Source organism: Streptomyces roseirectus (genome assembly GCF_014489635.1).
Classification (GTDB): domain Bacteria; phylum Actinomycetota; class Actinomycetes; order Streptomycetales; family Streptomycetaceae; genus Streptomyces; species Streptomyces roseirectus.
Genome location: NZ_CP060828.1, coordinates 6,935,268 through 7,050,610 on the forward strand (window position 1 = coordinate 6,935,268; position 115,343 = coordinate 7,050,610).

Genomic DNA, 115,343 nt, shown 5'->3' on the forward strand with positions numbered 1-115,343 from the left:
GTACCAGGAGTCCTGCGCCAACGGCGAGACGCTGACCAACCCCAACGCCTGCTTCGAGGTACGAGATCCACTCGACCTGGCGGTCGTGTCGGCGGCCCTCATGGGCGCCTGCCTCGGCTTCCTGTGGTGGAACACCTCGCCGGCGAAGATCTTCATGGGCGACACCGGCTCGCTGGCCCTCGGCGGTGTGCTGACCGGCCTCGCGATCTGCTCCCGCACGGAGCTGCTGGTCGCCCTCATGGGCGGTCTTTTCGTCCTCATCACCATGTCGGTCGTCATCCAGGTCGGCTCGTTCCGCCTCACCGGCAAGCGCGTCTTCCGGATGGCACCACTCCAGCATCACTTCGAACTCAAGGGCTGGTCCGAGGTCCTGGTCGTGGTCCGCTTCTGGATCATCCAGGGCATCTGCGTCATCGTCGGACTCGGCCTCTTCTACGCGGGATGGGCAGCGGACAAGTGACCGACTGGCAGGGAAAGCACGTCGTCGTCGCCGGACTCGGCGTCTCGGGCGTCCCGGCGGCCAAGGTGCTGCGCGGGCTCGGCGCGGAGGTCACCGTCGTCAACGACGGCGACGACGACCGCGCACGCGCGCAGGCGGACGACCTGAGGGAACTCGGCGTCACCGTCCGCCTCGGCGACGGCAGCACCCTGCCGGAGGGCACCGATCTCGTCGTCACCGCGCCGGGCTGGCAGCCCGACAAGCCCCTCTTCACGGCGGCCCGCGCGGCCGGCGTCGAGATCTGGGGCGACGTCGAACTGGCCTGGCGCCTGCGCGGCCCGGACGCGCCGCCCTGGCTGTGCGTCACCGGCACCAACGGCAAGACGACGACGACCCGGATGCTGGCGTCGATCCTGACGGCGGCGGGCCTGCGCACGGCCGCCGTCGGCAACATCGGCGTCTCCCTGCTGGACGCGGTGAACGGCGACTACGACGTCCTGGCCGTCGAACTCTCCAGCTACCAGCTCCACTGGGCGCCCTCGCTGCGCGCCCACTCCGCCGCCGTCCTCAACCTCGCGCCGGACCACCTCGACTGGCACGGCTCCATGGAGGCGTACGCCGCCGACAAGGGCCGCGTCTACGAGGGCAACCGCGTCGCCTGCGTCTACAACGCCGCCGACAAGGCCACCGAGGACCTGGTGCGCGAGGCGGACGTCGAGGAGGGCTGCCGCGCGATCGGCTTCACCCTGGGCACCCCGGGCCCCTCCCAACTCGGCGTCGTGGAAGGCATCCTGGTCGACCGCGCGTTCGTCGAGAACCGGCACAAGAACGCCCAGGAACTCGCCGAGGTCGCGGACGTCGACCCGCCGGCCCCGCACAACATCGCCAACGCCCTCGCCGCAGCCGCCCTCGCGCGCGCGTACGGGGTGCCCGCGGCGGCCGTCCGCGACGGGCTGCGCGCCTTCACGCCGGACGCCCACCGCATCGCCCACGTGGCCGACGTGGCCGGCGTCGCCTACGTCGACGACTCCAAGGCGACCAACACCCACGCCGCCGAGGCGTCGTTGGCGGCGTACGAGTCGATCGTGTGGATCGCCGGCGGGCTCGCCAAGGGGGCCACGTTCGACGAGTTGGTGGCCCGCTCCGCGCAGCGGCTGCGCGGCGTCGTCCTGTTCGGCGCCGACCGTGCGCTGATCCGGGAGGCCCTGGCGCGACACGCGCCGGAGGTACCCGTCGTGGACCTCGACCGGACCGACACTGGGGCGATGCTCCAGGCGGTGCGTGAGGCCCAGCGCCTCGCGGCCGAGGGCGACACCGTGCTCCTCGCCCCGGCGTGCGCCTCGATGGACATGTTCACCAATTACAACCAGCGTGGGGACGCGTTCGCGGAGGCCGTTCGCGAGATCGGCTGACGGCGGGTTCTCCAGGAAATCAGGGGGTTGCCGTCACGTGTCCAGTAGCCGTACCGGGCGTCCTCCCACCCAGCGGGTCGTGCGGCGGCCCGTCGTCCCGAGCCCTCGCGGCAAGCGCGACAATCCGCTGCTGCGCCTGCACGCCCGCGCCCGAAGGGCCTGGGACCGGCCTCTCACCGCCTACTACCTGATCCTCGGCGGGAGTCTGCTCATCATCGTGCTCGGGCTCGTGATGGTGTACTCCGCCTCGCAGATCACCGCGCTCCAGAAGTCGCTGCCCGGCAGCTTCTTCTTCCGCAAGCAGTTCCTCGCCGCGTGCCTGGGCGGGGCGCTGCTGGTGGCGGCGATGCGCATGCCGGTCAAGCTGCACCGGGCGCTGGCCTACCCGATCCTCGCGGGCGCCGTGTTCCTGATGGCGCTCGTCCAGGTGCCGGGGATAGGGAAGACCGTCAACGGCAACCAGAACTGGATCGCCCTCGGGGGGTCGTTCCAGATCCAGCCGAGCGAGTTCGGGAAGCTGGCGCTGGTGCTGTGGGGGGCCGACCTGCTCGCCCGCAAGCAGGACAAGAAGCTGCTCACGCAGTGGAAGCACATGCTCGTCCCGCTGGTCCCCGTCGCGTTCATGCTGCTCGGACTCATCATGCTCGGCGGCGACATGGGCACGGCGATCATCCTGACGGCCGTCCTGTTCGGCCTGTTGTGGCTGGCGGGGGCGCCCACGCGGCTGTTCGTCGGGGTGTTGTCGGTGGCGACGGCGATCGGGCTGATCCTCATCAAGACGAGCCCGAACCGGATGGCGCGCCTGCAGTGCATCGGCGCGACCGACCCCAAGGCGGGCCCGGTGGACTGCTGGCAGGCGGTGCACGGGATCTACGCGCTCGCCTCGGGCGGCATCTTCGGTTCCGGGCTCGGCGCGAGTGTGGAGAAATGGGGTCAACTCCCCGAAGCGCACACCGACTTCATCTTCGCCGTCACCGGTGAGGAACTGGGCCTCGCGGGGACGCTGTCGGTCCTCGCCCTGTTCGCGGCTCTAGGCTATGCGGGTATCCGCGTGGCCGGACGCACGGAGGACCCCTTCGTGAGGTATGCCGCGGGAGGCGTGACCACCTGGATCATGGCCCAGGCCGTGATCAACATCGGTGCGGTGCTCGGCCTGCTGCCGATCGCCGGTGTCCCGCTCCCGCTGTTCTCCTACGGAGGTTCCGCCCTGCTGCCGACCATGTTCGCCATCGGGCTGCTCATCGCGTTCGCGCGCGACGACCCCGCTGCGCGGGCGGCGCTCGCGATGCGGCAGACCCGCTTTGGTAGAAAGCGGGGCGGGAGCCCCCGGGAACCCCGGAGATGGAACACGATGCGACGGCGTGCCCCGGCACGTCCGTCCGGAGAGCGGTGAATTTCGGTGCATGTCGTACTCGCAGGCGGAGGGACCGCCGGCCACATCGAGCCCGCGCTCGCCCTCGCGGACGCCCTGCGCAGGATGGACCCGACCGTGGGCATCACGGCTCTGGGCACGGAGCGGGGCCTGGAGACCACGCTGGTCCCGCAGCGCGGCTACGAGCTGGCGCTGATCCCGGCCGTCCCGCTGCCCCGCAAGCCCACGCCCGAGCTGATCACCGTCCCGGGCCGGCTGCGCGGCACCATCAAGGCCACCGAGCAGATCCTGGAGCGCACCAAGGCGGACTGCGTCGTCGGCTTCGGCGGCTACGTCGCCCTGCCCGGCTACCTCGCCGCCAAGCGCCTGGGCGTGCCGATCGTCATCCACGAGGCCAACGCCCGCCCCGGCCTGGCCAACAAGATCGGCTCCCGGTACGCCGCCCAGGTCGCCGTCTCCACGCCCGACAGCAAGCTGCGCGACGCCCGCTACATCGGCATCCCGCTGCGCCGCTCCATCGCCACCCTGGACCGCGCGGCGGCCCGCCCCGAGGCCCGGCACATGTTCGGCCTCGACCCGAACCTGCCGACGCTGCTCGTCTCCGGCGGCTCGCAGGGTGCCCGGCGCCTCAACGAGGTCGTCCAGCAGGTCGCGCCCTGGCTCCAGCAGGCCGGCATCCAGATCCTGCACGCGGTCGGCCCGAAGAACGAACTGCCGCACGTACAGCAGATGCCGGGGATGCCCCCGTACATCCCGGTAAGTTACCTGGACCGGATGGACCTCGCGTACGCCGCGGCCGACATGATGCTCTGCCGCGCGGGCGCGATGACCGTCGCCGAACTCTCCGCCGTCGGACTCCCGGCCGCCTACGTCCCGTTGCCCATCGGCAACGGCGAACAGCGGCTGAACGCCCAGCCGGTGGTCAAGGCCGGCGGCGGACTGCTGGTCGACGACGCGGAACTGACGCCGGAATGGGTCCGGGAGAACGTCCTGCCCGTCCTCGCCGACCCGCACCGGCTGTACGAGATGTCCCGCGCGGCGGGCGAGTTCGGCCGCCGGGACGCGGACGAACTCCTCGTCCGCATGGTGTACGAGGCGATCGCCTCACGCCGCTAGGCGCCGACGAAAGGGCAGACAGCGTGGCCGCAGGAGCCTCCACCGCCGAGCGTGGCGCGGTACGTCGGCAGGGCCCGCCCGGCCCGCCCCTGCTGCGGCGGCTGGGGCCGCGCAGGCTCCGGCTGGCGCTCGCCCTCGCGGTGGCCGCCGTGCTCCTCGCGGCGGGCGGCGCCTGGGTGCTGTACGGCTCCTCCTGGCTGCGCGTGGAGCGCGTCGCCGTCTCGGGGACGGACGTCCTGACGCCGGACCAGGTCCGGGACGCGGCCCGGGTCCCGGTCGGCTCGCCGCTGGTGTCGATCGACACCGACGCGATCCGGTCACGTCTGGAGCGGGCGCTGCCGCGCGTCGACGAGGTCGACGTGTCCCGTTCCTGGCCGCACGGCGTCGTCCTCAAGGTGACCGAGCGCGTCCCCGTCCTGCTGATCCGGCACGGCGCCGGGTACACCGAGGTCGACGACGAGGGTGTCCGGTTCGCGACGGTCCCTCAACCGCCCGAGGGGGCACCGCTGCTGGAGCTGGCGCTGTCGAACTCCGGTTCCACCGCCGCGAGTCTGCGCCGCTTCGGCGAGGACCGGCTCGTGCGCGAGGCGGTGCGCGCGGCCGGCAGCCTGCCGTCCGCCGTCCTGAAAAGCACAAAAACCGTCAAAGTGCGTTCGTATGACGATATTTCGCTCGATCTGGCGGACGGTCGGACTGTTTCCTGGGGGAGTTCGGAGAAGGGCGCGGCGAAGTCCCGCGCACTCAGCGCTCTCATGAAGGCCCAGCCGGACGCCCGGCACTTCGACGTGAGCGTCCCCACCGCCCCCGCGTCAGCGGGGAGTTGACGCACATACGCGCAGGCCAGCACCCTGGTTGGGCAGCGACATGGCTGATCACATAGGGTGAAAAGAAAAACGGGAGGTTCGGCGTGTTCGTTGAACGGGCGCCACTTGTCGACTTAGTGTCCTGTTCAGAAGACTCCAAGGAACAGACACACTGGTAACCCTAAACTTCAGCGTTAGGGTTCGGGTCGGCGCTACGGACCGTCCCATTCGGCATCCGTCGCCGGGGCACAGGCAACTGGGCAACGGCGGCAACGTAATTCGAGGCGAGAGGCCTTCGACGTGGCAGCACCGCAGAACTACCTCGCAGTCATCAAGGTCATCGGTGTCGGCGGCGGTGGTGTCAATGCCATCAACCGGATGATCGAAGTCGGACTCAAGGGCGTCGAGTTCATCGCCATCAACACCGACGCGCAGGCGCTGTTGATGAGCGACGCCGACGTCAAGCTCGACGTCGGCCGCGAACTCACCCGCGGACTCGGCGCCGGCGCCAACCCGGCGGTCGGCCGCAAGGCCGCCGAGGACCACCGCGAGGAGATCGAGGAGGTCCTCAAGGGGGCCGACATGGTCTTCGTGACGGCCGGCGAGGGCGGCGGCACCGGCACCGGCGGCGCACCCGTCGTCGCCAACATCGCCCGCTCGCTCGGCGCGCTCACCATCGGCGTGGTCACCCGCCCGTTCACCTTCGAGGGCCGGCGCCGCGCCAACCAGGCCGAGGACGGCATCGCGGAACTGCGCGAAGAGGTCGACACCCTCATCGTCATCCCCAACGACCGGCTGCTGTCCATCTCGGACCGCCAGGTCTCCGTCCTCGACGCCTTCAAGTCGGCCGACCAGGTCCTGCTCTCCGGTGTCCAGGGCATCACCGACCTCATCACCACCCCGGGCCTGATCAACCTTGACTTCGCCGACGTCAAGTCCGTGATGTCCGAGGCCGGTTCGGCGCTCATGGGCATCGGCTCGGCCCGCGGCGACGACCGCGCGGTGGCCGCCGCCGAGATGGCCATCTCCTCGCCGCTCCTCGAAGCCTCCATCGACGGCGCCCGCGGTGTCCTGCTCTCCATCTCCGGCGGCTCGGACCTCGGCCTGTTCGAGATCAACGAGGCCGCCCAGCTGGTCTCCGAGGCCGCCCACCCCGAGGCGAACATCATCTTCGGCGCCGTCATCGACGACGCCCTCGGCGACGAGGTCCGCGTCACGGTCATCGCGGCCGGCTTCGACGGGGGCCAGCCCCCGGCCCGCCGGGACAACGTGATCGGCTCGGCCTCCACCCGCCGCGAGGAGCCCGCCCCGGTCAGCCGGCCCGAGTCCCGCCCGTCCTTCGGCTCGCTCGGCAGCGTGACGCCGAAGGAGGACCCGGAGCCCGCTCCGGAGCCGGTCGCCGACCTGCCCCCGCTGAGCCCGCCGGTCCCGCCGTCGCGGACCTACTCGGACAGCGCCGCCGAGGAACTGGACGTCCCGGACTTCCTGAAGTGATAGGACAGCGCGAGAGCGTGAGCGGCGCGCACTTCGCCTTCACCGACCGGTGGGGTGGGGTGAGCGCCGCTCCGTATGAGGAGCTGAACCTCGGCGGCGCGGTCGGTGACGACCCCGCCGCCGTCCTGACCAACCGCGAACTGGCCGCCAAGTCGCTCGGGTTGGACCCGGCCGACGTGGTGTGGATGAACCAGGTGCACGGCGCTGACGTTCAGGTCGTCAGCGAACCCTGGGGCACGAAGCCGGTTCCGGAGGTCGACGCGATCGTCACCGCCCGCCCCGGCCTCGCGCTCGCCGTCCTCACCGCCGACTGCGTGCCCGTCCTGCTGGCCGACCCGGTCGCCGGTGTCGCCGCCGCCGCGCACGCGGGCCGGCCCGGCATGGTGAAGGGCGTCGTCCCCGCCGCCGTGCGCGCCATGATCGAACTCGGCGCCGAACCGGCGCGCATCGTCGCCCGCACCGGGCCCGCGGTCTGCGGCCGGTGCTACGAAGTGCCGGCGGACATGCGCGCCGAGGTCGCCGCGCTCGAACCGGCGGCGTACGCGGAGACGAGCTGGGGCACTCCCGCCGTCGACGTCGCCGCCGGAGCGCACGCGCAACTCGACGCGCTCGGTGTGCGCGACCGGGCGCAGTCCCCGGTGTGCACGCTGGAGTCGCACGACCACTTCTCGTACCGCCGCGACCGCTCGACAGGGCGACTCGCGGGATATGTCTGGTTGGGCTGATGGGGCATGACGGACCGTAAGGACGAACTCGCCGGGAATCTGGCGAAGGTTGAGGAGCGCATCGCGCGCGCGTGCGCCGATGCCGGGCGGGCCCGGTCGGAGGTGACGCTGATCGTCGTCACCAAGACCTATCCGGCGAGCGATGTGCGGATGCTCGCCGAACTCGGGGTGCGCCACGTCGCCGAGAACAAGGACCAGGACGCCGCGCCCAAGGCCGCCGAGTGCGCGGACCTGCCGCTGACCTGGCACTTCGTCGGGCAGTTGCAGACCAACAAGGCGCGTTCCGTGGTGGGTTACGCGGACTACGTGCAGTCGGTGGACCGGGATCGGCTGGTCGTCTCGCTGTCGAAAGAGGCCGGGAAGGCCGGGCGGGAGACCGGGTGCCTGATCCAGGTCGCGCTGGACGCGGGCGAGAGTGCGCGCGGTGAGCGCGGGGGCGTCGCGCCGGGCGGAATCGAGGAGTTGGCCGAGCTGATCGCCGGCTCGCCGGGGCTGCGGCTCGACGGGCTGATGACCGTCGCTCCGCTGACCGGGGAGTACGCCGGCCGTGAACGGGCGGCGTTCGGGCGGCTGATGGATTTGTCGACCGACCTGCGCCGAACTCATCCGGCTGCCACCATGGTGTCAGCGGGGATGAGCGCGGACCTTGAGCAGGCCGTGGCTGCCGGGGCGACACATGTGCGCGTCGGCAGTGCGGTACTCGGAGTCCGTCCTCGGCTCGGGTAACGTCGCCAGGAAGTCGGACCACAGTAGAAAATATGGTCATTACCCGCCAGGAGGCGGACACAAGGGCCACGTGGATCGCGGGACTTGGCAGTCGTCAACCGATCCACCACAGAGCGGAGGACTCAGAGCATGGCCGGCGCGATGCGCAAGATGGCGGTCTACCTCGGCCTCGTGGAGGACGATGGGTACGACGGCCGGGGCTTCGACCCCGATGACGACTTCGAACCCGAGCTGGACGAACCCGAGCGCGACCACCGGCGGCACGAACCGTCCCACCAGTCGCACAACGCACATCAGTCCCAAAGGGACGAAGAGGTGCGAATCGTCCAACCCCCCGCTCCCCGCGAGCCGGTGGTCCGCGCGGCGGCGCCGACCGTGGAATCCGGGCGTCCCGCGCGCATCGCGCCCGTGGCGTCCATCACACAAGAACGTCAGTCCCTGGAGAAGAACGCACCGGTGATCATGCCCAAGGTCGTGTCCGAACGAGAGCCTTACCGGATCACCACGCTCCACCCGCGGACCTACAACGAGGCCCGTACCATCGGGGAACACTTCCGTGAGGGCACCCCGGTGATCATGAATCTCACTGAGATGGACGACACAGATGCGAAGCGACTTGTCGACTTTGCGGCCGGTCTGGTGTTCGGTCTTCATGGCAGCATCGAGCGGGTGACGCAGAAAGTGTTCCTGTTGTCTCCTGCTAACGTCGATGTCACGGCGGAGGACAAGGCCCGCATCGCAGAGGGCGGGTTCTTCAACCAGAGCTGAGACGCACCACCGGAACAACACGGCAAGACACGACAGAGCACAGGTAAGCAGGGGAGAGGGAAGCACCGAACATGGGCGTGGTCCTGAACATCGTCTACATCGCGCTGATGGTCTTCCTCATCGTGCTCATCTTCCGGTTGGTCATGGACTACGTCTTCCAGTTCGCCCGCTCGTGGCAACCCGGCAAGGCGATGGTGGTCGTTCTGGAGGCCACCTACACTGTCACCGATCCACCGCTCAAGCTTCTTCGGCGGTTCATCCCGCCGTTGCGTCTCGGGGGCGTGGCGCTCGACCTGTCCTTCTTCGTACTGATGATCATCGTCTACGTCCTGATCTCGATCGTGATCCGGCTGTGAGCGATGTGACCTACCGTCTTGCCGATGCCGAAGACAACGTTGAGGTGAAGAGATGCCGTTGACCCCCGAGGACGTGCGGAACAAGCAGTTCACGACCGTCCGCCTCCGAGAAGGCTATGACGAGGACGAGGTCGATGCCTTCCTCGACGAGGTCGAAGCCGAACTGACCCGCCTGCTCCGCGAGAACGAGGATCTGCGCGCGAAACTGGCCGCGGCCACCCGCGCCGCCGCGCAGAACCAGCAGAACATGCGCAAGGCCCCCGAGCCGCAGGACCAGCAGCAGGGCATGCCCCCGCAGCAGCAGGGCATGCCGCCCCAGCAGCAGGGGATGCCCCAGCAAGGAATGCCGCAGCAGGGCATGCCCCAGCAAGGGATGCCGCAGCAGCCCGGTATGCCGCAGCAGGGGATGCCCCAGCAGGGCATGCGAGGCCCCGGCGCCCCGGTCCCCGCGGGGATATCGGGTCCGCCGCAGCAGCAGATGGGCGGCCCCATGGGCGGCCCGCCCCAGCTGCCGAGCGGTGCCCCGCAGCTCCCGGCCGGCCCCAGCGGCCAGGGTCCCCAGGGTCCCGGTCCGATGGGGCAGGGCCCGATGGGTCCCGGCGGTCCGATGGGCCAGGGTCCGATGGGCGGTCAGCCGCCCATGCAGCAGCAGATGGGTGGCCCGATGGGCGGCCCCATGGGCGGTCCGATGGGCGGCCCCGGTCAGGGCCCCGGTGGCGACAGCGCCGCCCGCGTCCTCTCGCTGGCCCAGCAGACCGCCGACCAGGCGATCGCCGAGGCCCGCTCCGAAGCCAACAAGATCGTCGGCGAGGCCCGTTCGCGCGCCGAGGGCCTGGAGCGCGACGCCCGCGCCAAGGCCGACGCCCTTGAGCGGGACGCGCAGGAGAAGCACCGCGTCGCCATGGGCTCCCTGGAGTCCGCGCGCGCCACGCTGGAGCGCAAGGTCGAGGACCTGCGCGGCTTCGAGCGCGAGTACCGCACCCGCCTGAAGTCCTACCTGGAGTCGCAGCTGCGCCAGCTGGAGACCCAGGCCGACGACTCCCTCGCCCCGCCGCGCACCCCCGCGACGGCCTCCCTGCCGCCGTCCCCGTCGCCCTCCATGGCCCCGGCCGGCGCGGGCGCCCCGTCCTACGGCGCCGGTGGCTCCAGCATGGGCAACGGCGGCGGTTCCGGGATGGGCGGCCCGATGGGCGGTCCCGGCATGGGTGCGCCCAGCCCCGTCGCCCCGTCCTACGGTGGCCAGCAGCAGATGTCCCCCGCCATGACCCAGCCCATGGCTCCCGTCCGCCCGCAGGGCCCCTCCCCGATGGGACAGGCGCCCTCTCCGATGCGCGGCTTCCTCATCGACGAGGACGACAACTGACGGCCCTCACAGGCCCCTACGGCACGTAGTACGCCGTAGACGTCGGCAGCGTTCAGGGCGCGGCCCCGGATTCGTCCGGGGCCGCGCCCTTTTTACGCGAGTTGAGGGGGAGTTGATCAGGGGGACGACGAAGGCCCGGCCCCCTGTGCGGGGAAGCCGGGCCTTCGTCGTGCGGGTTACGCCTTGCGCAGACGGAACGTCAGGCTCAGGCCCTCGTCCGTGAACGGGTCGCCGTAGGAGCCGTCGGCGGAACCGGTCGCGAAGTCCGTCGCCAGGACCTCGTCCGCGATCAGGTCGCTGTGCCCGGCCAGCGCTTCGGTCACGGCCGGGTCGGTGGACTCCCAGCGCAGGGCGATGCGGTCGGCGACATCGAGGCCGCTGTTCTTGCGGGCCTCCTGGATCAGGCGGATCGCGTCACGGGCGAGGCCCGCGCGGCGCAGCTCCTCGGTGATCTCCAGGTCGAGGGCGACCGTCGCGCCGGAGTCGGAGGCCACCGACCAGCCCTCGCGGGGCGTCTCGGTGACGATGACCTCCTCCGGGGACAGCGTGATCGTCTCGCCGTCGACCTCCACGGACGCCGTGCCCTCGCGCAGGGCCAGGGACAGCGCCGCCGCGTCGGCGTTCGCGACGGCCTTCGCGACGTCCTGGACGCGCTTGCCGAACCGCTTGCCGAGCGCCCGGAAGTTGGCCTTGGCGGTGGTGTCGACCAGCGAACCGCCGACCTCACTCAAGGAGGCCAGCGCCGAGACGTTCAGCTCCTCCGTGATCTGCGCGTGCAGCTCGCGGTCGAGGGCGTCGAAGCCGGACGCCGCGATCAGCGCGCGGGACAGGGGCTGACGGGTCTTCACACCGGACTCGGCGCGGGTCGCGCGGCCCAGCTCGACGAGCCGGCGGACCAGGACCATCTGCCGGGACAGCTCGGCGTCGATCGCCTTCTCGTCCGCCTCCGGCCACGACGACAGGTGCACCGACTCCGGGGCACCCGGGGTGACCGGGACGATCAGGTCCTGCCAGACCCGCTCGGTGATGAACGGGGTCAGCGGGGCCATCAGCTTCGTGACCGTCTCGACGACCTCGTGCAGCGTGCGCAGCGCGGCCTTGTCGCCCTGCCAGAAACGGCGCCGGGAACGGCGCACGTACCAGTTGGACAGGTCGTCGACGAACGCGGACAGCAGCTTGCCGGCGCGCTGGGTGTCGTACGCGTCCAGCGCCTCCGTCATCTGGGCGGTGAGGGCGTGGAGTTCCGACAGCAGCCAGCGGTCCAGGACCGGGCGGTCGGCGGGGGCCGGGTCGGCCTCGGAGGGGGCCCAGTTCGAGGTGCGGGCGTACAGGGCCTGGAAGGCGACCGTGTTCCAGTACGTCAGGAGGGTCTTGCGGACGACCTCCTGGATCGTGCCGTGGCCCACCCGGCGCGCGGCCCACGGGGAGCCGCCGGCCGCCATGAACCAGCGGACCGCGTCGGCGCCGTGCTGGTCCATCAGCGGGATCGGCTGGAGGATGTTGCCCAGGTGCTTGGACATCTTGCGGCCGTCCTCGGCCAGGATGTGGCCCAGGCAGACGACGTTCTCGTAGCTCGACCTGTCGAAGACGAGCGTGCCGACCGCCATCAGCGTGTAGAACCAGCCGCGAGTCTGGTCGATCGCCTCGGAGATGAACTGCGCCGGGTAGCGGGACTCGAACAGTTCCTTGTTCTTGTGCGGGTAGCCCCACTGCGCGAACGGCATCGAACCCGAGTCGTACCAGGCGTCGATGACCTCGGGGACGCGCGTCGCCGTCTTCTGGCATTGGGGGCACGCGAAGGTGACCGCGTCGATGAACGGGCGGTGCGGGTCCAGGGACGACTGGTCCGTGCCGGTCAGCTCGGTCAGCTCGGCGCGGGAGCCGACGACCGTGAGGTGGTCGTCCTCGCAGCGCCAGATCGGCAGCGGGGTGCCCCAGTAGCGGTTGCGGGACAGCGCCCAGTCGATGTTGTTGGTGAGCCAGTCGCCGTAACGGCCGTGCTTGACGCTGTCCGGGAACCAGTTCGTCTTCTCGTTCTCCTGGAGGAGACGGTCCTTGACGGCGGTCGTGCGGATGTACCAGGACGGCTGCGCGTAGTAGAGGAGCGCGGTGTGACAGCGCCAGCAGTGCGGGTAGCTGTGCTCGTACGGGATGTGCCGGAAGAGGAGGCCGCGCTGCTGAAGGTCCTCGGTGAGTTGTTCGTCCGCCTTCTTGAAGAAGACCCCGCCGACCATCGGCACGTCCTCGGCGAACGTGCCGTCCGGGCGGACCGGGTTCACCACGGGCAGACCGTAGGAGCGGCAGACCTTGAGGTCGTCCTCACCGAAGGCGGGGGCCTGGTGGACGAGGCCGGTGCCGTCCTCGGTGGTGACGTAGTCCGCGTTCACGACGAAGTGCGCCGGCTCCGGGAACTCCACGAGCTCGAACGGACGTTGGTAGTTCCAGCGCTCCATCTCGGCGCCGGTGAAGGTCTGACCCGTGGTCTCCCAGCCCTCGCCGAGCGCCTTGGCGACGAGCGGTTCGGCGACGACGAGCTTTTCGTCACCGTTCGTCGCGACGACGTACGTCACCTCGGGGTGCGCGGCCACGGCCGTGTTGGAGACCAGCGTCCAGGGGGTCGTCGTCCACACCAGGAGGGCGGCCTCGCCGGCCAGCGGACCGGAGGTGAGGGGGAGACGGACGTACACGGACGGGTCGACGACCGTCTCGTAGCCCTGGGCCAGCTCGTGGTCCGAGAGGCCGGTGCCGCAGCGGGGGCACCAGGGGGCGACGCGGTGGTCCTGGACCAGCAGACCCTTGTTGAAGATCTCCTTCAGCGACCACCAGACGGACTCGATGTACTCCGGGTCCATCGTGACGTACGCGTCGTCGAGGTCGACCCAGTACCCCATGCGGGTCGTCAGCTCGGAGAAGGCGTCCGTGTGGCGCAGCACCGACTCACGGCACTTCGCGTTGAACTCCGCGATGCCGTACGCCTCGATGTCCTGCTTGCCGGAGAAGCCCAGCTCCTTCTCGACGGCCAGCTCGACCGGCAGGCCGTGGCAGTCCCAGCCCGCCTTGCGGCCGACGTGGTAGCCGCGCATCGTGCGGAAGCGGGGGAAGACGTCCTTGAAGACGCGGGCCTCGATGTGGTGGGCGCCGGGCATGCCGTTGGCGGTGGGCGGGCCCTCGTAGAACACCCACTCCGGGCGGCCCTCGGACTGCTCCAGGGTCTTGGCGAAGATCTTCTGCTCACGCCAGAAGTCGAGCACTGCGTGCTCCAGCGCGGGCAGGTCGACCTGGGCGGGGACTGGGCGGTACGTCGGCTCTGTCATCTCCGAGCTTCCTCCAACGGACTTGCTGCCTTCCGTCGGAGGGACGAGAAACGTGTCCGGCCTCGCCGGGTTCCCGCGGTACCACCCTCCTTGGCCCCGCTGACCGCGGGACCCTCTCATTGGGGTCGCGAAACCGGGTCTACTCGCCTGCTGGCTTTCTTCCGGCGGCTCCGGGGTGATCTTCGCGTCGCGCTCGCCCCCGGGCTCCCACCGTCCCCGGGTCGCTCTCGGCCGCTCACGCCGCTACTCGTCCCCATCCAAGCTTTCTCGCTCCGCTCAGTGTACGGGGCCCGGGGGAGGTTGGCCGAACGGTATTCCCGGGGCCGGGGCGGGCGGTGCGCGCTGTTGCCGACCGGCGTAAGTCGATTTATCGTCCGACCACGATTCGCGTGCAAGATCACGGTAGGCGAAGGGGCCGCGGCCATGGTGGCGAAGAAGACGGGGAAGGTTGTCGAGGGAACGGCGCGCAAAGCCGCGGCCCGGAAGAAGGCCGTGAAACCGACAGTGGTCGCGGAGACGGGAGGTACGAAGGTGGTCGCTGGGGTGTTGGCTGTCCGGGCGGGGGAGGAACCCTGGACCGAGGCGGAGGTGGACGAGGCGCGGGCGGAGCTGATGTCGGAGGTGCTGCGGCTGCGGGGGGAGATCCACTCGTCCGAGGACGCGCTCGCCGGGCTGATGCGGGATTCCGGGGACGGGGCGGGGGACGATCAGGCGGACACCGGGACGAAGAACATCACGCGGGAGCATGAGATGGCGCTCACGGCGAACGCGCGGGAGATGTTGTCGCAGAGTGAGCGGGCGTTGGAGCGGTTGGACTCGGGGACGTACGGGGTGTGCGAGAGGTGTGGGGAGGCGATCGGGAAGGCTCGGATGCAGGCGTTTCCTCGGGCGACGCTGTGTGTTGAGTGCAAGCAGAAGGAGGAACGGCGCTACTGAGGGGGGTGGCGGGGGTGCGTTGGCGGGTGCGGCGCCGTCGTGGTTGATCGCGCCCGCGCGGCGGTAGCCGCAAATCGATACAGCCCCGCGCCCCTGGAAAGGACGGCGCTGCGCGCCTGTCTTTCCAGGGGTGTCGTACTCTCGTCCTCACTGGTACCTACGTGAGGGACTTACGTGGCAGAGGTGGAGCGCGTCATCGGTACGTCGGAGGAACCTGAGAGCGAGCAGCCTCGGGGGAAGCGGCGGGTTGCCGTGTTGTTTGTGGTGGCTGCCGTTGCCTATGCGCTCGATCTGGTCAGCAAGATCATTGTGGTGGCCAAGCTGGAGCATCACGCGCCGGTCGAGTTGATCGGGGACTGGCTGAAGCTGGAGGCCATTCGGAATTCGGGGGCGGCGTTCAGTTTCGGGGAGGCGTTCACCGTTATTTTCACGGTGATCGCCAGTGCGGTGATCGTGGTGATCGTGCGGCTGGCGCGGAAGCTCTACAGCCTGCCGTGGGCGATCGCGCTGGGGCTGCTGCTCGGGGGGGCGCTCGGGAACCTCACGGACCGGATCTTCCGGGCGCCGGGGGTGTTCGAGGGGGCCGTGGTCGACTTCATCGCGCCGAAGCACTTCGCGGTGTTCAATCTGGCGGACTCGGCGATCGTCTGTGGCGGCATTCTGATCGTCCTGCTGTCGTTCAAGGGACTGGACCCGGACGGGACCGTCCACAAGGACTGACATACTCGACGGGTGAGCACGATTCCCGAGATCCGAACCCTGCCCGTGCCGGACGGCCTGGAGGGCGAGCGCGTCGACGCCGCCATCTCCCGCATGTTCGGCTTCTCCCGCACCAAGGCCGCCGAGCTGGCCGCCGCGGGGAAGGTCTCGGTGGACGGCTCGGTGGTCGGCAAGTCGGAGCGCGTGCACGGCGGCGCCTGGCTGGAGGTCGAGATGCCGCAGGCGCCCGCGCCGGTGCAGATCGTGGCCGAGCCGGTCGAGGGCATGGAGATCGTGTACGACGACGATGACGTCGTCGTCATCGTGAAGCCCGTCGGGGTCGCCGCGCATCCCTCGCCGGGGTGGACCGGGACGACCGTGATCGGAGGGCTCGCCGCCGCCGGGTACCGGATCTCGACGTCCGGGGCGGCCGAGCGGCAGGGGATCGTGCACCGGCTGGACGTCGGGACGTCGGGGCTGATGGTCGTCGCGAAGTCGGAGCGGGCGTACACGTCGCTGAAGCGGCAGTTCAAGGAGCGGGTCGTCGACAAGCGGTACCACACGCTGGTCCAGGGGCACCCGGACCCGACGAGCGGGACGATCGACGCGCCCATCGGACGCCACCCCCAGCACGACTACAAGTGGGCGGTCACCGCGGACGGCAAGGCGTCCGTCACGCACTACGACCTCATCGAGGCGTTCCGGGCGGCGTCGCTGCTGGACATCAAGCTGGAGACGGGGCGCACGCACCAGATCCGGGTGCACATGTCGGCGCACCGGCACCCGTGTGTCGGCGACCTCACGTACGGGGCCGACCCGACGCTCGCGAAGCGGCTGCGGCTGACCCGGCAGTGGCTGCACGCCGTGCGCCTCGGGTTCGAGCACCCCGGGGACGGGGAGTGGGTCGAGTTCTCCAGCGACTACCCCGAGGACCTTCAGCGGGCGCTGGATCTGGTGCGCGAGGAGACGTACGGGTGAGCTGACGGGCCCTGGCGGGCTCGGTGTGTGGGCCCGGGTGCGAGGCTTGTTCTTGATCGCCTGTGTCTAGAACGCCGGAGCGCCTGTCGTGGACCAGTTGGCCTTGTTGTTCGTGCTGCTGCTCGGGGCCGTGATCAGTGTGCCGCTCGGGGACCGGTTCGGGCTGCCGTCGCCGGTGCTGATGACGTTGCTCGGGATCGTGCTCGCCGTCGCGGACTTCGTGCCGAACGTGGACATCCCGCCGGGGCTGATTCTGCCGGTGCTGTTGCCGCCGTTGCTGTACGCGGCGGTGCGGCGGACGTCGTGGCGGCAGTTCGCGGCCAACAAGCGGCCCATCTTTCTGCTGGCCGTCGCGCTCGTCTTCGTCACGACGTTCTCCGTCGCGGCCGTCGCCCACTCCATCGTGCCGGGGCTTTCCGTTGCCGCCGCTGTCGCGTTGGGGGCGTTGGTCGCGCCGCCCGATCCTGTTGCCGCTACCGCTGTCGCCGGGCAGCTCGGGTTGCCCCGGCGGCTCGTGTCCATTCTGGAGGGGGAGGGGCTGTTCAACGACGTCACCGCGATCGTGCTGTACCACGTCGCCATCGCGGCCGTCGTGAGCGGGGAGTTCCACGCCGGGGAGGCGGTGCTCCAGTTCGTGCTGTCCGCCGTCGTCGCCGTCGTTGTGGGGGTTGGGCTCGGGTGGGGGGCCAACAAGTTGCTCGATCTGCTCGGGGACGCGACGTTGCAGATCAGCCTCACGTTGCTGGTGCCGTTCGCGGCGTACGTGCTGGCCGAGGAGTTGCACGGGTCCGGGGTGCTGGCTGTGCTGACCTGTGCGTTGTTCCTGGCCGAGTACGCGACCGACCCCGACGACGTCGTCAACCGGCTTGCCGGGCACGCGTTCTGGGACATCGTCGACACACTCGTCACCGGGGTGGCGTTCGGGCTCATCGGGCTTGAGCTGCACAACGCGATCCGGACGGCGTCCGGGCGGTGGGGGGAGATGCTGGGGTGGGCCGCCGTCGTCGCCGGGGTCGTCATCGTCGTGCGGTTGCTGTGGCTGTTGCCGGCCGGGTGGCTGGCGCGGAGGCTGCATGCCCGGCGGGATGTCGACGAGGAGATTCCGATGAGCTGGCGGGAGACCGTCGTCATGTGGTGGTCCGGGATGCGGGGGGTGGCGTCTGTGGCGCTCGCCCTCGCGATTCCGTTGCATGTCGATGAGGGGGGTGCGTTTCCCGCCCGTGACGAGATCGTCTTCATCGCGTTCGGGGTGATCATGACGACGCTCGTTCTTCAGGGGCTGACCCTTCCGTGGCTCGTGCGGAGGCTGGGGGTGCGGGCCGATACGGAGCGGGAGAAGGCGTATGAGCGTGCGCTCGCCGTGCGGGCCGCCAAGGCCGCGAAGCGCAGGCTCCGGGAGATCGAGGCGGTTGAGGAGTTGCCGGAGGAGGTGTCCGAGCAGTTGTTGCGGCGGGCCTTCGAGATCGGGGTACGGATCTCGCCGGGCCTTGCGGAGGATGAGCGGCTTGAGGGGCATGAACAGCGCGTTCGGCGGCTCAAGCGGGTGCGGAGGATCCAGGGCGAGATGATGAGCGCCGCCCGGCATGAGGTTCTTGCGGCGCGCGGGGAGGTGGGGGCGGATCCGGAAGTGGTGGACCGGGTGTTGCGGCAGCTGGATGTACGGAGCTTGCGGTGAGGGTGGGGGCCGTGGTTTGCCGGGTGCGGGTGCGTTGTGGCTGTTCGCGCAGTTCCCCGCGCCCCTGGAGGACTGGGGTGCGGGTCGGGGATGTGAGCATGCGGGGAGGTGGGGGGTGGGGCTGTGGTTGTGCCGGGTGCGGGTACGTCGTGGTTGTTCGCGCAGTTCCCCGCGCCCCTGAAAGACTGGGTGCTGGTGGGTGGTTGGGCGCGGGAGCGGTAGCCGCAGATCAGGCACGGCCCCGCGCTCCTGAAGGACTTGGGTGCGGGTGGGTGGTTGGGTGCGGGCGGCCCACTCGGCGGTACTCGCCCTGCCAGGTCGCGCCACACGACGGCCGCCGCGTGCCCAGGCGCAGCCACGATGCACCCGCGCCTAATCGCAGCCTCATCCCGCCACCACCGCGCCCCGCGCAGCCACGACGCGCCGGGCCCAACCGCAGCCCCATCCCGCTACGGCCCCGGGCCCCCGCGCAGCCATGACGCGCCCGCGCTCGCCTCACTCGCAGTCCCGCCCCGCTACCGCCGCGTCCTCGCGCAGCCACGATGCACCCGCATCCGGCTCACTCGCAGTCCCGCCCCGCTACCGCTGCGTCCTCGCGCAGCCATGACGCGCCCGCATCCGGCTCACTCGCAGTCCCGCCCCGCTACCGCTGCGTCCTCGCGCGACCACGACGTGCCCGCGCCAGGCTCACCCACCGCCGCGTCCCCGCGCAGCCACGACGTGCCCGCGCCAGGCTCACCCACCGCCGCGTCCCCGCGCAGCCACGACGTGCCCGCGCCAGGCTCACCCACCGCCGCGTCCCCGCGCAGCCACGACGTGCCCGCGCCAGGCTCACCCACCGCCGCGTCCCCGCGCAGCCACGACGTGCCCGCGCCAGGCTCACCCACCGCCGCGTCCCCGCGCAGCCACGACGCGCCCGCGCCCAGGCTCACCCACCGCCGCGTCCCCGCGCGACCACGACGCGCCCGCGCCCGGCTCAACCGCAGCCCCGCCCTGCCACCGCCCCGCATGCTCACATCCCTGACCTGCGCCCCCCACCCACCGCCACCCACCGCCATCCACCGCCACCCACCGCCACTCACCCCCACAGCTACCCCCGCGACGCCCTTGGCGGTTCATGTGCCCGGCGGGGTGATGCGCCGTCCGGGCGGGGTGGGTGGAGGGGTGGGCGGATGGCGTCTGCGGTGTTGACTCGGGGGAGGGCGTAGGGGTGGTGTTCGTACAGCCAGCGGATCATCTGTTCGCGGACGGTGACGCGGACTTTCCAGATGTCGTCGGCGTCTTTGGCGGTTAGGAGGGCGCGGACCTCCATCGTGTTGGGGGTGGTGTCGGTGACCGTGAGGTCGTAGGCGCGGCCGTCCCACGCTTCGCAGGCGCGGAGGATGTCGCGGAGGTGGAGGCGCATGGTGTCGAGGGGGGCGGAGTGGTCCAGGTGCCAGTAGACGGTGCCCGTTAGTTGGGCGCCGCCTCGGGACCAGTTTTCGAAGGGTTTGGAGGTGAAGTAGGACACCGGCATGGTGATGCGGCGTTCGTCCCAGGTGCGGACGGTGAGGTAGGTGAGGGTGATGTCCTCGACGGTGCCCCACTCGCCGTCGACGACGACGGTGTCGCCGAGGCGGACCATGTCCCCGAAGGCGATCTGGAACCCGGCGAACATGTTGCTGAGGGTGGACTGCGCGGCGACACCGGCGACGATGCCGATGATGCCGGCGGAGGCGAGCAGGGACGCGCCGGCGGCCCGCATCGCGGGGAACGTGAGGAGCATGGCGGCGACGGCGACGACCCCGACGACGGCCGCGACGACCCGCATGATCAGGGACACCTGGGTCCGCACCCGGCGTACGCGCGCGGGATCGCGGTGCGCGCGGGAGCTGGCGTAACGGGTGAACGTCGTCTCGACGACCGCGGCGGCGATGCGGACGACCAGCCAGGCGGCCGACCCGATGAGGACCAGCGTGAGGCCGCGCCCGATGCCGACCCGGTGTTCGAGAAGCAGCTCGGCGCTGTCGTAGGAGCCTCTGAGCAGCGCGGCGCACAGCAGGAGCTGGTAGGGGACGCGGCCCCGGCGCAGCAGACCCCACAGCGGGGTCTCCGAGTGCCGGGCGTCGGCCTTGCTCAGCAGCCGGTCGGTGGCCCAGCCGATGAACAGCGTGAGGACGACCGAGCCGCCCACGACGATCACGGGACGGAGCAGGTTCTCCATGCTGTCGAACGTAACCGCTTCACGGCGGCCCTGAACATCGGTTCGGTCCCGGAATGGTGAGGCGTGTGTGAAGGCCGAGGTCACGGCGGTCACCGGGGCTGGCACCATGAGGGCATGAACATCATGCTCTTTCACTCGACCTACGGTCTGCGGCCCGCCGTCCTCGACGCGGCGAAGCGGCTGGAGGCGGCCGGACACGTCGTATGGACGCCCGACCTGTTCCAGGGGCGGACGTTCGAGTCGGCCGAGGAGGGCATGGAGTTCAAGGAGACCGTCGGCAAGGAGGAGCTGCTGAAGCGGGCCGTCCTCGCCGCCGCCCCCTACTCCGAGCGCGGGCTCGTCTACGCCGGTTTCTCCCTGGGCGCCTCGATCGCGCAGACCCTCGCGCTCGGCGACGAGAAGGCGCGCGGCCTGCTCCTGCTGCACGGCACCTCGGACATCGCGCACAACGCGTCCGTCGACGAGCTGCCCGTCCAGCTGCACGTCGCCTCGCCGGACCAGTTCGAGACGGACGACTGGCTGAACTCCTGGTACCTCCAGATGGGGAGGATCGGCGCCGACGTCGAGGTGCACCGCTACGCCGGGGCCGGCCACCTCTACACCGACCCCGGGCTCCCCGACTACGACGAGGAGGCGGCCGAGAGCACCTGGCGGGTGGCCCTCGGCTTCCTCGACACGCTGTAGCGGGCGACCGCTACACCGGGTCGTGGGTCCGTTCGACCTTCTGGCTGCCACTCAGCGTGCGGTACGAGCGGGACCACGCGGACGTCGCGTCCCGCTTCGTCCGGTCGGACAGCGTGTAGTAGTCCATCTGCGCGCGGGCGGGCGTGATGTCGAGGACGCCGTAGCCGTGGCGGTCGGTGTCGACCCACTGGACGTGCCGGTTGGCGGCGCGGATGACCGGTGCGGCCAGCGCGCTGATGACGCCCTCGGGGGCGCCCGTGAGGTCGTCGAGGTTGTCGGAGGTGACCGAGGTGACGACGAACTCGGTGGCCGCCGACGGCGACAGCGGGTAGGTGCCGGCGTCGACGGGGACGTCGTTGGCCCAGGCCATGTGGATGTCGCCGGTGAGGAAGACCGTGTTGGTGATGGCGTTCGACCTGAGGTGGGCCAACAGTTCGCGGCGGTCGTCGGTGTAGCCGTCCCACTGGTCGGTGTTGAGGGCCAGGCCCTCCTGCGGCAGGCCGAGGAGCTTGGCCAGCGGTTTGAGCAGGTCGGCGGTGAGGGAGCCGATGGCGAACGGCGCGATCATCACCGAGTTGCCGACGAGCCGCCAGGTCGTGTCGGACGACTTCAGCCCGGCCTTCAGCCAGTCGAGCTGGGCCCGTCCGGTGAGCGTGCGCTCGGGGTCGTCGACCGAGCCGTTGCCCACCTTGACCTGCTGGGAGCGGAAGGAGCGCAGGTCGAGCAGGGAGAGGTCGGCGAGCTTGCCGAACCGCAGCCGCCGGTAGGTGGTGCCGGCGAGGGCGGGGCGGACCGGCATCCACTCGAAGTACGCCTGCCTGGCCGCCGCCTGACGGTTCGCCCAGGTGCCCTCGGCGCCCTCGGTGTGGTTCTCGGCGCCGCCGGACCAGGCGTCGTTGGCGAACTCGTGGTCGTCCCAGATCGCCACGACCGGCGCCTTGGCGTGCAGGGCCTGGAGGTCGGCGTCCGTCTTGTAGTTCCCGTGCCGGGCGCGGTAGTCGGCGAGGGTGATGATCTCGTGGGCCGGGACGTGCGGGCGGACCACCTTGCCGCGGGTGCCGTACTCGCCGGTGCCGTACTCGTAGATGTAGTCGCCGAGGTGCAGCCACGCGTCCAGGTCGTTCCGGGCGGCGAGGTGCCGGTACGCGGCGAAGTAGCCCGCCTCCCAGTTCGCGCAGGAGACCACGCCGAAGCGCAGGCCGGTCACCGCCGCGTCGGCCGCCGGGGCCGTGCGGGTGCGGGCGACGGGGGAGTGGGTGCCGCCCGCCGAGAAGCGGAACCAGTAGTCGGTGGCCGGGGCGAGGCCGCGGACGTCCGCCTTGACGGTGTGGTCGGCGGCGGCGGTCGCGGTGACCGAGCCCTTCGCGGCGATGTCCGTGAGGGCCCGGTCGCGGGCGACGACCCACTCGACCTCGGTGTCCGGGCCGAGCCCCGAGCCGGGTATCGCCTCGGCGGTGGGCGTCACCCGGGTCCACAGGAGGACGCCGTCGGGGAGCGGGTCGCCGGAGGCGAGGCCGTGCAGGAAGGCGGGGGCCTGGTCCGCCGCGCGGGCGGGGAGGGCGGCGGCCAGCGGGCCGGCCAGAACGGCGGTCGCCGCCGCGGCCTTGACGACCGTACGGCGGCGAGGGGTGAGGGAGTCGGGGGTGCGTCTGCGGGGTGTGGTCACGACCCCTCAGATTACTGACGGGTATGAACGCGGGCGGGCGAACTCGTGAAGTCCGCCCGCCGGTTGTTCACCGGGCCGGGGTCAGCCCTTGATCGCGGCGTCGACGACCTTGTTGAAGTCCTCCACCGTCATCAGCGGCGAGCCGTTGTTGAGCTGCTTGCCGTCCATGGTGAAGCCGGGCGTGCCCTGCACGCCCTCCTTGTTGTCGTCGAACGTCTTGGACATGGCCATCGCCCAGGCGTCGTACGTGCCGTCCTTGACGGCGGTCTGGAACTTCGCGTTGCCCTTGAGCGCGGGGACCGTGTCGGCTATCTCGATGAGGTAGCTGTCGTTCTTGAACTTGTCGCTCGTCTCGTCCGGGTGCCACTTCGTCGAGTACATCGCGGCCTTGTACTCCAGGAACGCCTCGGGGCTGACGTTCAGCGCGGCGCCCAGGGCGCTCAGGGCGTTCTTGGAGCCCTCGCCGTTGTCCTTGTTGTCGATGAAGGTGGCGCCGACGTACTGGAACTTGAACTTCCCGTCGTCGATGTCCTTCTTCACCGTGGTGCCGACGGTCTGCTCGAACTGGGCGCAGACCGGGCAGCGCGGGTCCTCGTAGATCTTGAGGGTCTTCTTCGCGGTGTCCTTGCCGATGACGACGGTCGTGCCGTCCTTGCCGGACGTGTTGGCCGGGGCGACGACCGTGTCGCTCTTCACGGCCTCCCAGTGGTCCGGCTTGTTCGCCTGGATGACGGCGTAGCTGATGCCGCCGGCCGCCGCCAGCACCGCCAGCGCCGAGGCGCCGACGATGATCTGCCGCCTGGCCTTGTCCTTCTTCGCCTGCCGCTCGCGCTCCTGGCGCAGCCGATCGCGCGCCGCGCTCTTCGCCGCCTGGCTGTTGCGCTTGCTCATGGTGTTCTCCCTGCGGGTCCGTGTGAAAAGGGGGTCGCTGCTACGGGGGTGTCGTGCCGGGCGCGCTCACGCGCCGGCGAGCACCCCGAACGGCGGACCCCTGCGTCCCAGGGAGTGGACGAGGAGACGGTCGCGGACGACGGCCGTACGGCGCGCGGGGCGCGGCAGCCGGCCGGGGCCCCCGGCCTCGGTGCACGGGCGGTGCGTCACGGCGGCCACCGCGAGCAGCAGCGGCCGGAACGTCGTCGCGGCGGCGGCCCGCAGCAACTGGGCCAGCGCCCGCTCGCCCCGGCGCAGCCAGGCGGCGGCGACCAGGCCGACGCCGACGTGGGCCGCGAGCAGCCCCCACGCGGTCGCCGCGTCGGCGTGCGCGAGGAGGGCGGGGACCTGGCCGGAGTGGGTGACGCGGGCCAGCGGGGCGCCGACACCGGTGCCGTCACCGCACAGGACGTTCCAGCCGACCGAGCGCAGCGGGCCGGTGACCGGGCCGCCGGCGGGGCCGTAACAGACGTGCTGGCCGGTCGTGAACACCGTGTCGGCCGCCAGCTCCAGCGGGATCAGCAGCGCGGCGATCCGGCCGAAGCCGCGCTCGCGGCCCGCGAGGAGGTAGGCGAGCGCGAACACGGCCGCCGCGACCAGCGCGACCGTGTTCAGCGGCAGGGGGGCCCGGGACAGCAGGACGTGCGACGCGGTGCTGAGCGTCACGACGAGCGCCGTGAACAGCGCCGCGCGCACGGCTCTGAGTCGGGTCCCGGATATGTCCATAACACCGGCAGTGTGACACGGGGCCGCGTAAGAGACCCCTAAAAAATGCCTGTGACAGGGGCCGCAGCGGCTATGCGTGACCTCTACGTCACAGCCCCGGGATCCGGCCGTTGCGGAACAGGTCGACGAAGATCTGGTGGTCCGCACGCGCGCGGGCGCCGTACGCGTGCGCGAAGTCCACCAGGAGCGGCGCGAAGCCGTCCTCGTCGGCCGCGATCGCCGCGTCGATGGCCCGCTCCGTGGAGAACGGCACCAGCGACTCGCCCGAGGTGTCGTCCGCCGCCGCGTGCATCGTCGCCGTCGCCCGGCCGAGGTCCGCGACGACCGCCGCGATCTCCTCCGGGTCGTCGATGTCGCCCCAGTCGAGGTCCACCGCGTACGGCGACACCTCGGCGACCAGCTGGCCCGCGCCGTCCAGCTCGGTCCAGCCCAGCCACGGGTCCGCGTGCGCCTGGAGGGCGCGCTGCGAGATCACCGTGCGGTGCCCCTCGTGCTGGAAGTACTCCTGGATCTCGCGGTCGGTGATGTGCCGGGACACGGCCGGGGTCTGGGCCTGCTTGATGTAGATCACGACGTCGTTCTCCAGGGCGTCGCTGTGCCCCTCAAGCAGGATGTTGTACGACGGCAGCCCCGCCGAGCCGATGCCGATGCCCCGGCGGCCGACGACGTCCTTGACGCGGTAGGAGTCCGGGCGGGCCAGCGAGGAGTCCGGCAGGGTCTCCAGGTAGCCGTCGAACGCGGCCAGCACCTTGTACCGCGTCGCCGCGTCCAGCTCGATCGAGCCGCCGCCCGAGGTGAAGCGGCGCTCGAAGTCCCGGATCTCCGTCATCGAGTCGAGGAGGCCGAAGCGGGTCAGCGCACGCGCGTCGCGCAGGGCGTCCAGCAGGGGGCCCTCCGCCGTGTCCAGCGTGAACGGCGGGACCTCGTCGCTCTTGGCGCCCGCCGCGAGCGCGTGGATCCGCTCGCGGTACGCGCCCGCGTAGACGCGCACCAGCTCGCCGATCTGGTCGTCCCCGAGGGCCTTGGCGTACCCGAGGAGGGCGACGGAGGCCGCGAACCGCTTGAGGTCCCAGGTGAAGGGGCCGACGTACGCCTCGTCGAAGTCGTTGACGTTGAAGATCAGGCGCCCGGTCGCGTCCATGTACGTGCCGAAGTTCTCCGCGTGCAGGTCGCCGTGGATCCATACGCGCGCGGTGCGGTCGTCCAGGTAGGGGCCGCCGTGCTTCTCGGCGTCGAGGTCGTGGTAGAAGAGGGCGGCCGTGCCCCGGTAGAACGCGAACGCGGACGCCGCCATCTTGCGGAACTTCACGCGGAACGCCGCCGGGTCGGCGGCCAGGAGCGCACCGAACGCCGTGTCGAAGACGGCGAGTATCTCCTCGCCGCGCTGCTCGTCGTCGAGCGGGTTGACCGACATCGCCGGGTGCCTCCTGGTGCGTACGTGTTCGACAGCGTTTCTGCCGACTCCAACGGGCGGGGCCGTGGATAAGTGCCCGCCTGTGAAGGTACGCGGGGCGGACCCGTGAGTGTCAGTGGCCCGGCATAGACTTCCACCCGACCCCCAGAACGCACCCCCGTCCCGTCGTCCACCGTTTCCCCAGGAGGCCACGCCGTGTCAAAGCCGCCGTTCACGCACCTGCACGTCCACACCCAGTACTCGCTGCTGGACGGTGCCGCGCGGCTCAAGGACATGTTCAACGCGTGCAACGAGATGGGCATGACCCACATCGCGATGTCCGACCACGGCAACCTCCACGGCGCCTACGACTTCTTCCACACGGCGAAGAAGGCGGGCGTCACCCCGATCATCGGCATCGAGGCGTACGTCGCCCCCGAGTCCCGGCGCAACAAGCGCAAGATCCTCTGGGGCCAGCCGCACCAGAAGCGGGACGACATCTCGGGTTCGGGTGGTTACACGCACAAAACGATGTGGGCCGTGAACTCGACCGGCCTGCACAACCTCTTCCGCCTCTCCTCGGACGCGTACGCCGAGGGCTGGCTGCAGAAGTGGCCCCGGATGGACAAGGAGACCATCTCCCAGTGGTCCGAGGGCATCGTCGCCTCCACCGGCTGCCCCTCCGGCGAGGTCCAGACCCGCCTGCGCCTCGGCCACTTCGACGAGGCCCTGAAGGCGGCCGCCGACTACCAGGACATCTTCGGCAAGGACAAGTACTTCCTGGAGCTGATGGACCACGGCATCGACATCGAGCACCGGGTCCGCGACGGCCTCCTGGAGATCGGCAAGAAGCTCGGCATCCCGCCCCTGGTGACGAACGACTCGCACTACACGTACGCGCACGAGGCGACCGCCCACGACGCCCTGCTGTGCATCCAGACCGGCAAGAACCTCTCCGACCCGGACCGCTTCAAGTTCGACGGCACCGGCTACTACCTCAAGTCCACGGACGAGATGTACGCCATCGACTCCTCGGACGCCTGGCAGGAGGGCTGCGCCAACACCCTCCTGGTCGCCGAGATGGTCGACACCACCGGCATGTTCGAGGCGAAGAACCTCATGCCGAAGTTCGACATCCCCGAGGGCTACACCGAGGTCACCTGGTTCCGCGAGGAGACCATGCGCGGCATGCACCGCCGCTTCCCCGACGGCATCCCGGACGACCGCATGAAGCAGGTCGAGTACGAGATGGACACCATCATCTCGATGGGCTTCCCGGGCTACTTCCTCGTCGTCGCCGACTTCATCATGTGGGCCAAGAAGCAGGGCATCGCGGTCGGCCCCGGCCGAGGCTCCGCGGCCGGCTCGATCGTCGCGTACGCCATGGGCATCACCGACCTCGACCCCATCCCGCACGGCCTGATCTTCGAGCGGTTCCTGAACCCCGAGCGCATCTCCATGCCGGACGTCGACATCGACTTCGACGAGCGCAGGCGCGTCGAGGTCATCCGGTACGTGACGGAGAAGTACGGCTCCGACAAGGTCGCCATGATCGGCACCTACGGCAAGATCAAGGCCAAGAACGCCATCAAGGACTCCGCGCGCGTCCTCGGCTACCCCTACGCCATGGGCGACCGCCTCACCAAGGCCATGCCCGCCGACGTCCTCGGCAAGGGCATCGACCTCGACGGCATCACCAACCCCTCGCACCCGCGCTACAACGAGGCGGGCGAGATCCGCTCGATGTACGAGAACGAGCCGGACGTCAAGAAGGTCATCGACACCGCCAAGGGCGTCGAGGGCCTGGTCCGGCAGATGGGCGTGCACGCCGCCGGCGTCATCATGTCCAGCGAGCCCATCGTCGACCACGCCCCGATCTGGGTCCGGCACACCGACGGCGTCACCATCACGCAGTGGGACTACCCGCAGTGCGAGTCGCTGGGCCTGCTGAAGATGGACTTCCTGGGCCTGCGCAACCTGACGATCATGGACGACGCCGTCAAGATGGTGAAGTCCAACAAGGGCGTCGACCTCGACCTGCTGGCCCTGCCGCTGGACGACCCGAAGACCTTCGAACTCCTCCAGCGCGGCGACACCCTCGGCGTCTTCCAGTTCGACGGCGGGCCCATGCGCTCCCTGCTGCGCCTGATGAAGCCCGACAACTTCGAAGACATCTCCGCCGTCTCCGCGCTGTACCGTCCCGGCCCGATGGGCATGGACTCGCACACCAACTACGCCCTGCGCAAGAACAAGCTCCAGGAGATCACCCCGATCCACCCGGAACTCGAGGAACCCCTCAAGGAGGTCCTGGACGTCACCTACGGCCTGATCGTCTACCAGGAGCAGGTGCAGAAGGCCGCCCAGATCATCGCCGGGTACTCGCTCGGCGAGGCCGACATCCTGCGCCGCGTGATGGGCAAGAAGAAGCCCGACGAGCTGGCCAAGAACTTCACCATCTTCCAGGCCGGCGCTCAGAAGAACGGCTACAGCGACGAGGCGATCCAGGCCCTGTGGGACGTCCTGGTCCCGTTCGCCGGGTACGCGTTCAACAAGGCGCACTCCGCCGCGTACGGCCTCGTCTCGTACTGGACGGCCTACCTCAAGGCCAACCACCCCGCCGAGTACATGGCCGGGCTGCTGACCTCCGTCAAGGACGACAAGGACAAGTCGGCCGTCTACCTCAACGAGTGCCGGCGCATGGGCATCAAGGTGCTCCCGCCGAACGTCAACGAGTCGGTGCACAACTTCGCCGCGCAGGGCGACGACGTGATCCTCTTCGGCCTCGAAGCCGTCCGCAACGTCGGCACGAACGTCGTCGAGTCGATCATCCGCAGCCGCAAGGTGAAGGGGAAGTACAACTCGTTCCCCGACTACCTCGACAAGGTCGAGGCGGTCGCCTGCAACAAGCGGACCACCGAGTCGCTGATCAAGGCCGGCGCGTTCGACTCCCTCGGGCACACCCGCAAGGGCCTCACCGCGCACTTCGACACGATGATCGACAACGTGGTCGCGGTGAAACGCAAGGAGGCCGAGGGGCAGTTCGACCTCTTCGGCGGGATGGGCGAGGAGGAGAGCGACGAACCCGGCTTCGGGCTCGACGTCGAGTTCACCACCGAGGAGTGGGAGAAGACGTACCTCCTCGCGCAGGAGCGCGAGATGCTGGGCCTGTACGTGTCCGACCACCCGCTGTTCGGCCTGGAGCACGTCCTGTCCGACAAGGCCGACGCGGGCATCGCCCAGCTCACGGGCGGCGAGCACGCGGACGGCGCCGTCGTCACCATCGGCGGCATCATCTCCGGGCTCCAGCGCAAGATGACCAAGCAGGGCAACGCCTGGGCCATCGCGACCGTCGAGGACCTGGCCGGGTCCATCGAGTGCATGTTCTTCCCCGCGACCTACCAGCTCGTGTCCACGCAGCTCGTCGAGGACGCCGTCGTGTTCGTCAAGGGGCGCCTCGACAAGCGCGAGGACGTGCCGCGGCTGGTCGCCATGGAGCTGGCGGTGCCCGACCTGTCCAACGCGGGCACCAACGCGCCGGTGATCCTCACGATCCCGGCGACCCGCGTCACCCCGCCGATGGTGAGCCGCCTCAACGAGATCCTGACGCACCACCGGGGCGACAGCGAGGTGCGGATCAAGCTCCAGGGGCCGACGAAGACGACGGTGCTGCGGCTCGACCGGCACCGGGTGAAGCCCGACCCCGCGCTGTTCGGCGACCTGAAGGTGCTGCTGGGCCCGTCCTGCCTCGCGGGATAGGGCGTGTCGGAGTGACGAAGGGGCGCGTCCCGTGCGGGACGCGCCCCTTGTTGTCGTCCGGCCCTCAGTTGTGGCCGAAGCGGCGTTCGCGGTGCTTGCGGGCCATGTCCATGGGGGTGGCCTGGGCGGCGGACTTGGACCGGGCCTCCATCGCCGACTGCTCGGCGTCCTGCCGGCCGCGCTCCGCGGGAGACTGCTGGGCGCGCTGTTGTTTCTTGTGCTTGGCCATGGGGATCTGCCTCCTGAGGGGTTGAGAGACCAGGGCCGGACCTCAGACTCACACGCGTGGAGAAGAGCCGCATTTCGGATCATCGCGCTGTGTGATCAAGGGGGCCGAGGGGGCAAAGTCCCCAAACGCCACGCCGAAGATCCAGTTCGGGCCGTTAACCCCCGCGAGGTCGGGCAGACTCGAAGGAAGCCCGAAGCACAACTCCCGGGAAGAGGGTGAGTCGCGTGGACCGCTGCATCGTCCTGGTGGACGCCGGGTATCTGCTCGGGGCCGCCGCCAGTCTCCTCGCCGGCGAGCCCTCGCGCTCCCGCATCACCGTCGACCACAACGCCCTCGTCCAAGGGCTGCGCGAACAGGCCGAGTCGGACACCGAACGGCCCCTGCTGCGCATCTACTGGTTCGACGGCGCCCCCGACCGCGTCCCCCAGCCCGAACACCGCAGGCTGCGCGTGATGCCCCGCGTCACCGTCCGCCTCGGCGCCCTGACCCGCAGCGACGGACGCTGGGCGCAGAAGGGCGTCGACGCCGCGATGCACGCCGAGCTGACGGAACTGGCCCGCAACCGCGCCTGCTCGGACGTCGTCCTGGTGACCGGCGACGGCGATCTGCTGCCGGGGATGATGGCGGCCAAAGAGCACGGCGTCGCCGTCCACCTGTGGGCCGTCCAGGCCGCCGACGGGGACTACAACCAGTCCGAGGACCTGGTCGCCGAGGCCGACGAACGGCGGGTGCTCGACCGGAACTGGATCACCAAGGCCGTCCGCGCGAAGGAGCACGGCGGGGTGTGCGCGCCGCCGCCCGTGCCGCGCCCGGAGATCGCGGCGATCCTCGCGGCCCCCCTGCCCGACGCGCCGCGCGCCCCCGAACCCGAACCCCGCGAGCACGCGCCCGCCGACGCCAACGGCACCGCCGAGCGCGTCCCCGCCCCCAAGGGCATCCCCACCCCGAAGGACCTGGCCGGCCTGCGCGCCCCCGGCGCGGCCCAGCCCGCGCCCGCCCCCGCCGCGACCCTGCGCTGGTCCTCCGACAAGGGCTGGGTCGACCGGCCCGCCGCCGAACCCCCCGAGGCCGCCGCGATGCCGACGCTCGCGCAGCTCACCACCGCCGAACAGCGCTGGGCCGACCGCGAGGAGGACATCACGACCGTCGGCGGCGACCCCTACGAGGTCGGCCAGGTCTTCGCCCGGCGCTGGATCGCCCGCCTCGGCGACCAGAGCCACCTGCCGAAACTGTCCGGAATGTATCCCCGCGTCCCGCACCGCATCGACGGCGAACTGCTGCGCTACGCCGCCCGCTTCGGCCTCCTCGCCCACAAGGACGACCAGATCGACGAGCACGACCGGTACGCGATCCGGGCGGGATTCTGGCGCGAGATCGACGCCAGGACCGGCGTGGAACACGCTCCGGCCGACAGCTGAGGGGCCCGGACGCGGGCTCCCGGTCCGGCCCCCAGGCGCGAGCGGGGGCCGCCGACCCCGTACGCTCTCCCCTTGTGAGTACGCGCGCGGCGCCGGCGGTCCGGCACACGGAGGACATCGTGTGTGCCGTGCGCGGGCTGACCAAGACCTACCCGGCGGTGCGCGGCAGGCGCGGCGCGCCCGGGACCTCCGAGGTGCGGGCCACGGACGACGTGAGCTTCGACATCCGGCGCGGTGAGATCTTCGGACTGCTAGGCCCCAACGGCGCCGGCAAGTCCACGCTCGTCCGCCAGCTCACCGGCCTCATGCGGCCCGACTCGGGCGGTGTCGAGATCATGGGCCACGACATCGTCCGCCACCCCGAACGCGCGTCCCGTCTCCTCGCCTACCTCGGGCAGGAGTCCACCGCCCTCGACGAACTCACCGTCTCCCTCGCCGCCGAGACCACCGCGCGGCTGCGCGGGCTCGACGTGCGCGAGGCCCGCGCCGAACGGGACGCCGTCCTCGACGAGCTGGGGCTCACCCCGCTCGCCGGGCGTCCGCTGCGCAGGCTCTCCGGCGGACAGCGCAGGCTCGCCTGCTTCGCGACGGCGCTGGTGGGGGAGCGGCGGCTGCTGGTCCTCGACGAGCCGACGACCGGGATGGACCCCGTCGCGCGGCGCGCCGTCTGGTCCGCCGTCGACCGGCGGCGCGCGGAGTGCGGGACGACCGTGCTGCTCGTCACCCACAACGTCATCGAGGCCGAGACCGTCCTCGACCGGGTCGCCGTCCTCGACCGGGGGCGCGTGATCGCCTGCGACACGCCGACCGGGCTGAAGGAGCAGGTCGCGGACGAGGTGCGGGTCGAACTCGTCTGGCGGGAGAAGGCGCCGCTGGACGTTCCCGAGGTCGCCGCGCTGCGGGAGCGGGCGCTGGAGTCCGGGCGCCGCTGGACGCTGCGGCTCGCGCCCGAGGAGGCGCGGACGGTCGTCTCCACGGTCACCGGCGGGGCCGCGTTCGCCGCGCTCGACGACTTCACGCTCGCCACGCCCAGCCTTGAGGACGTCTATCTCGCGCTCGGCGGGGACGCCCGGCAGGGGCTGGTGAAGGCATGAACGGGTGTTTTCGCGTCTTTGGGGCCGGGATGAGTTTTCCGGGTGCCGGATCCGTACGGGACGGCGGGGCCGGGGTCCTCGGGGTCCTTGAGGCCGTCGAGGCCCTTGAGAAGAGGAGCAGCGCCACGTGAGTGTCGTACCCGTCGGGGTTCTGCGGGAGAGTGCCAGGGCCGCGGTGCGGGGGGAGCGTGAGGCCGCCGAGCTGGGGCCGCGGGCCCGGCTGTGGCCGTCGCTCGCCGCCGTCTACCGCGCGCAGCTCTCGCGGGCGCGGGTGGCGCGGATCCCGCTGCTGTTCGTCGCGACGTTCCAGTCCGTCGGGATCCTCATCATGATGCGGGGCGTCGTCGACGGGGGGCGCGAGGCGGAGTCCGTCGTCGCCGGGTCCGCGGTGCTCGTCGTCGCGTTCGTCGCGCTGAATCTGCTCGCCCAGTACTTCGGGCAGCTGCGGGCCAGCGGGGGGCTCGACCACTACGCGACGCTGCCGGTGCCGCCGGCCGCCGTGGTGCTGGGGGCGGCGGGGGCGTACGCGTCGTTCACCGTGCCGGGGACCGTGGTGACCGCCGTCTTCGGGTGCGTGCTGTTCGGGCTGCCGTTCACGCATCTGTGGATCCTCGTCGCCGTCATCCCGCTGTCCGGGGCCGCGCTGGCCGGGCTGGGGGCGGTCCTCGGGCTGCTGGCGCCCCGGCCGGAGCTGGCGACCGTCCTCGGGCAGCTCGGGATGTCCGCCGCGCTGCTGCTGGGGGTGCTGCCGCCGGACCGGATGCCGGACGTCGTGCTCTTCGCGCGCGATCTGCTGCCCTCGACGTACGGGCTCGAAGCGCTGGCCCGCACGTTCGCGGAACGGCCGGACTGGGCTCATGTGCTGGGGGATCTGGCCGTGTGCGCGGGCGTGGGGGTGGTGTCGCTGGGGGTGGCGACGTGGGCGTATCGACGGGCCGCGGTTCGGTAGGGCCGGGGGCTGCGGGGGTCGGGGTCCGGTGGGCTCCGAAGGGTGTGAGGGGCGCTTAGGGCGTCCGGTGGCGCGTTCCTCAGGTGGGCCTGGCACGATGGCAGGGTGACCGCTCCGCTGACTCCGCCTACGCCGCCGCACGAACCGTCCTCGCCGGGGGGCTGGCCTCCGCCGCCTCCCGAGGGGTACGGGCAGGTCGTGGAGGCGCCCCAGGAAGGGGCCGGGGCCCGGGGCGAGTTGGTCGCGGATCTGCGGGACGGGGGGATCGTCGCCGTCGCGGTGACCGTGCTCGGGGTCGTGCTGGGGCTGCTGTGGCTGTGGCTGGCTCCCCGGGTGCCGCTCGTGGGGGACCAGTCCGACGGGAGCTGGGTCGTCTACCTCAAGGACTCCGAGGGGGAGCAGGCGATCGGGGTCGACGGAACGTTCACTCTGCTGGCGCTCGCGTGTGGTGCGCTGAGCGCGGTGGGCGTGTTCCTGTGGCGCCGGCGCGGCGGGGTGCCGCTCGTCGTGGGGCTCACGCTGGGGGGTGTGCTGGCGTCCGTCGTGGCCTGGAAGCTCGGCGTCTGGCTCGGGCCCTCCTCCGACGTCATCGCCCACGCCAAGAGTGCGGGCAAGGGGGTGACGTTCTCGGCGCCGCTGAAGCTGAACGCCAAGTCCGCGCTGGTGGCGTGGTCCGTGGCGGGGTTGCTGGTGCATCTGGGGTTGACGGCGCTGTTCGGTCCCCGGGATCCGGAGCCGGAGTATGAGCCGTATGTGATGCCGCCGGCGTAGGGGGCCGGGCGGGTGGGGTGTGCGGGGTGAGGGGGCGCGCGGGGGCGTGAGGTTGGGGTGAGGAGGCGCGGGGCGCGATGTTGGGCGCGCGGGCCCGCGTAGGGGGCTTGTGGAACCCGGGGGCGTGCGTGCGGGGGTGTGTGGGCGTGCCGCGCGCGGGCGTCCATGCCGGGGTGTGTTGTGGGTGGGCGTCTGTGTGTCGTCGGCGGGCCTTCGCGTCGTGCGCCTGTGTCGCGTGGGGCGCTTGGCGCCGGGTGGGCCCTCATGCCGCGCGGGCGCCCGCGCCGGGCGTCGCGTCGCCTGGGCGCGTACGCCGGGTGCGGGCCGGGCTTGGGCGCTCCGCGCCGCTGGGTGCTGTACCGCGCGGGCACCCACGCCGGGGTGTGTTGTGGGTGGGCGCCCGTGTGTCGCTGGCGGGCCCTCGCGTCGTGCGCCTGTGTCGCGTGGGGCGCTTGACGCCGGGGCCCTCATGCCGCGTGGACCCCTGCGCCGGGTGCCGCGTCGCTTGGGCGCGTACGCCGGGTGCGGGCCGGGCTTGGGCGCTCGCGCCGCTGGGTGCTGTAGCGCGCGGGCGCCCGGTTCGCGGCGTCGCGCAGTTCCCTATGCCGGGCGCCTTCCGTGGTTGGCGCGGCGTTTCTTGATTCGCCATTTCCGCTTGCGTGTGCGTTTCGACATGCCTTCTCTGCTTAGCGGAGGGAGGGCGGTACGTCGAGGGGTCAGGGGCGGCCGATCGGGGCGGTGACGGCGTCGGTGAGGGTCGTGAGGTCGGTGGGGGAGAGTTCGACCTCCAGGCCGCGCCGGCCGGCGGAGACGCAGATGGTGGGGTGCGCGTTCGCGGAGGAGTCGAGGACGGTGGGGAGGCGTTTGCGCTGGCCGAGGGGGGAGATGCCGCCGCGGACGTACCCGGTGGTGCGTTCCGCGAGCGCCGGGTCGGCCATGGCCGCCTTCTTGCCGCCGACGGCGTTCGCGAGGGCCTTGAGGTCGAGCGTCCCGGCGACGGGGACGACGGCGACCGTCAGCGCGCCGTCGACGTCCGCGACGAGCGTCTTGAACACCCGCTCCGGGGACACGCCCATCGCCTCGGCGGCCTCCTCGCCGTAGGAGGGGTGGGCGGGGTCGTGGTCGTAGGCGTGGACGGTGTAGGAGACCCCGGCCGCCGTGAGGGCGACGGTCGCCGGTGTTCCCCCGGACTGCTTCTTCGGCTTCTTCGCCACGTGGGCCCTCAGTTCAGGCTGGTCGGACCCCGCGTCAGGTCCGACGCGGGCAGGGACGGCAGGGTACGGAGGATGGCCGTCTCGGCGCGCAGGATTTTCAGCTCGTCCCGCAGCCGGGACGCGAAGTCCGGCGCCTGGAGGAGCCGTTGCTTGGTCGGCGTGTCGAGCATCATCGTCGCGGCGACGAGGTACGACACGACGCCGGGCTCGTCGGGCAGGTCGCCCGAGAGGACGGACAGCTCACGCGCGCCGGCGAGCCGCTTCTGGTACTGCCGGAAGGCCCGCAGGACGACCTCGGCGAGCCCTTCGGCCTCCTCGCCCCGCTCCTCGGGCAGCTCCTCCAGCTCGGCGGTGAGGAACGGCCCGGAGGAGTCGACGGACAGCAGCCGGACCCGTGTCGTCCCGGTCGCCAGGACCTCGAACGTGCCGTCGGCCCGCTCCCGGACGGTCGCCGCGTCGGCGACGCACCCCACCGCGTGGAACGCCTTGAGCGGGTCGGGGCCGAAACCGGCCAGCGGCCCTCGTTCGGGCCGCGCGGTGGGATCGGGCATGCCCTGCGCGGCGGGCGCGACCTCGTGGCCGTCGCGGATGGCCACGACGGCGAACCGGCGCGGCTCGTCCTCGGGGGTCTTGAGCAGCGCGCGCATCATCGCGCGGTAGCGCTCCTCGAAGACGTTCAGCGGCAGTACGAGCCCCGGGAACAGCACCGAGTTCAGGGGGAAGAGCGGGAGACGGACGGTGGTCACGGTGCGGAAGCCTAATGGCCCGCGAGGGTGGGAGGTCCGTCATGACCGCTCCACGGACGCGCGGGGCGGCCCCGCAGGAGGTCGTCGCGCACCGCGAGGAAGTGGCCGAGGGGGTCCTCGGAGAAGCGGTTCCAGGGGAACGAGGTGACGTACGGGCCGAGCATCCGCAGCTGCACGAGCGCGTCCTCGCGGCGGTCGAGGCGGGACAGGACGTAGACGAGGCCGTTGCGGACCTCGGCCGCGCGCGAGTCGTCGCGGCCGAGCCGGGCCGACAGGACGATCGCCCGGTCGGCCGCCGCGTCCAGGCGGGCGCGCGGCACCTCGGGCCCGCAGCCGTCCGTCAGGTAGACCAGGGCGGCGATCGCGGGCAGGGTCTGGACGAGGGAGTCGGCGGGGGCGTCCTGCGCGGCGCGGTCGGCGAAGTCGAAGCACTCGGGGTGCGAGCCGTGCCAGGAGACCGCCAGGTAGCGCAGGGCGGCGACATGGCAGCCGAAGTGGTGGGGGGAGCGGCGGACGGCCGCCTCCCACAGTTCGCCGAAGTACTTGTGGCCGGCGCCCGCCCCGCGCGCGTGGTCGAGGGCGATGCGCCAGGGCACCGGATCGCGGTCCCACGCCTGGGCCGCCGCCGTGATCAGCGGGCTCACCTCGCGCAGGAGTTCCGCCCGCGCGGGCGAGCGCCAGGCGCGGGCGACCGCGAGCTGGGCGGCGACCAGCAGGACGTCGGGGTCGCGCGGGGCCGCCGCCCGCCACTGGTCGAACCACTCGGGGCGGGCGTCGGCGAACGCGGCGAGGCTCTTGACGTAGCGGTCGCGGGCCTCCCAGTCGCGCCGTACGCGGGTGCGCGCGAGCAGGCCGGCCGCCGGTCTGTGCTCGCCGCCGCCGGCCGCGACCAGGGCGGGGCCGAGGAGGTCGTCGGGGACGTCGAGCAGCATCTCGTCGTCGGCCGGCAGGCCGGTCGCGGCGAGGGGCGCCGCGCGCTTCGGGGCGCGGGCCGGGCGGATGAACGTGGGCAGCAGAGCCATGGTGCCGACCATTGAAAAACGCTGGTCCGTGACGCGCCAGAGGTAAAGCGCAACCCATGGAAAGTTGTACGCCCTGAAGTCAAGGGAGGGTAAAAGGTTACCGTTCAGTCGGCACGGGACGGGCACGGAGTGCGGTTTCCGTGGCTGCGGGGCCGCCCGGAGTGCGGATTTCGTGGAGGTCTCGCCGCGCGTGTTTCAGTCCCTCCGCAGCAGTCTGGTCGCGCCCGCCGCGACCGTCGTCGCGAGGACCCAGCCGAGCAGGACCATCGCGGCGGTCGCCCACTGCCAGGCCCCCGGCAGCCGCCACTGGCCGGCCTGGCCGAGGTCGATCACCGGCAGCAGGAGGTCCAGGGCGAACAGGGCCGGGTCCCATGGCGGGGCCCCGCCGCTCGTGGGCCGGTGCGGCGCGAACCCGAAGGCGACCGAGCCCGCCGCCCACAGCACCGCCATCCACACCGCGGCCCGCCCCGGCCGGTACCCGTAGGCGACCGTCCAGTCCTGCGCGAACCCCCACAGCTTCGCCCCCGGCGGCAGCGTCTCCCGGCGGCGGCGCTGCTTGGCGAGCAGCACCTCCCGCGCGTCCTCGTCCTCGCCGCCCGCGCGCAGGACCGCCGCCAGCCGCTCGTAGGGCTCCGGCGCGTACTCCGCGGTCGCCGCCGCGACCCACTCCAGGCGGGCGGCCAGCGGGAACGGGCCGACCGGCACCAGGTTGTCGTAGCTGAACCCGGCCATGTGCAGGCGGCCGGGGCCCGGCCAGGCGCTCGCGCGGTCGATCAGGTTGATCACCCGGGCGCCCGACAGGACGACCTTCCCGCGCGCGGGACGCTCCCCGAGGAACCTCAGCTCCGAGGCGTGGACCCGGCGCAGGGACACCTCCTGGTCGTCCGTGAGGGTGAACCGCGCGGACTGGAGGTCGACGGCGTCCCCGAACCGTCCGTCGTCCAGCCGCAGGCCGCCGTGGCAGTCGAACCGCCGCACCCGTACGCCCTGCGCGGGCGTCAGTCCCGTCACCGGACGGCCGCCGGCCGCCGCCGGGGTCAGGTACAGCGTGCGCTCCACGGTCAGTTGCGGGGCGTTCAGCGCGAACCGGCCCGGGGAGCCGGCCAGGCGCGCCCCGCGCAGGCTCAGCGAGACCCCGACCTTCGCGCCGCGCAGGCTCAGCTCGCCGTGCGACTCCAGCAGTTCGGCCTGCACGTCCTGGCCCACGGTCATGCCGTCGGCGACGATCGAGCGCCCGCTGCGGTCGCGGTGCACGACGGCCTCGTTGAGCAGCAGGTCGGTGCCTATGTGGGCGTCGGTCAGCCGGATGCCCTCGGGGAAGCGGCTGCGCGGCAGATGCAGGTCCCCCTCGGTGTGTACGCGCGCCGCCTCCAGGCGCGGCACCGCGCAGTCGACCAGCCGCAGCGTCGTGAACCGCGCCTCCGGCAGCAGCACCTCCTGGTCGAACCGGCAGCGCCGCAGCTCCACGTACGGCACGACCCGGCCGCCCGAGAGGTCCAGGGCGCCGCTCACCCGGACCCCGACCAGCTTCAGCGACGAGACCCGGCCGGTGAGCGCCGGCGGGCCGTCCAGCAGGAGCCAGGCCATCACCCTCGCCCGGACCGTGCGCCCCTCGCCCCACGGGTGGCCGCCGTGCGGGTCGTCCACCTCCGGGTTGCCGCAGCTCAGGTCGTACACCCCGCCGTCCCTGAACGCCTGCCACAGCCCCGCCTCGACCGCCGTCAGATCTCCCGGGAGGTCCCTGACATGCCGCTCGGCCCCCTCGATCACCGCTTTCCCTCCTTTCTCGCACATCTGTTCTGTCACTTGTTCTGCCCACTGAGTGACGTTTTGAACACTGAACGTGACATCGATCTCCGGAAGTTCCCGACTTCGTCCACTCCGCGTGACGACCGGGTTCTGTATCAGCCATTGATACGCGCGAACGGCCCCCGAGCCCGGTCTGCGAGAATTGGCCACGTGATCTCGCGAATCGATCTGCGCGGCGACGCCCTCCCCGAGGGCCCCGCCCTGCGCGACCTGCTGCCCCGAGCCGACTTCGACGTCGCGGCCGCCCTGGAGAAGGTGCGTCCCATCTGCGAGGCCGTGCATCATCGGGGCGACGCGGCGCTGATCGACTTCGCCGAGCAGTTCGACGGCGTACGGCTCACCTCCGTCCGCGTCCCCGCCGACGCGCTCACCAAGGCGCTGGCCGAGCTGGACCCCGCCGTCCGCGCGGCCCTGGAGGAGTCGATCCGGCGTGCCCGCCTCGTCCACCGCGCACAGCGCCGTACGGCCCACACGACCCAGGTCGTGCCCGGCGGCACCGTGACCGAGAAGTGGGTGCCCGTCGACCGGGTCGGCCTGTACGCGCCCGGCGGGCGGTCGGTCTACCCGTCGTCCGTGATCATGAACGTGGTGCCCGCGCAGGAGGCAGGCGTCGAGTCGATCGCCCTCGCCTCGCCCGCGCAGGCCGAGTTCGATGGCCTTCCGCACCCCACGATCCTCGCCGCGTGCGCGCTGCTCGGTGTCGACGAGGTCTACGCCGCCGGCGGCGCGACCGCCGTCGCGATGTTCGCCCACGGCACCGAGTCCTGCCCGCCCGCGAACATGGTCACCGGGCCCGGCAACATCTGGGTCGCCGCCGCCAAGCGGTACTACACCGGGAAGATCGGCATCGACGCCGAGGCGGGCCCGACCGAGATCGCGGTCCTCGCCGACGCCACCGCCGACCCGGCGCACGTCGCCGCCGACCTGATCAGCCAGGCCGAGCACGACCCGCTCGCCGCCGCCGTCCTCGTCACCGACTCCGTCGAACTCGCCGACGCCGTCGAGAAGGAACTCGTCCCCCAGGTCGCCGCCAGCAAGCACGTCGACGACCGGATCGCCCCCGCGCTCGCGGGCCGGCAGTCCGCGATCGTCCTCGTCGACGGCGTCGAGGAGGGCCTGCGGGTCGTCGACGCCTACGGCGCCGAGCACCTGGAGATCCAGACCGCCGACGCGACGGCCGTCGCCGCGCGTGTGCGCAACGCGGGCGCGGTCTTCGTCGGCCCCTGGGCGCCCGTCTCCCTGGGCGACTACGCGGCCGGCTCCAACCACGTCCTGCCCACCGGAGGCTGCGCCTGCCACTCCTCCGGACTGTCCGTGCAGTCGTTCCTGCGCGGCATCCACATCGTCGACTACACGCGCGAAGCGCTCGCCGACGTCGCCCATCACGTCGTCACGCTCGCGGAGGCCGAAGACCTCCCGGCACACGGCGCGGCGATCAAGGCGAGGTTCGACTGGAAGGTTCCGGAGAGCAAGTGACAGGCATCGACGATCTCCCCGTACGGGACGAACTGCGCGGCAAGTCCCCCTACGGAGCGCCCCAACTGGACGTCCCCGTACGGCTGAACACGAACGAGAACCCCTACCCGCTCCCGGAAGAACTGGTCGAGCGGATCACCGAGCGCGTGCGCGAGGCCGCCCGCGACCTCAACCGCTACCCCGACCGGGACGCCGTCGAGCTGCGCACCCAGCTCGCGAAGTACCTCACCGACACCACCGGCCACGAGGTCGCCCTCGCCAACGTGTGGGCCGCCAACGGCTCCAACGAGGTGATCCAGCAGCTCCTGCAGACCTTCGCCGGGCCCGGACGCAGCGCGATCGGCTTCGAGCCGTCCTACTCGATGCACGGCCTCATCGCGCGCGGGACGGGCACCGAGTGGATCTCGGGCCCCCGCGAGGACGACTTCACGATCGACGTCGACGCCGCCACGCGCGCGATCGCCGAGCACCGCCCGGACGTCGTCTTCGTGACCACCCCCAACAACCCCACCGGCAACGCCGTCCCGCGTGAGACCGTCCTCGCCCTGTACGAGGCCGCGCAGGCCGCGAAGCCGTCCATGGTCGTCGTCGACGAGGCGTACATCGAGTTCAGCCACGGCGACTCGCTGCTGCCCCTCCTGGCGGGCCGGCCGAACCTGGTGATCTCGCGGACGATGTCCAAGGCGTTCGGCGCGGCCGGACTGCGCCTGGGCTACCTCGCCGCGCACCCGGCGGTCGTCGACGCCGTGCAGCTCGTCCGGCTGCCCTACCACCTCTCGGCGGTCACCCAGGCGACCGCCCTGGCCGCCCTGGAGCACACCGGCACGCTCCTGAAGTACGTCGAACAGCTCAAGGCGGAGCGCGACCGGCTGGTCGCCGAGCTGCGGGCCATCGGCTACGAGGTGACCGAGTCCGACGCCAACTTCGTGCAGTTCGGCCGCTTCGGCGACCCGCACGCCGCGTGGCGATTCATCCTCGACCGCGGGGTCCTCATCAGGGACAACGGGGTACCCGGCTTCCTGCGGGTGTCCGCCGGCACCCCCGAAGAGAACGACGCGTTCCTCGACGCGGTCCGTGAACTCAAGAAGGAGCAGCGCGTATGAACCGCGTCGGCCGTACAGAACGCACCACCAAGGAGACCTCCGTCCTGGTCGAGATCGACCTCGACGGGACGGGCAGAACCGAGATCTCCACGGGCGTCGGCTTCTACGACCACATGCTCGACCAGCTCGGCCGGCACGGTCTGTTCGACCTGACCGTCAAGACCGAGGGCGACCTGCACATCGACTCGCACCACACGATCGAGGACACCGCCCTCGCGCTCGGCGCCGCCTTCCGGCAGGCCCTCGGCGACAAGGTCGGCATCTACCGCTTCGGCAACTGCACGGTCCCCCTGGACGAGTCCCTGGCCCAGGTCACCGTCGACCTCTCCGGCCGCCCCTACCTCGTGCACACCGAGCCCGAGAAGATGGCGCCGATGATCGGCGAGTACGACACCACGATGACCCGGCACATCCTGGAGTCCTTCGTCGCCCAGGCCCAGATCGCGCTGCACGTGCACGTGCCCTACGGGCGCAACGCGCACCACATCGTCGAGTGCCAGTTCAAGGCCCTCGCGCGCGCACTGCGCTACGCCAGCGAGCGCGACCCGCGCGCGGCGGGCATCCTTCCCTCCACGAAGGGCGCGCTGTGAACGGGTTGTCGACGATCCTGATCGTCGTGGGTCTCTTCCTGCTCGGCGGTGTCTACTCCTTCGCCAAGCAGGACATGCCGAGGAGCCTGATCGTGCTCCTGTCGGTCGCCGCCGGGATGGCGCTCCTCGCGGGCGTCCTGAGGCTGGAGGTGTGGAATTGAGCGCTTCTGGGAAACGCGTCGTCGTCTTCGACTACGGCTTCGGCAACGTGCGCTCCGCCGAACGCGCCCTCGCGCGCGTGGGCGCCGACGTCGAGATAACGCGTGACTACGACAGGGCGATGAACGCCGACGGCCTCCTGGTGCCCGGCGTGGGCGCCTTCGCCGCCTGTATGCGGGGCCTGAAGGAGGCGCGCGGCGATTGGATCGTCGGCCGGCGCCTGTCCGGCGGGCGCCCGGTGATGGGCATCTGTGTCGGTATGCAGATCCTCTTCGCGCGCGGCATCGAGCACGGCGTCGAGACCGAGGGCCTGGACGAGTGGCCCGGCACGGTCGAACCCCTCAAGGCCGACATCGTCCCCCACATGGGCTGGAACACCGTCGACGCCCCCGAGGGCACCCAGCTCTTCGCCGGGGTCGAGCCGGACGCGCGCTTCTACTTCGTGCACTCCTACGGCGTCCAGGACTGGTCCCTGGAGGTCCACAACCAGGCCATCAGGGCCCCCAAGGTCGCCTGGACGACCCACGGCACCCCGTTCGTCGCCGCCGTCGAGAACGGCGCCCTGTGGGCCACGCAGTTCCACCCCGAGAAGTCCGGCGACGCCGGAGCCCAGCTCCTCACCAACTGGATCGGAACCCTGTGAGCAAGCTCGAACTCCTCCCGGCCGTCGACGTCCGCGACGGCCAGGCCGTCCGGCTCGTGCACGGCGAGTCCGGGACCGAGACGTCCTACGGCTCCCCCCTGGAGGCCGCCCTCGCCTGGCAGCGGGCGGGCGCCGAGTGGCTGCACCTCGTCGACCTGGACGCCGCGTTCGGCACTGGCGACAACCGGAAGCTCATCGCCGAGGTCACCGGCGCGATGGACATCAAGGTCGAGCTGTCCGGCGGCATCCGCGACGACGACACGCTGGCCGCCGCCCTCGCGACCGGCTGCACGCGCGTGAACCTCGGCACGGCCGCCCTGGAGACCCCCGAGTGGGTCGCCAAGGTCATCGCCGAGCACGGCGACAAGATCGCCGTCGGCCTCGACGTCCGCGGCACCACCCTGCGCGGGCGCGGGTGGACGCGCGACGGGGGCGACCTGTACGAGACGCTGGAGCGGCTGAACGCCGAGGGCTGCGCGCGGTACGTCGTCACCGACATCGCCAAGGACGGCACCCTCCAGGGGCCCAACCTGGAACTGCTGCGGGGCGTCTGCGCCGCGACGGACCGGCCCGTCGTCGCCTCCGGCGGCGTGTCGTCCCTCGACGACCTGCGCGCCATCGCCGAACTCGTGCCCCTCGGCGTCGAGGGCTCCATCGTCGGCAAGGCGCTCTACGCGAAGGCGTTCACCCTCGAAGAGGCGCTGGCGGCGGTGTCGTCATGACGTCCGGCGTACGGCGCGTGGCGAGCGGGTCGCCCTGGGAGGAGCCCTTCGGGTTCTCCCGTGCCGTCGCGGCGGGCGACCGGATCCTGGTGGGCGGCACGACGTCCTTCAAGGACGGCGTCCTGCACGGCGAGGGCGACCCCTACGAGCAGGCCAGGACGGCGTTCGGGACCGCCCTGGAGGCCATCGCCGAACTGGGCGCGGGACCTGAGGACGTCATCCGTACGCGCGTACTGCTCATCCACGCGCGGGACGTCGACGAGGCCGGGCGCGCGCACAAGGAACTCTTCGACGCGGTGCGCCCGGTGACCACGTTCGCCGTCGTGACCGGGTTCGTCGACCCGCGCATCCTCGTCGAGGTCGAGCTGGAAGCATTCAGAGGAGCCGACTCATGACCCTGGCCGTCCGCGTCATCCCCTGCCTGGACGTCGACAACGGACGGGTCGTCAAGGGCGTCAACTTCCAGAACCTGCGCGACGCGGGCGACCCCGTCGAGATGGCCAAGGTGTACGACGCCGAGGGCGCCGACGAGCTGACGTTCCTCGACATCACCGCGTCCTCCGGGAACCGCGAGACCACCTACGACGTGGTGCGCCGCACCGCCGAGCAGGTCTTCATCCCGCTCACCGTCGGCGGGGGCGTGCGCGCGCCCGAGGACGTCGACAAGCTCCTGCGCGCGGGCGCCGACAAGGTGGGCGTCAACACCGCCGCCATCGCCCGGCCCGAGCTGATCAAGGAGATCGCCGAGCGGTTCGGGAGCCAGGTGCTCGTGCTGTCCGTGGACGCGCGGCGCACCGAGTCCGGGTCGTTCGAGGTGACCACGCACGGCGGGCGCCGGGGGACCGGCATCGACGCCGTCGAGTGGGCTCACCAGGCCGCCGAACTGGGGGCGGGAGAGATCCTGCTCAACTCGATGGACGCGGACGGGACGAAGGACGGCTACGACATCGAGATGATCGAGGCCGTCCGCAAGCACGTCTCCGTGCCGCTGATCGCGTCCGGGGGCGCCGGGAAGCTGTCCGACTTCGCGCCGGCCGTCGGGGCGGGCGCGGACGCCGTGCTGGCCGCGTCGGTGTTCCACTTCGGGGATCTGCGGATCGGCGACGTGAAGCAGGCGCTGAGGGAGGCCGGGCACCCGGTTCGGTGAGGCTGTAGCGCGTTGGTGTAAGCCCCGTTCGCCTGGCGAACGGGGCTTACTTGTGGGGTGATACGAAAGGGAAGTTGCGCAAAATGTGTTGCGCAACTTTCCTTTCGTATCTAGCGTGGAGGGCATGACAGAGCAGGAGAGGGACCGGCGGATCACCGACGTGGGCACGCTCAAGGCGCTCGCCCACCCCCTGCGGTCCCAGCTGTACCGGGGGCTCACCGTCGCGCGCGTGGCGACCGCCTCGCAGCTCGCCGCACAGGTCGGCGAGGCCGTCTCCCTCGTCAGCTACCACCTGCGCAAACTCGCCGAGCACGGGCTCATCGAGGAGGCCGGGGCGCAGAGCGCGGACGGGCGTGAGCGGTGGTGGCGGCGGACCTCCGACGGGCTGCGCATCCAGGACGCCGACTTCCGCGACGCGCCCGAGCGGGCCGCCGCGCACACCGCCGCCAGCCGGCTGTTCTTCGAGCAGCGCGCGGACATGTACCGGCACTTCCTCGACGAACGCGCGCGTTGGGGCGCCGAGTGGAACGCCGCCGCCGAGTCCTCCGAGACCAACCTCCGGCTCACCGCCGGGGAACTGGCCGAGCTGAACCAGGAGCTGCTGGCCCTGCTGCGGCGGTACGACGAACGCGGGCGGGCGGCCGAGGCCGCCGGGGACACCGAGGGGCGGGAGAACGTCCAGGTGCATACCTACGCGTTCCCGTTCCGGTTCTGAGGGGGCTCCGTGGACGGCGTGGGCGCGCGTGGCGCGCATCGGGATCCGAACGTGCTCCGCTGGCTCGCCGGGTTCACCGCCTCCGGGGTCGGTGACAACGTGTACTACGTCGCCCTGTCCTGGGCCGCCGTGCAGGCCGGGACGCCCTTCCAGGCCGGGCTGGTGACCGTCGCGGGGGCGCTGCCCCGGGCCGTGCTCATGCTGGGCGGGGGCGTGCTGGCCGACCGGTACGGGGCCCGGCGTGTCGTACTGGCCGGCACGGGGGTGCGGTGCGGGCTCGTCCTGCTGGCCGCGCTGCTGCTGGTCGCCACCACCCCCGGGCTCGTGGTCCTCGCCGCCGTCGCGGTGCTGTTCGGGATCGTCGACGCCGCCTTCCTGCCGGCCGCGGGGGCCCTGCCGGCCCTCATAGCGCCGCCCGGCCAGTTCGGGCGTGTGCAGGGGCTCCGGGGGCTGTCCGTGCGGCTGGCGAACGTGCTGGGCGGGCCGTTGGGCGGGGTGGGGGTGGCGGTCGGGGGGACCGCGGGGGCGTTCGGGGTGGCGGCGTTGCTGATCGGGGTGTCGTGGCCGGTGCTGGGGGCGGTTCGGGTGCGGGGTGTCGAGGCAGGGGCGGGCGAGCGGGAAGGGTCTGGGCGGCGGGGGTGCCTTCCGCGCGGGACAGCCGCACGCGCGCGTGCGGGGGAGGGGCTGGAAGTGGTGGGGGTGGCTTCGGGGGACGTCGGGTTCGCGCGCGGGGGCGAGAGGGCCGCAGGGGCGGGGGCTTCGGCGGCTGTGGTGGCGGGGCGTGACGCTGTCGCGCGGGACGCGCGCGTGGGTGGGAAGGGCCGGGGGCGCTGGGAAGGCCCGGGTGAGCCGGGGGCCTGGTGGCGTGGGGTTGCGGGGGAGTTGGTGGACGGCGTGCGGTACGTGCGGCGGGACCGGGTGCTGACAGCGCTGGTGGTGTCCATCACGCTCAGCGATCTCGGGTTCGTGGGGCCGATGAACCTGGGGCTGACGCTGCTCGCCGGGGAGCGCGGGTGGGGGGCCTCCGGGCTCGGGCTCGTCCTGGCCGGGTTCGGAGTGGGGGCCGGTGCCGCGTCGCTCCTCCTCGCCTGGCGGGGGCGGGTCCCGCGCGCGGGGTGGGTGCTGGCGCTCGCCACCGTCGGCGGCGCCCTCGCCATCGCCGCCCTCGCGCGCGTGCCGTCCGTCGCCGGTGCCGTGTCCGTCGCCCTGTGCGTCGGCCTTCTCGCCGGGCTCGGCGGGGCGCTCGCGGGGACCCTCGTCCAGGCCCGCGCGGGCGCCGCGTACATCGGCCGCGTCACCGCCGTCTCCACGCTCATCGGCTACGGCGTCGCACCGCTCACGTTTCCCCTCGTGGGCTGGGCGGTCTCCCTCTGGGGCACCGGCCCGGTCTTCGCGGCCTGCGCGATGCTCAACGGGGGCAGCGCGGTTGTCGTGCTGGGGGTGCGGGGGTTGCGGCGGGCGGAGTTGCCGGGGTGAGGGGGCGGGGACGGGAGTTGACGCGGGCCAACTGGAGCGAGGCTCCTCCCCGTCAGCCCCGGGCCACGGTGCTCACATGCCCAACTGCTTGCCCGCGCGCAGTTGTTCGATCGCCTCCTTGTCGCCCTCCAGGTCGACCTGGGCTGTGGACTGGCGGCCGAAGACGAGCATGAGGAGTTCGGAGGGCTCGCCGGTGGCGGTGACGACGGGGGTGCCTTTGTGGGCCACGGCGGTGCGGCCGTCGGGGCGGCGCAGGACGAGGCCGGTGGGGGAGGAGCGGGCGACCAGGCGGGCGGTGCGTTCGAGGCGGGACCAGAGGGCGTCCTGGAAGACGGGGTCGAGGGGACGCGGCGTCCAGTCGGGCTGGGCGCGGCGGACGTCCTCGGTGTGGATGTAGAACTCGACCGTGTTGGCGGCCTCGTCGAGCTGCTTGAGGGCGAACGGGGAGAAGCGCGGCGGGCCCGTGCGGATGAGGTGGATCAGGTCCTCGTACGGCTTGGCCGTGTACTCGGCCATCGTCTTGTCCAGACGGGACGCCAGTTGCTTGATCAGCGTGCCGCCCGCGGCGTCGGGGCGGCGTTCGCGCACCACCACGTGCGCGGCGAGATCCCGGGTCAGCCAGCCCTCGCAGAGCGTCGGGGCGTCCGGACCGCAGGTCTCCAAGAGGTCGGCGAGAAGCAGCCGTTCACGCTTGGCGAAGGTCGACATGCCGCCAGCCTACGACCGCCGCGCACGTCCGCACAGTGGACACCGGACCGTCACTGTCAGTGGCAGGCGGCACAATGGCAGGCATGACCAGCACGACCGGTGACCCCCGGCCCAGCAGCCTCGATCCCGAGATCGCGGCGCGCCTGAAGCGCAGCCCCGACGGCCTCGTACCCGCGATCGCCCAGCAGTACGACACGGGGGAGGTGCTGATGCTGGGCTGGATGGACGACGAGGCGCTGCACCGGACGCTGACGACCGGCAGGTGCACGTACTGGTCGCGCAGCCGCCGCGAGTACTGGGTCAAGGGCGACACCTCGGGGCACGTCCAGTGGGTGAAGTCGGTCGCGCTGGACTGCGACGCCGACACGGTCCTCGTCCAGGTCGACCAGGTCGGCGCCGCCTGTCACACGGGCGCGCGGACCTGCTTCGACGAGGATGTGCTCTCTCTCACCTCGGGTCAGTAGGGTCGGCCGCCATGGACCTCGACACGTTCCGCAAGCTGGCCGTCGACCGGCGGGTCATCCCGGTCACCCGCAAGCTCCTCGCCGACGGCGACACCCCGGTCGCGCTGTACCGCAAGCTCGCCGCCGAGCGCCCCGGCACGTTCCTGCTGGAGTCCGCGGAGAACGGCCGTTCCTGGTCTCGCTACTCCTTCGTGGGCGTGCGCAGCGCCGCGACGCTCACCGCGCGCGACGGCCAGGCGCACTGGCTCGGCACACCCCCGGTCGGCGTCCCCGTGGACGGCGACCCGCTCGCCGCGCTGCGGGCGACGATCGAGACGCTGCACACGCCCCACGCGCAGGACCTCCCGCCCTTCACCGGCGGCATGGTCGGCTACCTCGGCTACGACATCGTCCGCCGCCTGGAGAAGATCGGCCCCGGCGAACGCGACGACCTGAAGCTGCCCGAGCTGACGATGCTCCTCACCAGCGACCTCGCCGTCATGGACCACTGGGAGGGCTCCGTCCTGCTGATCGCCAACGCGATCAACCACAACGACCTCGACACGGGCGTCGACGAGGCGTACGCGGACGCGATCGCGCGCCTGGACGCGATGGAGGCGGACCTCTCGCGCGCGGTCGCGCAGCCGCCGGCCGTCCTGCCGCCGTCCGAACTGCCCGAGTACACCGCCCTGTGGGGCGGGCCCGACTTCATGGCGGCCGTCGAGGACATCAAGGAGCGCATCCGCGCGGGCGAGGCGTTCCAGGTCGTGCCCTCCCAGCGGTTCGAGACGCCGTGCACGGCGAGCGCGCTGGACGTCTACCGGGTGCTGCGGGCGACCAACCCGTCGCCGTACATGTACCTGTTCCGGTTCGACGGGTTCGACGTCGTCGGATCGTCCCCGGAGGCCCTGGTCAAGGTCGAGGACGGGCACGCGATGGTCCACCCCATCGCCGGGACCCGGCACCGGGGGGCCACGCCGCAGGAGGACCAGGCCCTCGCGGACGAACTCCTCGCCGACCCCAAGGAACGCGCCGAGCACCTGATGCTGGTCGACCTCGGGCGCAACGACCTGGGGCGCGTGTGCGAGCCGGGGTCGGTGGAGGTCGTCGACTTCATGTCCGTCGAGCGGTACTCGCACGTGATGCACATCGTGTCGACCGTCACCGGCCGCGTCGCGCCCGGCCGCACCGCGTTCGACGTCCTCACGGCGTGCTTCCCCGCCGGCACGCTGTCGGGCGCGCCGAAGCCCCGCGCGATGCAGGTCATCGACGAACTGGAGCCGTCCCGGCGCGGGCTGTACGGCGGCTGCGTCGGCTACCTCGACTTCGCGGGCGACTCCGACACGGCCATCGCGATCCGCACGGCCCTGCTGCGCGACGGCACCGCCTACGTCCAGGCGGGCGCCGGCATCGTCGCCGACTCCGACCCCGTCGCCGAGGACCAGGAGTGCCGCAACAAGGCTGCGGCGGTCCTGCGAGCGGTCCACACGGCGAACCGCCTCGGCGGGACGAGCTGACGCCCCGGCGCGCGTGAGGCGCCACCGGCCTCACCGGGCGGCCGGGCACGCCGGTTGTCGCCCGGTGGGCCGGGACACGCCGGTTCCCGTCAGGCGGGCCGGGGTACGCAGGCGGGCCTCACCTGGCGGGCGGGGCGCGTCGGCGGTCTCACCTGGTAGGCCGGGGTGCGTCGGTGGGCTCGGTGGGAGGCTCGTGGTGGGGTTTCGCCGGGGGTGCGACCGTGCGGGCCGTCGGCCGGTGCCCTCCGCTCGGAGCCGAAGCGGCGCGGCCGGCCCGCCGGTCGGACCGGTCACAGCGCGGGCCGCTCAGCGGCACCGGCACGGCACCGGTACCCCGATGCGCCGTGCCGACGCCCGCCCCTGCGGGCTGACCTGCCGGGTCACCGCCCCCCCCCGCGCCGGTACACCGCTCAGCGAGATGTCGCCAGGTCTCGCACGCCCGCCGGTTCGTGGTTCGCGGTGTTTCGGTCGTGCCCCGTGCGCCGGATATGAACCCCGGGTGACGGAACGCCCGGGGTTCAGGCGATAGTGGAGTACGTGACTGCTGTACCGCACCCCCGCATCGAGGCCGGACCCGCGCGTTCCGGCCGCCGTAGCCTCGCTCTCGCCCTGCTCAGCGGGGCGCTCGGCGCGGCCGTCGCGCTGCTGGCGACCCGGCAGCGATGGTCGGAGGGGACCGCGTCGGTGGCAGGCGGGGCCTTCCGGCTCACCGCGAAGGGCAGCGACGTCACGGGGGTGCCCGCCGCGCTCGCGATAGTGGGCCTCGCCGCGCTCGTCGCCGTCTTCGCGGTCCGCCGCGCGGGCCGGCTCGCCGTCTCCGTCGTCCTCGCGCTCTCCGGCGTGGGGATCCTCGTCGCGGCCCTCACCGGCGCGGACGACAGCTCCGCGCTCGACGAGCAGGCCGCGAAGGCGTCCGGCGACACCTCCGCGACCGTCGCCGCGCTCTCCCACACGGCCTGGCCGTACGTCGCCGCGGCGGGCGGCGCCCTCCTGCTGCTCGCCGGCCTCCTCGCCCTGCGCTACGGCCGCCTGTGGCCCGGCATGTCCGGCCGCTACGAACGCGACGGCACCCCCCGCCCCCGCCGCACCGCCAAGCCCGCCGACCCGGACCGCCCTGAGGACATGTGGAAGGCACTGGACCGCGGTGAGGACCCCACGGGCGCGGACCCCGCCTGAGGGGATCCGCCGGGGAGCGGCCCACGCCGGGGGAGCGATGTCCTCGCGGAGGCCCACACCGGGAGCGGCGCCCTCGCGCAGGCACACGCGCGAGGCTGCTGGCCCGAGAGCCGGGTGCCCCGCGTCGCGCCGACGGACGGGTGCCCCCGGCGTCGCACCTGGCCCGGGAGCGAGGGGCGTTCCGGCCTGGCGGTGCGTCACGCGTGCGCGCGTGCCGGTGAACCCGCACTCGGCCGGCCGGCCCTCCACTCTCGCGTCCCGTGCGCGCCCGTGACAGCGAACCCGCGCCCGGCCGGCCGGCCCTCCGCCCTCGCGTCACGCGTGCGCGTGTGAAGGCTCGCGGAGATGTTTGGCGCCCTTCCTGCCTGCCCTCCCCGCCCGCACGTCCCGCGTGTGGGAACGGTGTTCGGGGTCCCGTTGTGGTGAATCGGCGGTTGTCAGGGGGCACCCCGGCGTTCCTCGGGGCGGTGGGTGCGGGACAATGTGGGGGAGCGTCCGGGTGGGCGTCACATGGACAGCAATGAGGAGCAAGTCATGGCGGGCAACAGCCACGGTCACACCCCGGCCGCCTGGACCGGTGTCACGATCTCGTTCATCGGATTCTGCGTCGCGGGCGCGTTCATGGTGATGGCGCAGCCGCTGGGCTTCTGGGCCGGCATGGTGATCTCGGTGCTCGGCGGTGGCGTCGGCCTGGTCATGAAGGGCATGGGGCTCGGCCAGCCGAAGGGCTACCGCGACCTCCCCGACCACATCACCTACGGCACCCCGGCCAAGGCCGACAGCTGAGACGGCTCTTCAGAGCGGACTTTCCGACGGCGGCCCGGCGCGAGAGCGTTCCGGGCCGCCGTCGCGCGTGCACAATGCGAGACATGACGAAGGCCGACGTCCAGCAGACCAGCCCCTCGCTCGCCGCCCGCCTCGCCGTGCCCGCCGGGATCATGGCGGCCGTCGTCGGCGCCTTCGGGTACGTGGCGACCGTCGACCCCAACGAGCCCGGCCACTACCCCGTCTGCCCCCTCTACCAGCTCACCGGCCTGTACTGTCCCGGCTGCGGCGGCCTGCGCAGCGCGCACGCGTTCGCGCACGGCGACCTGCTGACCGCGCTCCAGGACAACGCCGCCGCCGTACTGGCCTATCTGGGCTTCGCCGTCGTGTGGACTGTCTGGGTGGTCCGCGCGGCACGCGCCCGCCCCGCGCGCGTAGTGCTCGGGAACGCGCACCTGTGGGCGATCGGCGTGTTCCTGCTGGTCTTCACGGTTGTCCGAAACCTGCCGTTCGCCGACTGGCTACGCCCTTGATCAACAGGGGAACGTCCGGGTAATGGAAGCGGCGCCGGTCTGATGCGGGCCACGTGGGGTCCGGCGGATACCATCGCGGCAGGAAATGTCACCGCCCGGAAGGGGGCCGCTCGCGTGAGTGTGCTCGACGAGATCATCGACGGAGTCCGTGCCGACCTCGCGGAGCGGCAGGCGCGCGTCAGCCTCGACGAGCTGAAGGAACGCGCGGCGAAGGCCCCGGCGGCCAAGGACGGCGTCGCCGCCCTGCGGGGTGACGGCGTCAAGGTCATCTGCGAGGTCAAGCGCTCCAGCCCCTCCAAGGGCGCGCTGGCCGCGATCGCCGACCCGGCGGGCCTCGCCGCCGACTACGAGGCGGGCGGCGCCGCCGCGATCTCCGTCCTCACCGAGCAGCGCCGCTTCGGCGGCTCCCTGGCCGACCTCGACGCCGTACGCGCGCGTGTGGACGTCCCCGTCCTGCGCAAGGACTTCATCGTCACGTCGTACCAGCTGTGGGAGGCCCGCGCGCACGGCGCCGACCTCGCCCTCCTGATCGTCGCCGCCCTCGAACAGCCCGCCCTTGAGTCCCTGATCGAGCGTGCCGAGTCCATCGGTCTCACGGCGCTCGTCGAGGTCCACGACGAGGACGAGGTGGAGCGCGCGGTCGCCGCCGGCGCGAAGGTGATCGGCGTCAACGCCCGCGACCTCAAGACCCTCGAGGTCGACCGCTCCACCTTCGAGCGGGTCGCCCCCGAGATCCCCGACCGCATCGTCAAGATCGCCGAGTCCGGCGTCCGCGGCCCCCACGACCTCATCGCCTACGCCAACGCGGGCGCCGACGCCGTCCTCGTCGGCGAGTCCCTGGTCACCGGCAAGGACCCCAGGGCGGCGGTCGCGGATCTGGTCGCCGCGGGCGAACACCCGGCGATCCGGCACGGGCGCGCGTGATCACCCGTTAGGCTTACGACGATGACTCCGACTCCGTACTCCGAGGACAGGCACGCGCGACTCGCGCGCGGTTGCCGCCCCCGGGGCTGCCGCGCGCCCGCGCGCAGGGTGCACGGCCGGAGGGTGCGGTACGTCATCGGGGCCGAGCCGGGACAGGTAAACGGCCGTCGATGGCAACGGACCTGAAGGGGCGCGGGGAGTCACCCGAGGTGCGGCCACAGCCGCGCGGGCGCGAACAGATCAGCTGAAGCCGTTCGTGAACCCCTGCCCCCACGGCGAATTCGTGTTGTTCTCCACAACTCACCGTGAGGTTTCCGCATGCCCAGCGAGTTCTTCATTCCCGACCCCGAGGGTCACGTCCCCACCGCCGAGGGCTACTTCGGCGACTTCGGCGGCAAGTTCATCCCGGAGGCCCTGGTCGCCGCCGTGGACGAGGTCGCCGTCGAGTACGAGAAGGCCAAGGGCGACCCGGCGTTCGCCCGCGAGCTGGACGACCTCCTGGTCAACTACACCGGCCGCCCCAGTTCCCTCACCGAGGTGCCCCGCTTCGCGGAGCACGCGGGTGGCGCGCGCGTGTTCCTCAAGCGCGAGGACCTGAACCACACCGGCTCCCACAAGATCAACAACGTTCTCGGCCAGGCCCTGCTGACCAAGCGCATGGGTAAGACCAGAGTCATCGCGGAGACCGGCGCGGGCCAGCACGGCGTCGCGACGGCCACCGCGTGCGCGCTGTTCGGCCTGGACTGCACGATCTACATGGGCGAGATCGACACCCAGCGCCAAGCCCTGAACGTCGCGCGCATGCGCATGCTCGGCGCCGAGGTCATCGCCGTGAAGTCCGGCAGCCGCACGCTGAAGGACGCGATCAACGAGGCGTTCCGCGACTGGGTCGCCAACGTCGACCGCACGCACTACCTGTTCGGCACGGTCGCGGGCCCGCACCCGTTCCCGGCGATGGTCCGTGACTTCCACCGGGTGATCGGCGTCGAGGCGCGCCGCCAGATCCTGGAGCGCGCCGGCCGCCTCCCGGACGCCGCGATCGCCTGCGTCGGCGGCGGCTCCAACGCGATCGGCCTGTTCCACGCGTTCATCCCCGACACGGACGTCCGTCTGATCGGCTGCGAGCCGGCCGGGCACGGCGTCGAGACGGGCGAGCACGCGGCGACGCTGACGGCCGGTGAGCCCGGCATCCTGCACGGCTCGCGCTCCTACGTCCTCCAGGACGACGAGGGCCAGATCACCGAGCCGTACTCGATCTCGGCGGGGCTCGACTACCCCGGGATCGGCCCGGAGCACTCCTACCTCAAGGACAGCGGCCGGGGCGAGTACCGCGCGGTCACCGACGACGCCGCGATGCAGGCCCTGCGCCTCCTCTCGCGCACCGAGGGCATCATCCCGGCCATCGAGTCGGCCCACGCGCTCGCGGGCGCGCTGGAAGTCGGCAAGGAGCTGGGCCGGGACGGGCTGATCATCGTCAACCTGTCCGGGCGCGGCGACAAGGACATGGACACGGCGGCCCGCTACTTCGGCCTGTACGACACGACCGACGAGGGGGCCTCCAAGTGACCGGCAACATCCGACTCCTGTCCGACACCCTCGCCGCCGCGAAGGCCGAGGGCCGCTCCGCGCTCATCGCCTACCTCCCGGCCGGCTTCCCGACCGTGGACGGCGGCATCGACGCGATCAAGGCCGTCTTCGACGGCGGCGCGGACGTCGTCGAGGTGGGCCTCCCGCACAGCGACCCGGTGCTCGACGGGCCGGTCATCCAGACCGCCGACGACATCGCGCTGCGCGGCGGCGTCAAGATCGCGGACGTCATGCGGACGGTCCGTGAGGCGCACGAGGCGACCGGGAAGCCGGTGCTCGTGATGACGTACTGGAACCCCATCGACCGCTACGGCGTCGAGCGGTTCACCGCCGAGCTGGCCGAGGCCGGCGGCGCGGGCTGCATCCTGCCCGACCTGCCCGTCCAGGAGGCCGGGCTGTGGAGGGAGCACGCCGCCAAGCACGACCTCGCGACGGTCTTCGTGGTCGCGCCGAGCAGCAGGGACGCGCGGCTCGCGGAGATCACGGCGGCCGGCAGCGGCTTCGTGTACGCGGCCTCGCTGATGGGCGTCACCGGGACGCGTGAATCGGTCGGCGCACAGGCGCAGAACCTGGTCGAGCGGACCCGCGCGACCCGCGCCGACCTGCCCGTCTGCGTCGGGCTCGGCGTCTCCAACGCCGAACAGGCCGCCGAGGTGGCCTCCTTCGCGGACGGCGTGATCGTCGGATCGGCGTTCGTGCAGCGGATGCTGGACGCGCCGGACACCGCCGCCGGCGTCGAGGCGGTGCGGGAGCTGGCCGCCGACCTCGCGAAGGGCGTGCGCCGGACGGCGTAAGGGCTGCTGGGCCGGTCTGTTGGGCCGGTCGGCGGGTCACTCACTCGATCGGGTGGTCCTGGGACAGGGGAGGCGCAATGCGTCTCCCCTGTTCGTTTGCGGGGTGTGAGCGAGAAGAACCGAGTGGGAAAGCTGTCGGCGCGGGAGCGGCTGGCGGTCGAGCGTGAGAAGCAGAAGGCCGCCGAGAAGCGGCGCAAGGTGCTGGTCGTCGGCGCGAGCGTCGTCGCCGTGCTGGCGGTCGCCGCGGGCATCGGCGTCGTCGCGGCGAACGCCGGGAAGGACGGCGGGGACAGCGCGGGCCCGGTCGTCGCGCCGTCCGGGGCGGGCGGGAAGGACGCGCTGGCCATCCCCGTCGGCAAGGAGAGCGCCAAGTCGACGCTGGTGGTGTGGGAGGACTTCCGCTGCCCGGCCTGCAAGTCGTTCGAGACGGCGTACCGCTCGGTGATCCACGAGCTGACCGGCGCGGGCAAGCTCAAGACCGAGTACCACCTGGCGACCCTCATCGACGGGAACCTGCGCGGCAGCGGGTCCCGCAAGGCGGCCAACGCCGCCGCCTGCGCGCAGGACGTCGGCAAGTTCCCCGCGTACCACGACGTGCTGTACGAGAACCAGCCCCAGGAGACCGACGACGCGTACGCCAAGGAGGCCAGGCTGATCGAGCTGGCCGGGAAGGTCGACGGGCTCGACACGCCCGCCTTCCGCGCGTGCGTCGAGAAGGGCACGCACAACGCGTGGGTGAAGAAGTCCGCCGAGGCGTTCAGCAACGGCGGGTTCGGGGGGACACCGACCGTGCTGTTCAACGGGAAGAACATCTACGCGGACCAGTCGATGACACCGGCGAAGCTGAAGCAGATGGTGGAGGAGGCGGACAAGGGGTGAGGCCGGCGGGGCTGACGGGGGTTTCGGGCGGCCGGTTCCGGCCGGGAGCGGGCCGACAGGGGATCGACAGGAGTTCCCCCGCGTTTGACCGGCCCGTTATCCAGCCGTTGCCGGGCTGCCCGCCGTCGGCCCGGCCCGGCAAGGTAGCGTCGACCCTGCCATGGAACTTGCCTACATTCCCAGCCCGTCGCACGGGGTCTACCACCTCTGGGGCATCCCGCTGCGCGGCTACGCGTTCTGCATCATCATCGGCGTCTTCGTCGCGGTCTGGCTCGGCAACAAGCGATGGCTCGCCCGGGGCGGGCGGGCCGGGACGATCGCCGACATCGCCGTCTGGGCGGTGCCGTTCGGCCTCGTCGGCGGGCGCCTGTACCACGTCATCACCGACTACGAGCTGTACTTCAGCGAGGGCCGGGACTGGGTCGACGCCTTCAAGGTCTGGGAGGGCGGGCTCGGGATCTGGGGGGCCATCGCGCTCGGGGCGCTCGGGGCGTGGATCGGGTGCCGGCGGCGCGGGATCCCGATGCCGGCGTACGCCGACGCCGTCGCCCCCGGGATCGCGCTCGCGCAGGCCATCGGGCGCTGGGGGAACTGGTTCAACCAGGAGCTGTACGGCAAGGCGACGGACGTCCCCTGGGCGCTGCACATCACGTCCTCCGCGGAAGGGCGGGTGCCGGGGTACTACCACCCGACGTTCCTCTACGAATCCCTCTGGTGCGTCGGTGTCGCGTTCCTGGTCATCTGGGCGGACCGGCGCTTCAAGCTCGGGCACGGGCGGGCGTTCGCGCTCTACGTCGCCGCGTACTGCGTCGGGCGGTTCTGGACGGAGTACCTGCGGGTCGACGACGCGCACCACATCCTGGGCCTGCGTCTCAACAACTGGACCGCGCTGCTCGTGTTCCTCCTCGCGGTGACGTACTTCGTGATCTCCGCGAAGAAGCGCCCCGGGCGGGAGGAGATCGTCGAGCCCGGCGCCCCCGACGGCGAGGGCGAGGCCGAGGGCGCCTCTGAGAGCGAGCCCGAGGACAAGAAGGCCGACGCCGAGAACGGGAACGAGGCGAAGTCCGCCGGGAAGCAGAGCTAGCCGGCTCGACGGCACGAGACGGTACGAAGGGCGCCCAGGGAACCCTGGGCGCCCTTCGCCCATGCCGGGGACGGGGGCGGGTTCAGGTCAGGGGGCGGTCAGGGCGAGGGTTCGATGCGCCGCCTCCAGCACCGCCTTGTCGATGAAGGTGCCGTCGGGAAGGGCCTGGGCGCCCTCGTTCCGCTCGGCGGCCTTGAGGATCGACTCAGCCTTCTCGATCTCCTCCTGCGTGGGGAGGTAGGCGCTCTCGATGACGGGGAGCTGGCGGGGGTGGATGGCGGCCCGGCCCAGGAAGCCCAGGCGGCGGCCCTGCGCGCTGGTGGCGGCCAGGGCGGCGAGGTCCTTGGTGTGGGGGTGCACGGACTGGGGCGGGGGCGGCAGGGAGGCGGCTCGGGCGGCGACGATCGCGCGGGAGCGGGGCCAGGCGAGGGCTTCGTCCGAGGTGGCGTTCAGGTCGGCCCTCAGATCCGCCTCGCCCAGGGCGATGCCCCGCAGGGCGGGGTGGGACCGGGCGATGGCGTAGGCGTGCTCGATCGCCAGGGCCGATTCCAGGAGGGCGTACAGCGGGAGGTTCCGGGCCAGGGCGTCCGCCGTCGCCGTGACGTCCCCGGGAGTGGTGATCTTGGGGAGGCGCAGGGCCGAGACGCCGGGGAGCGGGGAGAGGGCGGTCAGGTCGGCCCGGGACCAGGGGGTGTGCGCCGCGTTGACGCGTACGTGGATCCGGTGGGGGTGGGGGTCGGCGAGGCGTTCCGCCGTCGCCGCCCGGGCGTAGGACTTGCGGTCCGGGGCGACGGCGTCCTCCAGGTCGATGATGACGACGTCCGCGCCCGCCGCCAACGCCTTCGTGACCACCTCGGGGCGGTCGCCGGGGGCGTAGAGCCAGGTGAGGGGGAACTTTCTCATACGGCGCCCGTCTCCCGGAGGGTGGCCAACTCGTCGGCGGTGACGCCGAGTTCGGTGAGGATCGCGTCCGTGTCGGCGCCGTGGGGGCGGCCCGCCCAGCGGATCGCGCCGGGGGTGGCGGAGAGCCGGAAGAGGACGTTCTGCATGAGGAGGGGGCCGAGTTCGGGGTCGTCGACGGTCGTGAGCGTGCCGAGCGCCCGGTACTGCGGGTCCTGGACGACGTCCCGCACGTCCTGGACGGGCGCGATCGCGGCCTCGGCCTTCTCGAACGCCGTAAGGACCTCGTCGCGGGGACGGGCGGCGATCCAGCGGGCCACGGCGTCGTCGAGGACGTCCGCGTGGGCCGCCCGCCGCGCGCCCGTCGCGAACCAGGGTTCGTCGATCAGGTCGGGGCGGCCGACGAGGCGCATGACGCGTTCGGCGACGGACTGGGCCGAGGTGGAGACGGCCACCCAGGTGCCGTCGGCCGTGCGGTAGGTGTTGCGGGGGGCGTTGTTGGCGGAGCGGTTGCCGGTGCGGCGCTGGACGTGGCCCAGCTGGTCGTACCAAGTCGGCTGGGGGCCCAGCACCGTGAGGATCGGCTCGATGATCGCCATGTCGACGACCTGCCCCTCACCCGTGCGGTCACGGGCGGCCAGCGCCGTCATCACCGCGTACGCCGTGGCGAGGCCCGCGATGGAGTCGGCGAGGCCGAACGGCGGGAGCGTCGGGGGCGCGTCCGGCTCGCCGGTGACGGCGGCGAAACCGCTCAGCGCCTCGGCGAGGGTGCCGAAACCCGGGCGGTGGGAGGCGGGCCCGAACTGGCCGAAGGCGGTGACGCGTGCCAGCACCAGACGGGGGTTCACGGCGTGCAGGACGTCCCAGCCGAGGTCCCACCGCTCCAGGGTGCCGGGGCGGAAGTTCTCGACGACCACGTCCGCGGTCTCCGCCAGGCGCAGCAGCGTGGCCCGGCCGCCGGGGGTGGAGAGGTTCAGGGTCATCGTGCGCTTGCCCCGGCCCAGCACCTTCCACCACAGGCCCACCCCGTCCTTGGCGGGCCCGTGGCCCCTGGACGGGTCCGGTTTCGCCGGGTGCTCGACCTTGACGACCTCCGCGCCGAAGTCGCCGAGCAGCGTCGCCGCGAGCGGGCCCGCGAAGAGGGTGGCCAGATCCAGGACGCGTAGGCCCTGCAAGGGAGTTGACGTCATGCGGCGTGGCGCTCCTCGATCTCCTGACGGTACGGCATCGACGTGGCGGCACCCGGGCGCTCGACCGACAGCGACGCCGCTGCCGCCGCCCAGCGCAGGGCCTGGTCGAGGGGGCGTTCCTCGCCGAGGGCGGTCGCCAGGGCGCCGACGAACGTGTCCCTGGCGGCAGTCGAGTCGACCGGGGTCGTGTGCGGGGCCGGGACGGCGAGCGGGGCGGTCGTCCGGGAGACGTGCAGGGCGCCCGCCGCGCCCAGGGTGACGATCACCTCCGGGACCAGGGTGAGGAGGTGGCGTGCCGCGTCCACCGGGTCCGTGCGGTCGGACAGGGTGATCGCCTCGTACGCGTTCGGGACCAACAGGTCGGTGACGGCGAGGAGTTCGGGCGGGAGCGGGGTGACGGGGGACGGGGTGAGGACCGTGCGGACTCCGTGGGCCCGCGCCGCCCGCGCCGCCGCCACCACCGCCGGGAGCGGGATCTCCAACTGGAGGAGGAGGAGGGTGTCCGCCGAGGCGATCAGGGTCTCGTCGCCGGGGGCGAGGTGGTCGACCGTGCCGTTCGCGCCGGGGATGACGACGATCGCGCTGCCGCCGTCGTCGTCCACGGTGATGTGGGCCGTGCCCGACGCGGTGTCCATCGTGCGGAGGTGGTCGGTGTTCACGCCCGCCTGGTCCAACGTGGCGCGCAGGAGGGGGCCTTGGGGGTCGGTGCCGACCGCGCCGATCATCGAGACGGTCGCGCCGGCGCGTGCTGCCGCGATCGCTTGGTTGGCGCCTTTGCCGCCGGGGGTGGTGCGGAAGTCCCTGCCGGTCAGGGTCTCGCCGGGGGCCGGCGGGCGGGGGGCGTGGGTGACGAGGTCCATGTTGGTGCTGCCCAGTACGACGATGTGGGTCATGGGCGGGACGCCTCCCTGTGGGTGAGGTGGGCCAGGGTGTCGAAGCCGATGCCGTCGAAGGACGGGACGGAGGTGGAGAGGCGGTTCTTCAGGGGGGCCGTCCAGTGGGGCGTGGGTGGGCCGGAGAGGAGGGCGGCGATGCTGCCCGCCGTCGCGCCGTTGGAGTCCGTGTCCCAACCTCCCGAAACCGCGCGGCAGATGGAGGCCGTGAAGTCGCCGTCCGCGTGGGTGAGGGCGGCGGCGATCAGTGCGGTGTTGGGGATGGCGTGGACCCAGTGGTAGGCGGCGTGGGTCGCGTGCAGGGCGTCGACGACCTTGTCGAAGTCCTTGTGGGTGTGGGCCAGTTGGATCGCGTTCTCGACTGCCTTGTGGAGGCGGGAAGTCGGGGGGATCGTCGTCAGGGCTGTGCGCAGGCAGGCGTGGATGTCCTGGGTGCCTGTCGTCGCTGTCGCGATCGTCGCCGCGGTGAACATCGCCGCGTAGACGCCGTTGGCGGTGTGGGTCAACCGGGCGTCTCTGTATGCCTGTTCGGCTGCCGCGTGGGGGTTTCCGGGGTTGGTCCAGCCGTGGACGTCCGCTCTGATCAGGGCGCCGATCCACTCCCGGAAGGGGTTGTGGTGGGTCGCGGTGTCCGGGGGGTCGATGCCGGTCAGGAGGTTTCGGTAGGCGACGCGTTCCGCTGTGAAGGTGCGGCCCGCCGGGAGTTCGTCCAGCCACAGGCGGGCGACGTCGTCCGTGGTGAAGGATCTGCCGTGGCGCTGGAGCAGAAGCAGGTTCAGCAAGGGGTAGTTGAGGTCGTCGTCCTCCGGCATGCCGTCGATGTTCTCGGCGAGGGAGGTGGGCGCGGAGCGGCGGTTCCACGGGTGTTGTTTCAGGAGGGAGTTGGGGACGTCGCGCTCGGTGAAGTAGGTGGTCAGGGGCCAGTTGCCGGCGGCTTTGGCGAGGGCGCGGATGGCGTGGAGGGGGAGTTTTTCCACGGGTTTGCCGAGGACACAGCCGACGGCGCGGCCTAGCCAGGCGGCTTCGTAGGTCTGGGGGGAGGGGGGTGGGGTGGGTGTGCAGTGCGGGGGTGAAGGGGGGCCCGTGGGCTCGGAGTTGGCCAACTCGCTGGGGAGGGAGGCCAGTTCGGTCAGGAGAGTGAGGGCCAGGGCACGGAGGTGAGGTGGGGCCGGGGTGGGGGAGGCGCCCGCTCTGGGCGGGGGTGGGGGGCCGCCCGCCTCGTGCCAGCGGGTGGCGATGCCGGTGGCGTCGCGGCCGTCCTCGGCCGCCTGGCGGAGTTCGTGGCCCAGGAGGTCTTCGGGCTGGAGCCAGGTCAGGCGGAGCACAGGGGGGATCCCAGGGTGGTGAAGGCGGATTCGTGGGCGCGGCGGCGGGCCACGTCCCGGTCGAAGATCTCCCGGGTGACGGCGGTGAGGGTGCGGGCCGGGTGTTGGAGGTCCAACTTGCTGGCGTCCGCGACCTGTTGGGCCCAGGTGTCCGGGGGCGGGGAGCCCAGGGCGCCGGCGAGGGCGCCGGTCATCGTCGCGATGGAGTCGCAGTCCCGGCCGTAGTTGACGGCGCCCAGGACCGCCGTCTCGTAGTCGCCGTCCGCGATGAGCAACATGGCCAGGGCGACGGGGAGTTCCTCGATGGAGTGGAGGCGGGAGGGGCGGCGGGCGCCGAGGGAGGGGGCGCGGTAGTCGGGGCCCACCGTGTCGTAGGGGGCGATCGCCTCGCGGAGGGGGGCCAGGGCGGCGTCGGGGGAGTCGTACCGGGCGGCTGTCTCGCAGGTCTTCTCGATCGCCGTCCGCGTGCCGTCCTTCGCCAGGGACAGGCACGTGTCGATCACGGACGCCGGTGTCGCTTCCGGCGTGCAGGCCGCCGCGACCGCCGCCGCGAAGACGCCGGCCGCCTCGCGGCCGTAGGAGGACTGGTGGGCGCCCGCGATGTCCAGGGCCTCCAGGTAGGCGGCCCTCGGATGGGCCGCGTTGACGATGCCGACCGGGGCCATGTACATCGCGGCGCCGCAGTTGACGATGTTGCCGACGCCGGCCTCGCGGGGGTCGACGTGGCCGTAGTGCAGTCGGGTGACCAGCCACTTCTCCGCGAGGAAGAGGCGGTGCAGGAGCAGGGCCTCCGTCTCCAGCTCCGGGATCCAGCGGGGGGTGGTCATCAGGTCGGGGACCAGGTGGTCGGCGATCGCGTGGGCGTCCAGGTGGTCGCGGACCTTCTCGTACACCCTGATCAGGGCGTGGGTCATCAAGGTGTCGTCCGTGACGTGGCCGTCGCCCTTGTGGTACGGGGCGATCGGGCGGGCCGTGCGCCAGTCGTCGCCGTTCCAGGGGCCCACGACGCCGGTGACCCGGCCGCCGTGGCGGTCCAGGATCTGGGCGGGGGAGTAGCCCTCGACGGGGCCGCCGAGGGCGTCGCCGACGGCCGCGCCGACGATCGCGGCGGTGATGCGGTCCGTCAGGGACGGCTGGAAGGAAGGCTGAGGGGAGTCGAAGGGCGCCTGTGGTGTTCCGTAGGGGGTGGGGGTTTTGTCGTGCATGTGGTGAATCATGCTCCTGTCGTGGGCGGTTGTGCGGCTTCCAGGAGTTCGGCGAGTTCCAGGAGGTCGGTGCCGGTGAGGCGGGGGAGGGTGCAGCCGGAGAGGGTGCGGGTGGTGGTGCGCCAGGTGTCGGGGATCGCCGCCGCGCCGCCGATCGCGCCGGTCAGGGCGCCGGTGAGGGCGGGGGCGGAGTCCGCGACGCGGGAGAGGCAGGCGGCCGCGGGGATCGCCTCGGTGATGTCGCCGTGCGCGGCGAGGGAGAGGGCCAGGGCGATGGGGACGGTCTCCGCCGCCGCGATGCCGTAGCTGTAGACGTGGTCGACGATCTGGTGCTCCAGCAGGGGGATCAGGGCGAAGGGGGACGACGTGGTGGTGGCCAGGTGGAGGGCCTGGCGGGCGTTCCTGCCGATCTCCGTCTCCGGGGGGAGCCGGTCCAGGGCCGCCGTCACGCAGGTGTCGATGTTCTCGCCGGTCAGGGCCAGGGAGATCGCCGCGGCCATGGCTCTGGCGCCGTGGACTCCGTCGCCGTCCTGGGTGTAGCGGGCGTCGAACTCGGCGAGGTCCGCTGCGCGGGTGGGGTTGCCGGGGTGGGTGGTGGCCAGGACGCAGGCCCTGACGCAGGCCGCGTCGTCGAAGTAGTGGGGGTTGTCGTGGCCGGTCGCCGGGGGGCGTAGGCCGGCGGCGAGGTTGCCCAGGCCGGCTCGGACGGAGATGCGGGCGCGCAAGGGGAGGACGGCCGACTCGATCTCCGGGGCGTTCGCGGTCGCGGCGGCGACCTCTGCGGCGAGGGAGGTCCAGGTGAGGTCGATGGCTGTTCTCGCCCGGTGGTCTCGGCTCAGGTCGTTCAAGGTGGTGGGGTCGGCGGCGTTCAGGAGGGTCTGGGCGGTGAAGGCGGCCCATTCCGCGTCGTCCGAGGGGCCCAGGTGGAGGGGGGCGGGGGACTGGTTCAGGGCGATGGGGACGGGGAGGGTGGTGGTGGCGTTCTGTTCTGCGAAGGTGTCCAGTTCGCGGGTGAGGCGGCGGGTCCAGGTGGGCATGCGGGTGGCTCTGTGGCGGGCGGAGGGCCAGCCGGTGGCGTCGCCGATGGCCAGGCCCAGGAGCATGCCGGTCGTTGGGCGGCGGGGTTCGTTGTGGATTGGGTGAGTGTGCCCGCCCGCGCCACCCGTGCGGGTTTCGTTGTCGGGTGCGGGTGGGTCTTGTGGGGGGTGCTGTGCGTCGGCGGCTTGCGGGGGGTGGGGGGTGGTTCTGTGGGGGTGGGGGCTGTGGGTGGGCTGGTGCGGGTTCGTTGTGGCTGGTCGCGCAGTTCCCCGCGCCCCTGGGTATGTGGGGGCTGGGCGGAGTTTGGTTGTGCTGGTTGTTGTGGTGTTTGTCGTTGGCCTTGTGGAATTGTTCGCCTCCTTCGCTTCCTTCGCGTTCCCCGGTTCCCGGTCCTGACTCCCCCCTGTCGGTGTTCCTCCCGTGCTCATCGGTCCTCCCCTGCCTCCGCCGCCAGGGCGAAGTCTGTGCGTGTGGGGCGCCACTTCATGGGCTCGGTTTGTAGGAGGAGTTCGGCGATGTCGAGGATGTGGTGGCCGGCCATTTCGGGGAGGCAGGAGCCTTTGGCGGGGCCGATGGCGTGGGCCCAGGGGGTGGGGATGGCGGTGATGCCCTGGGTGGCGCCGGAGAGGGCGCCGGCGACGGCGGCGGTGGTGTCGGCGTCGCGGCCCATGTTGACGGCGGTGAGGACGGAGTCGCGGAAGTCGCCGCCGGACGCGGCGAACGCGCCGAACGCGAGGGCCACGGCTTCGGGGGCGAGGTCGGTCCAGGGGTAGCCGGCGATGACGACGGCCGAGCGGATGGCCCGCTCGCCCTCGTGGGCCACGGAGACGGCACGACGAAGAGAGCGGGCGGTCCAGGAGTCGGCCGGGACGACCGCGAGGGCCGAGGCGATCGTCGTGATGGGGGGTGCGCCGGTCATCGCCGCCGCCACGCCCGCCGCCACCGCCTGGCCGCCGTAGATGCCCTCGCCCTCGTGGCTGACGGAGCCGTCGATCGCCGCGAGGCGGGCCGCTTCCGCAGGGCGGCCCGCCGCGTAGACGCCGAAGACGGCGGCGCGCATCGCGAGGCCGTCGCTCCAGGCGTGGCGGTGCTGGGCGGTGACGGGGGCGGTGAGGCCGCGGCGGAGGTTTTCGAGGGTGCCGCGTTCGCTGAAGCCGGCGCCCCGGAAGGGGCCTTCGTCGCGGTCGGCGATCCAGGCGTGCCAGGCGGCCTCGACGTGGGCCGGGGTGAGGGCGGAGCCGTGGCGGGCGAGCAGCAGGCCGGAGAGGATCGCGTACTCGGTGTCGTCCGTGCCGGCGGGGTCGTCGGTGACGTAGCCCGTGATGCGGCCCCAGCGGGCGCGGATCTCGGAGGGTTTCAGGTTCTCGGCGGGGGCGCCCAGCGCGTCGCCGACGGCCAGGCCGAGCAGGGCGCCCCGCGCGCGTTCCCGCAACGCTGCGATCGACGGCATACGTGAACCTCCTCAGACGCGGTGACGGTTCGATCTGTCCCACCATTGGCGGTTGACCTCAGCCTGGAATCCCTTTTGTCACCCGGACGACTTTTGAGCGTCCCCTCATTCGAATGAGCGTTCCGGCGTAAAACCGCAGCTAAGCCCAGCCTTTCCTTGCTGGCGAGCCGGGAATTATCGACGTAGCCTCAGTGCTGTAAAGAATTAGAACGTGTCCAAACTTAGCTTTGGCTTAGCTTGCTGGGGTACCTCGAAATGGCTCTCATCGATGTCCAGGCGCCGCTCCACGAGGCGCACCGCGACAACCACACACACCGTGACGTCAACGGCGGCTGGCTGCGCCCGGCGGTGTTCGGGGCGATGGACGGCCTGGTCTCCAACCTCGCGCTGATGACCGGCGTCGCGGGCGGGAACGTCGGCCAGCAGGCCGTCGTCCTCACCGGCCTGGCCGGGCTCGCGGCCGGTGCCTTCTCGATGGCGGCCGGGGAGTACACGTCGGTCGCCTCGCAGCGCGAGCTGGTGGAGGCGGAGCTGGACGTGGAGCGGGCGCAGCTGAGGCGGCACCCGGCGGACGAGGAGGCCGAGCTGGCCGCGCTGTACGAGGCGCGCGGCGTCGACGCCCCGCTGGCCAGGGAGGTCGCGCGGCAGTTGTCGCGGGACCCGGAGATGGCGCTGGAGATCCACGCGCGCGAGGAGCTGGGCATCGACCCGTCCGACCTGCCTTCGCCGCTGGTCGCCGCCGTCTCCTCGTTCGGGGCGTTCGCGGTCGGGGCGCTGCTGCCGGTGCTGCCGTACCTGCTGGGGGCGAGCGCGCTGTGGCCGGCGGTGCTGGTGGCGCTGCTGGGGCTCTTCCTGTGCGGGGCCGTCGTCGCCCGTGTGACCGCGCGGACCTGGTGGTACAGCGGGCTGCGGCAGTTGGCGCTGGGCGGGGCGGCGGCGGGTGTGACGTACGCCCTGGGCAGTTTGTTCGGGACGGCCGTAGGATAAGGGGGCTGCTATTTATGCGATGGGCCGTATAAATAGCCGTTACCCGCTGGTTTCGGAGGCGTGACCACCGGGCATGAGCCGTAAGCGCTGTGGGCAACGACGCCTGCGGCGCACGCGCGGGATGGGTGAAGACGCCCCTTCCGCACCCCCCAGGATCGACGGACACCGATCTGTCCCGTTCGGCCCCACCCTTTTTCAGCCGCCCTCGCGCGGCGCTCGCCGCGACCCCACGGCGTCCACATGTTGGAACGGTGTATCCACTTCCCGAGAACCGCCCCATCATGTAACCTGCACGAAATTTTGCACTGACGCAGAGGGCCAACGTCGTCCCTCGGCAACGCAGATATGCCACTTGAGACGACGACGGGAGAGCCGATGCGTACGCCGCGCCAGCCGTCCCAGCACTCCGCGAATGGCCGGAACTGGTCCTTCATGGATGCTCGCCCTGCCGCGCAGGGTATGTACGACCCCCGCGACGAGCACGACGCCTGCGGCGTCGGCTTCGTGGCCACCCTCACCGGTGAGGCGAGCCACACGCTGGTCGAGCAGGCGCTGACCGTTCTGCGCAACCTCGAACACCGCGGCGCCACCGGCTCCGAGCCCGACTCGGGCGACGGCGCGGGCATCCTCACCCAGGTCCCGGACGCGTTCTTCCGCGAGGTCGCAGGCTTCGAGCTGCCCGCCGCCGGTTCCTACGCCGTCGGCATCGCCTTCCTCCCCGAGGACGGCACCGAGGCCGCCGTCTCACAGATCGAGACGATCGCCGGCGAGGAGGGCCTGACCGTCCTCGGCTGGCGCGAGGTCCCCGTCGCCCCCGGGCTGCTGGGCGCCACCGCCCGCTCCACGATGCCCGCGTTCCGCGAGGTCTTCGTCACCGACGGCGAGTCCGAGGGCATCGCCCTGGACCGCAAGGCGTTCGCGCTGCGCAAGCGCGCCGAGCGCGAGGCCGGCGTCTACTTCCCGTCGCTGTCCGCGCGGACCATCGTCCACAAGGGCATGCTGACCACCGGCCAGCTGGAGCCGTTCTTCCCGGACCTCTCCGACCGCCGCTTCGCCTCGGCCGTCGCGCTCGTCCATTCCCGGTTCTCCACGAACACCTTCCCGTCGTGGCCGCTCGCCCACCCCTACCGGTTCGTCGCGCACAACGGCGAGATCAACACCGTCAAGGGCAACCGCAACTGGATGCGGGCGCGCGAGTCGCAGCTCGACTCCGAGCTGTTCGGCGCGGACCGGCTCGACCGGCTCTTCCCGGTCTGCACCCCCGACGCCTCCGACTCCGCCTCCTTCGACGAGGTCCTTGAGCTGCTGCACCTCGGCGGCCGGTCCCTGCCGCACTCCGTGCTGATGATGATCCCGGAGGCGTGGGAGAACCACGACTCCATGGACCCGGCCCGGCGCGCGTTCTACGAGTTCCACTCCACGCTGATGGAGCCCTGGGACGGCCCCGCCTGCGTCACCTTCACCGACGGCACCCAGGTCGGCGCGGTCCTCGACCGCAACGGCCTGCGCCCCGGCCGCTACTGGGTCACCGACGACGGCCTCGTCGTCCTCGGCTCCGAGGTCGGCGTCCTCGACATCGACCCCGCGAAGGTCGTCCGCAAGGGCCGCCTCCAGCCCGGCAAGATGTTCCTCGTCGACACCGCCGAGCACCGCATCATCGAGGACGACGAGATCAAGGCGTCCCTCGCCGCCGAGGCCCCCTACGCCGAGTGGCTGGAAGCCGGCGAGATCGAGCTGGGCGACCTGCCCGAGCGCGAGCACATCGTCCACACCCACGCCTCCGTCACCCGCCGCCAGCAGACCTTCGGCTACACCGAGGAGGAGCTGCGCGTCATCCTCGCCCCGATGGCCAAGGCCGGCGCCGAGCCGATCGGCTCCATGGGCACCGACTCGCCCATCGCCGCGCTCTCCAGCCGTCCGCGCCTGCTGTTCGACTACTTCACGCAGCTCTTCGCGCAGGTCACCAACCCGCCGCTGGACGCCATCCGCGAGGAACTGGTCACCTCCCTGCGCTCCTCGCTGGGCCCGCAGGGCAACCTCCTGGAGCCGAGCGCCGCCTCCTGTCGTACCGTCACCCTGCCCTTCCCGGTGATCGACAACGACGAGCTGGCCAAGCTCATCCACATCAACGCCGACGGCGACATGCCCGGCTTCAAGGCCGCGACCCTCTCCGGCCTGTACCGGGTCTCCGGCGGCGGCGACGCCCTCGCCGCCCGGATCGAGGAGATCTGCGCCGAGGCCGACGCCGCCATCGACAACGGCGCCCGCCTGATCGTCCTGTCCGACCGCCACTCCGACGCCGAGCACGCGCCGATCCCCTCGCTGCTGCTCACCGCCGCCGTCCACCACCACCTCATCCGTACCAAGCAGCGCACCCAGGTGGGCCTGCTGGTCGAGGCCGGGGACGTCCGCGAGGTCCACCACGTCGCGCTGCTGATCGGCTTCGGCGCCGCCGCCGTCAACCCCTACCTGGCCATGGAGTCCGTCGAGGACCTGGTCCGCGCGGGCACCTTCCTCTCGGACATCGAGCCCGAGAAGGCCATCCGCAACCTGATCTACGCCCTCGGCAAGGGCGTCCTCAAGGTCATGTCCAAGATGGGCATCTCCACCGTCGCCTCCTACCGCGGCGCCCAGGTCTTCGAGGCCGTCGGCCTGGACGACGCGTTCGTCGAGAAGTACTTCGACGGCACCGCCACCAAGATCGGCGGCGTCGGCATCGACGTCGTCGCCAAGGAGGTCGCCGCCCGGCACGCCAAGGCGTACCCCGTCTCCGGCATCGCCTCGGCGCACCGCGCCCTGGAGATAGGTGGCGAGTACCAGTGGCGCCGCGAGGGCGAGCCGCACCTGTTCGACCCGGAGACGGTCTTCCGCCTCCAGCACTCGACGCGCTCCGGCCGCTACGACATCTTCAAGAAGTACACGGACCGCGTGAACGAGCAGTCCGAGCGCCTGATGACGCTGCGCGGCCTGTTCGGCTTCAACTCGGACCGGCCGTCGATCCCGGTCGACGAGGTCGAGTCCGTCGAGGACATCGTCAAGCGGTTCTCCACCGGCGCCATGTCCTACGGCTCCATCTCCCGCGAGGCCCACGAGACGCTGGCCATCGCCATGAACCAGCTCGGCGGCAAGTCCAACACCGGTGAGGGCGGCGAGGACCCGGAGCGCCTGTACGACCCGGCGCGCCGCTCCGCGATCAAGCAGGTCGCCTCCGGCCGCTTCGGCGTGACCTCCGAGTACCTGGTCAACGCGGACGACATCCAGATCAAGATGGCCCAGGGCGCCAAGCCCGGCGAGGGGGGCCAGCTCCCCGGCCACAAGGTCTACCCGTGGGTCGCCAAGACGCGGCACTCGACGCCCGGCGTCGGCCTCATCTCGCCGCCGCCGCACCACGACATCTACTCCATCGAGGACCTGGCCCAGCTCATCCACGACCTCAAGAACGCCAACCCGCAGGCCCGCATCCACGTGAAGCTGGTCTCCGAGGTCGGCGTCGGCACGGTCGCGGCGGGTGTGTCGAAGGCCCACGCGGACGTCGTGCTCATCTCGGGTCACGACGGCGGTACGGGTGCCTCGCCGCTGACCTCGCTGAAGCACGCGGGTGGCCCCTGGGAGCTGGGTCTCGCCGAGACGCAGCAGACGCTGCTGCTCAACGGGCTGCGCGACCGGATCGTCGTCCAGACCGACGGGCAGCTCAAGACCGGCCGGGACGTCGTCATCGCCGCGCTGCTCGGCGCCGAGGAGTTCGGTTTCGCGACCGCGCCGCTCGTCGTCTCCGGCTGCGTCATGATGCGCGTCTGCCACCTCGACACCTGCCCCGTCGGCATCGCCACACAGAACCCCGTCCTGCGCGACCGGTTCGCCGGCAAGGCCGAGTACGTCGTGAACTTCTTCCGGTTCATCGCCGAAGAGGTCCGCGAGATCCTGGCCGAGCTGGGCTTCCGCTCGATCGAGGAGGCCGTCGGCCGCGCCGAGGTGCTGGACGTCGAGCGCGCCGTCGACCACTGGAAGGCGCAGGGCCTCGACCTCGCCCCGCTCTTCCACGTCCCCGCGCTGCCCGAGGGCGCCGTCCGCCACCAGACCGTCGTCCAGGACCACGGGCTGGAGAAGGCGCTCGACAACGAGCTGATCAAGCTCGCCGCCGACGCGCTCGCCGCCTCCGACGCGACCTCGGCGCAGCCGGTGCGCGCGCAGGTCAAGGTCCGCAACATCAACCGGACCGTCGGCACGATGCTCGGCCACGAGGTGACCAAGAAGTTCGGCGGGGCGGGTCTGCCCGACGACACCATCGACATCACCTTCACCGGGTCCGCCGGCCAGTCCTTCGGCGCGTTCCTGCCGCGCGGTGTCACGCTGCGCCTCGAAGGCGACGCGAACGACTACGTCGGCAAGGGCCTCTCCGGCGGCCGGATCGTCGTCCGCCCCGACCGGGGCGCCGACCACCTCGCCGAGTACTCGACCATCGCGGGCAACACCATCGCCTACGGCGCGACCGGCGGGGAGCTGTTCCTGCGCGGGCGCACCGGTGAGCGGTTCTGCGTCCGCAACTCCGGGGCGCTGGTCGTCTCCGAGGGCGTCGGCGACCACGGCTGCGAGTACATGACCGGCGGCCACGCGGTCGTCCTCGGCGAGACCGGGCGCAACTTCGCGGCCGGCATGTCCGGCGGCATCGCGTACGTCGTCGACCTGAACCGCGACAACGTCAACGCCGGGAACCTCGACGCGATCGAGGAGCTGTCCGACGACGACAAGCTGTGGCTGCACGACGTGGTGCGTCGCCACGCCGAGGAGACCGGCTCCACCGTCGCCGGGAAGCTGCTCGCGGACTGGGACGCGTCGGCCGAACGCTTCACGAAGCTCATCCCCAGCACGTACAAGGCAGTGCTCGCCGCCAAGGACGCCGCCGAGCAGGCGGGACTCTCCGAGTCCGAGATCACCGAGAAGATGATGGAGGCGGCGACCAATGGCTGACCCGAAGGGCTTCCTGAACCACGGCCGTGAGGTCGCCAAGTCCCGCCCGGTCGACGTGCGTCTGAAGGACTGGAACGAGGTCTACGTCCCCGGCTCCCTGCTGCCGATCATCAGCAAGCAGGCGTCCCGCTGCATGGACTGCGGCATCCCGTTCTGCCACAACGGCTGCCCCCTCGGGAACCTCATCCCCGAGTGGAACGACTACGCCTACCGCGAGGACTGGTCGGCGGCGTCCGAGCGGCTGCACGCGACGAACAACTTCCCCGAGTTCACGGGGCGGTTGTGCCCCGCCCCGTGTGAATCCGCGTGCGTGCTCGGCATCAACCAGCCGGCCGTCACCATCAAGAACGTCGAAGTCTCCATCATCGACAAGGCGTGGGACGCCGGCACGGTCGCCCCGCAGGCCCCCGAGCGGCTGTCCGGCAAGACCGTCGCCGTCATCGGCTCGGGCCCGGCCGGGCTCGCCGCCGCGCAGCAGCTCACGCGGGCCGGCCACACCGTCGCCGTGTACGAGCGCGCCGACCGGATCGGCGGCCTCCTGCGGTACGGCATCCCCGAGTTCAAGATGGAGAAGCGGCACATCAACCGCCGCATCGAGCAGATGCGCGCGGAGGGCACCCGCTTCCGCACGGGCATCGAGATCGGCCGCGACCTCAAGGCGGGCGACCTCAAGAAGCGCTACGACGCCGTCGTCATCGCGGCCGGTGCCACCACCGCCCGTGATCTCCCCGTCCCCGGGCGGGAGTTGAAGGGCGTCTACCAGGCCATGGAGTACCTGCCCCTGGCCAACAAGGTCCAGGAGGGCGACTACGTCGTCTCCCCGGTCTCCGCCGAGGGCAAGCACGTCGTCGTCATCGGCGGCGGCGACACCGGGGCGGACTGCGTCGGCACCGCGCACCGTCAAGGGGCCGCGTCCGTCACGCAGTTGGAGATCATGCCGCGCCCGAGCGAGGAGCGGACGGCGAACCAGCCGTGGCCGACGTTCCCCATGCTCTACAAGGTGACCTCCGCGCACGAGGAGGGCGGCGAGCGGGTCTACTCCGTCTCCACCACCCACTTCGAGGGCGACGAGGACGGCAACGTGCGGTGGCTGCACCTCGTCGAGGTCGAGTTCGTCGACGGCAAGCTCACGCAGAAGCCGGGCACCGAGCGGAAGATCCCGGCCCAACTCGTCACGCTCGCCATGGGGTTCACCGGGACGGACCGCGAGAACGGGCTCGTCGAGCAGTTCGGGCTCGACCTGGACGAGCGCGGGAACATCGCCCGTGACGCCGAGTTCCAGACCAACGTGCCGGGCGTGTTCGTCGCCGGTGACGCGGGCCGCGGCCAGTCGCTCATCGTCTGGGCGATCGCCGAGGGACGCTCCGCCGCGCGCGGCTGCGACCGGTTCCTCACCGGGGCCAGCGACCTGCCGGCCCCGATCCGGCCGACGGACCGTTCGCTGATGGTCTGACGGTCACTCAAAAGACGTCCCGTACAAAGGCGTACGGAACATCAGACGGCGCCTGCCCCACTGTCCCCGACCGGACGACCGGGCAGGCGTCGCCGCATGTGCGGACGGCATACCGGGTGGGCGTTGCCGGAGAGGGCTCAGCCGATCCGCTTGAACTGGTCCTCCGTCAGGCTCAGTCGCAGCGCCGCCGCGTTCTCCGCGAGGTGCGCCGGGGACGAGGTGCCGGGGATCGGGACGGTGTTCGGGGCGCGGTGCAGGAGCCACGCCAGGGCCAACTGGGAAGGCGTGGCGCCGAGTTCGGCGGCGAGGGCGGTGAGGTGCGGGGTCAGGTCGCCGGTGGTGACCGGGAAGTAGGGGATGAACGCGATGCCGTGGGCCGCCGTGTGGTCGACCACCGGATCGTGGACGCGGTCGGAGAGGTTGTAGAGGTTCTGGACGGAGACGATCGGCGCGGTCCGTTCGGCCTCCGCCAGCTCGGCGACGGTCACCTCCGACAGGCCGATGTGCCGGATCTTGCCCTCGTCCCGCAAGCGCTTCAGCGCGCCGATCTGGTCCGCGAGGGGGTACTCAGGGTCGACGCGGTGGAGCTGGAAGAGGTCGATGCGGTCGGTGCCCAGCCGGCGCAGGCTCAGCTCGGCCTGCTGGCGGAGGTAGGCGGGGTGGCCGTGGGTGATCCACTCGCCGGGGCTCGGGCGCAGCACGCCCGCCTTCGTCGCGATCACCACCTCGTCGCGGTACGGCCGCAGCGCCTCGGCCAGCAACTCCTCGCTCTCGCCCAGGGAGTACGCGTCGGCCGTGTCGAAGAAGTTCACGCCCCGCTCGACGGCGCCCCGCAGGAGCGCGATCGACTCGGCGCGGTCACTGGGCGCCCGCCAGACGGGCGCCGTCATGCCGGAGCGCTCACCGGGCGCGCCGGACAGGCGCATCGCGCCGTAGCCGATCCTGCGTACGGGGAGGTCGCCGCCGATGTGGAATACGTCTGTGTCGGTCATGGCTGAGACGGTAGGACGTCACATCCATGTGAGTTTCAAGTCGACGTGAGGGGGATCACATGCGGATCGGGGAGCTGAGCGAGACGACCGGGGTCGCCGTGCGCCTGCTGCGCTACTACGAGGAACAGGGGCTCCTCGACGCCGAACGGACCCCGGGCGGGCACCGGGTCTACGCGGACGACGCGCCGCTCGTCGTCCGGCGGATCCGCGTCCTGCTCGACGCCGGGCTGCCCACGCGCGTCATCCGGGAGGTGCTGGACTGCGTGTGCGGCGCCGAGACCGAGGTCGAGCCGTGCCTGACGCCGCTGCTGCGGGAGCAACTGGACGGGATCGAGGGGCGGATCGCTCGGCTGGAAGGGTCCCGGGACTCGCTCACGAGGCTGCTCGCGCCGTTGCCGTGAGGGTCTTCGTGATGTCTGACGTGTGATCAACTTCGTTCTGTGATCGCGTTGTTGACTGTGATCGCACGGTTGGCTTAGCCCCGTGAGCGTGTCACCCTGAGGTGCATGGCTGACGGGGTGCGCACGGACAGCAAGGGCAAGGGCGAGAACTTCGCCGACTGGGCCGACGGACGGCTGGGGATCTACGCCCTGGCCAAGGCCAACCTGCGCAAGGTGTTCCCGGACCACTGGTCGTTCATGCTGGGCGAGATCTGCCTCTACAGCTTCCTCGTGCTGATCCTGACCGGCGTCTACCTGACGCTGTTCTTCGACCCCAGCAGCTCCGAGGTCGTCTACAACGGCTCGTACGCGCCCCTCAACGGCATCACCATGACCCAGGCGTACGAGTCGACGCTGGACATCAGCTTCGACGTCCGCGGCGGTCTGCTGATCCGGCAGATCCATCACTGGGCGGCGCTGGTGTTCGTCGCGGGGATGCTGGTCCACATGATGCGCGTGTTCTTCACCGGCGCGTTCAGGAAACCGCGCGAGATGAACTGGGTGTTCGGGTGGACGCTGCTGTTCCTGGGCATCCTGACGGGGCTGACCGGGTACTCGCTCCCCGACGACCTGCTGTCCGGCACCGGGCTGCGGTTCGCGCAGGGCGCGATCCTGTCCGTCCCGATTGTCGGGACCTACCTCGCGTTCTTCCTGTTCGGCGGCGAGTGGCCCGGCGTCGACTTCATCTCACGGCTCTACCCGGTCCACGTGCTGCTGCTGCCGGGGATCATGCTGGGCCTGGTCGTCGCCCACCTGATCCTGGTCTTCTACCACAAGCACACGCAGTACCCGGGGCCAGGACGGGACCAGAAGACCGTGGTCGGGATGCCGTTCATGCCGGTCTACGTGGCGAAGGCGGGCGGGTTCTTCTTCCTCGTCTTCGGGGTGCTCGCGTTGATGGGCGGCATCGCGACCATCAACCCCGTGTGGGCGTTCGGCCCCTACCGGCCCGACCTCGTGACGACCGGCGCGCAGCCCGACTGGTACCTCGGGTTCTCCGAGGGGCTGATCCGGGTGATGCCGGCCTGGGAGCTCAACGGGTGGGGCCACACCCTGGAGTTGGGCGTCTTCATCCCCTTCACCCTGTTCCCGCTGATCCTGGTGGCGCTCGGCGTCTACCCGTTCTTCGAGGCGTGGATCACCGGCGACAAACGCGAGCACCACCTCCTCGACCGGCCCCGGAACGTCCCCGTCCGCACGGGGCTCGGCGTCGCCTGGCTGGCGCTGTACGTGGTGCTGCTGATCGGCGGCGGCAACGACATCGTCGCCACGCACCTCCACCTGTCGATCAACGCGATCACCTGGTTCGTCCGCGTCGCCGTGTTCGTCGCGCCCGTGCTCGCGTTCATCGTCACCAAGCGGATCTGCCTGGGGCTTCAGCGCCGGGACCGGGACAAGGTGCTGCACGGCAGGGAGACCGGCACCATCAAACGGCTCCCGCACGGCGAGTACATCGAGGTCCACGAACCGCTCACGCAGGCCCAGTTGCACACCCTCACCCAGCACGAGCAGACCCCGCCGTACGCGATCGGGGCGCGGGTCGACGCGAACGGGGTCCGGCGGCGGGTGAGCGTGAGCCAGCGGGTGCGGGCACGGCTCGCGAAGGCGATGTTCGGACCGGGCACGCGGATCGAGAAACCGACGGTCGAGGAGTACCGGGAGCTGAGCCGGGGGCACTGACGGGAGTGGGCCGGGGGAGGGGGCTGGCGGGAGTGGCCGGGGTTGCTGATGGGGCTGGTCGGGGGTGTTGGCGGGGGCTGGCGGGGTCGCTGAGGGGAGTTGGTCGGGGGCGCTGGCGGGGGAGTGGCCGGGGTCGCTGATGGGGCTGGCCGGGGGTGTTGGCGGGGGCTGACGGGGTCGCTTACGGAAGCGGCCGGAGGGGCGTTGAGTCTTCCCTAGCAAGCGCTTGGTGGGTATGGTGCCTGCGCCCGTCGTCCACCGGGGAGTTCGCCAGGAACCTCAGGGAGTCCGTCATGGCCGAGGCATACCTCGTCGAAGCGGTCCGTACGCCCGTCGGGAAGCGGAAAGGGGGGCTCGGCGGTGTCCACCCGGCGGATCTCGGCGCCCACGTGCTGAAAGAGCTGGTGCGGCGCGCCGGCGTCGACCCCGCCGCCGTCGAGGACGTCGTCTTCGGCTGCCTCGACGCCGTCGGGCCGCAGGCCGGGGACATCGCCCGCACCTGCTGGCTCGCCGCGGGGCTCCCCGAGGAGGTGCCCGGTGTCACCGTCGACCGGCAGTGCGGGTCCTCCCAGCAGGCCCTGCACTTCGCCGCGCAGGCCGTCATGTCCGGGACGCAGGACCTCGTCGTCGCGGGCGGCGTGCAGAACATGACGCAGATCCCCATCGCCTACGCGACCCGGCAGGCCGCCGTCCAACTCGGCTTCACCGAAGGGCCGTTCGCGGGCAGCGAGGGGTGGCGGGCGCGGTACGGGGACCGGCCCGTCAACCAGTTCGCCGGGGCCGAGATGATCGCCGCGAAGTGGGGGATCGGGCGGGAGGCGCAGGAGGAGTTCGCGCTCACCTCGCACCGGCGGGCCGTGCGGGCGATCGACGAGGGGCGGTTCGCGCGGGAGACCGTGCCCTGCAACGGAGTCGAGACCGACGAGGGCCCCCGGCGGGACACCTCGCCGGCGAAGATGGCCGCCCTCAAACCCGTCCTCGACGGAGGGACCGTCACCGCCGCCTGCTCCTCGCAGGTGTCCGACGGGGCCGCGGCCATGCTGCTCGCGTCCGAACGGGCCGTGCGGGAACACGGGTTGACGCCGCGGGCCCGGGTGCACCACCTCTCCGTGCGCGGCGAGGACCCGATCAGGATGCTCACCGCACCCATCCCGGCGACCGCGCACGCGCTGAGGAAGACGGGGCTGACGATCGATCAGATCGACCTCGTCGAGATCAACGAGGCGTTCGCGCCCGTGGTGTTGGCGTGGCTGAAGGAGACGGGGGCCGATCCGGAGAAGGTCAACGTCAACGGCGGGGCCATCGCGCTGGGGCATCCGCTGGGGGCGACCGGGGTGCGGCTGATGACGACGCTGCTGCACGAACTGGAGCGGACGCGGGGGAGGTTCGGGTTGCAGACGATGTGCGAGGGGGGCGGGCAGGCGAACGTGACGATCGTGGAGCGGCTGTAGACGTTCAGGTGTCGCACTCCAGCACCGTCCGGCACAGCCCGCACCGGGCCCGTACCCGGCCCGTCACTGGTACCCGGATCCGCTGGTGGCACGTCGGGCAGGGGAAGCTCACGCGGGGCGGGGTGCCGGGGGAGAAGGAGTACGGGGTGTCCGGGGGTGTGCGGGACTGGCGGCGGTCGCGGGCGTAGCGGCGCCGGCCCGCCCAGCCCGCGGCCGTCAGGGGCGGCTGGCGTTCGTCGAGGCGGGCGCGGGCCAGGCCCGCCTCGTACGCCGTGTACGCCTGCGGGCTGGTGAACCAGGGGCGGGGGTCCTCGCCGAAGAACAGGGAACGCTTGGCGAGGACGTAGCCGAACTCCTCCGGCGTGAGGTAGCCGAGCTTCTGCGACGCCTCGCCGTGCTCGCGGTAGGCGTCCAGCAGGAGCCAGCCGGCGCCCAGGTAGGTCGTCGCCGTGTCCGTCAGGATCTCGTTGTCCCGGGTGCCGGGGAAGCGCAGGTCCAGGCGGTGCAGGTAGACGTGCATGATCTCGTGGGCCAGCGCCGCGCCGATGTCCTCGCGGTGGGTGCGGAAGCGGTCGTTCAGCTCGACGAAGTACTCCGGGCCGGCGGTGAGTTCGATGTTCGCCGCGTGCTGCATCTCCCGGAAGCCGACGATCATCCGTGCGTCCGGCAGCCGGTAGTGCCGGATCAGCTCCCGGGCGACGCGCTGCGCGCCGAGGTGCAGGTCGTCGCCGTCCCCGAACGCGACGTCCGCCGGCGGCACGCTCGTCGCGAACGTCGACACGGTGTCGTAGGACAGCCGCCGGTACAGCGCCGTGACCGCCGCCCGCACGGTCTCCAGGTGCGGAAACCCGTGCTCGACCGCTCCACCGTCCACCACGCGGCACCCCCACAGACGCCGTGCACTTTCTTCTTACCCTACTTGCAGGTCGGTGTACTGGCGGGGCGTGGATGTCGTTCTGCCTTGAGGGGTGGAGAAGCGTGAGGGGGACTGCGGGTATCCGATCATGGTCGTCAAGAAGCGAGTAAATGGAACAAAGTTTCGATCAATTTCGATCTTTGGTGTGCTGTGCGTGATGTGTGTGCGTAGCGTGGTCGGCATGCAGCTCCGTTACAACTACCGGACCTACCCGGATGCTTCTCAGCGCCGTGCGCTGGCGAGGGCGTTCGGGTGTGCGCGTGTGGTGTGGAACGACTGCCTGCGCGACCGGAAGGAAGCACACGCGGCGGGGATGCCGTACGTGACGTCGGCGGAGCTGTCGCGGGTGCGGATCACGCAGGCCAAGCGCACGGAGGAGCGTGCGTGGCTCGCCGAGGTGTCGGCGGTCGTCCTGCAGCAGTCCCTGCGAGACCTGGACACCGCCTACAAGAACTTCTTCGACAGCCTCAAGGGCAAGCGGCAGGGTCGCAAAGCCGGCCCGCCCCGCTACAAGTCGAAGAAGGACTCCCGGCAGTCGGTCCGCCTCAACACCAACGCCTTCTCCGTGAAGGACAACGGCACGGTGTATGTGGCCAAGGTCGGCGACCTCAAGGTGAAGTGGTCGCGCCGGCTCCCGGCCGCGCCCACGTCCCTGACCGTCATCCGGGACGGCTGCGGCCGGTACTTCCTCAGCTTCGTCGTGGACACCGAGCCCGACATCCTCCCGGAGACGGAAGCGGAGTGCGGCATCGACCTGGGGCTGTCCGCGTTCGCGGTCCTGTCGGACGGGACGAAGGTCGCCAGTCCGCGTTTCCTGCGCCGTGCGGAGAAGAAGCTCAGGCGTCTTCAGCGGGAGCTGTCCCGCAAGGTCAAGGGGTCGAGGAACCGGGCCAAGGCCCGTGCCAGGGTCGCGCGCCAGCATGCCAGGGTGGCCGACCGGCGCCGGGACTTCCACCACAAGGCATCCACACAGATCATCCGCGACAACCAAGCGGTGTACGTGGAAGACCTCGCGGTGTACGGCCTGGCCCGCACCCGGCTCGCCAAGTCCGTGCACGACGCGGGATGGTCCGCGTTCACCGGCATGCTGGAGTACAAGGCCGCCAGACACGGCCGCACCTTCGCCAAGGTGGACCGCGCCTTTCCGTCGTCCCAGATCTGCTCGGCCTGCGGATTTAGGGACGGACTCAAGCCCCTGCACGTCCGGGAATGGACATGCGGTGCGTGCGGCACCGTGCACGACCGCGACCACAACGCGGGCCGCAACGTCCTCTTCGAGGGACGCCGTATCGTCGCCGCCGGACGGGCGGAGACGCCAAACGCCTGTGGAGCGCCGGTAAGACGGGCACCCGTGCCCGCACAGCGCGGTGAAGCAGGAAGCCCCCGGAAGGGTCGGACGACCCAGGCCGGAATCCCTGGACTTCGGACCAGGGAGCACGTCAATGTACGAGGGGTGGACGGCCCCGCGGGTTCTTGGCGGAACGGATTAGGGTGAACGGCCATGACCACCAGCAACACCCACAACGGTGCCGCCGACCCCCAGGTCCAGGCCGAGCTGTCCCGGCTGCGCGACAGCATCGACAACATCGACGCCGCCGTCATCCACATGCTCGCCGAGCGGTTCAAGGCGACCCAGCAGGTCGGCTACCTCAAGGCCCGCCACCACCTCCCCGCCGCCGACCCCGCCCGCGAGGCCCGCCAGATCAAACGCCTCCGCGGCCTCGCCGAAAGCGCCAAACTCGACCCCGCCTTCGCCGAGAAGTTCCTCAACTTCATCGTCGCCGAGGTGATCCGCCACCACGAACGCATCGCGGAGGACACGGCGTCCTGAGCGACGTGCGGGGCGCTGCGCAGGCGTGAGGGTGGCGCTCTGGGGCGATGACCGCGTGTCCGGGACGGCAGCCCGGACTCCCGGGCCGGTAAACGCAGGGCGCGGGGCCGGCGGGACGCTGCGGCCCCCTGCGGAGGCGTATACGCGAGGCCGGCGGGACGTACGGCGTCCCGGGGTGGCGTGCGTGAGCGGGCGGGACGGCGCGGCGCCCCCGGGAGGCGCGTGCGTGACCGGGCGGAGGACACACCGACGTCCCGCCGGGCGGTGCGGCCGGTCCCCCGGGTAAGCACGCGGTTCACGGCGGGAGCGGCTGACGGCAGATCCGCGCCGCCACCCGGCCGAGGGCGTGCCCCGGAGGGGAGCCTCTCCCGAGGTGCATGGCGGCTCTCGCCGGGGACGCGGCTCCTGAGGCGGACGATGGCTCTCCCCAGGGGCACGGCTCCCTGAGCGGGTGACGCGGGCGGACGGAACCGCGCCGGGACCTGAGCAGCTGGTGCCCACCTACCAGCACGGCCAACGCCCCCTCCGCCCCTGCCTCACCCCTCCGGCGAAGCCTCCAGCAGCTCCGCCCCCTCGGCGAGCCCCGCGACCGCCCCCGCCCTCTCCATGAAGCCCCCAACCACCCCCCGCCGAAGCCCCGCCACACCCCCCGTCCAAACCCCCGTCAACCCCCCAAACCGCCCCGCCCCTGTGCCCCGTCCCCCGGATCGGGCAGCATGGCCCCCATGTCCGTACTGACGCGCGACGAAGCGCTGAGCCGTGCTGAGCTGCTCGATGTTCACAGTTATGCCGTTGATCTTGATCTCACGACGGGGGAGGAGACGTTCGAGTCTCTGACCGTCGTTCGTTTCACCGCGCGCAGGGGCGCGGACACGTTCGTCGAGCTGAAGCCGGCGGAGCTGCGTTCGGTGACGCTCGACGGGAAGAAGATCGACGCGAAGAAGCTGGAGGACGGCCGGTTCCCGCTGAGGAAGCTGAAGGCCGGCGAGCACGAGCTGCGCGTCGAGGCGACGATGCGTTACTCCCGCACCGGCGAGGGCATGCACCGCTTCACGGACCCGGCGGACGGCGAGACGTACGTCTACACGCAACTGTTCCTGGACGACGTCCAGAAGGTCTTCGCCGCGTTCGACCAGCCCGACCTGAAGGCGACGTTCGACATCACGGTGACCGCCCCCGAGGGCTGGACGGTCCTCGCGAACGGCGTCACGGAACACCTCGGAGACGGCCGCTGGCGCGCGGCGACGACCCCGCCGATCTCCACCTACCTCGCGGCGGTCGCCGCAGGCCCCTGGCACAGCGTCCGCACGGAACACCGCGGCCTCCCCTTCGGCCTGCACTGCCGCCGCTCCCTCGCCGCCCACCTCGAAGAGGACGCGGACGAACTCCTCGACATCACCCGCGCCTGCTACGACCGCTACCACGAGCGGTTCACCGAGCCCTACCCCTTCGACTCCTACGACCAGGCGTTCGTCCCCGAGTTCAACGCGGGCGCCATGGAGAACCCCGGACTCGTCACCTTCCGCGACGAGTTCGTGTACCGCTCCGCCGTCACCGACACCGAACGCCAGACCCGCGCGATGGTCATCGCCCACGAGATGGCCCACATGTGGTTCGGCAACCTCGTCACCCTGCGCTGGTGGGACGACATCTGGCTGAACGAGTCCTTCGCCGAGTACATGGGCTACCGCACCACCGCCGAGGCGACCCGCTTCGGCGGCCCCTGGACCGAGTTCGGCGTCTCCCGCAAAGCCTGGGGCTACGACGCCGACCAGCGCCCCACCACCCACCCCGTCGCCCCCGACGCCGTCCCCGACACCGCCTCCGCGCTCCTCAACTTCGACGGCATCTCCTACGCCAAGGGCGCCTCCGCGCTGCGCCAGCTCGTGGCCTGGCTCGGCGACGACGACTTCCTCACCGGCATCAACACCCACTTCGCCCGGCACAAGTTCGCCAACGCGAGTCTCGCCGACTTCATCGACTCCCTCGCCTCCGCCACCGAGCGCGACGTCCACGCCTGGGCCGACGCCTGGCTGCGCACCACCGGCGTCGACACCCTCACCCCCGTCGTCAACGGCACCGGCGGCGCCCACACCCTCACCGTCGACCGCGCCGGCACCCGCCCCCACCGCATCGCCGTCGGCCTCTACGACGAGGACGCCGGCCGCCTCGTCCCCCGCGACCGCGTCCACGTCGACGTCCCCCAGGACGCCCCCCTCGACCTCGGCAAGCGCCCCGCGCTGCTCCTCCTCAACGACGGCGACCTCAGCTACGCCAAGGTCCGCTTCGACGCCGTCTCCACGGACACCCTGCGCACCCAACTCGCCGCGCTCCCCGACCCGTTGACCCGGGCCGTCGTCTGGAACGCGCTGCGCGACGCCGTCCGCGACGGTGAACTCCCCGCCGGCGCCTACCTGGAGACCGCCCGCACCCACCTCCCCCACGAGACGGACCTCGCCGTCGCCGAGGCCGTACTCACCTTCGCCACCGGCCAGTTGACGAACCGTCACCTCACCGCCGAGGAGCGCCCCGCCGCGCTCACCGCGCTCTGCCTGCTCTGCAAGGACCTCATCCGCCGCACCGAGGACGGCGACAGCCCCGGCCTGCGCCTCATCGCCGTGCGCACCTTCATCGACGTCGCCCAGCACCCCGACACCATCGCCGCGTGGCTCGCCGACGGCACCGTGCCCGGCGGTCCCGAACTCGACCCCGACCTGCGCTGGCGCGTCCTCGCCCGCCTCGCCGTCCTCGGCGCCACCGACGAGGCCGCCATCGCCGGGGAGCTGGCCCGCGACCCCTCCGCCACCGGCGAGGAAGGCGCCGCCCGCTGCCGCGCCGCCCTCCCCGACGCGGACGCCAAGGAACGCGCCTGGCAGGCCATGTTCGGCTCCGACGACCTCTCCGCCTACCTCTTCACCGCCACCGCCCAGGGCTTCTGGCAGCCCGAACAGGCCGACCTGCTGCGCCCGTACGTCGCCCGCTACTACACGGACGCCGTCCCCGTCGCCCGGCGCCGCGGGCCCGCCGTCGGCACCGCCGCCGGACGCTGGGCCTTCCCCGTGCACGCCGTCGACACCGAGAACCTGGAACTCGGCCGGGCCTGCCTCGACGGCGACGGCCCGACCCCGGCCCTGCGCCGCCAACTCGCCGACCAACTCGACGACCTCGCACGGGTGTTGAAAGCGCGAGGAGCCTGACCTGCGCCGCGCGTGGGGCGGATCGTAGAAGCAGATTTTCTCCACGCGCGCGTACCACTTTCGGGTCTGATCGCTCGGGTTTCCGGGTGTGCCGGGACTTCCGGGGACATGCTGGAGTCCCGCCCCGGAAGGACCCCCATGAGCCTGCCGCCCCTCGCCTCGGGTCCCCAAGGCGCCGACGCGCTACGGCCGTTGCTCGACACCGTCCTCACCGCGCTCACCACCGGCACCCGCGCCCGAGGCGGCCCCCTCCCATCCGGCGGCCCCCACGCGGTCGCGGCCCGCGTCCGAAAAGCCGTAGGCGAAGTCCTCCCCCAACAAGGCGACCCGAACGCCCTAACGACCCTCATCCACACCTTGGCGGAAGGCTCCGCCGACCCCGCCGACCCCCTCTGCGCCGCCCACCTCCACTGCCCACCCCTCGCCCTCCCCACCGCCGCCGACCTCGCCGCCTCCACCCTCAACCCCTCCCTCGACTCCTGGGACCAGGCCCCCGCCGCCTCAGAACTGGAGACGCTGGTGGTGACGGCACTGGCACGCGAGGTGTACGGAGGGCCTGCGGTGCCGGGGGAGGGGTACGGGGGACTGTCGCGGGAGCCGGTGGCGTCGGGCGGGGTGTGTGGGGGGTCGGCCCTCGAACCGGCGATGCCGGGCGCGGTGTGCGGGGAACTGGCGGCGCCGGGGGAGGGGCATGGGGAGTCGGTGTGGGAGCCGGTGGTGTCGGGCGGGGTGTGTGGGGGGTCGGCCCTCGAACCGGCGATGCCGGGCGGGGTGTGTGGGGAACTGGCGGCGCCGGGGGAGGGGCGCGGGGAGTCGGTGCGGGAGCCGGTGGCGTCGGGCGGGGTGTGCGGCGGGCCAGCCCTCGAACCGGCGACGCCGGAGGAGGTGCGTGGGGAGTCGGCGCCGGAACCGGCAGCGCCGGGCGCGGGGCCCGAGGAGCCGGCACCCGAACCTGCGACGCCGGACGCCGAGGCGCGTACCGCCCCCGCCGAGGGCGCCTCCGGTGCCTCGCCCGCCGCAGTTCCCGGTGCCCTGCCTGCCGCAGCCTCCGGTGCCTCGCCCGCCGCAGTTCCCGGTGCCCTGCCCGCCGCAGCCTCCGGTGCCTCGCCCGCCGCAGCCTCCGGCGTCCCGGCCTCCGCAGCCTCCGGTGCCCCGCTCGCCGCAGCCCCCGGCGCCCCCGGTGCCGCCCCCAACACCCTCGCCAGGACCACCCCTGCCAGGACCACCCCTGCCAAGACCACCCCCGCCTCCAACGCCCCCGCCAAGACCACCTCAGCCAAGGCCGCGTCGGCCCCCGACGCCCTCGTCACCACCGGTGGTACCGAGTCCAATCACCTCGCGCTTCTGCTCGCCCGTGAGGCACAGGGCCCCGGTGTCCGGCTGGTGTGCGGGGCGAACGCTCACCACTCGCTCACCCGCGCCGCCTGGCTCCTCGGTCTGCCCGAACCTGTCGTCGTCCCCACCCCCGAGGGTGTTCTGGAGCCCGCCGCGCTGGATGATGTCCTGGCCCGGCTCGACGGCCCTCTTCTCGTCGCCGCCACCGCAGGGACTACGGATGCCGGGCTGATCGATCCGTTGCCCGGGATCGCCGCCCGCTGCGCGGCGCACGGCGCGCGGCTGCACGTCGACGCGGCGTACGGCGGGGGCCTGTTGTTCAGTGACCGGCACAGGGGCAAGCTCGCCGGGACAGGGGCCGCCGACACCGTCACCCTGGACCTGCACAAGCTGGGCTGGCAGCCGGTCGCCGCAGGGCTTCTCGCCGTGCGGGACGCGGGTGATCTCGCTGTGCTGCGGCACAGGGCCGATTATCTGAACGCCGACGACGACACCGAGGCCGGTCTGCCTGACCTCCTCGGACGCTCGCTGCGGACCACGCGTCGGCCGGACGTCCTGAAGGTCGCCGTCACGCTGAAGACCCTGGGCCGTACGGGACTCGGAGCTCTCGTCGACCAAGTGTGCGCGCTGGCCCAGGAGTTCGCCGACCGGGTCGCCGCCCGCCCCGGTCTCGAGCTGTACGCCCGTCCGGTCGTCAGCACCGTCCTGTTCCGCCCGGTGGACGCGGACGTCGCCGTCGTCCGCCGCGCCCTCCTCGAACAGGGCCGGGCCGTTCTCGGGCGGGCCCGTACCGGTGACGGCCGGCTCTGGCTCAAGGCCACCCTCCTCAACCCCCACACCGGGCCGGCCGACCTCGACCGCCTCCTGAACCTCGTGGAAGGAACCACCCCCAGATGACCGACGCCCCCACCCCCGCCGACACCCCGCACGACCTCGTCGGCATCGGCATCGGCCCCGTCAACCTCTCGCTGGCCGCCCTGGCCCAGCCCCTCACCGACCTCGACACCGTCTTCTACGAGCAGCGCCCCGCCTTCCACTGGCACCCCGGCCTCCTCATCGACGGCGCCCGCGTCCAGGTCCCCTTCCTCGCCGACCTGGTGAGCCTCGCCGACCCCACCAGCCCCTGGACCTTCCTCAACCACCTGAAGAGCCTCGACCGCCTCTACCCCTTCTACTTCGCCGAGCGCACCCACATCCAGCGCGCCGAGTACGACGCCTACTGCCGCTGGGTCGCCGGCCACCTCACCGGCCTGCACTTCCGCCACCAGGTCGACGCCGTCCGCTGGAACGCCGAACGCGCCCTGTTCGAGGTCGACTTCACCCACCTCGACGCCGAGGGGGAGGCCGAAGCCCTCGGCCGCGCCCACGCCCGCAACGTCGTCCTCGGCATCGGCAGCGAGCCGTACGTCCCCGACCCCCTGCGCCCCCTCGTCGACGCCCCCGGCGTCCCCGTCGTCCACGCCGCCGACTACCTCGACCACCGCGCCGCGTTCCTCACCGCCGGCCACGTCACCGTCGTCGGCACCGGACAGTCCGGCGCCGAGATCTTCCTCGACCTCCTGCGCAACCGCCCGGCGGGCCGTGAACGCCTGCACTGGATCGGCCGGAGCGACGCCTTCGCGCCCATGGAGTACTCCAAGCTCGGCCTCGAACACTTCACCCCCGACCACACCCGCTACTTCCACGCCCTCCCCGAGCCCGTCCGCGACGAACTCCTCGCCCGGCAGGGCCACTTGCACAAGGCGATCGACGCCCGCACCCTCGCCGACATCCACGACGAGCTCTACGACCGCACCCTGCACGGCGGCTGGCCCGACACCGTCATGACCCCCGGCGTCAAGGTCCGCACCGCAGGCCGTATCGCCACCACCAAGGTCGAACTCCACCTCGACCACGTCCAGCAGGGCACCCGTTCCCGCCTCACCACCGACGCCGTCGTCCTCGCCACCGGCTACCGCGACCGCCCCCTCGACCGCCTCCTCGCCGGACTCGACCCCCACCTGCGCCGCGACAACGCGAAACGGCCCCTCGTCGACGAGCAGTTCCGCCTCGTCCTCGACCCCGCCGTCACCGGTAACGTCTACGTCCAGAACGCGGAACGCCACACCCACGGCGTCGGCGCACCCGACCTCGGCCTCACCGCCTGGCGCAGCGCCACCATCCTCAACTCCCTGACGGGGAAAGAGACTTACCCGCTGCCCGCCCGAACGGCGTTCACCACCTTCGGACTCGAAGCCCAGCCCCGGGTCCCCGCCGCCCGGCAGCCGCGCACACTGACCCCGCTCGTCGAAGGCCGCTGAACGACCCGCCCCCCGTGATGTGATGCTCCGGCACGGACACCATCACGGGGGAGCAGCACACATGAACCGACGTCGGATACTCCTCGCGGCGACCGCCCTCGCCCTGACCCCGGCCGGCCGGGCGAGCGCCGCCGTCCCCGCCACACCCCGCCTCGACCTCACCGCCACCACCGGACCCTGGCTGCGCGAGATCACCCTCAGCGAGACCCGCGTCCCGCAGTCCTTCGCCTTCGACAACACCAACAAGCGCCTCTACACCGCCCAGTTGACCCAGGGCGGGCGCATCCTCGCCGGGGAGAGCGCCGCCGTCTCCGGCGCCGACCGCTCCAGGAACGGCGACCTGTGCGTCACCCGCCTCGACTGGCGGGGCACCGTCACCGGCCGCATGTACCTCAAGGGTTTCGGGCACGGCGTCTCCATCGGCGCCGAGCCCGTCGGCACCAGCACCTACCTGTGGACCGAGACCGACGCCGTACCCGACAGCCAGGGCAACGGCTACGGCACCCGCGTCGCCCGCTTCCGCTTCACCGACGGCGCGGTCCTCACGACCGGCTCGACGAGCCTCGTCCGCCACGACCCCGTCCCCGGCTCCGACCACAACACCGTCGCCCTCGACCCCGTCCACAGCCGTATCGCGCACCGCCGCCGCGCCGACGGCGTCTGGACGTACGCGCTGTACGACCTCGTGACCTTCAAGGCGGGCGTCTTCGAACCCCTCGCGACCCTCACCCAGCCCGACGTCCTGACCGGGCCCACCTTCCAGGGGTACGCGACCCTCGGCCGCCACCTCTACACCCTCGACGGCACAGCCCTGTCCGACAACGTCCACCTCACCGCGGTCGACTGGAACACCGGGGCCGTACTGGAGAGGCAACTCACCGACGCCGGAGGGGAGTTGTTCTACCGGGAGCCCGAGGGGATGGCGATCCAGATTCCTGACGCCACGTCACCGGCCAGGCTGCACTTCGGACTCGCCTCCGAGGAATCGCTGACGCAGACGGACAAGAAGGCGAGCTTCTACTACACGGACACCACGGTCCGATAAGCCGGAGGGGGCCGTGACACACGGCCCCCTCTACGCCATACGGCCCTCAACTCCCGCTCAGAACACCGGCGTTCCGTTCCGCGTCAGCTTCCAGCTCACCGACGCGAAGTCCTTCGGGTCCAGCACGCCCTTCGCCGTCACCCACTCCGCGATCCGCGTCCGGATCTCCGTCGACTCCGCCCACAGCTCCTGCGCCGACGCCACGTGCGGGAACGCGCCACCGCCGTTCGCCCGGTAGTTGTTCACCGCGAACACGAACTGCTGCGCGTCGTCCAGCGCCGCCCCGTTGTACGTGAGGTTCTTGATCCGCGACCCCGCCGGCTGCGCGATGTCGATGTCGTACGAAAGCCCCGACACGTAGTCGTAGTTGTAGTCCGGACGGCCGCCCGCGTTCGTCAGCTTCTCCACGTCCACGACCGCGTCCGGCGCCGTCTGGACGAAGTACTGCGCCGAGTACTCCAGGTACGCCTTGATCTGCGCGCCCGTCATCAGCTTCGCGACCAGCGTGTTGTCGTACACGTACAGGCTCGACAGGTCCCGGATCGTCACATCGCCGGCCGGGATCTCCGACGTCCGCGAGAACGGCGACGCCTGCGAGATCACCGGCAGCGACGCGTGCGCCGTACCCGCCAGCGCCGCCTTCACGACGTCCTCCTGGACCTTCGTGATCAGGTCGATGATCGGGGCGTCCTTGTACCGCGCCTCGACCGTCGTCAGCGCCACCGTCGCGGTCCCCACGACCTGGTTGACGTACTTCACGACCTTCGCGTGCTCGTCGCTCAGCAGCCGGGTGATCTTCGGGTCGTCCGCGACCGAGTTGGAGTTCAGGACCTTCGACGAGACCGACTCGACGACCCAGCGGCCCTTCTCCCGGACCAGCTCGATGTCGAACACCGACAGCCGCTCCGCGTACGCCAGCGGCTCCGACAGGACCACCGTCTTGCCGGTCTTCTCGTTGACGACCTTCAGCTCCGGGATCTCCACGTGCGCGTGGCCGACCAGGATCGCGTCGATGCCGGGGACCTGCTTGGCGACGTTCGCCGCCGCGTTCTCGACGTACGGGAGCTGGTCGCCGTACGAGGACGTGCCCGAGGAACCCGAGTGCGCCGACACGATCACGACGTCCGCGCCCAGCGACCGCAGCTTCGGGACGTACTTCGCGGCCTGCTCCTCAAGGCCGGGGAACGCCAGCTTGCCGTGCACGTACGCCTTGTCCCAGATCGCGATGCCCGGGTTCGTGAGGCCGAGGATCGCGACCTTCACCGGCGGGGCGCCCTTCGGGCACACCGTCTTGATGACGTACGGCGGGAAGGCGGGCCGCAGGGTCTTCGCGTCCACCGCGTTCGCGCCCAGCAGCGGGAACCGCAGCTGCGACTCGAACTTCCGCAGCGTCTCGATGCCGTAGTTGAACTCGTGGTTGCCGAGCGCCGCCGCGTCGTAGCCGATCGCGTTCATCGCCTGCGCCATCGGGTGCACCGGGCCGCCCTTGGCGGTGATCGGGTCCACCTTCGCGTAGTAGTACGTCAGCGGCGTGCCCTGGATCGTGTCGCCCGCGTCGATCAGCAGCGTGTTGTGCCGGCCCTTCTCCGCGCGCAGCTGGTTCACCAGCGTCGAGATCCGCGCGAGGCCCTGGGCGTTGCCGGCCGCGTCCTTGTACTCCGCGTCCTTGAAGTAGTCCCAGTTGAAGACGTGCCCGTGCAGGTCCGTCGTCCCCATCACGGTCAGCGAGTAGCGCTTGGGACGCTTCACGCGCGCCTGCGGGGCCGCCTGCGCCGGAGCCGCCGCCGCACCCGCGATCGCCACCCCCGCCCCGGTCACGGCGGACTTCTCCAAAAACTTCCGGCGGTTCAACGGCATATCTGGTGCTCCTCGGGGAATCGTCAACGACGCGCGTAGATTCTGACCTGTCCACGACCCTTCACAACAGGTCCAGAAGGTTGCGATCCGGTGACCTGACGTGCCGAATCGGACGTGCCAGAGTGTCCCGCATGACCCACGGCACCCCCGACGCCCCCCTCCTCACCGTCCGCGGCGAAGCCGCCACGGACGCGGAACCCGAGACCGCGCGCCTCGGAGTGACCGTCACCGCCGAAGGACGCGACCGCCACCAGGTCCTCGACGACCTCACCCGCGCCCACACCACCGCCCTCGGCCTCCTCACCGCCCACCCCGTCGAACGCGTCACCACCCCCGCCCTCACCGTCGCCCCCGCCTACGTCCTCGACGAGCACGGCGGCCAGCACCAAGGACACCAGGGCCGCGCCCACCTCACCGTCCACGTCACCGACCTCACCACCCTCGGCGCGCTCCTCACCCGCCTCGCCGACCTCGACCTCATCACCGTCGAAGGCCCCCACTGGGAACTGCGCCCCGACTCGCCCGTCCCCGCGGACGTGCGGCGCGCGGCGGTCCGTGAAGCCGTCCGGCGGGCCCACGAGTACGCCGACGCCCTCGGCACCACCCTCGCCGCCCTCATCGAACTCACCGACGAAGGAGGGCGCGTACCGAGGCCGCGCGCCGCTTTCGCGCAGACGGCGCGCAGGGTCTCCGCCGCACCACCCCCGCCCCTCGACCTCGAACCCCCGCACCTCACCGTCGAGGCCGCCGTCACCGCCCGCTTCACCCTCCACCCGCCCGCCCTCGACCGCTGAAATATGCTCATCGGAGCGGTCGCGTGCACACCCCGGCGCTTGTCAATAACCCTTCACGCAAAGGTGGTTGAGTAGTCATGCGCGGCCAACGGCCTACCCGGCGGTAGGGCCTAGGCTCGACCCATGCGCCGAGCGAAGATCGTCTGCACCCTGGGGCCCGCCACCGACTCGTACGACCAGATCAAGGCCCTGGTCGACGCCGGAATGGACGTCGCCCGCCTCAACCTCAGCCACGGCAGCCACGCGGAACACGAGGACCGCCTCCACCGCGTCCGCAAAGCCGCCGAGGAGACCGGGCGGGGCGTCGGCATCCTCGCCGACCTCCAGGGGCCCAAGATCCGCCTCGGCACCTTCGCCGAAGGGCCCGTCCTCCTCGAACGCGGCGACACCTTCACCATCACCGTCGAACCCGGCGCCCAGGGTGACGGCCACTCCTGCGGCACCACCTACGAAGGGCTCGCGCGCGACGTCACCCCCGGCGAACGCGTCCTCGTCGACGACGGCAAGGTCTGCCTCGAAGTCACCTCCGTCGACGGGCCCCGCGTCCACACCACGGTCGTCGAGGGCGGCATGGTCTCCGACCACAAGGGCCTCAACCTCCCCGGCGTCGCCGTCTCCGTCCCCGCGCTCTCCGAGAAGGACGAGGCCGACCTGCGCTGGGCCCTGCGCGCCGGCGCCGACATCATCGCCCTCTCCTTCGTCCGCAGCGGCAAGGACATCGACGACGTCCACCGCATCATGGACGAGGAGCGGCGCCGGCTGCCCGTCATCGCCAAGGTCGAGAAGCCGCAGGCCGTCGACGCCATCGACGACATCGTCGCCGCGTTCGACGGGATCATGGTCGCGCGCGGTGACCTCGGCGTCGAGATGCCCCTCGAACAGGTGCCGATCGTCCAGAAACGCGCCATCAAGCTGGCGAAGCGCAACGCCAAGCCCGTCATCGTCGCGACCCAGATGCTCGACTCCATGATCGAGAACTCCCGGCCCACCCGCGCCGAAGCCTCCGACGTCGCCAACGCCGTCATCGACGGCACCGACGCCGTGATGCTCTCCGGCGAGACCAGCGTCGGCAAGCACCCCATCGAGACGGTCCGCACCATGGCCAAGATCGTCGAGGCCGCCGAGGAGGACATCCTCGCGAAGGGGCTGCCGCCGCTGACCGACCTCAACAAGCCCCGCACCCAAGGCGGAGCCGTCGCCCGCGCCGCCGCGGAGATCGGCGACTTCCTGGGCGCCAAGTACCTCGTCGCCTTCACCCAGACCGGCGACACCGTCCGCCGCCTCTCCCGCTACCGCTCCCCCATCCCCGTCCTCGCCTTCACGCCGGTGGCGGCCACCAGGTCCCAACTCAGCGTCAGCTGGGGCGTCCAGACCCTCCTCGGCCCCTGGGTCTCCTCCACCGACGCCATGGTCGACCAGGTCGACGAACTCCTCCTCTCCCACCACCTCTGCGCCAAGGGCGACATCGTCGTCATCACCGCCGGCTCACCCCCCGGCGTCTCCGGCTCCACCAACATGGTCCGCGTCCACCACATCGGCGAGGACGACAGCCCCAAGTAGGGGCGCGGGCTCAGCGTTTGGGTCCCACATGGGCGTCGAGCCGGGCCACAGAGGCTTTACGCGCGACGGAGATGCTGTACGGGTCGCCGTTGCGGGTGCAGTGCGTCCACTCGATGCCCAGCTTGTCGAGGGTGCCGGTGTAGAGGCAGCGGATGTCGTCCGAGACGTTGGTGAAGAAGTACCGGGGGTATTCGTAGCGCTTGCGCTCGCCCTGGACCACGCGGGCCGTCCAGTTGATGCTGCGACAGCCGTCGGAGTGGATGAGACCGCGGACGAACTCCCAGGGGTGAGCGTCGACGATGGCCTGCTGCCAGGGTTCGAGGGCTATGCGGCGCTCGTGCTTCCTGCCGGGGCAGGACCTTGCGCATGGCGTCTTCGGCGGCGTCGATGAGGCCGGGCCATGAAACCGTGCACGTCACCATGAGGTAGGCGTACGCCGCCGTGTTCTCCGGCGGCTCGGGGATGTCCTGGCAGCGGAAGCACGGGGGAGTCCGCGTCAGTGGCTCGACTCGGGTCAGCCAACGGCTGATCGACGACCGGGCTATGCCGGTTTCCTTGCTGACGGAGTTCAGGCTGCGGCCCTGGTTCACGAGGGCGAGTGCGTGCTTGCGCGTGCCGGTGTCGTACACGCGACCACTGTGGGACGGAGGACGCCTCCGTGTGCGCGAACCTTTGAATCTAAGGAAAAGTGCCCCAGGTGGGATTCGAACCCACACTGTCCGCTGTTTGAGAGCGGCCTCTCTAACCAGTTGGAGTACTGGGGCCTTCGAAAGGAAGGGGAAGTTCAACCCTTCGTGCCCCCACCTTACCGCAGCTAGGTACGCTCTTGTCAGCAGTACCCCTGCCCCGAACAAGGAGCCCCCGTGACCCCCGAGTCGCCCCAGCCCGTAGACGCGCCCGACGACGACAAGTCGCACGTGCCTCCGCTGACGACCCGAGTCGTCATCGCGGAGGACGAGGCGTTGATCCGTCTCGACCTCAAGGAGATGCTGGAGGAGGAGGGGTACGCGGTCGTGGGGGAGGCCGGTGATGGTGAGCAGGCGGTGGAGCTGGCCCGCGAGCACAAGCCGGACCTGGTGATCCTCGACGTCAAGATGCCGAAGCTGGACGGGATCTCGGCGGCCGAGAAAATCGCGGAGGAGCGGATCGCCCCGGTGCTGATGCTGACCGCGTTCTCGCAGCGCGACCTGGTCGAGCGCGCGAGGGACGCCGGCGCGATGGCGTACCTGGTGAAGCCGTTCAGCAAGAGCGACGTCGTCCCGGCGATCGAGATGGCCGTCTCGCGCTTCACGGAGCTGAAGGAGCTGGAGAACGAGGTCGCCGACCTCACCCAGCGCCTGGAGACCCGCAAGCTCGTCGACCGCGCGAAGTCGATCCTCCAGACCGAGTACGGCCTCACCGAGCCCGCCGCGTTCCGCTGGATCCAGAAGACCTCGATGGACCGCCGCATGTCGATGCAGCAGGTAGCGGAGGCGGTCATCCAGGACGCCGACGAGAAGAAGGCCAACAAGGGCTGACCCGGTGACGCCTCAGGTCCCGTCGGAGCCGGCGGGGCCTGAGGCGTCGTCGTCTTCGGGGGCACGGAAGCGGCCCATGCTCGCCGTGATGAGGAGTACTCCGGCGGGGGCGGTGAGTCCGTAGGCCAGCAGCGGGAAGCTGTCCTTCACGGAGTCGTGCAGGACGAACAGACCGGTCAGCGCCGCGAGCAGCAGCGGGCGCCGGATGACGTGTCGTCCCACGATCTTCACGCGCCGCAGCCCACGGGCGCGTTCGAGATGTTCCCAGTCCGACGGCGGCATGCCCTGAGCATAGGCCGCTGAGCCGGGCGTGCCGCGTGAGCGGGTCAATTCCGCTCACGCGGCCCGGAGTTCAGTCCTCGCCCAGGTACGCCTTGCGGACGGACTCGTCGTGGAGGAGGTCCTGGCCGGTGCCGGAGAGGACGATGGAGCCGACTTCCATGACGTGGCCGTGGTCGGCGAGGGAGAGGGCGGCCTGGGCGTTCTGTTCGACGAGGAGGATCGTCGTGCCCTGGGCCTTCAGCTCGGCGATGGTGGCCATGATCTTCTGCATCATGATGGGGGAGAGCCCCATGGAGGGCTCGTCCAGCATGAGGAGTTTCGGCTGGGACATGAGCGCGCGCCCCATGGCGAGCATCTGCTGCTCACCGCCGGAGAGCGTGCCCGCGGCCTGCTTGCGCCGTTCCCCGAGGATGGGGAAGAGCTCGTAGGCGCGCTGGATGTCCTGCTCGATGCCGGGTTTGTCGTTGCGCAGGAAGGCCCCGAGGCGGAGGTTGTCCTCGATGGTCATCCGGGGAAAGATGTGCCGGCCCTCGGGGGAGTGCGCGAGCCCGAGGGAGACGATCTGGTGCGCGGGAACCTTCTTGAGAGAACGCCCGTTGAACCGGATCTGCCCGCCGGCGGGCTTGAGGAGCCCGGAGAGCGTGCGCAGGGTGGTCGTCTTCCCGGCGCCGTTGGTGCCGATGAGGGTGACGACCTCACCGGCGTCGACGGTGAAGGAGATGCCCTTGACGGCCTCGATCTTGCCGTAGGCGACGCGGAGGTCTTCGACTTCGAGCAGCGCGGTCACTTCGCGCCTCCTTCGGTGGTGCGGTGGGCCTCCGCCGCCTCGACCTCGGCGACTTCCTCGGCGCCGGGGGCGTTGTCGAAGGGTTCGCCGAGGTAGGCGGCGACGACACGTTCGTCCCCCTGGACGGTGGCGCTGTCGCCCTCGACGAGTTTCTGTCCCTGGACGAGGACGGCGACGCGGTCGCAGAGGTTGAAGATGAACCGCATGTCGTGCTCGATGACGAGGACGGCGATGCCCTGGTCGCGGATGGCGAAGACGAGTTCTTCGGTGGCCCGCGTCTCCTGGGGGTTCATGCCGGCCGTCGGCTCGTCGAGGAGCAGCAGCCCGGGTTCGCTGGCCAGCGCCCGCGCGATCTCCAGCTTGCGCTGCTCGCCGTAGGGCAGGTTGCGCGCGAGGTGGTCGGCCTTGTGGTCGAGCCCGACGAACCGCAGGAGTTCCATGGCGCGTTCACGGGACGCGGCCTCGGCCTTGTGGAAGGAGGGCAGCCGCAGGACGGCGGACCAGAACCCTTCCTTGGTGCGCGTGTGACGGCCGACGAGGACGTTCTCCAGGACGGTCATGTTGGCGAAGAGCCGGATGTTCTGGAAGGTGCGCGCGATGCCGGCGGCCGTGACCTTGAAGGACTTGGCGGGCAGCACGGTGTCCTTGTACCGGACTTCGCCCTCGGTGGGGACGTACAGCCCGGTGAGGCAGTTGAAGAACGTCGTCTTGCCGGCGCCGTTGGGCCCGATGAGTCCGACGATCTCGCCGGCGCCGACGGTGAGGTCGACGTTCTGGACGGCGGTGAGGCCGCCGAATCGCATGGTGACGCCGCGTGCGTCGAGGACGGTGTTGGTCATGGTCGTCAGGCCCCTGTCTTGGTGAGGACGGTGGGCGCTTCGGCCTCCTCGTGGAACTCCAGTTGGCGGCGGCGGTTGGGGATGAGCCCTTCGGGGCGGAATCGCATGATGAGGATGAGGGCGACGCCGAAGGAGAAGAGCTGGAACTCGCCGAGGAACTGGAGCTTGTTGGGGATGAGGAAGAGGAGCGCGGCGCCGACGAGGGGGCCGCTGATGGTGCCCATGCCGCCGAGGACGACGGCTGCGAGGAGGAACGCGGAGTTGGGGGGCGCGGAGCTGGCGAAGACGTACTGGTCCGGCGTGACGGCGTAGCTCACGTGGGCCTGCACGGTGCCGGCGAGCCCGGCCAGGGTGGCGCCGACGGCGAAGGCGATGAGCTTGACGCGGAAGCCGTTGATGCCCATGGCCAGGGCGGCGGTCTCGTCCTCGCGGATGGCGATCCAGGCGCGCCCGATACGGGAGTCGCTGCTGCGCCGGAAGACGATGATGACGACCGCGGTGATCAGCAGCATCAGCAGGAAGTAGTTGGCGAAACGGCCGATGGTGACGCCGGCGATGTCGTGGGGGGTGCCCAGGTCGAACCCGAAGATCTTGAGGTCCGGGATGGAGACGACGCCGTTGGAGCCGTTGGTGACGTTGGGGCCCGAGGTGCCGTCGAGGTTGTTGACGGCGATGCGGAAGATCTCCCCGAACCCGAGGGTGACGATGGCGAGGTAGTCACCGCGCAGGCGCAGCGTCGGGGCGCCGATGAGGACACCGAAGACGAGGGAGGTGGCGGCCCCGACGAGGACGGCGGCCCAGAACGGGACGTGCACGTCGATCGGCGAGGTGGGGGTGCCGGAGACCAGGGCCGCGGCGTAGGCGCCGACACCGAGGAAGGCGACGTAGCCGAGGTCCAGGAGCCCCGCGAGGCCGACGACGATGTTCAGGCCCAGGGCGACGGTGGCGAAGATCAGGATCTGGACGCCGAGGGTCGCGTACTGGTCGTCGGTCTGGGTGAAGGGGAACAGGGCGGCGGTGACGAACGCGCCGGTGATGGTGATGTTCTGGTGGCGCGCGGTGATCTGCGAGGCGTGGGCGACGAGGCCGGCCTTGTTGAGGGCGGCGAAGCCGAACCCGGCCGTGAGCAGGAAGCCGATGAAGAGTTCGTCGTACTCGGTGCCGATGCCGTAGGTGAAGACGGTGAGGCCGATGGCGAGGACGGCGATGACGATGAGGATCTCGACGTACGAGGGGAGCTTGCCGACCGGGCGCGGGGTGCCGGAGGTGAAGGCCGCCTTGACGGTCGTCCACTGGTGGCGGGCCCGCTGCTTGGACTGCTCCCAGGAGCTGTCGTCCGGATCGATCGGGTCGGGCAGGGGGTGCTCGAAGGGCAGGGCGAGGGCGCCGATGAGGGCGATGAGGGCGGCCGCCGCCGCGACGTAGGCGCCGGGTTCGAGGTTGACGACGCCGCCGAGGTCGACGCTGATCGCGACGACGGTGTACCAGGTGGTGGCGAAGGTGGCGAGGGCCGCGAACCTGATCGCGCCGTCGGAGCCCGCGGGGGTGAGCCAGGTGAGGCCCTTGACGCGGTAGGAGGAGAGGGTGAAGAGGGCGGTGAGGGCCGCGCCGACGAGGACGAGGACCTGGAGGCCGCCGGGGTAGCCGTAAATGGTGAGTTTGCCGGGGAAGTCGTTCGTCCAGGTCCAGGCGAGGAAGGTGGAGACGATGGCGAGGGCGCTGCCGCCGAGGGCGAGCGCGCGGCCGGTCTTCTCGGGGAGCCTGACGAGGCCGGCGGGCGCGGGCGTGGTGCTCGGGGGCTGGGGTGCGGTGGTCTGTGTCGTCATCGGTTTCACGCCCTGTCCGCGACGCGCTCGCCGAGCAGACCCTGTGGCCTGAACAGCAGTACGAGGATGAGGAGAACGAACGCCCAGACGTCGGCCCAGGACTGGCTGCCGAACTTGTCCATGCCGGGGATGTCGGCGACGTAGGCGGTGGTGAGGGTTTCGGCGATGCCGAGGACGACGCCGCCGATCATGGCGCCGTAGATGTTGCCGATGCCGCCGAGGACGGCCGCGGTGAACGCCTTGAGGCCGAGCAGGAAGCCCATCTTGAAGTCGATCTGGCCGTACTTCAGGCCGTAGGCGACGGCTCCGACGGCGGCGAAGGTCGCGCCGAGGGCGAAGGCGAGGACGATGATGCGGTCGGTGTTGACGCCCATCAGCTTCGCGGTGTCCGGGTCCTGGGCGGTGGCCTGCATGCCGCGTCCGGTGCGGGTCTTCATCACGAAGTAGGCGAGGAAGGCCATCGAGAGGGGGGCGGCGCAGAGCAGGAAGACGTCGCCGGTCTGGATGGTGACGTCACCGATCTCGAAGGGGCCGCCGGGGATCTCCGGGAAGGTGCGCGCCGACTTGGCGTCGGGGTACCAGGCCCAGACCGCCTGCTGGAGGGCGAGGGAGAGGCCGATGGCGGTGATGAGGGGGGCCAGGCGTGGTCCGCCGCGCAGGGGGCGGTAGGCGAACCGTTCCGCGCCGACGGCGATGGTGGTGGCGACGACGATCGCGCCGGCGAGCATCAGGGGCAGCGCGAGCCACATGGTGGTGCCGCTGGGGAGCCAGAGCCATACCGTGAGGGCGCCGAAGCCGCCGGTCATGAAGATCTCGCCGTGGGCGAAGTTGATGAGCTGGACGATGCCGTACACCATCGTGTAGCCGATGGCGACGAGCCCGTACATGGCTCCTAGTAGCAAGCCGTTGACCAGCTGCTGCGGCAGTTCGTTCACCGCATGTCCTCCGTGACGGTCGTGTGGGCGGTGGCTGGATGCGCGAGCGCGCGGGACGCTGGTGGAACAGCGCCCCGCGCGGCTCGTTCTGAGGGTGGTGCCGGCGTCAGCCGCCGTTGTAGGTGCCGGAGGTGACGGTCGCCCAGGCGCCGTTCTTCACGGTGTAGACGGTGAGCTGCTTGTTGGTGGCGTCGCCGAACTCGTCGAAGGAGACCTTGCCGGTCACGCCGTCGAAGGACACGTTCTGCGTGGCGGCGACGACCTTGGCGCGGGCGTCGGAGGGGAGCTTGCCGCCGTTGTCCTCGACGACCTTCTTGACGGCCTCGATGATGGCCCAGGCGCTGTCGTAGGTGTAGCCGCCGTAGGCGGAGTAGCCGTCCTGGTAGCCGGCGGTCTTGTAGTCGTCGATGAACTTCTTGGCGGACGGCAGCTGCTCGACGGGGGAGCCGACGGAGGTGGCGTAGTCGCCGTTGCTGGCGGGGCCGGCGAGCTGGATGTACTTGTCGTCCTTGATGCCGTCGCCGCCGACCACGGGGATCTTGGCGCCGGCCGCGTGGATCTGCTTGGAGAGCGGGCCGGCCTGCGGGAATTCGCCGCCGTAGTAGACGACGTCGGCGCCGGAGTTCTTGACCTTGGTGGCGACGGACGCGAAGTCGGTGGTGTCGGGGTTGATGTGCTCGGTGCCGACGACCTGGCCGCCGAGCTTCTTGAACTCGGTGCTGAAGGTCCCGGTGAGGCCGACGCCGTAGGTCTTCTTGTCGTCGATGACGAAGACCTTGCTCTTCTTCGCGGTGTTGTGGACGTACTGGGCGGCGAAGGGGCCCTGGATGGCGTCGGTGGTGGCGGTGCGGAAGTAGGTCTTGAACTGGCGGACCTTCTTCGTCGCCCAGTCCGGGCCCTGGGTCAGGGAGGGGCCGGTGTTGGCGGGGGAGATCTGGACGAGGCTCGCGGCCTCGAAGACCTTCTGCATGGAGACGGCGACGCTGGAGTTCAGCGGGCCGACGACGCCGAGGACGCTCTTGTCGGCGACGAACTTCGTGGCGTTCTGCTGGCCGGGGGCGGACTGGCCCTGGTCGTCGAGGGGCACCATCTTGAAGGTGACGCCCTTGACGTACTGCTGCGCGTTGGCGTTCTTGACGGCGAGGTCGGCGGAGTTCTTCATGCCGAGGCCCATGGCGGAGAGCCCGCCGGTGATCGGGGCGTCCAGGCCGATGGTGACGACGGTGTTGCCGCCGGCGTCGCCGCCGTCCTTGTCGCCGCTGTCATCGCGCGAGCCGCAGGCGGTCAGTGTGAGGGCCCCCGCGGCCAGTGCGGCGGTGATGGAGATGAGCGAGCGCTGTCGCACGATGCAGTCCTTTCCCAGGCACGGCCCTCCCCCCTGGAAGTGGCCGAGTCGAGCGCTGTGCCGAAGGGGTATTCCAGCCGCGCCGTGACTGGCCGTGACTCTAAGCGGGGCCGGGATAGCTGGAGGAGTGTCTGACCAATGCTGTGACTCTCTTGTTATGACACGAGGTAATGCAGAGCGGTACTGGAAGGGTGGAACAGTGGAATTCCGACTGATTCGCCCCGTCCACATGGTGAGAACGCGCAGGACCGAACAGGTCCTGTTCAGGAGTCTGGGGCGTTTTGCTGATTACTCGAATTCGTTGCCGCAGGCTCTTGTCCGGTACCGCCTCTCTATTGCGTGCTCATTACGCTGGGTTACGTTCAGGAAAGGGAATCGGACGTTCCTGATCAGTTTTCTGTATTCCGTCCCCCGCATACCGATGGTGAAAAACGCCGCAGGCCCACGCCCCTCGCGGGGGCGCGGGCCTGCATCGATATGCGGCGGACGGCGACCGGTCAGCGGACGCCGGGGGCCTGTTCGCCCGTCGAGACGTCACGCAGCAGACAGGTCAGTCGCGCGGTGCACACCCGCCGGCCCGCCTCGTCGGTGATCGCGATCTCGTACGTCGCCGTCGTACGGCCCCGGTGCACGGGCGTCGCCACCCCGGTCACCACGCCGGAGCGCACGCCCCGGTGGTGCGTGCAATTCAGGTCGACCCCGACGGCGATCTTGCCGCTGCCGCCGTGCAGCATCGCGCCGACCGAGCCCAGCGACTCGGCGAGGACGGCGGAGGCGCCGCCGTGCAGCAGCCCGTACGGCTGCGTGTTGCCCTCCACCGGCATCGTGCCGACGACCCGCTCCGCGGACGCCTCGACGATCTCCACGCCGATCCGGGTGTTGAGGTTCGGGGCGGAGAACAGGGACGGCAGGTCGACGCCGAGGGCGGCGTACTCGTCTACGACCTCTTGCGGGAACGTCTGCTCGGCCATGGTGTCCGGCTCCGTTTCGTCTTCGTGGCGCGCTGCGTCCGCTGGGGACGCTGACGACGTCTGATGCTGATGCTCGCTGAGCAAACGCTCAGGCGGTCGCCGATTGTTCCAGACGCACCACGACGGACTTGCTGGCCGGGGTGTTGCTGGTGTCCGCCGTCGCGTCCAGCGGCACCAGGACGTTCGTCTCCGGGTAGTACGCCGCCGCGCAGCCGCGCGCGGTGGGGTAGACGACGACCCGGAAGCCCGGCGCGCGGCGCTCCACGCCGTCCTTCCACTCGCCCACCAGGTCGACGTAGTCACCGTCCTCGAGCTTCAGGCCCTGCGCGTCCTCCGGGTTGACCAGCACCACCCGGCGACCGTTTTTGATCCCCCGGTAGCGGTCGTCCAGGCCGTAGATCGTGGTGTTGTACTGGTCGTGGCTGCGCAGCGTCTGGAGCAGCAGACGACCCTCGGGCAGCTTCGGGAACTCGACCGGCGCGGCGGTGAAGTTGGCCTTGCCGGTCGCCGTCGGGAAGCGGCGTTCGTCGCGCGGGGCGTGCGGCAGCGCGAAGCCGTCCGGGTGCGCCACGCGCGCGTTGAAGTCCTCGAAGCCGGGGATCACGCGCGCGATGCGGTCGCGGATCGACGCGTAGTCCTTCTCGAACTCCTCCCACGGGGTCGCGCTGCCCTCGCCGAGCACGCGGCGGGCCAGCCGGCACACGATCGCCGGCTCCGACAGGAGCTGCGGGCTCGCCGGCTTCAGGCGGCCCCGGGAGGCGTGCACCATGCCCATCGAGTCCTCGACGGTCACGAACTGCTCGCCGGAGCCCTGGAGATCGCGTTCCGTGCGGCCCAGGGTGGGCAGGATCAGCGCCCGCGCGCCGGTCACGACGTGCGAGCGGTTCAGCTTCGTCGACACGTGGACCGTCAGGCGCGCCTTGCGCATCGCGGCCTCCGTGACGTCCGTGTCCGGGGACGCCGAGACGAAGTTGCCGCCCATCGCGAAGAAGATCTTCGCCTCGCCGTCGCGCAGGGCGCGGATCGCGCGGACGACGTCGTAGCCGTGCTCGCGCGGGGGCGCGAAGCCGAACTCGCGCTCCAGGGCGTCCAGGAACGCGGGCGCCGGGCGCTCGAAGATGCCCATCGTGCGGTCGCCCTGCACGTTGCTGTGACCGCGCACCGGGCACACGCCCGCGCCGGGGCGGCCGATGTTGCCGCGCAGCAGGAGGAAGTTGACGACCTCGCGGATCGTGGGCACCGAGTGCTTGTGCTGGGTCAGGCCCATCGCCCAGCAGACGATCGTCTTCTCGGACGCGAGGACCATGCGCAGGGCTTCCTCGATCTCCGCGCGCGTGAGGCCCGTCGCCGTCAGGGTCTCGTCCCAGTCGGCGGCGCGGGCGGTCGCCGCGAACTCCTCGAAGCCGTGGGTGTGTTCGGCGATGAAGTCGTCGTCCAGGGCATCGGGTGTGTCGAGGATCAGCTTGTTCAGGAGGCGGAACAGGGCCTGGTCGCCGCCGAGGCGGATCTGGAGGAACAGGTCCGTGAGAGGAGCGCCGGCGGTCATGCCCTTCGCGGTCTGCGGGTTCTTGAACTTCTCCAGGCCCGCCTCGGGCAGCGGGTTGACGCTGATCACCTTCGCGCCGGACGCCTTCGCCTTCTCCAGCGCGGAGAGCATGCGCGGGTGGTTCGTCCCCGGGTTCTGGCCCGCGACGATGATCAGGTCCGCCTGGTACAGGTCCTCCAGCAGGACGCTGCCCTTGCCGATGCCGATCGTCTCCGACAGGGCCGAACCGCTCGACTCGTGGCACATGTTCGAGCAGTCCGGCAGGTTGTTCGTGCCCAGCTCCCGCGCGAAGAGCTGGTACAGGAACGCGGCCTCGTTGCTGGTGCGGCCCGACGTGTAGAACACGGCCTCGTCCGGGGAGTCCAGGCGCGCGAACTCCTCGCCCATGAGGTCGAAGGCGCGGGCCCAGGTGACGGGTTCGTAGTGCTCGCCGCCCTCCGCGAGGTACATCGGGTGCGTGAGCCGGCCCTGCTGGCCCAGCCAGTAACCGCTGCGCGTCGCGAGGTCGGCGACGGAGTGCTCCGCGAAGAACTCCGGCGTCACCCTCCGCAGGGTCGCCTCCTCGGCGACCGCCTTCGCGCCGTTCTCGCAGAACTCCGCGGCGTGCCGGTGATCGGGCTCCGGCCACGCGCACCCCGGGCAGTCGAAGCCCTCCTTCTGGTTCACCCGCAGCAGCGTCAGCGCCGTCCTGCGCACGCCCATCTGCTGCTGCGCGATCCTCAGCGAATGCCCCACCGCCGGCAGGCCCGCCGCCGCATGCTTCGGCCCGCCCACCTGCGGCGCGTCCTGAACCGGATCACTCTTCGGCGCCTTCCCGGCCATCCCAGATCTCCTTCGCAACCGCCCGTGGGGTACGCCCTAGATCCTCCCACGCGACACCGACAACAGCCCTGCCCCGTGCGGTTTCCCTCCGGGACACGGGCTTTGGGGCGAACACGGCGTGCCGGACGCGGGTCCGTCGTGGCCGGTCGCGCAGTTCCCCGCGCGCCTGAGGTGCGTGGGGGCGAGCGCGGTGTGTTTGGGTGCGGGCAGCCACCCACACCGGCACCGGCACCGGCCCGGGACGCTCGCCTGCCGCGGGCTGGGCCGAACACCCGACGCGCGTGGGCGCGTACGGATGTTGACGGCGTCATGAAGGTGGCCGGGCGCTCGCCCTCAGCGGCTGCCGGGTCTCGTCTGCCGCCTGCCGCCCGTCGCCCGCTGCTTGTCAGCCCGCGCTCGCTGCTCTCTGCCTTCCCCTCCTCCCGCCTCCTCCCCCCTCCTCCCGCCGGCGAGTGCCCCCTCCATCCTTGTCCGGCGGGAGCCTCCTCGGCCGAAACCCCCGCCCCGGCAATGGCGTGGGGCTCGTTGTCAGTGGCGCGTGGCAGGATCGGGGTGTGGCAGAGACAGGATCGAAGCAGAACGAGAACGCGGCCGACGGCGCCCGGCCCCGGCTGATGCTCATGGACGGGCACTCGCTGGCGTACCGCGCGTTCTTCGCGCTGCCGGTGGAGAACTTCACGACGGCGGTGGGGCAGCCGACGAACGCGATCTACGGCTTCGCGTCGATGCTGGCGAACACGCTGCGGGACGAGGCACCGACCCACTTCGCGGTCGCGTTCGACGTGTCCCGCAAGACCTGGCGCTCCGAGGAGTTCACGGAGTACAAGGCGAACCGCTCGAAGACGCCGGACGAGTTCAAGGGCCAGGTCGAGCTGATCGGCGAACTGCTGGACGCGATGCACGTCCCGCGCTTCGCCGTGGACGGCTTCGAGGCGGACGACGTCATCGCCACGCTGGCCACCCAGGCGGAGGCCGCCGGTTTCGACGTCCTGATCGTCACCGGCGACAGGGACTCGTTCCAGCTGGTCACCGAGCACACGACGGTCCTGTACCCCACGAAGGGCGTCTCGGAGCTGACCCGGTTCACCCCGGAGAAGGTTGTCGAGAAGTACGGCTTGACGCCCGCCCAGTACCCCGACTTCGCGGCGCTGCGCGGCGACCCCTCGGACAACCTCCCCGGCATCCCCGGCGTCGGTGAGAAGACCGCCGCGAAGTGGATCAACCAGTTCGGCTCGTTCGCGGAGCTGGTGGAGCGCGTCGAGGAGGTCAAGGGCAAGGCGGGCCAGAACCTCCGCGACCACCTGGAAGCCGTCAAGCTGAACCGCCGTCTGACGGAGATGGTGCGCACGGTCGAGCTGGACAAGGAGGTCCCCGACCTGGAGCGCGCCCCCTACGACCGCACGGCCGTCGCCCTCGTCCTGGACACCCTGGAGATCCGCAACCCCTCCCTGCGCGAGCGCCTGCTGGCCGTCGACCCGGGCAGCGAGGAGGCCGGCACGACCCCGGTCGTCTCCGCGGGCGTCGAACTGGACGGCGCGGCGCTGAGCACGGGCGAACTGGCCCCCTGGCTCACGGAACACGCCACCGCCCCGCTCGGCGTCGCGACGGTCGACAGCTGGGCCCTCGGCACCGGCCAGGTCGCCGAGATCGCCCTCGCCACGGCCGAAGGCCCCGCCGCCTGGTTCGACCCCTCCCAGCTCGACGAGGCCGACGAGACCGCGTGGGCGGCCTGGCTCGCGGACGCCGAGCGCCCCAAGGTCTTCCACAACGCCAAGGGCGCGATGCGGGTCTTCGCCGAGCACGGCTGGTCCATCGCCGGCGTCGCCATGGACACCGCCCTCGCCGCGTACCTCGTCAAGCCGGGCCGCCGCTCCTTCGACCTCGACGCGCTCTCCCTGGAGTACCTGGGCCGCGAACTGGAGCCCGCCGCCGCGGCGGACGGCCAGCTCGCGTTCGGCGCGGACGACGGCGCCGAGTCCGAGGCCCTGATGATCCAGGCCCGCGCGATCCTCGACCTCGGCACGGCGTTCGGCGAGCGCCTGGCGGAGGTCGGCGCGGCCGACCTGCTGCGCGACATGGAGCTGCCCACGTCGGTCATCCTGGCCCGCATGGAGCGGTACGGCATCGCCGCCGACCGCGCCCACCTGGAGGCCATGGAGCAGATGTTCGCGGGCGCCGTCCAGCAGGCGGTGAAGGAGGCGCACGCGGCCGCGGGGCACGAGTTCAACGTCGGCTCGCCCAAGCAGCTCCAGGTGGTCCTGTTCGACGAGCTGGGCCTGCCGAAGACGAAGAAGACGAAGACGGGCTACACGACCGACGCGGACGCGCTCGCGTGGCTGGCGACCCAGACGGACAACGAACTGCCGGTCGTCATGCTCCGCCACCGCGAGCAGGCCAAGCTCCGTGTCACCGTCGAGGGCCTGATCAAGACGATCGCGGCGGACGGCCGTATCCACACGACGTTCAACCAGACCGTCGCCGCGACCGGCCGCCTCTCCTCCGTCGACCCCAACCTCCAGAACATCCCGGTGCGCACGGAGGAAGGGCGCGCGATCCGGCGCGGGTTCGTCGTCGGCGAGGGCTTCGAGTCCCTGATGACCGCGGACTACAGCCAGATCGAGCTGCGCGTCATGGCCCACCTCTCCGAGGACCAGGGCCTCATCGAGGCGTTCACCTCCGGCGAGGACCTGCACAACACGGTCGCCGCGCAGGTCTTCGCCGTCGACAAGGACGCCGTCGACGCGGAGATGCGCCGCAAGATCAAGGCCATGTCGTACGGCCTCGCGTACGGTCTCTCCGCGTTCGGCCTCTCCCAGCAGCTCAACATCGACGCCGGTGAGGCGCGGGCCCTGATGGACACGTACTTCGAGCGCTTCGGCGGCGTACGCGACTATCTCCACCGCGTGGTCGACGAGGCGCGGGCGACGGGCTACACGGAGACGCTGTTCGGCCGCCGCCGCTACCTCCCCGACCTCAACAGCGACAACCGCCAGCGCCGCGAGATGGCCGAACGCATGGCCCTCAACGCGCCCATCCAGGGCACCGCCGCGGACATCGTCAAGATCGCCATGCTGAAGGTGGCCGCCGCGATGGAGGAAGCGGACCTGACCTCCCGCCTCCTCCTCCAGGTCCACGACGAAATCGTCCTCGAAATCGCCCCCGGCGAACACGACCGGGTGGAGGCCCTGGTCCGCCGCGAGATGTCCGACGCCGTCCACCTCCGCGCCCCCCTGGACGTCTCGGTGGGCTTCGGCCAGGACTGGGAATCAGCGGCTCACTGATCCACCACCCCGGGTGCCCCTCACAACGGGGGGCACCCACCCGGACCCGGCCGTACGGCCCACTGCGCGCGATGCGCACTTGCCGCCCGCAGCCCCTTTCGGAACTTGGGCCCGCACCGCCAAGACCGCCCGGCCGACCTTTGTCGTCTGGGCCGCCCCCGTCTGGACCGTCCGGTGCGGGCCGCCCATGTGATTCAGCCGGCACCGGCCTCGCCTTGAGGGCGGCCCGCGAGGCCGTCCCCCTCCCAGCCCGCACCCCTCGCCTCAACCCGTAGCCCACCGGCTCCCGTCATCCGGCCGCCTCTGTCCCGGCCTGCCCTCTCCGCCGCCACGGAGTCTCCCGGCGGTGCCGCACTCGCCGCACCCATCGGCAGGGACGCCCGCACCGCACCTACAAACTCCGCGCCCCCACCCCTGTTTCCCCGGCTCACTCCCCTCCGCCGCCACGGCGCTCCGCCAGGACGGCCTGTTCCGGCGGTGCCGAACCCGCCCCGCCCGCCGGCCGCCACACCCGCACGGCGACCCCGTACAGCGCGACCCCCACCACCAGCCCGGCGCCCGCTCCGAAGCACACCGTCGGGATGACCTCCCAGGGCTTCGCCCGCTCGCCCCAGTAGGCCCACCAGCGGGTCACGCGGAGTGCCGCGCCGACGGCCGCGCACGCGGTGAGGAGGGCGCCGGCCGCCCAGCGGTCGCGGTGGGCCAGGAGGGGCAGCCCGGTTGCCGCCGTGGCCGGTGCCCGCCGTACCGCGTGGGCCAGGAACCCCGCGATGGCGAGGGCGGCGAGCAGGGAGCCCCCGTACTGGAGGTACCAGTACAGCGGTGACCCGGCGATCTCGTCGCCGAGGACGGGGAACAGGCGCATGCCCCAGCGGTCGAGGTGGGTGAAGGCGTCCCAGACGACGTGGGTGAGGGCACCGAGGACGGCGGAGACGTACCAGCGCAGCACCAAGGGCCCCGTCACGCGCGCGCGGGGCACCCCGCACCGCGTGAGGAGGGCGACGCGCCCCCGCACGGAGCCCGGCAGCAACGCCATCAGCGGCTCGCGGACCAGCAGCCACACCCCCACCAGCGTCCACGCGAGCAGCACGTCGACCGTGAACACGCCGGCGAACGAGTGCGTGACGTCCCCGAACTCCATCGCCCCGGCGACCGCGCTCGCCGCGTAGTACGTGAGGTCCGGCGCGAAGGACCCGGCGACGAGAACGGCGGGAACCAGCCGACCCCGCCCGCTCCCGTCACCGCGCACCCCCGGCAGCACGGCGGCCGCATGACTCAAGGTGAACGGCAAAGCTGCTCCTCAGGACGGAAGGTGACGACGGCGGACTGACGAAGACGTTCACTTGGTGGGACGCGGTTCCCGCCCCACGGCACCTGAGCGTCGGATGAAAACCCACCCCGACGGGTGCCGGTGCCAAGCGAGTTGACGTAGGGTCGCCCTACCCGCCGGTACGCCCGATGGCCGGGGGACGAGCGGTGACGGTGGGACGAGATCGGCCCCGAGGGGCAACCCACGGGGCGAGCCGATCGTCACACAAGAGAACGTCACGACAGACGGACGTCGCACGAGGAACACGGCAGTCGAAGACGGGCGCTCGCGCCCACGGGAGGGGTTCACTTCATGTCGGCGCATTTCGGCAGGAGGCTGCGCAAGAGCGCGGTCAACACCACCGTGGCCGCCGTCGCGGTCGCCGCCCTGGCCGCGTCCCAGGCACCGGAGGTCGTCGCGGGCGCGGCCCAGGACAGACAGTCCGCCGACACCCCCGCCGCCGCGCCGGAGGCCGGTTCGACGACCGGCGGCGCCACCGGCAACTCGCCGTACTACACGGACCTGCCGCCCCTCAACAGCCCGAGCCCGGTGCCGAGTTCCGGCGTCACCCCGATACCCGGCACCGGTACCACCGGTACCGGCACCGTCTCCGAGTCGGGCATCCCGGCGACCGTCCTGGACGCCTACAAGAAGGCCGCGCTCGCCCTCGCCGGCGACAAGCCCGGCTGCCACCTCCCCTGGGAACTCCTCGCCGCGATCGGCAAGGTCGAGTCGGGCCACGCGAGCGGCGGCAACGTCGCGGCGGACGGCACGACGATCACCCCGATCCTCGGCCCGGCCCTCAACGGCGTCGGCTTCGCCCACATCAGCGACACCGACGGCGGCGCCTACGACGGCGACAGCACCTACGACCGCGCCGTCGGCCCCATGCAGTTCATCCCGTCGACCTGGGCGTGGGCGGGCCGCGACGCCAACGGCGACGGCAAGGCGGACCCCAACAACGTCTACGACGCCGCCCTGGCCGCCGCGCACTACCTGTGCCGCAACAACTGGGACATGAGCACGTCCTCGGGCCTGCGCAGCGCGATCCTCAGCTACAACAACTCGACGGCGTACTACAACACCGTCACCTCGTGGCTGGAGTACTACCGCAAGGGCGTCCACGGGATCCCGGACGGCACCGGCACCGTCCCGGGCGAACGCGGCGGCACGGGCACGGGCACGGGTACCGGCGCGGGCGGTGGCCCGAAGACCACCCCGCCGAGGACGACGCCCCCGAAGACCCCGGGCAAGCCGTCCCCGCCCGCCACGCCCCCGAAGCCCACCCCGCCCTCGACCCCGCCGGCCACGCCGCCGGCCCAGACCCCGACGGACACGGTCCGCCGCCTGGAGAACGCGGGCACGGGCGCGCTGACCGCGCAGGCGGGCGACACCTTCACGCAGAAGCTCGCCGCCCGCGCGGAGACCGCCGCCGGCAAGGCCGTCGCCAAGGTCCGCGTCCGCTTCCTGATCGTCGGCGACACGGACGCCTCCTTCACCGGCGGCGAGAAGCTGGCGACGGTCACCACGGACGCGAAGGGCGTCGCGACGGCGCCCGCGCTCCAGGCGGGCGAGACGGCCGGCTCGTTCACCGTGCGCGCGCTGGTCGTGGGCCGCGCGGTCGACCCGGTCGACTTCAAGGCGACGGTCACCGCCCGCTCCGCCGACCTCCTCGCGCGCCTGGGCGACGCCCTGCTGAGCGTCGTCGCGGGCGGCGAGTTCGCCGACCGGGTCGAGGTGAAGGCCACCAGCAAGGGCGCCGCCGCCGGCAAGGTCGCCGCGACCGCCACCCTGGTCGCCGGCGCGGGCAGCACCACGGTCAACGACAAGGGCCCGTACTTCAAGGACGCCGCAGGCAACCCCGTCCGCTCCCTGACCGGCCTGGTCACGGACGCGGACGGCACCCTGAAGCTGCCGAAGCTGTACGCGGACGGCACCGCCGGCACGTTCGTCCTGAGGATCACGACGACGGGCGGCGCGGCCCTCACGGTCACCCTGACCGTCACGGCGGCCCCGACCGCCACCCCGGAGCCGGAGCCCAGCGGATCGTCCTCCGAGAGCCCCGCGCCGACCGGATCGACCGAGGCGTCACCCTCCGCCTCCTAGGCCCGCACAGGCCCGTACAACGGCCGTGGCGCCCCTCCTCAGGGAGAGGCGCCACGGCTGTTCTCATCTCGGCCGCCCGTTGCTACGGTGCCGACACCTGACGCCCCGTCAGGTCCGGGAGGTCCGTATGCGCGCCCTGATCGCCGCCGCGACCGGTCTGGCCGTCGCGCTCGCCCTCGCCCTGACCGTCAGCGCCCTCGGCACCCCCACCGGCGAGACGTCGCCGAAGCCGCTGCTGACGACCGTGCCCGCGCACCCGTGAGGAGGACGCGATGCGCCGCACAGCCGCCCTGATCCTGCTCGCCCTCGCCGTGTTCTTCGCCTCCCTCGCCCCCCTGCTGCGCTGGTACGCCTTCCCACGCCTGGCGAAGATCCCGCCGAACACCCACCAGGAGACCGTCCTGGAGGCGCGCGACGCCACCCTCCTCGACTACGGCACCATGCGCGCACGCACGGTGCCCAAGGTGACGATCGTCCAGACCCTCAAGGGCAACGTCGAGGAGTCCGAGCGGATCGAGAAGAAGGCGGGCCGGGACGTCGTCGTCTGGGACGGCCTCTCCTACGTCGTCGGCCCCGACGGCAAGATGGTCTCCAAGGTGCCCGAGCGCTACATCTTCGACGCCCACACGCAGGAGCCCGTGCACGCGCCCGGCGAGATGGTCGACGGCGACCCCGTCACCCGCACGGGCATCGAGTTCAAGTGGCCCTTCCTGACGGAGAAACGGGACTACGAGTACTTCGACGCCCAGACCCGCACCTCCGCCCCGATCCACTACAAGGGCACGCGCGCGTTCCGGGGCCTCACCGTCTACTACTTCGAGCAGACGGTCCCCTGGACGCGGGTCCCCCTGCCGAAGACCATGCCGGTCGCCGGGATCACCCCCGAGACGGTCGCCGCCACCGGCACCACCCGCTGGTACACGACCGTCCGCAAGTTCTGGGTCGAACCGCTCACCGGCGCGCCCGTCAACGGCGAGGAGGTCCACAGGGAGGAGCTGCGCGGCGGCACGCTCCTGGGCGACCGCGACAGGGTCACCGCGTTCGCCGGGGAGGTCAAGATGCGCGAGGACTACATCGAGCACGCCGTCGACCTGGTGAAACGCAACCGCACGCTCGTCCTGCTGATGACCTCCTACCTCCCCTGGGGCTTCGCCGGCCTGGGCGTCGTCCTGCTCGCCCTCGCACTGCTCCTGGAGGCACGCGGACGCCGTCCCGCCGCCCCGCGCGCGGAGCCGCTGCCCGAACCGGTCACCGCCTGAGGCGCGCGTTCGTGTGCCGCGTCGGCTCGGCCGTCGCCGGGTCCTCGGGCCACGGGTGCTTCGGGTACCGCCCGCGCAGCTCCGCGCGCACGCCCCGGTAGCCCTCGCGCCAGAACGACGCAAGATCCGCCGTCACGGCGGCCGGCCGCCCCGCGGGCGACAGCAGCTGCACCACCACCGGCACGCCCGCGAGCCGGGGCGACTCCTGAAGCCCGAACATCTCCTGGAGCTTCACCGACAGCACCGGCCGCGCGGGATCCCCGTAGTCGACCCGGACCCGGGAACCGCTCGGGACGGTGATCCGCTCCGGCGCCAGCTCGTCCAGCCGCCCCGCCTCCCCGGACGCCCACGGCAGCAGCCGCCCGAGCGCCGCCCCCGCGTCGATCCGCGCGAGATCGGCCCGCCGCCGCGCCCGCCCCAGCTCCGGCTCCAGCCACTCGTCCACGCGCGCGTACAGCGCCGCGTCGGAGACGTCCGGCCACGGCTCCCCGACGTGCGCGCGCACGAACGCCAGCCGCTGCCGCAGCCCCACGGCCGGCTCCGTCCACCGCAGCGCCCCGAGCCCTTCCTGCCGCAACCCGTCGAGCAGCGCCTCCCGCACCGCGCCGGCGTCCGCGTCCCGGATCACCCGCACCCCCAGCTCGACCGCCCCCAGCCGCTCCACCCACCGCGCCACGACGTCCCCACCGGCCCACAGCACCTCCTCGCGCGCGTCCAGCAGCGCCCCGGCGGCCCGCCGGGCGACCCCCTCGTCCACCACCACCGCCCCCTGCACCCGTGCGTGCCCCCTGCCCACCGGCCGGTCCGCCACCGCGACCGCCAGCCACGGCGCCAACCGCAGCGCGGAACCCTCCCGCACCTCCGCACGCGTACCGGACACCATGAGATACGACCCCCCGTCCAGCCTGGCCACCCGCTCGGGGAAGGCGAGCGCGACGACCAGCCCGACGGCATGCTCGTCCCCACCCTCGCGCGCGTGCCGGGACGGCCCCTGGACGGACCTGCCCTCAGCCCCCGGCCCGCCCTTGGCCCCCGCCACGCCCCGGGCGCCGGACGCTGGTCCGGCCGTTTCCCCGGCGACGCCCTTGCTTCCCGCCCCGCCTCCGGCCCTCGCCCCGCCTTCGGCCCCCGGCCCGCTCTCGGTCCCCGGCCCGCCCCCGGTCCCCGCCGCACCCTGGGCGCCGGACACCCGTCCGCCCGTCTCCCCGGCGACTCCCCGCAGCCGGCGCACCTCCGCCCGCCAGCGCGCGCTGTACGCGTCGCCCCCGCGCCGGGCGCTGCGCAGCGCGGCGGCCAGGTCGTCGCCGTACTCGCGCGGGGCCTCCTCGCTCAGCAGGGCCACGACCTCGGCCGCCCGCTCGGGACCCACCTCCGCCGAGCCGTCCAGCAGGGCGCGGCCCAGGCGGGGGTGCAGGCCCAGCCGGGCCAGGCGGGCGCCCCGCGCGGTGGCCCGGCCGGTGGGGTCGATCGCGCCGATCGCCGTCAGGAGGTCACGGGCCGCGGCCATCGCGCCGGCCGGGGGCGGGTCGAGCAGGGCCAGCGAGGAGGCGTCAGGATCGCCCCAGCAGGCCGCCTGGAGGGCGAACGCGGCGAGGTCGGCCACCTTGATCTCCGGGGCGGGAAAACGCGGCAGACGGCCGTCCTCGGCCTCGGCCCAGCAGCGGTAGACCACCCCCGGCGCCTCACGCCCCGCACGCCCGGCCCGCTGCCGCCCCGACGCCTGCGAGGCCCGCACCGTCGCCAGCGCGCTCAACCCGCGCGCGTGATCGACGCGCGGCTCGCGCGCCAGCCCCGAGTCGACGACCACCCGCACCCCGGGAACCGTCAGCGACGACTCCGCGACGGCCGTCGCCAGCACCACCCGGCGCCGCGCCCCGGGAGCGAGCACCGCGTCCTGCACGGCGGCCGGCGCCCGCCCGTGCACCTGGAGCACGTCGACGTCCCCGAGCCCGCCCAACTGCCCGGCGACCCGCGCGATCTCGCCCACCCCGGGCAGGAAGCACAGCACGTCCCCCGCCCGCTCGGCGAGCGCCCGCCGCACCACCGACGCCACGTGCGCGAGCAGCGCCGGATCGACACGCATCCCGTGCGGTGGCCGCACCGCGCGCGCAGGCGGCGCCCACACGGTCTCGACCGGGTACGACGCCCCCCGCGCCTCGACCACGGGCGCCCCGCCGAGCAGGCCCGCCCACCCCTGCGCGTCGGTCGTCGCTGACGCCGCCACCAGCCGCAGCTCCGGCCGCAGCGCCTCCCGCACGTCCCACAGGAACGCGGCGGCGGTGTCGGCGTCCAGATGCCGCTCGTGGCACTCGTCCAGGACGACGACGTCGACCCCGCCCAACTCCTGGTCCCGCTGGAGGCGTTGCAGCAGCACACCGGTCGTCACGACCTCCACGCGTGTGTGCCGCCCGACGACCCGCTCCCCGCGCACGGTGTACCCGACGCTCTGCCCGGCCTCCTCGCCCAGCAGCCACGCCATCCGCCGCGCGGCGGCCCGAGCGGCGATCCGCCGGGGCTCGGCGACGACGACCCTGCGCGCGGGCGCCCCGCCGACCAGCCCGGCCAGCGCCAGCGGCACCAGCGTCGTCTTGCCCGTCCCGGGCGGCGCCACGAGCACGGCCGTCCCGTGCCCCTCCAGGGCGTCGGCCAGCGCGGGCAGCGCGTCACGGACCGGAAGGGCGTCGAGAGCGTCGTAACGGATCACGCGGACCAGTGTCGTACGGCGCGGGGAACGCGCCCCACGCGCGCGTGCATGAAAAGGGGCCGTCAGTCCCGTTCGCAGACGAAGATCGCCGTCCCCGGGATCAGGTTCCCCCGCAGCGGCGACCACCCGCCCCACTCCGAGGAGTTCCAGGCCGGCCACTCCGGTTCGGCGAGGTCGACCAGGCGGAATCCGGCGGACACGATGTCCCGGACGCGGTCGCCCATCGTCCGGTGGTGTTCGACGTAGAGCGCGTGCCCCTCGTCGTCCTGCTCGACGTAGGGCGTGCGGTCGAAGTAGGAGCCCGAGACGGACAGCCCCTCGGGACCGGGCTCGTCGGGGAAGGCCCAGCGGATCGGGTGCGTCACGGAGAACACGAACCGTCCGCCCGGCCGCAGCACCCGGTGCACCTCGCGCAGCACGCGCGCGGGCTCGGCGACGAACGGCAGGGCGCCGTACGCGGAGCACGCGAGGTCGAACGAGCCGTCCGCGAACGGCAGTACGGCCGCGTCGGCGCACACCAGGGGGATGCCGCCGCCGATGCGCAGGGAGTGCTGGAGCTGGCGGTGGGAGATGTCGAGGGCGACCGGGTGGGCGCCCTGCGCGGCGAGCCAGCGGGAGCACTGCGCGGCGCCCGCGCCGATCTCCAGGACCGCGCGGCCCTTCAGCTCCTCGGCGGGGCCCAGGAGTTCGGCCTCCACCTCGTCCAGCCCCTCGGGGCCCCACACGAAGCGGTCGTCGCCGAGGAACGTGCCGTGCTCGGTCTGGTACTCGTCCGCGTTGCGGTCCCACCAGCCCCGGTTGGCGCGGGCGCTCTCGGTGGCCCCGGCGTCACGCCGGGTCGCCTCGGGCTCGGGGTCGGCGTCGTGGTCCGGGACGGACACCGTTGGCTCTTGGATGATCGGCTCCCTCGTCGTACTCTTCCGTCACTCGTTTTCGAGGTGCGGGTTCACCGGCGGCGTCACGGAAGGGGCCTCGCGGGCCTGCGTTGGCCTCCAGGGACGCTTCTTGTGCCGGGTATGCGGCGATCCGCCCCGGGTGTGCGCCTTCGCGCATTGACCCCGTCCGGCTGCCCCCGTATGCTACAAGTTGCGCTGCGGGCCTGCGCACCTCAGACGTAGCAGGCTGCGCTCGCATCTGTTGTATGTCCCCTCGGTTGTCGAGGCGTCGTCGCTGTTCTCCGGTGACGCGCTTCCTTGGCTGTCCGGTCTTCATCAGTGCGAAACGGGCTCCTGGCGCAAGCAGTACCTACGACTTCAATGTCCGTACCGGAGCCCTTTCCCACATGACGAGCAGCACCGAGACCACCGCCACCACCCCGCAGGTTGCGGTCAACGACATCGGTAACGAGGAAGCCTTCCTCGCCGCTATCGACGAGACGATCAAGTACTTCAACGATGGCGACATCGTCGACGGCGTCATCGTCAAGGTTGACCGGGACGAGGTTCTCCTCGACATCGGTTACAAGACCGAAGGTGTCATCCCGAGCCGCGAGCTCTCGATCAAGCACGACGTCGACCCCAACGAGGTCGTCGCCGTCGGTGACGAGATCGAAGCCCTCGTTCTCCAGAAGGAGGACAAGGAAGGCCGCCTGATCCTCTCGAAGAAGCGTGCCCAGTACGAGCGCGCCTGGGGCACCATCGAGAAGATCAAGGAAGAGGACGGCATCGTCACCGGTACCGTCATCGAGGTCGTCAAGGGTGGTCTCATCCTCGACATCGGCCTCCGTGGCTTCCTCCCGGCCTCCCTGGTCGAGATGCGCCGCGTCCGCGACCTCCAGCCC

Annotated in this window: 96 protein-coding genes, 1 tRNA gene and 2 pseudogenes (2 of these 99 cut by a window edge); 63 read left to right on the top strand and 36 right to left on the bottom strand. The window is 71.6% G+C overall.

From position 1 onward, the window contains the following. The 11 genes from mraY to IAG44_RS29815 form a co-directional block, all read left to right on the top strand. A protein-coding gene (gene mraY, locus IAG44_RS29765; protein WP_246562177.1) for a phospho-N-acetylmuramoyl-pentapeptide-transferase crosses the window boundary here: on the top strand, nucleotides 1-460 show its final stretch. Its footprint begins 614 nt before the window's first position; the window shows 460 of its 1,074 coding nt (coding positions 615-1,074); its start codon lies beyond the left edge, outside the window; its stop codon occupies nucleotides 458-460. Further along, the gene (murD, locus tag IAG44_RS29770; RefSeq protein WP_187750157.1) at nucleotides 442-1,851 is read left to right on the top strand and encodes a UDP-N-acetylmuramoyl-L-alanine--D-glutamate ligase; all 1,410 of its coding nucleotides are present in this window, start codon (nucleotides 442-444) and stop codon (nucleotides 1,849-1,851) included. The genes mraY and murD overlap by 19 nt, the downstream gene beginning before the upstream one ends. A gap of 37 nt (nucleotides 1,852-1,888) precedes the next feature. Then, a complete protein-coding gene (gene ftsW, locus IAG44_RS29775; RefSeq protein WP_187750158.1) occupies nucleotides 1,889-3,244 on the top strand; it encodes a putative lipid II flippase FtsW in 1,356 nt (451 codons plus the stop codon). A 6-nt stretch (nucleotides 3,245-3,250) separates the two neighbouring features. Next, the gene (gene murG, locus IAG44_RS29780) at nucleotides 3,251-4,339 is read left to right on the top strand and encodes an undecaprenyldiphospho-muramoylpentapeptide beta-N-acetylglucosaminyltransferase (RefSeq protein WP_187750159.1); all 1,089 of its coding nucleotides are present in this window, start codon (nucleotides 3,251-3,253) and stop codon (nucleotides 4,337-4,339) included. A gap of 23 nt (nucleotides 4,340-4,362) precedes the next feature. After that, complete coding sequence (locus tag IAG44_RS29785) at nucleotides 4,363-5,163, top strand: cell division protein FtsQ/DivIB (RefSeq protein ID WP_187750160.1); 801 nt, start codon at nucleotides 4,363-4,365, stop codon at nucleotides 5,161-5,163. A gap of 279 nt (nucleotides 5,164-5,442) precedes the next feature. Beyond that, nucleotides 5,443-6,636, top strand: a complete 1,194-nt coding sequence (gene ftsZ / locus IAG44_RS29790) for a cell division protein FtsZ (protein ID WP_187750161.1) — start codon at nucleotides 5,443-5,445, stop codon at nucleotides 6,634-6,636. Continuing rightward, nucleotides 6,633-7,361: a peptidoglycan editing factor PgeF gene (gene pgeF, locus IAG44_RS29795; RefSeq protein ID WP_187750162.1), complete on the top strand. Its 729-nt coding sequence runs from the start codon at nucleotides 6,633-6,635 to the stop codon at nucleotides 7,359-7,361. The genes ftsZ and pgeF overlap by 4 nt, the downstream gene beginning before the upstream one ends. Nucleotides 7,362-7,367: 6 nt before the next feature. Beyond that, nucleotides 7,368-8,087 (top strand): YggS family pyridoxal phosphate-dependent enzyme, encoded by a 720-nt coding sequence (locus IAG44_RS29800; protein WP_187750163.1) that lies wholly within the window; start codon nucleotides 7,368-7,370, stop codon nucleotides 8,085-8,087. A gap of 129 nt (nucleotides 8,088-8,216) precedes the next feature. Then, nucleotides 8,217-8,855 (top strand): cell division protein SepF, encoded by a 639-nt coding sequence (locus IAG44_RS29805; RefSeq protein ID WP_187750164.1) that lies wholly within the window; start codon nucleotides 8,217-8,219, stop codon nucleotides 8,853-8,855. Nucleotides 8,856-8,926: 71 nt separating this feature from the next. Beyond that, a complete protein-coding gene (locus IAG44_RS29810) occupies nucleotides 8,927-9,211 on the top strand; it encodes a YggT family protein (protein WP_187750165.1) in 285 nt (94 codons plus the stop codon). A gap of 52 nt (nucleotides 9,212-9,263) precedes the next feature. Further along, on the top strand, nucleotides 9,264-10,574 hold the full coding sequence (locus tag IAG44_RS29815; protein ID WP_187750166.1) for a DivIVA domain-containing protein: 1,311 nt from the start codon (nucleotides 9,264-9,266) through the stop codon (nucleotides 10,572-10,574). 176 nt (nucleotides 10,575-10,750) lie between these two features. Here the strand turns inward: IAG44_RS29815 and ileS are convergent, their stop codons facing one another. Continuing rightward, a complete protein-coding gene (gene ileS, locus IAG44_RS29820; RefSeq protein ID WP_187750167.1) occupies nucleotides 10,751-13,888 on the bottom strand; it encodes an isoleucine--tRNA ligase in 3,138 nt (1,045 codons plus the stop codon). Nucleotides 13,889-14,035: 147 nt separating this feature from the next. Here ileS and IAG44_RS44825 point away from each other — a divergent pair, with 147 nt between their 5' ends. From IAG44_RS44825 to IAG44_RS29840, 4 genes are all read left to right on the top strand, one after another. After that, nucleotides 14,036-14,824, top strand: coding sequence for a TraR/DksA family transcriptional regulator (locus IAG44_RS44825; protein WP_425508535.1), 789 nt, complete (start codon nucleotides 14,036-14,038; stop codon nucleotides 14,822-14,824). Nucleotides 14,825-14,998: 174 nt separating this feature from the next. Beyond that, on the top strand, nucleotides 14,999-15,544 hold the full coding sequence (lspA, locus tag IAG44_RS29830; RefSeq protein ID WP_187750168.1) for a signal peptidase II: 546 nt from the start codon (nucleotides 14,999-15,001) through the stop codon (nucleotides 15,542-15,544). A 12-nt stretch (nucleotides 15,545-15,556) separates the two neighbouring features. After that, a complete protein-coding gene (locus IAG44_RS29835) occupies nucleotides 15,557-16,501 on the top strand; it encodes an RluA family pseudouridine synthase (RefSeq protein WP_187750169.1) in 945 nt (314 codons plus the stop codon). An 88-nt stretch (nucleotides 16,502-16,589) separates the two neighbouring features. Further along, a complete protein-coding gene (locus IAG44_RS29840; RefSeq protein WP_187750170.1) occupies nucleotides 16,590-18,176 on the top strand; it encodes a Na+/H+ antiporter in 1,587 nt (528 codons plus the stop codon). 623 nt (nucleotides 18,177-18,799) lie between these two features. Here the strand turns inward: IAG44_RS29840 and IAG44_RS29845 are convergent. Continuing rightward, on the bottom strand, nucleotides 18,800-19,108 hold the full coding sequence (locus tag IAG44_RS29845; protein ID WP_187750171.1) for a hypothetical protein: 309 nt from the start codon (nucleotides 19,106-19,108) through the stop codon (nucleotides 18,800-18,802). 158 nt (nucleotides 19,109-19,266) lie between these two features. Continuing rightward, nucleotides 19,267-20,379, bottom strand: a complete 1,113-nt coding sequence (locus tag IAG44_RS29850) for a mechanosensitive ion channel family protein (protein ID WP_187750172.1) — start codon at nucleotides 20,377-20,379, stop codon at nucleotides 19,267-19,269. A gap of 114 nt (nucleotides 20,380-20,493) precedes the next feature. Between IAG44_RS29850 and IAG44_RS29855 the strand changes: the two genes are divergently transcribed. Further along, complete coding sequence (locus IAG44_RS29855; RefSeq protein WP_187750173.1) at nucleotides 20,494-21,063, top strand: dienelactone hydrolase family protein; 570 nt, start codon at nucleotides 20,494-20,496, stop codon at nucleotides 21,061-21,063. Nucleotides 21,064-21,073: 10 nt separating this feature from the next. Here IAG44_RS29855 and IAG44_RS29860 read toward each other — a convergent pair whose 3' ends face one another. From IAG44_RS29860 to IAG44_RS29875, 4 genes are all read right to left on the bottom strand, one after another. Next, nucleotides 21,074-22,729 (bottom strand): alkaline phosphatase D family protein, encoded by a 1,656-nt coding sequence (locus tag IAG44_RS29860; protein WP_187750174.1) that lies wholly within the window; start codon nucleotides 22,727-22,729, stop codon nucleotides 21,074-21,076. 81 nt (nucleotides 22,730-22,810) lie between these two features. After that, a complete protein-coding gene (locus IAG44_RS29865) occupies nucleotides 22,811-23,620 on the bottom strand; it encodes a thioredoxin domain-containing protein (RefSeq protein WP_187750175.1) in 810 nt (269 codons plus the stop codon). Nucleotides 23,621-23,686: 66 nt separating this feature from the next. Next, on the bottom strand, nucleotides 23,687-24,385 hold the full coding sequence (locus IAG44_RS29870) for a hypothetical protein (protein ID WP_187750176.1): 699 nt from the start codon (nucleotides 24,383-24,385) through the stop codon (nucleotides 23,687-23,689). 88 nt (nucleotides 24,386-24,473) lie between these two features. Beyond that, nucleotides 24,474-25,799, bottom strand: a complete 1,326-nt coding sequence (locus IAG44_RS29875) for a DUF2252 domain-containing protein (RefSeq protein ID WP_187750177.1) — start codon at nucleotides 25,797-25,799, stop codon at nucleotides 24,474-24,476. A 195-nt stretch (nucleotides 25,800-25,994) separates the two neighbouring features. On the opposite strand from IAG44_RS29875, the gene dnaE reads away from it, so the two are divergent. Then, nucleotides 25,995-29,534 (top strand): DNA polymerase III subunit alpha, encoded by a 3,540-nt coding sequence (gene dnaE / locus IAG44_RS29880; protein WP_187750178.1) that lies wholly within the window; start codon nucleotides 25,995-25,997, stop codon nucleotides 29,532-29,534. Between the two features lie 64 nt (nucleotides 29,535-29,598). On the opposite strand, the gene IAG44_RS29885 is transcribed toward dnaE, so the two are convergent. Beyond that, on the bottom strand, nucleotides 29,599-29,763 hold the full coding sequence (locus tag IAG44_RS29885; RefSeq protein WP_187750179.1) for a hypothetical protein: 165 nt from the start codon (nucleotides 29,761-29,763) through the stop codon (nucleotides 29,599-29,601). 224 nt (nucleotides 29,764-29,987) lie between these two features. Here IAG44_RS29885 and IAG44_RS29890 point away from each other — a divergent pair, with 224 nt between their 5' ends. The 4 genes from IAG44_RS29890 (at nucleotide 29,988) to IAG44_RS29905 (ending at nucleotide 33,995) form a co-directional block, all read left to right on the top strand. Beyond that, on the top strand, nucleotides 29,988-31,181 hold the full coding sequence (locus tag IAG44_RS29890) for an NYN domain-containing protein (RefSeq protein ID WP_187750180.1): 1,194 nt from the start codon (nucleotides 29,988-29,990) through the stop codon (nucleotides 31,179-31,181). 119 nt (nucleotides 31,182-31,300) lie between these two features. Continuing rightward, a complete protein-coding gene (locus IAG44_RS29895; protein WP_187752910.1) occupies nucleotides 31,301-32,275 on the top strand; it encodes an ABC transporter ATP-binding protein in 975 nt (324 codons plus the stop codon). Between the two features lie 127 nt (nucleotides 32,276-32,402). Beyond that, nucleotides 32,403-33,224 (top strand): ABC transporter permease, encoded by an 822-nt coding sequence (locus tag IAG44_RS29900; protein WP_187750181.1) that lies wholly within the window; start codon nucleotides 32,403-32,405, stop codon nucleotides 33,222-33,224. 105 nt (nucleotides 33,225-33,329) lie between these two features. Continuing rightward, nucleotides 33,330-33,995 carry a DUF2567 domain-containing protein gene (locus IAG44_RS29905; protein WP_187750182.1) on the top strand — a complete coding sequence of 222 codons (666 nt, stop codon included), beginning with the start codon at nucleotides 33,330-33,332 and terminating at the stop codon, nucleotides 33,993-33,995. A gap of 716 nt (nucleotides 33,996-34,711) precedes the next feature. Here the strand turns inward: IAG44_RS29905 and ybaK are convergent. From ybaK to IAG44_RS29925, 4 genes are all read right to left on the bottom strand, one after another. Continuing rightward, nucleotides 34,712-35,209 (bottom strand): Cys-tRNA(Pro) deacylase, encoded by a 498-nt coding sequence (gene ybaK / locus IAG44_RS29910; RefSeq protein ID WP_187750183.1) that lies wholly within the window; start codon nucleotides 35,207-35,209, stop codon nucleotides 34,712-34,714. A gap of 8 nt (nucleotides 35,210-35,217) precedes the next feature. Next, nucleotides 35,218-35,955 carry an LON peptidase substrate-binding domain-containing protein gene (locus tag IAG44_RS29915; RefSeq protein WP_187750184.1) on the bottom strand — a complete coding sequence of 246 codons (738 nt, stop codon included), beginning with the start codon at nucleotides 35,953-35,955 and terminating at the stop codon, nucleotides 35,218-35,220. A gap of 11 nt (nucleotides 35,956-35,966) precedes the next feature. Next, nucleotides 35,967-36,977, bottom strand: a complete 1,011-nt coding sequence (locus IAG44_RS29920; RefSeq protein ID WP_425508477.1) for a hypothetical protein — start codon at nucleotides 36,975-36,977, stop codon at nucleotides 35,967-35,969. Nucleotides 36,978-37,172: 195 nt separating this feature from the next. Further along, entirely contained in the window at nucleotides 37,173-38,771 is a 1,599-nt protein-coding gene (locus tag IAG44_RS29925; RefSeq protein WP_187750186.1) for an oxidoreductase, read from the bottom strand. Between the two features lie 165 nt (nucleotides 38,772-38,936). Between IAG44_RS29925 and hisD the strand changes: the two genes are divergently transcribed. The 10 genes from hisD to IAG44_RS29975 all read left to right on the top strand — a co-directional run bounded on the left by hisD (nucleotide 38,937) and on the right by IAG44_RS29975 (nucleotide 46,817). Next, on the top strand, nucleotides 38,937-40,262 hold the full coding sequence (hisD, locus tag IAG44_RS29930; protein ID WP_187750187.1) for a histidinol dehydrogenase: 1,326 nt from the start codon (nucleotides 38,937-38,939) through the stop codon (nucleotides 40,260-40,262). Further along, nucleotides 40,259-41,365, top strand: a complete 1,107-nt coding sequence (locus IAG44_RS29935; RefSeq protein WP_187750188.1) for a histidinol-phosphate transaminase — start codon at nucleotides 40,259-40,261, stop codon at nucleotides 41,363-41,365. Before hisD ends, IAG44_RS29935 begins: the two co-directional genes overlap by 4 nt. Beyond that, a complete protein-coding gene (gene hisB / locus IAG44_RS29940; protein ID WP_187750189.1) occupies nucleotides 41,362-41,955 on the top strand; it encodes an imidazoleglycerol-phosphate dehydratase HisB in 594 nt (197 codons plus the stop codon). The genes IAG44_RS29935 and hisB overlap by 4 nt, the downstream gene beginning before the upstream one ends. Then, entirely contained in the window at nucleotides 41,952-42,116 is a 165-nt protein-coding gene (locus tag IAG44_RS29945) for a hypothetical protein (RefSeq protein ID WP_187750190.1), read from the top strand. Before hisB ends, IAG44_RS29945 begins: the two co-directional genes overlap by 4 nt. Then, nucleotides 42,113-42,757: an imidazole glycerol phosphate synthase subunit HisH gene (gene hisH / locus IAG44_RS29950; RefSeq protein WP_187750191.1), complete on the top strand. Its 645-nt coding sequence runs from the start codon at nucleotides 42,113-42,115 to the stop codon at nucleotides 42,755-42,757. The genes IAG44_RS29945 and hisH overlap by 4 nt, the downstream gene beginning before the upstream one ends. After that, complete coding sequence (gene priA / locus IAG44_RS29955; protein WP_187750192.1) at nucleotides 42,754-43,479, top strand: bifunctional 1-(5-phosphoribosyl)-5-((5-phosphoribosylamino)methylideneamino)imidazole-4-carboxamide isomerase/phosphoribosylanthranilate isomerase PriA; 726 nt, start codon at nucleotides 42,754-42,756, stop codon at nucleotides 43,477-43,479. Before hisH ends, priA begins: the two co-directional genes overlap by 4 nt. Then, a complete protein-coding gene (locus IAG44_RS29960) occupies nucleotides 43,476-43,874 on the top strand; it encodes a RidA family protein (RefSeq protein ID WP_187750193.1) in 399 nt (132 codons plus the stop codon). The genes priA and IAG44_RS29960 overlap by 4 nt, the downstream gene beginning before the upstream one ends. Further along, nucleotides 43,871-44,626 (top strand): imidazole glycerol phosphate synthase subunit HisF, encoded by a 756-nt coding sequence (gene hisF, locus IAG44_RS29965; RefSeq protein ID WP_187750194.1) that lies wholly within the window; start codon nucleotides 43,871-43,873, stop codon nucleotides 44,624-44,626. Before IAG44_RS29960 ends, hisF begins: the two co-directional genes overlap by 4 nt. A 124-nt stretch (nucleotides 44,627-44,750) precedes the next feature. After that, complete coding sequence (locus tag IAG44_RS29970) at nucleotides 44,751-45,341, top strand: winged helix-turn-helix domain-containing protein (RefSeq protein ID WP_187750195.1); 591 nt, start codon at nucleotides 44,751-44,753, stop codon at nucleotides 45,339-45,341. 51 nt (nucleotides 45,342-45,392) lie between these two features. Then, nucleotides 45,393-46,817: an MFS transporter gene (locus IAG44_RS29975; RefSeq protein WP_246562179.1), complete on the top strand. Its 1,425-nt coding sequence runs from the start codon at nucleotides 45,393-45,395 to the stop codon at nucleotides 46,815-46,817. A gap of 72 nt (nucleotides 46,818-46,889) precedes the next feature. Here the strand turns inward: IAG44_RS29975 and IAG44_RS29980 are convergent, their stop codons facing one another. Then, a complete protein-coding gene (locus tag IAG44_RS29980) occupies nucleotides 46,890-47,525 on the bottom strand; it encodes a TIGR03085 family metal-binding protein (RefSeq protein WP_187750197.1) in 636 nt (211 codons plus the stop codon). An 83-nt stretch (nucleotides 47,526-47,608) separates the two neighbouring features. Between IAG44_RS29980 and hisI the strand changes: the two genes are divergently transcribed. From hisI to lgt, 11 genes are all read left to right on the top strand, one after another. Further along, a complete protein-coding gene (gene hisI / locus IAG44_RS29985; protein WP_187750198.1) occupies nucleotides 47,609-47,989 on the top strand; it encodes a phosphoribosyl-AMP cyclohydrolase in 381 nt (126 codons plus the stop codon). 11 nt (nucleotides 47,990-48,000) lie between these two features. Then, nucleotides 48,001-49,485, top strand: coding sequence for an anthranilate synthase component I (locus IAG44_RS29990; RefSeq protein ID WP_187750199.1), 1,485 nt, complete (start codon nucleotides 48,001-48,003; stop codon nucleotides 49,483-49,485). Nucleotides 49,486-50,013: 528 nt separating this feature from the next. Further along, complete coding sequence (locus IAG44_RS29995; protein WP_187750200.1) at nucleotides 50,014-50,661, top strand: TIGR02234 family membrane protein; 648 nt, start codon at nucleotides 50,014-50,016, stop codon at nucleotides 50,659-50,661. A 534-nt stretch (nucleotides 50,662-51,195) separates the two neighbouring features. Beyond that, on the top strand, nucleotides 51,196-51,447 hold the full coding sequence (locus tag IAG44_RS30000) for an HGxxPAAW family protein (RefSeq protein WP_187750201.1): 252 nt from the start codon (nucleotides 51,196-51,198) through the stop codon (nucleotides 51,445-51,447). 74 nt (nucleotides 51,448-51,521) lie between these two features. Then, complete coding sequence (locus IAG44_RS30005) at nucleotides 51,522-51,959, top strand: DUF2752 domain-containing protein (RefSeq protein ID WP_187750202.1); 438 nt, start codon at nucleotides 51,522-51,524, stop codon at nucleotides 51,957-51,959. Between the two features lie 114 nt (nucleotides 51,960-52,073). Further along, nucleotides 52,074-52,883 carry an indole-3-glycerol phosphate synthase TrpC gene (gene trpC, locus IAG44_RS30010; protein WP_187750203.1) on the top strand — a complete coding sequence of 270 codons (810 nt, stop codon included), beginning with the start codon at nucleotides 52,074-52,076 and terminating at the stop codon, nucleotides 52,881-52,883. A 21-nt stretch (nucleotides 52,884-52,904) separates the two neighbouring features. Continuing rightward, complete coding sequence (gene trpM, locus IAG44_RS44830) at nucleotides 52,905-53,069, top strand: tryptophan biosynthesis modulator TrpM (RefSeq protein WP_425508478.1); 165 nt, start codon at nucleotides 52,905-52,907, stop codon at nucleotides 53,067-53,069. 132 nt (nucleotides 53,070-53,201) lie between these two features. Beyond that, nucleotides 53,202-54,449 carry a tryptophan synthase subunit beta gene (gene trpB, locus IAG44_RS30015; RefSeq protein WP_187750204.1) on the top strand — a complete coding sequence of 416 codons (1,248 nt, stop codon included), beginning with the start codon at nucleotides 53,202-53,204 and terminating at the stop codon, nucleotides 54,447-54,449. Then, on the top strand, nucleotides 54,446-55,264 hold the full coding sequence (gene trpA / locus IAG44_RS30020) for a tryptophan synthase subunit alpha (RefSeq protein ID WP_187750205.1): 819 nt from the start codon (nucleotides 54,446-54,448) through the stop codon (nucleotides 55,262-55,264). Before trpB ends, trpA begins: the two co-directional genes overlap by 4 nt. 105 nt (nucleotides 55,265-55,369) lie before the next feature. Further along, nucleotides 55,370-56,143, top strand: coding sequence for a DsbA family protein (locus IAG44_RS30025; RefSeq protein ID WP_187750206.1), 774 nt, complete (start codon nucleotides 55,370-55,372; stop codon nucleotides 56,141-56,143). A gap of 160 nt (nucleotides 56,144-56,303) precedes the next feature. After that, nucleotides 56,304-57,227, top strand: a complete 924-nt coding sequence (gene lgt / locus IAG44_RS30030) for a prolipoprotein diacylglyceryl transferase (RefSeq protein WP_187750207.1) — start codon at nucleotides 56,304-56,306, stop codon at nucleotides 57,225-57,227. A gap of 87 nt (nucleotides 57,228-57,314) precedes the next feature. On the opposite strand, the gene IAG44_RS30035 is transcribed toward lgt, so the two are convergent. The 7 genes from IAG44_RS30035 to IAG44_RS30065 are packed head-to-tail and all read right to left on the bottom strand — an operon-like array spanning nucleotide 57,315 to nucleotide 65,228. Then, the gene (locus IAG44_RS30035) at nucleotides 57,315-58,130 is read right to left on the bottom strand and encodes an HpcH/HpaI aldolase/citrate lyase family protein (protein WP_187750208.1); all 816 of its coding nucleotides are present in this window, start codon (nucleotides 58,128-58,130) and stop codon (nucleotides 57,315-57,317) included. Next, on the bottom strand, nucleotides 58,127-59,317 hold the full coding sequence (locus tag IAG44_RS30040; RefSeq protein ID WP_187750209.1) for a CaiB/BaiF CoA transferase family protein: 1,191 nt from the start codon (nucleotides 59,315-59,317) through the stop codon (nucleotides 58,127-58,129). Before IAG44_RS30040 ends, IAG44_RS30035 begins: the two co-directional genes overlap by 4 nt. Beyond that, nucleotides 59,314-60,210: a ribokinase gene (locus tag IAG44_RS30045; protein ID WP_187750210.1), complete on the bottom strand. Its 897-nt coding sequence runs from the start codon at nucleotides 60,208-60,210 to the stop codon at nucleotides 59,314-59,316. The genes IAG44_RS30040 and IAG44_RS30045 overlap by 4 nt, the downstream gene beginning before the upstream one ends. After that, nucleotides 60,207-61,535 (bottom strand): ADP-ribosylglycohydrolase family protein, encoded by a 1,329-nt coding sequence (locus IAG44_RS30050; RefSeq protein ID WP_187750211.1) that lies wholly within the window; start codon nucleotides 61,533-61,535, stop codon nucleotides 60,207-60,209. Before IAG44_RS30050 ends, IAG44_RS30045 begins: the two co-directional genes overlap by 4 nt. Then, nucleotides 61,523-62,740: an ADP-ribosylglycohydrolase family protein gene (locus tag IAG44_RS30055; RefSeq protein ID WP_187750212.1), complete on the bottom strand. Its 1,218-nt coding sequence runs from the start codon at nucleotides 62,738-62,740 to the stop codon at nucleotides 61,523-61,525. Before IAG44_RS30055 ends, IAG44_RS30050 begins: the two co-directional genes overlap by 13 nt. Nucleotides 62,741-62,748: 8 nt before the next feature. Further along, a complete protein-coding gene (locus IAG44_RS30060) occupies nucleotides 62,749-64,206 on the bottom strand; it encodes an ADP-ribosylglycohydrolase family protein (protein WP_425508479.1) in 1,458 nt (485 codons plus the stop codon). After that, complete coding sequence (locus IAG44_RS30065) at nucleotides 64,203-65,228, bottom strand: ADP-ribosylglycohydrolase family protein (RefSeq protein WP_187750214.1); 1,026 nt, start codon at nucleotides 65,226-65,228, stop codon at nucleotides 64,203-64,205. The genes IAG44_RS30060 and IAG44_RS30065 overlap by 4 nt, the downstream gene beginning before the upstream one ends. A 255-nt stretch (nucleotides 65,229-65,483) precedes the next feature. Between IAG44_RS30065 and IAG44_RS30070 the strand changes: the two genes are divergently transcribed. From IAG44_RS30070 to IAG44_RS30080, 3 genes are all read left to right on the top strand, one after another. Then, complete coding sequence (locus IAG44_RS30070; RefSeq protein WP_187750215.1) at nucleotides 65,484-66,215, top strand: VIT1/CCC1 transporter family protein; 732 nt, start codon at nucleotides 65,484-65,486, stop codon at nucleotides 66,213-66,215. Nucleotides 66,216-66,590: 375 nt separating this feature from the next. Further along, nucleotides 66,591-71,183 carry a glutamate synthase large subunit gene (gene gltB / locus IAG44_RS30075; protein ID WP_187750216.1) on the top strand — a complete coding sequence of 1,531 codons (4,593 nt, stop codon included), beginning with the start codon at nucleotides 66,591-66,593 and terminating at the stop codon, nucleotides 71,181-71,183. After that, a complete protein-coding gene (locus IAG44_RS30080; RefSeq protein ID WP_187750217.1) occupies nucleotides 71,176-72,636 on the top strand; it encodes a glutamate synthase subunit beta in 1,461 nt (486 codons plus the stop codon). The genes gltB and IAG44_RS30080 overlap by 8 nt, the downstream gene beginning before the upstream one ends. A 137-nt stretch (nucleotides 72,637-72,773) precedes the next feature. Here IAG44_RS30080 and IAG44_RS30085 read toward each other — a convergent pair whose 3' ends face one another. Further along, the gene (locus tag IAG44_RS30085; protein WP_187750218.1) at nucleotides 72,774-73,628 is read right to left on the bottom strand and encodes an aldo/keto reductase; all 855 of its coding nucleotides are present in this window, start codon (nucleotides 73,626-73,628) and stop codon (nucleotides 72,774-72,776) included. Between the two features lie 59 nt (nucleotides 73,629-73,687). Between IAG44_RS30085 and IAG44_RS30090 the strand changes: the two genes are divergently transcribed. The 3 genes from IAG44_RS30090 to IAG44_RS30100 all read left to right on the top strand — a co-directional run bounded on the left by IAG44_RS30090 (nucleotide 73,688) and on the right by IAG44_RS30100 (nucleotide 77,199). After that, complete coding sequence (locus IAG44_RS30090; protein ID WP_187750219.1) at nucleotides 73,688-74,029, top strand: MerR family transcriptional regulator; 342 nt, start codon at nucleotides 73,688-73,690, stop codon at nucleotides 74,027-74,029. A 105-nt stretch (nucleotides 74,030-74,134) separates the two neighbouring features. Further along, on the top strand, nucleotides 74,135-75,748 hold the full coding sequence (gene qcrB / locus IAG44_RS30095; protein WP_187750220.1) for a cytochrome bc1 complex cytochrome b subunit: 1,614 nt from the start codon (nucleotides 74,135-74,137) through the stop codon (nucleotides 75,746-75,748). Between the two features lie 293 nt (nucleotides 75,749-76,041). Continuing rightward, on the top strand, nucleotides 76,042-77,199 hold the full coding sequence (locus IAG44_RS30100) for an acetyl-CoA C-acetyltransferase (protein WP_187750221.1): 1,158 nt from the start codon (nucleotides 76,042-76,044) through the stop codon (nucleotides 77,197-77,199). A 4-nt stretch (nucleotides 77,200-77,203) separates the two neighbouring features. Here IAG44_RS30100 and IAG44_RS30105 read toward each other — a convergent pair whose 3' ends face one another. After that, entirely contained in the window at nucleotides 77,204-78,076 is an 873-nt protein-coding gene (locus tag IAG44_RS30105) for a hypothetical protein (RefSeq protein WP_187750222.1), read from the bottom strand. A 220-nt stretch (nucleotides 78,077-78,296) separates the two neighbouring features. Between IAG44_RS30105 and IAG44_RS30110 the strand changes: the two genes are divergently transcribed. The 7 genes and pseudogenes from IAG44_RS30110 (at nucleotide 78,297) to IAG44_RS30140 (ending at nucleotide 87,823) form a co-directional block, all read left to right on the top strand. Then, nucleotides 78,297-79,610, top strand: coding sequence for an RNA-guided endonuclease InsQ/TnpB family protein (locus IAG44_RS30110; RefSeq protein WP_187750223.1), 1,314 nt, complete (start codon nucleotides 78,297-78,299; stop codon nucleotides 79,608-79,610). 6 nt (nucleotides 79,611-79,616) lie between these two features. Further along, nucleotides 79,617-79,946, top strand: coding sequence for a chorismate mutase (locus IAG44_RS30115; protein ID WP_187750224.1), 330 nt, complete (start codon nucleotides 79,617-79,619; stop codon nucleotides 79,944-79,946). Between the two features lie 725 nt (nucleotides 79,947-80,671). Then, complete coding sequence (gene pepN, locus IAG44_RS30120; protein ID WP_187750225.1) at nucleotides 80,672-83,143, top strand: aminopeptidase N; 2,472 nt, start codon at nucleotides 80,672-80,674, stop codon at nucleotides 83,141-83,143. A 138-nt stretch (nucleotides 83,144-83,281) separates the two neighbouring features. Beyond that, nucleotides 83,282-83,695 (top strand): annotated as a pseudogene (locus IAG44_RS30125) (aspartate aminotransferase family protein); the annotation flags it as partial. A 264-nt stretch (nucleotides 83,696-83,959) separates the two neighbouring features. Next, entirely contained in the window at nucleotides 83,960-85,375 is a 1,416-nt protein-coding gene (locus IAG44_RS30130) for a pyridoxal phosphate-dependent decarboxylase family protein (RefSeq protein ID WP_425508536.1), read from the top strand. Further along, nucleotides 85,372-86,778 (top strand): lysine N(6)-hydroxylase/L-ornithine N(5)-oxygenase family protein, encoded by a 1,407-nt coding sequence (locus IAG44_RS30135; RefSeq protein WP_187750226.1) that lies wholly within the window; start codon nucleotides 85,372-85,374, stop codon nucleotides 86,776-86,778. The genes IAG44_RS30130 and IAG44_RS30135 overlap by 4 nt, the downstream gene beginning before the upstream one ends. A 61-nt stretch (nucleotides 86,779-86,839) precedes the next feature. Beyond that, the gene (locus IAG44_RS30140; RefSeq protein ID WP_187750227.1) at nucleotides 86,840-87,823 is read left to right on the top strand and encodes a phage baseplate protein; all 984 of its coding nucleotides are present in this window, start codon (nucleotides 86,840-86,842) and stop codon (nucleotides 87,821-87,823) included. 57 nt (nucleotides 87,824-87,880) lie between these two features. Here the strand turns inward: IAG44_RS30140 and IAG44_RS30145 are convergent, their stop codons facing one another. Continuing rightward, the gene (locus tag IAG44_RS30145; RefSeq protein ID WP_187750228.1) at nucleotides 87,881-89,680 is read right to left on the bottom strand and encodes a bifunctional metallophosphatase/5'-nucleotidase; all 1,800 of its coding nucleotides are present in this window, start codon (nucleotides 89,678-89,680) and stop codon (nucleotides 87,881-87,883) included. A gap of 131 nt (nucleotides 89,681-89,811) precedes the next feature. On the opposite strand from IAG44_RS30145, the gene IAG44_RS30150 reads away from it, so the two are divergent. After that, entirely contained in the window at nucleotides 89,812-90,474 is a 663-nt protein-coding gene (locus IAG44_RS30150; protein WP_187750229.1) for an SIMPL domain-containing protein, read from the top strand. A 123-nt stretch (nucleotides 90,475-90,597) separates the two neighbouring features. Continuing rightward, entirely contained in the window at nucleotides 90,598-92,034 is a 1,437-nt protein-coding gene (gene pyk, locus IAG44_RS30155; protein WP_187750230.1) for a pyruvate kinase, read from the top strand. A 10-nt stretch (nucleotides 92,035-92,044) separates the two neighbouring features. On the opposite strand, the pseudogene IAG44_RS30160 reads toward pyk, so the two are convergent. Together IAG44_RS30160 and IAG44_RS30165 are read right to left on the bottom strand one after the other, a co-directional pair. Then, a pseudogene (locus IAG44_RS30160) lies at nucleotides 92,045-92,663 on the bottom strand (transcriptional regulator). 60 nt (nucleotides 92,664-92,723) lie between these two features. Beyond that, nucleotides 92,724-92,798, bottom strand: a tRNA-Leu gene (locus IAG44_RS30165). Nucleotides 92,799-92,897: 99 nt separating this feature from the next. Between IAG44_RS30165 and IAG44_RS30170 the strand changes: the two genes are divergently transcribed. After that, nucleotides 92,898-93,551, top strand: coding sequence for an ANTAR domain-containing response regulator (locus IAG44_RS30170; protein WP_187750231.1), 654 nt, complete (start codon nucleotides 92,898-92,900; stop codon nucleotides 93,549-93,551). Between the two features lie 12 nt (nucleotides 93,552-93,563). Here IAG44_RS30170 and IAG44_RS30175 read toward each other — a convergent pair whose 3' ends face one another. The 8 genes from IAG44_RS30175 to IAG44_RS30210 all read right to left on the bottom strand — a co-directional run bounded on the left by IAG44_RS30175 (nucleotide 93,564) and on the right by IAG44_RS30210 (nucleotide 102,904). Further along, nucleotides 93,564-93,833: a hypothetical protein gene (locus tag IAG44_RS30175; RefSeq protein WP_187750232.1), complete on the bottom strand. Its 270-nt coding sequence runs from the start codon at nucleotides 93,831-93,833 to the stop codon at nucleotides 93,564-93,566. Between the two features lie 70 nt (nucleotides 93,834-93,903). Further along, the gene (locus tag IAG44_RS30180; RefSeq protein WP_187750233.1) at nucleotides 93,904-94,620 is read right to left on the bottom strand and encodes an ABC transporter ATP-binding protein; all 717 of its coding nucleotides are present in this window, start codon (nucleotides 94,618-94,620) and stop codon (nucleotides 93,904-93,906) included. Next, on the bottom strand, nucleotides 94,617-95,459 hold the full coding sequence (locus tag IAG44_RS30185) for an ABC transporter ATP-binding protein (RefSeq protein WP_187750234.1): 843 nt from the start codon (nucleotides 95,457-95,459) through the stop codon (nucleotides 94,617-94,619). The genes IAG44_RS30180 and IAG44_RS30185 overlap by 4 nt, the downstream gene beginning before the upstream one ends. Before the next feature lie 5 nt (nucleotides 95,460-95,464). After that, complete coding sequence (locus IAG44_RS30190; RefSeq protein WP_187750235.1) at nucleotides 95,465-97,285, bottom strand: branched-chain amino acid ABC transporter permease; 1,821 nt, start codon at nucleotides 97,283-97,285, stop codon at nucleotides 95,465-95,467. 5 nt (nucleotides 97,286-97,290) lie between these two features. Continuing rightward, nucleotides 97,291-98,220, bottom strand: a complete 930-nt coding sequence (locus IAG44_RS30195; RefSeq protein WP_187750236.1) for a branched-chain amino acid ABC transporter permease — start codon at nucleotides 98,218-98,220, stop codon at nucleotides 97,291-97,293. A 106-nt stretch (nucleotides 98,221-98,326) separates the two neighbouring features. Beyond that, nucleotides 98,327-99,565 (bottom strand): branched-chain amino acid ABC transporter substrate-binding protein, encoded by a 1,239-nt coding sequence (locus IAG44_RS30200; protein WP_187750237.1) that lies wholly within the window; start codon nucleotides 99,563-99,565, stop codon nucleotides 98,327-98,329. Between the two features lie 497 nt (nucleotides 99,566-100,062). Further along, a complete protein-coding gene (locus IAG44_RS30205) occupies nucleotides 100,063-100,536 on the bottom strand; it encodes a PaaI family thioesterase (protein WP_187750238.1) in 474 nt (157 codons plus the stop codon). 88 nt (nucleotides 100,537-100,624) lie between these two features. Beyond that, a complete protein-coding gene (locus IAG44_RS30210) occupies nucleotides 100,625-102,904 on the bottom strand; it encodes an FdhF/YdeP family oxidoreductase (RefSeq protein ID WP_187750239.1) in 2,280 nt (759 codons plus the stop codon). 554 nt (nucleotides 102,905-103,458) lie between these two features. Between IAG44_RS30210 and polA the strand changes: the two genes are divergently transcribed. After that, nucleotides 103,459-106,185: a DNA polymerase I gene (gene polA / locus IAG44_RS30215; RefSeq protein WP_187750240.1), complete on the top strand. Its 2,727-nt coding sequence runs from the start codon at nucleotides 103,459-103,461 to the stop codon at nucleotides 106,183-106,185. Nucleotides 106,186-106,612: 427 nt separating this feature from the next. Here the strand turns inward: polA and IAG44_RS30220 are convergent, their stop codons facing one another. Beyond that, nucleotides 106,613-107,476, bottom strand: coding sequence for a DUF4184 family protein (locus IAG44_RS30220; protein WP_187750241.1), 864 nt, complete (start codon nucleotides 107,474-107,476; stop codon nucleotides 106,613-106,615). 330 nt (nucleotides 107,477-107,806) lie between these two features. On the opposite strand from IAG44_RS30220, the gene IAG44_RS30225 reads away from it, so the two are divergent. From IAG44_RS30225 to pgfA, 3 genes are all read left to right on the top strand, one after another. Beyond that, complete coding sequence (locus IAG44_RS30225; protein ID WP_187750242.1) at nucleotides 107,807-109,600, top strand: lytic transglycosylase domain-containing protein; 1,794 nt, start codon at nucleotides 107,807-107,809, stop codon at nucleotides 109,598-109,600. Nucleotides 109,601-109,727: 127 nt separating this feature from the next. Further along, complete coding sequence (locus tag IAG44_RS30230; RefSeq protein WP_187750243.1) at nucleotides 109,728-109,862, top strand: SPW_0924 family protein; 135 nt, start codon at nucleotides 109,728-109,730, stop codon at nucleotides 109,860-109,862. Nucleotides 109,863-109,872: 10 nt separating this feature from the next. Then, nucleotides 109,873-110,859: a cell envelope lipid trafficking protein PgfA gene (gene pgfA / locus IAG44_RS30235; RefSeq protein ID WP_187750244.1), complete on the top strand. Its 987-nt coding sequence runs from the start codon at nucleotides 109,873-109,875 to the stop codon at nucleotides 110,857-110,859. Here the strand turns inward: pgfA and IAG44_RS30240 are convergent. Both IAG44_RS30240 and IAG44_RS30245 read right to left on the bottom strand, forming a co-directional pair. Beyond that, entirely contained in the window at nucleotides 110,849-113,563 is a 2,715-nt protein-coding gene (locus IAG44_RS30240; protein ID WP_187750245.1) for an ATP-dependent RNA helicase, read from the bottom strand. The two genes, pgfA and IAG44_RS30240, sit on opposite strands and share 11 nt — an antisense overlap. Before the next feature lie 62 nt (nucleotides 113,564-113,625). Next, entirely contained in the window at nucleotides 113,626-114,444 is an 819-nt protein-coding gene (locus IAG44_RS30245; protein ID WP_246562181.1) for a class I SAM-dependent methyltransferase, read from the bottom strand. A gap of 401 nt (nucleotides 114,445-114,845) precedes the next feature. Here IAG44_RS30245 and rpsA point away from each other — a divergent pair, with 401 nt between their 5' ends. Continuing rightward, nucleotides 114,846-115,343 carry the start of a 30S ribosomal protein S1 gene (gene rpsA / locus IAG44_RS30250; protein ID WP_055718046.1) on the top strand. 999 nt of this gene lie beyond the right edge of the window, so the window shows 498 of its 1,497 coding nt (coding positions 1-498); its start codon is at nucleotides 114,846-114,848; its stop codon lies off the right edge, out of view.

Excerpts from the sequence above, each read along its gene's own strand:
- murD (WP_187750157.1), top strand. The coding sequence starts at position 442 with ATGGGCAGCGGACAAGTGACCGACTGGCAGGGAAAGCACGTCGTCGTC.
- IAG44_RS29800 (WP_187750163.1), top strand. The coding sequence starts at position 7,368 with ATGACGGACCGTAAGGACGAACTCGCCGGGAATCTGGCGAAGGTTGAG.
- IAG44_RS29805 (WP_187750164.1), top strand. The coding sequence starts at position 8,217 with ATGGCCGGCGCGATGCGCAAGATGGCGGTCTACCTCGGCCTCGTGGAG.
- IAG44_RS29810 (WP_187750165.1), top strand. The coding sequence starts at position 8,927 with ATGGGCGTGGTCCTGAACATCGTCTACATCGCGCTGATGGTCTTCCTC.
- IAG44_RS29815 (WP_187750166.1), top strand. The coding sequence starts at position 9,264 with ATGCCGTTGACCCCCGAGGACGTGCGGAACAAGCAGTTCACGACCGTC.
- ileS (WP_187750167.1), bottom strand. The coding sequence starts at position 13,888 with ATGACAGAGCCGACGTACCGCCCAGTCCCCGCCCAGGTCGACCTGCCC.
- IAG44_RS29850 (WP_187750172.1), bottom strand. The coding sequence starts at position 20,379 with ATGGAGAACCTGCTCCGTCCCGTGATCGTCGTGGGCGGCTCGGTCGTC.
- IAG44_RS29855 (WP_187750173.1), top strand. The coding sequence starts at position 20,494 with ATGAACATCATGCTCTTTCACTCGACCTACGGTCTGCGGCCCGCCGTC.
- IAG44_RS29865 (WP_187750175.1), bottom strand. The coding sequence starts at position 23,620 with ATGAGCAAGCGCAACAGCCAGGCGGCGAAGAGCGCGGCGCGCGATCGG.
- IAG44_RS29870 (WP_187750176.1), bottom strand. The coding sequence starts at position 24,385 with ATGGACATATCCGGGACCCGACTCAGAGCCGTGCGCGCGGCGCTGTTC.
- IAG44_RS29875 (WP_187750177.1), bottom strand. The coding sequence starts at position 25,799 with ATGTCGGTCAACCCGCTCGACGACGAGCAGCGCGGCGAGGAGATACTC.
- IAG44_RS29885 (WP_187750179.1), bottom strand. The coding sequence starts at position 29,763 with ATGGCCAAGCACAAGAAACAACAGCGCGCCCAGCAGTCTCCCGCGGAG.
- IAG44_RS29920 (WP_425508477.1), bottom strand. The coding sequence starts at position 36,977 with ATGGCTCTGCTGCCCACGTTCATCCGCCCGGCCCGCGCCCCGAAGCGC.
- IAG44_RS29925 (WP_187750186.1), bottom strand. The coding sequence starts at position 38,771 with ATGTGCGAGAAAGGAGGGAAAGCGGTGATCGAGGGGGCCGAGCGGCAT.
- hisB (WP_187750189.1), top strand. The coding sequence starts at position 41,362 with ATGAACCGCGTCGGCCGTACAGAACGCACCACCAAGGAGACCTCCGTC.
- IAG44_RS29960 (WP_187750193.1), top strand. The coding sequence starts at position 43,476 with ATGACGTCCGGCGTACGGCGCGTGGCGAGCGGGTCGCCCTGGGAGGAG.
- hisF (WP_187750194.1), top strand. The coding sequence starts at position 43,871 with ATGACCCTGGCCGTCCGCGTCATCCCCTGCCTGGACGTCGACAACGGA.
- IAG44_RS29970 (WP_187750195.1), top strand. The coding sequence starts at position 44,751 with ATGACAGAGCAGGAGAGGGACCGGCGGATCACCGACGTGGGCACGCTC.
- IAG44_RS29980 (WP_187750197.1), bottom strand. The coding sequence starts at position 47,525 with ATGTCGACCTTCGCCAAGCGTGAACGGCTGCTTCTCGCCGACCTCTTG.
- hisI (WP_187750198.1), top strand. The coding sequence starts at position 47,609 with ATGACCAGCACGACCGGTGACCCCCGGCCCAGCAGCCTCGATCCCGAG.
- IAG44_RS29990 (WP_187750199.1), top strand. The coding sequence starts at position 48,001 with ATGGACCTCGACACGTTCCGCAAGCTGGCCGTCGACCGGCGGGTCATC.
- IAG44_RS30000 (WP_187750201.1), top strand. The coding sequence starts at position 51,196 with ATGGCGGGCAACAGCCACGGTCACACCCCGGCCGCCTGGACCGGTGTC.
- IAG44_RS30005 (WP_187750202.1), top strand. The coding sequence starts at position 51,522 with ATGCGAGACATGACGAAGGCCGACGTCCAGCAGACCAGCCCCTCGCTC.
- trpM (WP_425508478.1), top strand. The coding sequence starts at position 52,905 with ATGACTCCGACTCCGTACTCCGAGGACAGGCACGCGCGACTCGCGCGC.
- trpB (WP_187750204.1), top strand. The coding sequence starts at position 53,202 with ATGCCCAGCGAGTTCTTCATTCCCGACCCCGAGGGTCACGTCCCCACC.
- lgt (WP_187750207.1), top strand. The coding sequence starts at position 56,304 with ATGGAACTTGCCTACATTCCCAGCCCGTCGCACGGGGTCTACCACCTC.
- IAG44_RS30035 (WP_187750208.1), bottom strand. The coding sequence starts at position 58,130 with ATGAGAAAGTTCCCCCTCACCTGGCTCTACGCCCCCGGCGACCGCCCC.
- IAG44_RS30040 (WP_187750209.1), bottom strand. The coding sequence starts at position 59,317 with ATGACGTCAACTCCCTTGCAGGGCCTACGCGTCCTGGATCTGGCCACC.
- IAG44_RS30045 (WP_187750210.1), bottom strand. The coding sequence starts at position 60,210 with ATGACCCACATCGTCGTACTGGGCAGCACCAACATGGACCTCGTCACC.
- IAG44_RS30055 (WP_187750212.1), bottom strand. The coding sequence starts at position 62,740 with ATGCACGACAAAACCCCCACCCCCTACGGAACACCACAGGCGCCCTTC.
- IAG44_RS30060 (WP_425508479.1), bottom strand. The coding sequence starts at position 64,206 with ATGAGCACGGGAGGAACACCGACAGGGGGGAGTCAGGACCGGGAACCG.
- IAG44_RS30065 (WP_187750214.1), bottom strand. The coding sequence starts at position 65,228 with ATGCCGTCGATCGCAGCGTTGCGGGAACGCGCGCGGGGCGCCCTGCTC.
- IAG44_RS30070 (WP_187750215.1), top strand. The coding sequence starts at position 65,484 with ATGGCTCTCATCGATGTCCAGGCGCCGCTCCACGAGGCGCACCGCGAC.
- gltB (WP_187750216.1), top strand. The coding sequence starts at position 66,591 with ATGCGTACGCCGCGCCAGCCGTCCCAGCACTCCGCGAATGGCCGGAAC.
- IAG44_RS30080 (WP_187750217.1), top strand. The coding sequence starts at position 71,176 with ATGGCTGACCCGAAGGGCTTCCTGAACCACGGCCGTGAGGTCGCCAAG.
- IAG44_RS30085 (WP_187750218.1), bottom strand. The coding sequence starts at position 73,628 with ATGACCGACACAGACGTATTCCACATCGGCGGCGACCTCCCCGTACGC.
- IAG44_RS30090 (WP_187750219.1), top strand. The coding sequence starts at position 73,688 with ATGCGGATCGGGGAGCTGAGCGAGACGACCGGGGTCGCCGTGCGCCTG.
- qcrB (WP_187750220.1), top strand. The coding sequence starts at position 74,135 with ATGGCTGACGGGGTGCGCACGGACAGCAAGGGCAAGGGCGAGAACTTC.
- IAG44_RS30100 (WP_187750221.1), top strand. The coding sequence starts at position 76,042 with ATGGCCGAGGCATACCTCGTCGAAGCGGTCCGTACGCCCGTCGGGAAG.
- IAG44_RS30110 (WP_187750223.1), top strand. The coding sequence starts at position 78,297 with ATGCAGCTCCGTTACAACTACCGGACCTACCCGGATGCTTCTCAGCGC.
- IAG44_RS30115 (WP_187750224.1), top strand. The coding sequence starts at position 79,617 with ATGACCACCAGCAACACCCACAACGGTGCCGCCGACCCCCAGGTCCAG.
- pepN (WP_187750225.1), top strand. The coding sequence starts at position 80,672 with ATGTCCGTACTGACGCGCGACGAAGCGCTGAGCCGTGCTGAGCTGCTC.
- IAG44_RS30135 (WP_187750226.1), top strand. The coding sequence starts at position 85,372 with ATGACCGACGCCCCCACCCCCGCCGACACCCCGCACGACCTCGTCGGC.
- IAG44_RS30140 (WP_187750227.1), top strand. The coding sequence starts at position 86,840 with ATGAACCGACGTCGGATACTCCTCGCGGCGACCGCCCTCGCCCTGACC.
- IAG44_RS30145 (WP_187750228.1), bottom strand. The coding sequence starts at position 89,680 with ATGCCGTTGAACCGCCGGAAGTTTTTGGAGAAGTCCGCCGTGACCGGG.
- IAG44_RS30150 (WP_187750229.1), top strand. The coding sequence starts at position 89,812 with ATGACCCACGGCACCCCCGACGCCCCCCTCCTCACCGTCCGCGGCGAA.
- pyk (WP_187750230.1), top strand. The coding sequence starts at position 90,598 with ATGCGCCGAGCGAAGATCGTCTGCACCCTGGGGCCCGCCACCGACTCG.
- IAG44_RS30175 (WP_187750232.1), bottom strand. The coding sequence starts at position 93,833 with ATGCCGCCGTCGGACTGGGAACATCTCGAACGCGCCCGTGGGCTGCGG.
- IAG44_RS30185 (WP_187750234.1), bottom strand. The coding sequence starts at position 95,459 with ATGACCAACACCGTCCTCGACGCACGCGGCGTCACCATGCGATTCGGC.
- IAG44_RS30190 (WP_187750235.1), bottom strand. The coding sequence starts at position 97,285 with ATGACGACACAGACCACCGCACCCCAGCCCCCGAGCACCACGCCCGCG.
- IAG44_RS30205 (WP_187750238.1), bottom strand. The coding sequence starts at position 100,536 with ATGGCCGAGCAGACGTTCCCGCAAGAGGTCGTAGACGAGTACGCCGCC.
- IAG44_RS30210 (WP_187750239.1), bottom strand. The coding sequence starts at position 102,904 with ATGGCCGGGAAGGCGCCGAAGAGTGATCCGGTTCAGGACGCGCCGCAG.
- IAG44_RS30225 (WP_187750242.1), top strand. The coding sequence starts at position 107,807 with ATGTCGGCGCATTTCGGCAGGAGGCTGCGCAAGAGCGCGGTCAACACC.
- IAG44_RS30230 (WP_187750243.1), top strand. The coding sequence starts at position 109,728 with ATGCGCGCCCTGATCGCCGCCGCGACCGGTCTGGCCGTCGCGCTCGCC.
- pgfA (WP_187750244.1), top strand. The coding sequence starts at position 109,873 with ATGCGCCGCACAGCCGCCCTGATCCTGCTCGCCCTCGCCGTGTTCTTC.